Consider the following 113048-nt stretch of genomic DNA (forward strand, 5'->3'; position numbering starts at 1 on the left):
GGCCATGGTCGGCGGGTACAGGACCGTGGCCTTTCGGACGCCGTCATCCCTCTTGCTTTCCCTGAAGGGGGAAAACACACCCCCCCCCCCCCCCCTCCCCCCCCCCCCCCCCCCCCCCCCCCCCCCCCCCCCCCCCCCCCCCCCCCCCCCCTCTCCCCCCCCCCCCTCCCCCCCCCCCCCCCCCCCCCCCCCCCCCCCCCCCCCCCCCCCCCCCCCCCCCCCGGGACCCGCGCGCGCACGAAAGGCATTGGACAGGGGGCGCTGGCCAGAACTTTCGACGCAAGGGGTGCAATGAACGTGACCACTACTGACGTTACGCGAGTCGCCGCCTATCGGGAGGTGACCGACAAGAACGGACGCGTCTACCGCGTCGGCGAGACAGACGTCGACATCATGGGACGCAAGCGCAAGTGGATGGTGATCCTGCCCTGGGTCGGCATGATGGGCATCTCCTCCGCCGAATACGCGTTCGCGTCCGCCGAGGACACGCTCCACACCGCGCACCACTGGGCCAGTGCGCACATCTTCTGGATGATGACGGTCTGGGTGTTCTTCCAGGCCGCGGTGGCCTTCCCCGCGGGCAAGCTGCGCGAGTCCGGCAAGCTGCCGGCCCGTTTCGCGATGATGCTCGGTGCAGCGGGCACCTTCCTGGGCTACCTCTCGCTGGCCTACGCACCACATGTCGTGGTCGCCTACATCGGCTTCAGCATGTTCAGCGGCATGGGCGCCGGCATGGTCTACGCCACCTGCGTCAACATGGTCGGCAAGTGGTATCCGGAGCGCAAGGGCGGCAAGACCGGCTTCGTCAACGGCGGTTTCGCCTACGGTTCGGTGCCCTTCGTCTTCCTCTTCACCGGCTACATGGACCTGACCAACTTCCGCTGGGTGCTGGTCTCGGTCGGTGTCCTCCTCGCCCTGATGGTGGGGGCGGCCGGCTTCTTCTTCAAGGACCCGCCGAAGAACTGGTGGCCTGCGGACGTCGACCCGCTCAACCCTCCGAAGGACCCGCGCGCGGCCCGCTCGCTGCGGATGAACCCGCCCGCGGTGCGCCAGTACACCCCGATGGAGGCCTGGAAGACCGGCCGGGTCGCGCTGATGTGGTTCTGCCTGGCGTGCACGTCCGGCGTGAACATCTTCGGCATCGCGTTCCAGGTGGACATCGGCGAGGAGGCCGGCTTCGCGGGCGGCATCGTCGCCACGGCCATGTCGCTGAAGGCCGTCGTCAACGGCACCGGCCGCGGCGTGATCGGCTGGCTGTCCGACCTGTACGGCCGCAAGCGGTGCCTGCTCGCCGTCTGCGTCATCCTGGGCCTCGCCCAGTACGGCATCCTCTGGTCGGCCGAGAGCAAGCACCTGACGTTCTTCCTGATCTTCTCGGCGATCTCCGGCTTCGGCGGCGGCGCCATCTTCCCGATGTTCGCGGCTCTCACCGCCGACTACTTCGGTGAGAACAACAACGCGTCCAACTACGGCATGGTCTACAGCGCCAAGCTGGTCTCCGGTCTCGGCGCGGGCATGGGCGCCGTGGTCGTCAGCGCCTGGGGGCACTCCGGCGCCTTCATCCTGGCCGGCTCCATCTCGCTGTTCGCCGGCTGCATGGCCCTGTTCCTCACTCCCCCGGGACGCGACAAGAACACGCGCGGTATCGCACCCAATCCCCAACCTCTCGGCGAGGACATGGCCTGACATGACGGCAGATCCGTACGCAGCAAACGGCTCGTCCGCACCATCCGACGCCGCACACCGTCCCTACCGCGAGGTGACCGACTCACGAGGTCGCGTCTACCGCGTCGGCGAGACCGACCGCGACATCCTCGGCCACTCCCGCAAGATCATGGTGTATCTCCCGTGGATCGCCATGATGGCCATCAGCGTCTTCGAATACGCGTACGGCTCCGCGGAGGACACCCTGTCCCACGCGCACGGCTGGACGCAGAGCAACACCTTCTGGATCCTGAGCGTGTGGGTGTTCTTCCAGGCCGGCATCGCCTTCCCCGCGGGCTGGCTCCGCGAGAAGGGCATCCTGACGGCCCGCTCCGCCATGTACATCGGCTCCGGCATGTGTCTGCTGGGATTCCTCGCCCTGTCGCACATGGACAACGTCTGGCTGGCGATCCTCGGCTTCGGCGTCATCGGCGGCATCGGCGCGGGCCTGGTCTACGCGACCTGCATCAACATGGTCGGCAAGTGGTTCCCCGAGCGGCGCGGCGCCCGGACCGGGTTCGTCAACGGCGGGTTCGCGTACGGATCGCTGCCGTTCATCTTCATCTTCAACTACGGGTTCGACACCGCGAACTACCACCGGGTGCTGGACCTCGTCGGCTGCTACATCATGATCGTCGTGTTCGGATGCGCGTTCTTCTTCAAGGACCCGCCGAAGAACTGGTGGCCCGCGGACATCGATCCCCTGTCGTACGCGGGCAGCGAGAAGAGCGCGACGAGCCTGGCCAAGAACCCTCCGGCGGTGAGGCAGTACACGCCGCGGGAGGCCATCAAAACGGGCATGCTGCCACTGATGTGGCTGTCCGTGGTGCTGACCGCCGGGGTGTCGATCTTCGGTATCTCCTTCCAGGTCGACTACGCCAAGGAGGTGGGCTTCGGCCCGCTGGTCGCGGCGTCGTCGATGGGCGTGATGGCGGTCATCAACGGCATCGGCCGCGGTGTCGTGGGCTGGCTGTCGGACCGGTGGGGCCGTAAGCCGACCCTGGTGTTCGTGATCGTCGTGCTGGGTCTCGCCCAGTTCGGCGTGATCTGGGCCGGAGACCTCAGGAGCGAGTGGCTGTTCCTGTTCTTCGCGTTCCTCTCCGGATTCGGCGGCGGCGCCTTCTACCCCTTGTTCGCGGCGCTCACCCCGGACTACTTCGGGGAGAACTTCAACGCGACCAACTACGGTCTCGTCTACAGCGGCAAGCTGATCAGCGGCCTGTTCGGCGGCGGTCTGGGCGCCATGGTCGTCGCGGCCTGGGGCTACGACGGCGCCTACGCGCTGGCCGGCGGCGTGTCGATCGTGGCGGCGGCCATCGCACTGCTGCTGCGCCAGCCGGGGCGCACGGTGGTGCCGAGTCCCGCACGCTGACGAGTCGTTCACATGAGGAGGCCCTCCCCGACTCCGGGGAGGGCCTCCTCATCGTGGTACGGCCGTCAGCACTTCTCCCGCAGCGAGTGCAGGTGCTCGCTGGAGCGGCGGGCGAACGTGAAGGACTCGGTCGGGTTGTCGTGCTCCGCCTGCCAGTGGTGGTCGGTGTGCCGGCCGCGCAGCCGGGTCACGGCGGAGATGAACTTCTTGTAGTCGATGTCGCCGTCGCCGACGTCGACCATGCGGTAGCCGTACGTGTCGGACGGGTCGCTCACCCCGTCCTTCACGTGGAAGAGCGGGTAGCGGTGTGGATGCCTCAGGACGTAGTTCAGCGGCTCGAAGGGGGCGGGTGAGCCGTCGGGGCGCCTGGAGAAGCGGAACTGGCCCGAGTAGGCCCAGTAGATGTCCATCTCCAGGAAGACGAGGTCGGGGTCGGTCTCGGCGAGCAGCACATCGTAGAGACGGACCTTGGGGTTGTCGGTGGCGAAGGAGAACTCCTCGGAGTGGTTGTGCTGGTAGAACTTCATGCCGCGCGCCCTGGCCGCCGCACCGTAGGTGTTGAACTCCTCGGCGGCGCGCTTCCAGGCGTCGACGGTGGAGCCGTAGCGGAACGGCCCGGACGCGGTGCCTATGTGCTTCAGGCCGAGGGCCTGGGCGTCGTCCAGGACCTTGGTGAGGTTCTGGGCGAAGGTGTACGCGTTCGGGTCGGCGGAGTAGTAGCCGACGTGGCTGCCGATCGGGTTCAGGCCGTGGTTCCTGGCCAGCCGCTTGAGCTGGGCGAGGGTGATCGGGCCGGCCGAGCCCTGGGTGTATCCGGCGAACTCCACCTCGTCGTAGCCGTACTTCTCCAGTTCGGCGAAGACGGGCGCGAAGCCGAGGGTGGAGACCTTGTCCCGCAGACTGTAGAGCTGGATGCCGAGGCGCCCGGGCGGCAGGACGGGACGGCCGCGGCCGCCGCCGTGGGAGGCCGCGGCGGTGGCGGGGGTGGTGGCCGCACCCACCAGAGCGGCGGCCGTGGCGCCCGCCGCCACGCCGAGCATGCCTCGTCTGCTGAGTCGGTGGGTGAGTTCGGGGTCCGTCTGGGAAAAGCGGCTCATGCCTGGAACTCCTTGTGATCGAAGGCCGTTGTCAGTGGTGAGTGCTTCACTGGTGATCAGTCGGAAGTGACGGGCCGGTGAGACCGGCGAGTTGGAGCAGGAGTGACTTCACGTCGGTGGCCGCGACACGGTCGCCGACAGCGCGGGGGGTGGAGCAGATGAGGAGCGGACCGTCGTCGTCGCTCGTGGGAAGGCGGCCGTGGCTGCCGCGAATAGGTGACGGATCCAGGGGCACGACCGCCATGCGGTAGCGCATGCCGAGTTTCTTGCGGGCGAGCGCGGTCGCGGCCTTGACCTTGACGTAGGGGTCGAGGGGATCCATGAAGAGTTCGACCGGGTCGTAGCCGGGTTTGCGGTGGATCTCGACCAGTCGCGCGAAGTCGGGAGCGCGTGCGTCGTCGAGCCAGTAGTAGTACGTGAACCAGGCGTCCGGCTCCGCCACGGCGATCAGTTCGCCGGAGCGCGGATGGTCGAGATGGTGGGTCTTCTTGCCCTCGTCGTCGAGGAGTTGCTCGATACCGGGCAGTCCGTCGAGCGCTTCCCTGGTCGCGTCGAGGTCTTCCGGCCGGCGCACGTAGACGTGGGCGATCTGGTGGTCGGCGACGGCGAAGGCGCGTGACGCCATCGGGTCGAGGTACTCCATGCCGTCCTGCGTGTGCACTTCCAGCAGTCCGGCGCGCCGCAGGGCCCGGTTGATGTCGACCGGCCGGTCCGCGCGGGTGATGCCGTACTCGGACAGCGCCACCACGGTACGGCCCTCTGCCCGCGCGTCGTCCAGGAGCGGGGCCATGGCCGCGTCGAGGTCGGCGGCGGCCTTGAGCGAGCGCGGGTCGTCGGGGCCGAAGCGCTGCAAGTCGTAGTCGAGATGCGGGAGGTAACAGAGTGTCAGGTCGGGGTGCCGGGTGCGGATGATGTGGCGGGTGGCGTCGATGATCCAGCGGCTGGAGGCGAGGTCCGCGCCGGGGCCCCAGAAGTGGAAGAGCGGGAAGGTGCCCAGCTTCTCGGTGAGTTCGTCGTGCAGGGCGGGTGGCCGGGTGTAGCAGTCGGGTTCCTTGCGGCCGTCGGAGTAGTAGATCGGACGGGGGGTGACAGTGATGTCGGTGTCGGCGCCCATGGCGTACCACCAGCAGATGTTGGCGACGCTGTAGCCGGGGTGGGCACGCCGGGCGGCGTCCCAGAGCTTGTCGCCGGTGACCAGGCCGTTGTGCTGGCGCCACAGGAGTACGTCGCCGAGGTCGCGGAAGTACCAGCCGTTGCCGACGATGCCGTGCTCCGACGGATGGGTGCCGGTGAGGAACGTGGACTGGGCGGCGCAGGTGACGGCGGGCAGGACGGTGCCGAGGGACGCCTGTGAGCCGGACTCGGCGAGCGTCTTGAGGCGGGGCATGTGGTCGAGGAGACGGGGGGTGAGGCCGACGACGTCCAGGACAAGGAGGGGGGTGGGTCGGCCGGTGACGGTGGCGCCCGTGCCGGTTGCGCCGCGGGTCGCCGGGGCTGCCGGTTCCGGTGGCTCGATCATGGCAGCTCCTTGAGGCCGAGGTCGGTCAGCAGGTCGCGGGCGAGGGTGAGTTCGGCAGCGATGCCCTCGGCCAGCTGGCTTCGGGCGCGGGGGCGCAGCTCGGCCGGGAGGGCCTGCCAGGTGTAGGTCTCGACCTCCAGGTGCCGGGTGAGCGGGTGCGGGCCGCCGACCAGCCGGGCCAGGGCGCCCTTGAGGACGTCGAGCGTGGAGGTGAGGGGCGCGGCGGGGGCCGCGTGGAGCGGGACGTGGAAGTGGGCGCGCCATGGGGAGGCGTCGGGGAGTGTCTCGCCGTCGAGGGCCTGGCCGAGGTCGTCGGTGCCGCGCAGGCCGGCGGCGGTGGCGGTGCGGGTCTGGTGCAGGAAGCGGGGTTCGTCGAAGGCGGCGAGGGCCTCGCGGACCTCGGGGAGGTGCGGGTGCTCGGCGTGCAGTGCGGCCGACAGCTGGGACTTGACGACGGGGACGCCGGCTTCGGTGAGCGCGTCCAGGGCAGGCAGCGGATCTTCGAAGGAGGTGGCGAGGTGACAGGTGTCGACACAGATACCGATGCGGTCGTGTCCGATCGCGGCGATCGGGGCGAGGGCGTCGCCGGTGGTCTCGACGATGCAGCCGGGCTCGGGTTCGAGGCCGACGCGGATGTCGCGGCCGGTCAGCTCCGCGAGGGCGTCGAGGCGTTCGGCGAGGGTGCGCAGGGCGACGCGGGCCGTGCCGGCGCGGTGGTCGTCGTAGGCGGTGCGCCAGGCGAGGGGCAGGGTGGAGATGCTGCCCTCGGTGACGTCGTCCGGGAGGAGACCGGCGAGGACCCGGGCCAGGGCGGTGGTGTGTTCGAGGCGTTCGGGGTCGGCCCAGTCCGGCTTGTAGACGCGGTACTTGACCTCTTCGGCGCCGAATCCTTCGTACGGGAAGCCGTTGAGGGTGACGACCTCGAGACCGCGCCGGTCGAGTTCGGTGCGCAGGCCGCGCAGGGCGGACGGGTCGGTGACGAGGGCGTGAGCGGCGTCCTTGGCGAGCCACAGGCCGATGCCGAGGCGGTCACGGCCGAGCCGCCGGCGGACGGGCTCGCAGTGGTCACGGAGTTGGGCGAGGACGCCGTCGAGGGTCTCGGCCGGGTGCACGTTGGTGCAGTAGGCGAGGTGGACGGTGGAGCCGTCGGGGTGGCGGAAACGCACGGCTCACGCTCCCGGGGCCGGCGCCGCGGGATCGTCCCCCTGTCCCGGCGCTCTGCCCGGCCCTTTGTCGAGGTCCTTCGGGGCGCCACGGAGGATGGAGTTGCCCTCGTGGGTCGCGTCCGGGGCGGCGACGTCGAGGGCAAGGCGGCCGCTGAGTCCGTAGAAGGCGACGGGGTTGCGCCACAGAACCCGGTCGACGTCGTCCTCGTCGAAGCCTTCCGCGAGCATCAGGTCGGCGACCTTGCGGGTCTTCAGGGGGTCGCTCCTGCCCCAGTCGGCGGCGGAGTTCACCAGCACCTGCTCGGGCCCGTACTCGCGCAGGATCGCGACCATCCGTTCCTCGTCCATCTTGGTGTCGGGATAGACGGAGAAGCCGAGCCAGCACCCGCTGTCCTTGGCTTCCTTGACGGTGGTCTCGTTGAGGTGGTCGACCAGGACGTGGTCCGCGGGCAGGGCGGACTCCCGGACGACGTCGAGGGTGCGGCGCAGGCCCGCCAGCTTGTCGCGGTGCGGGGTGTGGACGAGCGCCGGCAGTTCGTGGGCGGCGGCGAGCTGGAGCTGGGTGGCGAGGGCGGTGTCCTCGGCGGGGGTCATCGAGTCGTAGCCGATCTCACCGACGGCGACGACCTGGTCCTTGACGAGATAGCGGGGCAGTTCGTCGAGGACGGGGACGCAGCGCGGGTCGTTCGCCTCCTTGGGGTTGAGGGCGAGCGTGCAGTGGTGGGCGATGCCGTGCTGTGCGGCGCGGAAGGGCTCCCAGCCGAGGAGGGAGTCGAAGTAGTCGAGGAAGGAGGCGGGAGAGGTGCGGGGCTGGCCGAGCCAGAAGGAGGGCTCGACGACGGCACGGACGCCGGCGGCGTGCATCGCCTCGTAGTCGTCGGTCGTGCGCGACGTCATGTGGATGTGGGGGTCGAAGAGGCGCATCAGGACTCCTTGCCGTCGGTGCCGCGGCTGCCGCGCTGGGCGGCGGGCGCGGGTGGGGTGGCCGTGGGGTCGGTCAAGGTCAGGACGCGGTACAGGTCTTCGGGCACGGAGCGGCCCGCGGCGGTGCGTTCGGCGGCGTAGTCGCCGAGCATGCGGGCGAGTTCGGCGTCGCGGTGCGCGCGGCGGTCCAGGTCGGCCACGGTCTCGACGTGGACGCCGGTGAACAGGCACTTCAGGACGGCGTGCCGCCATTGGTGGGAGTCCAGGTGCCGGGCGGCGTACGGGCCGACGGCGGCGGCGAGGAGCCGGGTGTCGTTGGTGCGCAGGGCGTCCTCGACGAGCGGGAGGGCCTGCGGGCCGGAGACGAGGTGGGGCAATGCTTGCAGGACGGCGCGGCGTTCGGCTCCGGTGCCCTGGAAGTAGACCCGGCTGAGGGCGTCGGTGTCGGCGCGGGCCGCGTGCAGGATGAGGACGCGGGCGGCGTCGGCGTGGTCCGGGCCGCAGCGCCGGCCGGCCTCGGCGATGCGCAGCTCCCACACGGAGATGGGGCCGTGGGTGCCGGGGTTGGCGGCGGCCTCTTCGATGGCTCGGTGGAGCCAGCTGCGGGCGGCGGCGTGGAGGCGGGCGGCGAGGTGGGCGCGTAGTTCGGTGGGCGGGGTGAGGGCGAGGGGTTTGTCGTCCTCGGGGGCTGCCTGCGGCTCGGCTTCCGTGTGGCGCCGCCCGGTGTCCGAGGGACCTTCGCCGTCCGCCTGTCTCTCGGCGGGCGGCCGGCCCTCGGTGTCCGCGTCCGGGGTGGCCGGGCTGGTGCGGGGGTGGGTCATGCGGTGCTCCCTTCGGGGGTGGCGGAGGGATCGCCATGAGATGGGACGAGTACGGGTGTGCTGGTGGCCGCGGCCTCGGCGCTGCGGAGGAACGGGAGGGAGTGCTCGGCGAAGTGGGGGCCCGCGTGGGAGTGGCGGGGCAGTTCGACGACGGTGAGGCCCTGGTAGCCGGTGGCGGCGAGGGCGGCGAGGACGGGTGGGAAGTCGATCTCGCCGTCCCCGAAAGGGAGGTGTTCATGGATGCCGCGGCGCATGTCCTCGATCTGGACGTGGCGCAGATAAGGGGCGGCGGCTCGTATGCAGTCGGCCGGGGAGAGGGGTTCGAGGCACTGGCAGTGGCCGATGTCGAGGGTGAGCCCGAGGTGTTCCGGGTCGCCGAGTGTGCGGCGGAGCCGGTCGAAGTCGGCGAGGCTCCCGAGGAGGTGACCGGGCTCGGGTTCGACGGCGAGGGGGACGCCGGCGGTGGTGGCGGCCTCCAGGACCGGGGTGAGTGCGTCGGTCAGGTGCTGCCAGGCGGTGTTCGGGTCCGTTCCCGGCGGGGTGATGCCACTGAAGCAGTGCACGGCGTGGGCGCCGAGGTCGGCGGCAACCCGGACGGCACGGATCAGCAGGTCGACGCGGCGGGCTCGGTCGTCCGGGTCGGGGTCCAGCAGGGAGGGGCCGTGCTTGCGGCGCGGGTCGAGCACATAGCGGGCGCCCGTCTCCACCGTGACCTCCAGACCGAGCGCGTCCAGCCGCTGTGCGAGGCGGTGGGTGCGGGCGGCCAGGTCCGGGGCGAGCGGGTCCAGATGCATGTGGTCGAGGGTCAGGCCGACGCCGTCGTAGCCGAGGTCGGCGAGCAGGGCGAGGGCGTCGTCGAGGCGGAGGTCGGCAAGGCCGTTGGTGCCGTAGCCGAAGCGGAGGGGGGTCACGGCCGGTGCCTGGGCGACGGGGGCGGGGGCGAGGGCGGGGGCGGTTTCGGCGCTGGTGACAGCGCCCTTGTCCGTGCCAGCACCCGTGCCCATGTCAGCACCCGTGCCCATGTCAGTGCCCGTGCCGGTGCCGGTGCCGGTGCCCTGATAGTCGCCGTCGGCTCGCGCATCCGCCTCGGCAGAGGCACCCGGCACGCTCGTCGTCCGGCTCATGTGACGCTCACCTTCCTTCCGAACCGTCGGCCGAGCGGGGCGAGTCCCGCGATGAGCAGGGCGGTGAGGCCGGCTCCGGAGCGGGCGGACAGTGCGGCCTGGAGCGGGATCGTGGCCCGGATGCCGCCCCCGACGGCTCGTTGGGTGAGCGGAGGTGAGGGGTTGAGGGTGGCGTGGAAGTAGGGGCGGGCGGCGGTCGCGGCGTAGGCGGCGGTGAGGGCCGTGGTCAGGGCTCGGGCGGACGACCGGGCGGAGTCGGCGGACCGGCTCGGGGTGGTCCGCCGGGCGTGGTCGGGCCCGGGTCGTCCGCGGCCGGCGGCGGACTCGGCGGTGGCAGGAAGGAGGCCCGAGGTGACCTGCCGGCTGGGGGCGGTCGTCTCCCCAGGGGCGCCGTCCAGCCCCGTGCCCGAGGGGTTGTCCGGCGGGAAGCCGGCCGGGCGGTGGGCCAGCAGGCGGCTCAGCAGGGCCGTCGCCGTCAGGGCCGCGAGCGGTGCCAGGGGTGAGCCGCCCTTCGTCTCCTGGCGGGACACCATGGTGACCGCGAGGGTGTGGGTGCCGAGCAGGGCCGCTGACGGGAGTGCCGCGCGGGTGCGGCCCGTGGTGGCCGCGGCGCCGAGGAGGAGGTCCAGGGCACGTGCCGTGGCCATGGCTGCGGGGCCGCACGGGGTGTGCTTGAGGGCGAGGTCGTAGGCCCAGACGGTGGCCGCGAGGGGCACGGCGATCGTGAGAGCGGGGCGGCCGGCGCGAGCGGCGAGGGTCACGCCGGCACCGGTCAGGGCACAGGCCGCGGTGAAGGCGGCTGCGGGGTGGACACGGCCGGAAGGGAGGGGGCGGTGGGGGCGCTCGGCGGCGTCCTCGGCGCGGTCCGCCCAGTCGTTGAGGGCCATGCCGGCCTCGTAGAGACAGAGGGAGGAACCGATGGCGAGCAGGGTCCGGGAGTTGGGCCGGGCCCCTGCGGCGGCGGCACCGCTGAGGGCGTCGCCGGGGACGGTGAACAGGGCGGGCAGCCGGAGCAGTTCGGCCCAGGCGCGGCTACGGCTCACGAGCGGTCCCCGGCAGCGGGCTCACGCGGATCGGCGTCACGGACGGCAGGCGCCTCCGTGGACTCGCGATGACCAGCGCCCCGGACGGCATCCTCACCCCCAGCCCTCGCCCCCGCCACGCCCGACGCACCCCCCGCCGTCCGAAGCCGAACCCCCAACCCCACCAACCCCACGTACTGCTCCCCCAGGCTCGACGGGCCCTCCCCCACCGGATCCTTGAAGTAGAAGCCCAGTTCGGAGAGAGGGCCGGTCAGACCCGCTTGGTGGGCTCGGGAGGTGAGGCGGGCCAGGTCCAGTACCAGGGGGGCCGCGAGGGCCGAGTCGCAGCCCTGCCAGATGGTCTGGAGGATCATCCGGGTGCCGAGGAAGCCGTCGAAGGCGATGTGGTCCCAGGCGGTCTTCCAGTCGCCGAGCGCGGGGACGTCGTCGATGTGGACCTCGCCCTCGGGGACGGTGCCGAGGGTGTCGGCGAGGACGCGTTCCTTGCCGGCGTTCTTCGCCGCCGCCGCGGCCGGGTCGGCGAGGGCCGCGCCGTCGCCGCCACCGAGAAGGTTCGTGCCGGACCAGGCCCGCACGTTCAGCGCCCGCTGCGCGAACATCGGGCCCAGGACGGCCCGCAGCAGTGTCTGTCCGGTCTTGCCGTCCCGGCCGGCGTACGGCAGCCCGCTCCGCTCGGCCTCTCGCGCGGCGACGGGGTGGTGCATGCCCTCGGAGGGCGTGAAGTTGACGTAGGGGCAGCCCGCGCGCAGGGCCGCCAGCGCGTACAGGGTGCTGGCGGGCAGCGGGGCGCCGGGCCCGGCGGACGCGGGTTCCGTCGAGGCGACGTTCACCACGACCGTCCGCTCCAGCTCATGGCGTTGCGCGAAGTCGCGTATGTCGTCGGCGAAGGACGTGATCAGCTCGGCCTCGCTGCGGGTGTCTCCGGGCGTGGGGCCGCCGGGCCTGATCTCGTGGTCGGCGGCGGCGAGTTCCGCGGCGACGGCGGTGGCGACGCCCGGCGGGAGGACGCCGCCTGCGGTCAGGGTCTCGGCGCGCTTGGGCAGGGGGCAGTCGAGGGTGTCGTGGCCGCCGAAGACGAGGTCGGACAGCGCGGGCAGGCCGCTGCCGGTGAACGCCGAGGTCTCGGTCACCATGCCGGTGGGCGGATGCAGCCCCGCGGTGATGGCGGCGCACCCCGTGACGACGGTGGTGGCGACGGAACCTCGGGCTCCGATCAGCCACACTCCCACACGCGGTCGGGAGAGGGACGCGGACATGGGCAGCCTCCTGGTCGTGCGCGAGCCTCAAGGGGAGGGGTGGAGACGGCGGGCGGGGGTCCGGCGTCCCCCGCCCGCCGCCGTTCAGTCGCCCTGGACGGGCAGTTCCTTCAACTGGATGTTGCGGAAGGAGACCTGGTCGTCGGCGCCGTGGTTCTGCAGGCCGATGTAGCCGTCGGTCAGGCTCCGCTCGGGGTCCGTGTTGGTGAAGTCGTTGATCTTGACTCCGTTGAGGAACACCTGGAGGCGTTCGCCGCGGACCTTGATCTCGTAGGAGTTCCACTGGCCGGGCGGCCGCAGAACCTGGTCACGGGCCTTGATGTTCGCCGACTTGAACGAGTAGACGGAGCCCGTGGTGCGGTCGGGCGCGTCCGTGGCGTCGATCTGGATCTCGTAGCCCTTGTTCACCGCGGACCACGGGTCGTCGGAGGCCGGGAAGCCCACGAAGATCCCGGAGTTGTCGTCGCCCTGCATCTTCCAGTCGAGCTTGAGGGAGTACGACTTCAGCTCCTTGGCCTGGTACCAGAGCAGGCCCATGCCGCCCTCGGTCTCCAGGGTGCCGTCCTTGACGTTGAACTTGCCGGGACCGGCCTGCTTCCAGCCCTCCAGGGTCTGGCCGTTGAAGATCTTCCGGTAGTCCTTGCTCGGCCTGCAGTCCGCCTTCACCTGGCCGGTGGCGTACTGGAGGCCGCCGAGCAGATGGGCCCGGAAGGCCTCGTCGGCGTAGGACTCCTTGGTGTGGCCGCCGCCGGTGTAGAAGGACCGGCCGCCGCCGTAGCTCTGGCACCAGGCGATCGGGTGGTCGCCCTTCATGTTCCCGCCCTGGTAGGTGGTCTCGTCCAGGGTGGCGAGGACCTTGGCCTGCTCACGCGGGTTGGTGCGGTAGTTGTACCACTCGTCGGTGCGCTCCCAGGCGTCGCCGAGGTGCGCGGTGGACGGGTGGTCGTGGTCCTCGACGCGGACCGTGGCCTTCTGGATCGCCGGGTGCGAGTCGAAGTAGGCGCCGACGAGGCCGCCGTAGAACGACCAGTCGTACTCGGTGTCGGCGGCCGCGTGGATGCCGATGTATCCGCCGCCGCCGGCCACGTAGTTCTCGAACGCCTTCTGCTGCTCGGCGTCGAGGACGTCACCGGTGGTGGACAGGAAGGCCACCGCGTCGTACTTGGCGAGGTTGGCGGTGGTGAACTGGCGGGCCTCCTCGGTCGCGTCGACCGTGATGCCGGCCGGGCCGCCGAGCTCCTTCAGGGCCGTGATGCCGGCCGGGATGGAGTCGTGCCGGAAGCCGGCGGTCCTGGAGAAGACCAGGACCTTCTTGCCGCCCTTGAACGGCGCCTTGGAGAACTCGAAGTCGTCCACGTCGTACAGCGCGCCCTCGCCGCCCTTGAAGACCAGGTAGACCTCCGTGGTCTTCTTCGGCAGCGCCCGCAATGGCACGTCGACGTCCTGGAAGGTCTCCCAGCCACCGGTCGGCGGGATGTACGCCGAGCCGTGCAGCCGTCCGTCGGGCGAGCCGGTGCGCACCTCGATGAAGCCGCCCGCACCGCCGGAGGAGGCCCGCACGGTCATCTTCTTCTGCCCGTCGAACCGGTAGGGCGTGAAGGCGATCCAGTCGCCGTCGTCGATGTTGCCGACGGTCTTGCCGCCGTTGGCACCGGTCTTGTCGATCACCGACACACCCGACTGGGTGGTGAAGTGCTCACCCTGGCGGTGCAGTGGCTGGAGCACGGCACGCGCGGTGCCAGTCAGCGCCTCCTGGCCGTTGGCCCCGCCGTCGGTGTAGCCGGCGCCGACGACGCCGTAGATGTTGGCGTTGGGGTCGTGACCGCCGTCACCGGCGGGCGGCGTCAGGGTGCCCTCGCAGCCCATCTCGCTGGTCAGCTCGTGGGCGTGGGAGTCGTGGCCGAGGCTGTAGGCGACCTTGACCTTGGAGCAGTCGATCGTCTCCTCGGGGTCGGTGACGGTCACCTTGAACGGGACGGGCTTGCCGAATTCGGCCAGCGCGCCGTTGCCCGGGATGTCGATCCGCACCTTCGGCTCGGTGTTGCCGACGACGATCCGGACGCTGGCGTTGCCGGTGTTGCCCTCGGGGTCCCGGGCGGTGAAGGTCGCGCTGTAGGTGCCGATTTTCTTGTACTTGTGGGTGGGGGTGAGGCCCTCGCCCTTGGTGCCGTCGCCGAAGTCCCAGCTGTAGGTGAGGTCGGTCGAGTCGGCGTCCTTGGCGGAGGCCGCGAACTTGACCTTCAGGCCGGCCGCGCCGGACGTCTTGTCGGCGCTCACCTCGGCGATCGGGGAGAAGCCGTCCTCGGCGTTCTCGATCCGGTACAGCGCGGAGTGCTCGTCGCCCTGGAACCAGGAGATGCCGTAGTCGAGGACGTAGAGCGCGCCGTCGGGGCCGAACTCCATGTCCATGATCTGGGTGCCGGTCCACGGGAAGTCGTTGATCTTCGCGACGGAGCCGTCGTCGTTCTGCTCGATCCGCTTGATCCAGCGCCGGCCGAACTCACCGGCGAAGAAGTCGCCGTCGTAGGACTCGGGGAACTTCACACTGGAGTCGAGGTCGGGGTCGTAGCGGTAGACCGGGCCGCCCATCGGGGACTCGGAGCCGGTGCCGAACTCGGGCACGGAGCCGCCGTCGTAGGGGATCCAGGCGGCCTGCGCGGGCGGCAGGTCGGTGAGGCCCGTGTTGTACGGCGAGGTGTTCTTCGGCGCGGCGCAGTCGAACTTCGCGCCGGAGGTGCCGGTGGCGAAGTCGTAGTCGACGTAGGCGTCGTTGTTGCCGGTGCAGAACGGCCAGCCGAAGTTCGCGGCCTCGGTGACCTTGGCGAACTCGACCTGTCCGGCCGGGCCGCGCGCCGGCGAAGCGGCGCCGGCGTCGGGGCCGTAGTCACCCACGTACACGATGCCGGTCTTGTCGTCGACGCTCATCCGGAACGGGTTGCGGAAGCCCATCGCGTAGATCTCGGGACGCGTCTTCTCGGTGCCCGGGGCGAAGAGGTTGCCCTCCGGGACGGTGTACGAGCCGTCCTCGGCGACCTTGATGCGCAGGATCTTGCCGCGCAGGTCGTTGGTGTTGCCGGAGCTGCGGCGCGCGTCGAAGGCGGGGTTGCGGCCCTCGCGGACGTCGATCGGCGTGTAGCCGTCGGAGGCGAAGGGGTTGGTGTCGTCGCCGGTCGACAGGTACAGGTTGCCGGCCGCGTCGAAGTCGATGTCGCCGCCGACGTGGCAGCAGGTGCCGCGGGAGGCCGCGACGTCGATGACCTTCTTCTCGCTGGCGAGGTTCAGCGTGCCGTTGGCGTTCAGGACGAAGCGGGAGAGGCGGTTGACGCCGTCGAACTTCTTGAAGTCGTCGGCGGTGCCGGTCTCCGGGGCGTCGCCCGCGGGGGTGTCCAGCGGCGGGGCGTAGTAGAGGTAGATCGCCCGGTTGTTCTTGAAGTCCGGGTCGATGCCGACGCCCTGGAGGCCCTCTTCGTCGTGGCTGTAGACGTCGAGCTTGCCGGCGACCTTGGTGACGCCGCCCTGGTCGGTGAGGCGCAGTGTGCCGTCGCGCGAGGTGTGCAGGACGCTGCGGTCCGGCAGCACGGCGAGCGACATCGGCTCGCCCATCTCGGGTTCGCCCTTGGCGAGCGGTACCTGCTGGAACTGGCCTTCGGCGGCCGCCGGTTCGTCGTGTTCGGGGTGGCCGGGGTGGGCGCCGGCGACGGTCGCCGGGGTGCCCACCGCGAGGAGCAGGCCGGTGAACAGGGCGACGGCGGTGCGAAGGCTCGGGCGCCTCGGGGTGCGGGTGCTTCGGGGTCTGGTTCTGTGCACGAAGTCCCTCCGGGAACGGGGTGTGCCGTACGGGGTGGGTGCGAAGACGTGCGGTGCGGGCGCCGGGGTGCGCCGTCACCCCGGAGGTGGTTGTGCCGTGAACACTTCCCTGTGTCCTGAACGCTTGTGCGTGCGTCCTGAACACTTCAGGGACGGTAACCGCGTACGTCCGGGGCGAACACCCCTTGCGTCAGGATCTGTTGAACTTTTTCCCATCGCAGGACAAAGCGGGATTCACGCAGGCCGGAGGGGGGACCGGCGGTGACTCCGGCCCCCGTCCCCGACCTGCGCCGGGTGCGTGGTTCAGCTGTTGAACGCGGCGTCGAAGGAGGCGCTCGGCGGCTCGAAGTCGAAGGCCCTCAGCCGCGTCAGCGCCTCGGGGGCGCCCTGGAGCCGGTCCATGCCGGCGTCCTCCCACTCCACGGAGACGGGCCCCTTGTAGTCGATGGAGCGCAGCATCCGGAAGACGTCCTCCCAGGGGACGTCGCCGTGCCCGGCCGAGACGAAGTCCCAGCCGCGGCGCGGGTCGCCCCACGGCAGGTGTGAGCCGAGGCGGCCGTTGCGGCCGTCGAGGCGCTTGCGGGCCTCCTTGCAGTCGACGTGGTAGATGCGGTCGCGGAAGTCCCACAGGAACCCGACCGGGTCGAGGTCCTGCCACACGAAGTGGGAGGGGTCGAAGTTGAGGCCGAAGGCGGGGCGGTGGCCGACGGCCTCCAGGGCGCGCCGGGTCGTCCAGTAGTCGTACGCGATCTCGCTCGGGTGGACCTCGTGCGCGAACCGCACGCCCTGAGCGTCGAAGACGTCCAGGATCGGGGTCCAGCGCTCGGCGAAGTCCTCGTAGCCGCGTTCGATCATCGACTCGGGCGCGGGCGGGAACATGGCGACGAGGTGCCAGATCGCGGAGCCGGTGAAGCCGATCACGGTGTCGACGCCGAAGGCGGCCGCGGCACGCGCGGTGTCCTTCATCCGGGCCGCGGCGCGCTGCCGGACCCCCTCCGGGTCCCCGTCGCCCCACACCTCGCCCGGCAGGATGGCCTGGTGGCGCTCGTCGATGATGGCGTCACAGACCGCCTGGCCGACCAGGTGGTTGGAGATCGCCCAGCACTTGAGCCCGTACTTGTCGAGCAGGGCCTTCCTGGAGTCGATGTACGACGGGTCCGCCAGGGCCTTGTCGACCTCGAAGTGGTCGCCCCAGCAGGCGAGTTCGAGCCCGTCGTAGCCGAAGTCGCGGGCGAGCCGGCAGACCTCCTCCAGCGGCAGGTCGGCCCACTGGCCGGTGAACAGTGTGAACGTACGCGGCATTGCGCGTCAGCCTCCTCAGGCCGCTGTCGGGGTGGTTCAGACGGCGATCGGCGTGTAGACGGAGTTCTTCTCGGCGCTCTCCTCCACCGCCGCGAGCACGCGCTGCACCTGGAGCCCGTCGGTGAAGGACGGCTGCGGCCGGCGGCCCTCGGCGACGGCGTGGACCAGGTCGCGGACCTGGTGGACGAAGGTGTGCTCGTAGCCGAGGCCGTGGCCCGGCGGCCACCAGGCGTCCAGGTAGGGGTGGTCGGGTTCGGTGACGAGGATGCGGCGGAAGCCGGCGTGCGCGCCCGGTTCCCTGCCGTCGTGGTAGGAGAGCTCGTTGAGCCGCTCCAGGTCGAACGCGATCGAGCCGAGCTCCCCGTTGAGCTCGATGCGCAGCGCGTTCTTGCGGCCGGTGGCGTAGCGGGTGGCCTCGAAGGAGGCGAGGGCGCCGGACGGGAAGCGGCCGGTGAACACGGCGGCGTCGTCGACGGTGACCTGGCCGGTCCCGTTCGCGGAGACGGCCGACAGGCCGCTGGTGGGTCCGCCGGGCAGCGGCCGTTCCTTGACGAAGGTCTCCGTCATCGCGGACACCCCGCCGAGCTGCTCCCCCACCAGGTACTGGGCCAGGTCGATGATGTGCGCGCCCAGGTCGCCGAGCGCGCCCGAACCGGCCAGCTCCTTGCGCAGCCGCCAGGTCAGCGGGAACTCCGGGTCCACCAGCCAGTCCTGGAGGTACGTCACCCGTACGTGGCGCAGGGTGCCGAGGCGGCCCTCGGCGACCATGCTGCGGGCCAGCGCGGTGGCGGGCACCCGGCGGTAGTTGAAGCCGACCATCGCCAACTGGCCGCGGCCGTGCGCCTCTTCGGCAGCCGCGGCCATCGCCTCGGCCTCCTCGACGGTGTTCGCGAGGGGCTTCTCGCACAGGACGTGCTTGCCCGCGGCCAGTGCGGCGAGGGCGATCTCGGCGTGGCTGTCACCCGGGGTGCAGATGTCGACGAGGTCGATGTCGTCGCGTGCGATCAGCGCACGCCAGTCGGTCTCCGCCGACGCCCAGCCGTGGCGTTCCGCGGCCGCGTGCACGGCCGTGGCGTCCCGTCCGCAGATCGCGGTCATGACCGGGGTGCGAGGGAGGTCGAAGACACGGCCCGCGGTGCGCCAGCCCTGCGAGTGGGCGGCGCCCATGAAGGCGTAGCCGACCATGCCGACGCGCAGCGGTGGCTTGCGTGTCCCCGTGACCGGCACTCCCGCCTCGCTGGCCGTGGCCCGTGCCTCCGCCTCGGCCTCTTCGGGCTGCTGCGGCTGTCCCATGCGATGGTCCTCCTCGTCGTCGTGCCGCGGTGGGGGGTTTCGGGGCGTCCTGCGGAATCGTGCCGCCGCCTCCGGACCTCGGCGGAACCGAGGCCGGGGCCGGAACCGAAGCCGGGGCCGGAACCGAAGCCGGGGCCAGGGCCGGAACCGGAACCGAAGCCAGGACCGGAACCGAAGCCAGGACCGGAGCCGGAACCGAAGTCAGGACCGGAGCCGGAATCGAAGCCGGAACCGAAGTCAGGACCGGAGCCGGAATCGAAGCCGGAGCCAGAGCCGGAATCGGAGCCAGAGCCGAAGCCGGAACCGGAATCAAAACCGGAGCCAGGACCGGAACCGAAGTCGGAACCGGAAACGGAGCCAGGACCAGAGCCGGAACCGGAATCGGAGCCAGAGCCAGGGCCAGAGCCGAAATCGGAACAGGAGCCAGGGCTAGAGCCGAAGCCGAAGCCGAAGCCGGAGCCAGAGCCGGAATCGGAATCAGGCGGACGCCCGCCGCTCCGCGCCGAACGGCCCGCCGGGCCCCGGCCGTCCCGGCTCCCCGGACCCGGTCGCCGCCCCCGTGCCCCGGCGCCCTCGGGCCCCGGGCGGTCGGCCCGCGTCCCGGCACCGCGGCCCGGGCCGGCCCGCTCCGCCGGACGCTCCCGGCCCTGCCCGACAGGCCCCTCGGCCACGTCGGGCAGGGTGCGCCTCACTTGAAGCCGGTGGACATGTACTGGTCGACGTTCCCCTTGTCGACGACCGCCGAGTACAGCGTGATCGAGGCGGGGATCTCGAACTCGGCCATGCCGCCGACGCCCTTGCCCTGGCCCAGCGCGCGGGCCAGGTCGATGGCGGACGCGGCCATGGTCGGCGGGTACAGGACCGTGGCCTTCAGGACGCCGTCGTCCTGCTTGATGGCCTGGAAGGCGGACAGCGCGCCCGCGCCTCCGACCATCAGGAAGTCGTCGCGCCCGGCCTGCTCGATGGCGCGCAGGGCGCCCACGCCCTGGTCGTCGTCGTGGTTCCACAGGGCGTCGAACTTCGACTGGGCCTGGAGCAGCTGCGCCATCTTGGCCTGGCCGGACTCGACCGTGAACTCGGCGGCCTGGCGGGCCACCTTCTTGATGTTCGGGTAGTTCTTCAGCGCGTCGTCGAAGCCCTGGGTGCGCTGCTTGGTCAGCTCCAGGTTGTCCAGTCCGGCGAGCTCGATGACCTTGGCGTCCGCCTTGTCCTTGAGCTTCTCGCCGATGTAGTGGCCGGCGTTGAGGCCCATGCCGTAGTTGTCGCCGCCGATCCAGCAGCGGTACGCCTGCGGGGTGTTGAAGATCCGGTCGAGATTGATGACCGGGATGTTGGCGCGCATCGCCTTCAGACCGACCTGCGTGAGCGCCTTGCCGTCGGCGGGCAGCACCACCAGGACGTCGACCTTCTTGTTGATCAGCGTCTCGATCTGGCCGATCTGCGCGGCGGTGTCGTTGGAGCCCTCGGTGATCTCCAGGGTGACGTCGGAGTACTTCTTCGCCCGGCTCTTGGCGTTGTCGTTGATCGCGTTGAGCCAGCCGTGGTCGGCCTGCGGACCGGCGAAGCCGATCGTGACCTCCTTGCCGGGCTTGTCGTCGGCGGCCGGCTGGTCGTTCGCGGCCGGCTCGTCGCCGGACTCGTTGCTCGTGCAACCCGTGAGGAGGGCGCCGGCACCTATGGCGGCGGTCCCGAACAGCAGCCCTCTGCGACTGGTGAGCTCTGGCATGGCGGTGAACCCTTTCCTCAGGTCGTGCTCGGGGTGGCGGTACGACCCTCAGGTCGTGCTTGCGGTACGGCGCTGGACCAGCACGGCGGCGACGATGATCGCGCCCTTGGCGATCTGCTGGACGTCGCTCTGCAGGTTGTTCAGGGCGAAGATGTTGGTGATCGTGGTGAAGATCAGGACGCCGAGCACGGAGCCGACGATGGTGCCGCGGCCCCCGGTGAGCAGGGTGCCGCCGATGATCGCGGCCGCGATGGCGTCGAGTTCGTAGAGGTTGCCGTTGGTGTTCTGGCCTGAGCCGGACAGAATGATCAGCAGGAAGGCCGCGATGCCGCAGCACAGTCCGGACAGCAGGTAGAGGTAGAGCCGCTGGCGGCGGACGTCGATGCCGGCCAGGCGGGCCGCCTCCGCGTTGCCGCCGACGGCGACCGAGCGCCGTCCGAAGGTCGTGCGGTTCAGCACGAGCCAGCCGATGATCGTCACGACCGCGAACACCATGACGAGCGGCGGGATGCCGAGGACGTACGCGTCGCGCTCACCGAGGTCGAGCACCGAGGGGATCGTGACGATCTGCGTCTTGCCGTCGGTGATCTGGAGGGCCAGGCCGCGGGCGGAGGCCAGCATGGCCAGCGTCGCGATGAACGGGACCATCGCGCCGTACGCGATCAGCACTCCGTTGACCAGCCCGCATCCCACGCCGACGATCACCGCGGTGAAGAGGATGCCGGCGAAGCCGTACTCCTGGGTCGCGACCGTCGTCGCCCACACCGAGGCCAGCGCGACGATCGCGCCGACGGAGAGGTCGATGCCGCCGGAGATGATGACGAAGGTCATGCCGACGGTGACGACACCGATCACGGAGGCCTGGGTGAGGACCAGTTGGAGGTTGCGGGTGTCCAGGAACTCGTCCGGCTTGGTGATGCCGCCGATGACGATCAGCGCGGCGAGGACGCCGAGCAGGGAGAGCGTGCGCACGTCGGCGTGGGCCATCAGGCCGCGCCAGGCGGGCGGTCCGTCGGCCGACCGCACCTTGCCGGTGCTGTCCCGCGGCGGGGAGGCGTGCTGCGTCATGACGCCGGGCTTCCTTCCATGACGAGGTCGAGTACGCGGTGTTCGTCGAGTTCACGCGCGGGTGCCGTGTGCACGACACGGCCCTCGCGCAGCACCAGGACGCGGTCGGCGAGGCCCAGTACCTCGGGCACCTCGCTGGAGACCAGCAGCACGCCGAGGCCTTCGTCGGCCAGCCGCCGCACGACCGCGTACAGTTCGGCCCGCGCGCCGACGTCGACGCCGCGGGTGGGTTCGTCGAGCAGCAGGACACGGCAGCCGCGCAGCAGCCAGCGGGCCAGGACGGCCTTCTGCTGGTTGCCGCCGGAGAGCGTGCGCACCGGCACCGACGGGTTGTCGGGCCGCAGCGACAGCTCCCGGGTCGCTGCGCGCGCCGCGCCGAGTTCGGCGGCGCGGTCGATCCAACCGCCGCGTGCGAAGCGGGACATGGAGGACACCGACACATTGCGGGTGACGGACTCCAGCATCAGCAGCGCCTGCGCCTTGCGTTCCTCGGGGGCGAGCCCGAGGCCCGCGCGCACGGCGGCGCGCACGCTGCCGGGCTTCAGCGCCTGCCCACCGACGAGGACCTGACCGGCGCTGGGTTTGCGGGCGCCGTAGATCGTCTCCAGGATCTCGGAGCGTCCCGAGCCCACGAGGCCGGCGAGGCCGACGATCTCCCCGGGCCGCACAGTCAGGTCCAGGGACTCGAACTCGCCGTCCCGGGCGAGTCCGCGGACCTCCAGCAGCGGCTCGCCGCCGGTGGCGTCCTTGGCGGGCCGCTCGGGGAAGACGTACTCGACGTTGCGTCCCGTCATCATCGCCACGACGTCACGCGTCGGTGTCGTCTTGGCCGGGAGCCCGCCGGCCACGGCCCGCCCGTCCTTCAGGACGGTCACCCGGTCGCCGATCCGGCGGATCTCCTCCAGGCGGTGCGAGATGTAGACGACGGCGACTCCGGCGCCGGTGAGGTCGCCGACGATGCGGAAGAGGTTGTCGACCTCGTCCGGGTCGAGGGCCGCGGACGGCTCGTCCATCACGATCAGCCGGACGTCGTGGGAGAGCGCCCGCGCCATGGAGACGATCTGCTGCTGGGCCGCCGACAGCTCCCCGACCAGCCGCCCCGGGTCGATCTCGGGGTGCCCAAGTCGCTTGAGAAGCTGGGCGGTTGACGACCGTGCGGCCTTGCCGCGGACGACGAATCCGGCGGCGGTGGGTTCGTGGCCGAGGTGGACGTTCTCGGCGACCGACAGGTGCTCGACGAGGTCGAGTTCCTGGTAGATGGTGGCGATGCCGAGGCGCATCGCGGCGATCGGCGAGCGGAGGGTGACCTCCTCGCCGCGCCAGCGGATGGTGCCGGTGTCGGGCTGGTGGGCGCCGGCCAGCACCTTGATGAGGGTGGACTTGCCGGCGCCGTTCTGGCCGAGCAGGCAGTGCACTTCACCGGCCTGGACGTCGAGGTCGACGCCGTCGAGGGCGCGGACTCCGGGGAACGACTTGGTGATGCCGTTCATGCTGAGCAGCGATGGTTCTGGTGCCATGAGGTCCCCTTGGCGGGCGTGCGGGCCGGTTTCAGGGCGGGGCGAGGCAGAGCAGGGCAAGGCAGGGCAGGGCTGAGCGCTGTGCGAGGTGTCGTGTCGGTGAGCCGTGCAGTGTGCGGTGAGCCGTGCGGTGTGCGGTGAGCCGTGCGGTGTGCGGTGAGCCGCGCGGAGCGAGTGGCTTACGCGGGTGAGAACAGGTGGTCGCTGATGAGCCGGGCCGCGCCGATGACTCCGGCGGTGGGGCCCAACTCCCCCAGCACGATGGGGAGGTTGCCGGTCGCAAGCGGCAGCGACTGGCGGTAGACCTGGGTGCGGATCGCGGCGAGCAGGTTGTGGCCGAGGCCGGTCACCCCGCCGCCGATCACCACCAGGCCGGGGTTGAAGAAGCTGACGAGTCCGGCGATGACCTGGCCGACGCGGTTGCCGCCCTCGCGGATCAGGTCGAGCGCGGTGGCGTCGCCGGCGGCGGCCGCGGCGGCCACGTCGACGGCGGTCAGGGTGCCGTTCGCCTCAAGCCGCGAGGCGAGTTCCTCCGACAGTCCCTGCTGGGCCGCCTCCAGGGCGTCCCGGGCGAGGGCCGCCCCGCTGAAGTGGGCCTCCAGGCAGCCCCGGTTGCCGCAGGCGCAGGGGCGGCCGTCGGGCACGGCCTGGATGTGCCCGATGTCGCCCGCGCTGCCGGTGACACCGCGGTGGACGTCACCGCCCGCGACGATGCCGCAGCCGATGCCGGTGCCGATCTTGACGCAGAGGAAGTCGCCCACGGAACGTGCGACGCCCGCGTGCTGCTCCCCCATGGCCATGAGGTTCACGTCGTTGTCGACCATCACCGGGCAGCCGAGTTCCTGGCTGAGCGCCTCCCGCACGGGGAAGCCGTCCCAGCCCGGCATGATCGGCGGAGCCACCGGGACGCCCTCGGGGAAGCGGACCGGTCCCGGGACGCCGATGCCGGCGCCGTCGAAGCCTTCCGCGAGCCCGGAGGCCCTCAGCTTGGCGGCCATGGACAGGACTTGCTCGAAGACCGCGACAGGGCCCTCGCGTACGTCCATGGGCTGGTTGAGGTGTCCGAGGATCTCCAGCTCGGGGTTGGTGACGGCGACGTCGACCGAAGTCGCGCCGATGTCGACGCCGAGGAAGCGCAGATCGGGGTTGAGCCGGATGTTGTGCGACCTGCGGCCACCGCGTGAGGCGGCGAGTCCGTCGGCCACGGCCAGTCCCGTCTCCAGCAGGCGGTCCACCTCGACGGCCAGCTTGGACCGTGAGAGATCGATCTGATCGCCCAGCTGGGCCCGGGAGTTGGGCCCGCCGTCGCGCAGCAGCCTGAGCAGCTTGGCCTGATGACCGTTAGCGGGTCGCGCCGTCATACGTCTCACGAGCCCCTCCCCGCCTCAATCGGCCTGAGCGCGCCGGGTTTCGGCCACCTGTCCGTGACCTGCTTTCGAGGGGAACGTAGCAGTGGCCGCCGGGACTGGGAAGAACTTGAGCAGAGATTGCCGTCAACTTTCTCCACTCACAGGACAAAGAAAGGCCACAGGGCACGACGGGACATGGTTGGCTACGCTTTCCCTGCCGGCAGCAGGTGCTTGGGGGGAGCGCGAATGGCTCAGGATTCATCGGCCGAAGAACCGACGAGGACGCCCAGGTCAGGCGGCTCATCCGAAGCCGGCCCCGGCTACGCGATGGGCCTGGCGAACGGTTCGTACGACTGGTACCAGGGCGCCGCCGTCAGGGCGCGCCGCAACTTCCGGCTCTCCGAGACCCTGCTGCTGCTCGTCTCGGCCGCGATCCCGGTCTCGGCGGTCCTGTGGTCCAGGAACGCCGAGATCCCCGCCGTCCTCGGCGGCATCGTCGTGGTGATCACCGGTCTGCGCTCGGTCTTCCACTGGCAGGACGACTACCTGCGCTTCACCGAGGCCCGCGAGGCGGTCGAGGCGGAACGCCGCCTCTACAACACGGGGGCGGAACCGTACGCCGATCCCGGAACCCGCGACCAGGCCCTCGCCGCCGCCGTCACCCGCATCGAACAGCGGGAGATGGGAACCTGGGTCCAACTGGCAGGTCCCCGCGCGGAGACCACGGGGCCCAACGCTCTGCCCTGACCGTGGAACGGCGCGATCCCGAACACCGCGCCCGAGCGCCACGACGACTGCGGCAGCACGGCCTCCGTCAGGACTTGCCCCGGTCGTGGTACGACCGTCGCGTGTGTTCCGTGTGTTCGCGCATCAGCTGGGTCGCCTGCTGTTCGTCCCGGGCGGTGATCGCGGCGATCATGCCGCGGTGCTCGATCCAGGACTGGTGACCGCGCTGGCGGGCGACCGGGGTGTAGTACCAGCGGACCCGGCGATCGACCTGGGCGGCGAGTTCGGCGAGGACCGCGTTGCCGGCGAGTTCCATGATCTTGGCGTGGAAGCGGGCGTTGAGGGCGACGGCCGCGTCCACGTCGTCCGCGGCGACGGCCTTCTCCCCCTCCGCACACAGCTCCTCCAGCGCCTTGATGCCGGCGCTGTCCGTGTGGGCTGCGGCGAGCCGGGCGGCCTCGGCCTCCAGCAGGGTGCGGACGGTGAGGAGCTGGTCGGCCTCCTCCTCCGTCGGCTCGTGCACGAACGCGCCCTGCGCGGGCCGCAGATCCACCCAGCCCTCGGTGTTCAGCCGCTGCAGCGCCTCCCGCACCGGCTGCCGCGACACACCGAGGTGACCTGCGAGTTCACTCTCGACCAGATGCTGGCCGGGCTGCAGGGCGCGGGTCGTGATGAGTTCGAGCAGCGCCTCGTAGACACGGTCGCGCAGCGGGCCGGGACGTTCGAGCTTGGGCACCGCACCCTGCGGCAGTCCTGTCGACAACATCGGTTCCCCTCCTGGGCGAACGCCGGGCGACTGCATCCCGTAGCCGATCGTCACTGAAAGCCAGTATTGATTGTCTTTCGTCTACAGTCTACGGCGCACAAAGGCCAGGGAAACGGGGAGTTGGTCACATCACACCCGCATCAGGGGCAGCGGATGACCTGTCCGGCGTACGACAGGTTCCCGCCGAAGCCGAACAGCAGCACCGGGTCGCCGCCGGAGATGCGCCCCTGCTCCACCAGCTTGGACAGGGCCAGCGGGATGCTCGCCGCCGAGGTGTTCCCGGACTCGGAGACATCGCGTGCGACCACGGCGTTGACGGCGCCGAGCTTCTCGGCGAGGGGCTCGATGATGCGCAGGTTGGCCTGGTGCAGGACGACGCCGGCGAGGTCCTCGGGCCCGAGGCCCGCCCGCTCGCAGGCCCGGCGGGCGATGGCCGGCAGCTGTGTCGTCGCCCAGCGGTAGACGCTCTGCCCCTCCTGCGCGAACCGCGCGGGCTGTCCCTCGATGCGCACCGCGTGCCCCATCTCGGGCACCGATCCCCACAGCACCGGCCCGATGCCGGCGTCCTCGGACGCCTCCACGACGGCCGCCCCGGCGCCGTCCCCGACCAGCACACAGGTCGTGCGGTCGCTCCAGTCGGTCACGTCGGACATCTTGTCGGCGCCGATCACGAGCGCCCGCGTCGCCGCCCCCGCCCGCACGGCGTGGTCGGCGGTGGCCAGGGCGTGGGTGAAACCGGCACAGACGACGTTGACGTCCATCGCGGCGGGCGACGGGATGCCGAGCCGGGCGGCGACCCGGGCGGCCATGTTCGGGGACCGGTCGATGGCGGTGGAGGTCGCGACCAGGACCAGGTCGATGTCACCGGGCGTGCTGCCCGCCGCCGCGAGCGCCTTGGCCGCGGCGTGAGCGGCGAGCTCGTCGACGGGCTCGTCGGGTCCGGCGATGTGGCGCGTACGGATGCCGACCCGAGATGTGATCCACTCGTCACTGGTGTCGACCATGCCTGCCAGGTCCTCGTTGGTGAGCACCCTGGCGGGCTGATAGTGGCCGACTGCGGCGATGCGCGAGCCGTTCATCGTTGGTGATCCCCTCGAACCTCGGGTAGCGGGATTCACCAGTCTGATCAGTGACTCACGGGTACGGCGGCACGTGATGCCACAGGAATCGGGCGCCCTCGTTGTCAGCTTCCATCAGACCGTCGGACGCCCGAACAACTTCCGAACGCCTACCCGGTGAACAGCTGCGTCGCCTTCTGGACGAGTTCGTAGAGCCCGTAGGCGAGCGGCACCCCCACCCACACCCAGGCGAAGGCGATGAGCCCCCGCCGGTCGGGCGCAGGGCTACTGCTGTCGCTGGACATCCGCGGCCTCCTTCTCCGCCTGCGCCGGCACGGGGACGTGATGGCGGGGGTGGACGGGCCGGACGAGTTCGTTGGCCACGAAGCCGACGACGAGCAGCCCGATCATGATGAACAAGGACATCGTGTACAGGGACGAGCCGTCCTTGCCCGCCTCCTCCTGCCGGTCGGCGATCCAGTTCACGATCAGCGGCCCGAGGACGCCGGCCGTGGACCAGGCGGTGAGCAGCCGCCCGTGGATGGCACCGACCTGGTAGGTCCCGAAGAGGTCCTTCAGATAGGCGGGGATCGTCGCGAAGCCGCCGCCGTAGAAGGACAGGATCACCAGCGCGCACAGGATGAACAGCGGCTTCGACGCTTCACCGGCGACTGCGATCAGGCCGTACATCAGCGCGCCCGCGCCCAGGTACAGCCGGTAGACGTTCTTGCGCCCGATCAGGTCGGAGGTGGACGACCAGCCGATCCGGCCCGCCATGTTGGCGGCGGACAGCAGGGCGACGAAGCCGGCCGCGGCCGACGCCGACACCGGGGTGGAGGTGTTGGCGAAGAAGTCCGTGATCATCGGTGCGGCCTTCTCCAGGATGCCGATGCCCGCGGTCACGTTCATGCAGAGCACGACCCACAGACACCAGAACTGCGGTGTGCGCACGGCGTTGCGGGCGGACACCTGCGGTCCCGCGAGGACGCCAGGCGCGTCGCCGACCGGCTTCTCGGTGCGCGGCACCCGGACCAGCAGCACACCGAGCAGCATGAAGACGGCGTACGACAGCCCGTGCACCAGGAACGCGAGCGCGATCCCGGAGCTGTCGCCGCCGAACGACTCCAGCATCTGCGCCGACCAGGGCGAGGCGATGAGCGCGCCGCCGCCGAAGCCCATGATCGCGATGCCGGTGGCCATGCCGGGGCGGTCGGGGAACCACTTGATCAGCGTGGAGACCGGCGAGATGTAGCCGATGCCGAGGCCTATGCCGCCGACGAAGCCGTAGCCGAGGACGATCAGCCAGTACTGCTCGGTGGCCGCGCCGAGCGCGGAGAGCAGGAAGCCGGAGGAGAAGCAGACCAGGGCGACGGTCATGGCCCAGCGCGGACCGTTGCGCTCGACCAGGGTGCCGCCGAAGGCGGCGGACAGGCCGAGCATGACGATGCCGAGCTGGAACGGCAGTGCGCTCTGGGTGCCGCTGAGGCCGAGCGCGGATTCGAGCGGCGGCTTGAACACGCTCCAGGCGTAGGCCTGGCCGATGGACAGATGAACCGAGAGAGCGGCGGGCGGAACAAGCCAGCGGCTCCATCCCGGCGGCGCGAGCGGTGGACTCATGATCCCGAACGGTAGGGACGGGCAAGTCCGTTGAGAAGTCGGCGCGTCGACCGTATGCGGTGAGCGGTATGCAGGGCGCGACGAACGGTCGAACGCTGTCCGGAAGGCCGCGGTGGAGGCCGGGCGCAAAGCCTTGGCGAAGGCCGTGCGCGAACTCTTGCTGACCTCTTATCCATACTGTAGACAATATTCCGTCGACAGGATTCGGCCCTCCGTGCCATCGGCCGGTCCGAGCCGGTCCGAGAACTTCCCAGCCACCTCCGCGGTACTCCCTCGACCGAACGGAGCGTTCCGAAGTGAAAGTTGCAGTCCTCGGCGCCGGTGCCATCGGCGCCTACGTCGGAGCCGCGCTGCACCGCGCCGGTGCCGACGTGCACCTGATCGCCCGTGGACCGCATCTCGCGGCCATGAGGCAGCACGGAGTGCGCGTGCTCAGTCCGCGCGGTGACTTCACCGCGCGCGCCCACGCCACCGACGACCCGGCCGAGATCGGCCCGGTCGACTTCGTCTTCCTGGGCCTGAAGGCCAACTCGTACGCGGCGTGCGGGCCGCTGATCGAACCACTGCTGCACGACACGACAGCCGTCGTGGCCGCCCAGAACGGCATCCCCTGGTGGTACTTCCACCGCCACGGCGGACCCCACGACGGCCACCGCGTCGAGAGCGTGGACCCCGGCGGCGCGGTCAGTGCGGTGCTCGCCCCCGAACGGGCCATCGGCTGCGTCGTCTACGCCGCGACCGAACTCGCAGGCCCGGGTGTCGTACGGCACCTGGAAGGTACCCGGTTCTCCATCGGCGAGCCCGACCGCAGTGTGTCCAAGCGCTGTCTCGACCTCAGCGAGGCCATGATCGCCGGCGGTCTGAAGTGCCCGGTCGAACCCGACCTGCGCAACGACATCTGGCTCAAGCTGCTCGGCAACATCTCCTTCAACCCGATCAGCGCGCTGGCCCGCGCCACCATGCGGCAGATGTGTCTGCACGGCGGCACCCGCAAGGTCATCGAGATCATGATGACCGAGACGCTCTCGGTCGCCGAGGCCCTCGGCTGCGAGGTCGGCATCTCCATCGAACGCCGGCTCGCGGGCGCCGAGAAGGTGGGCGACCACCGCACCTCCACGCTCCAGGACCTGGAGCGCGGCAAGCCGCTCGAACTCGACGTACTCCTCGCGGCGGTCGTCGAGTTGGCGGAGATCACCGGCGTGCCGGTGCCCACCCTGCACACCGTGCACGCCATCTCGGACCTGCTCGCGCTGAGGAGCGCCGCATGAGGAAACGGCAACCGAAGAACTACACCCGGCTGACCCACCCGCTCGTCCGCGACTCCCGCGACGAGCCGTTCCGGCCGGCGACCTGGGAGGAGGCCCTGGACCGGGCGGCCGCCGGACTGGCCCGCAACCGGGGCGCCTTCGGCATGTTCTCCTGCGCCCGGGCCACCAACGAGATGAACTACGTGGCGCAGAAGTTCGCCCGCGTCGTCATGGGCACGAACAACGTCGACTCCTGCAACCGCACCTGTCACGCCCCCAGCGTCGCCGGCCTGTCGGCGGCCTTCGGGTCGGGCGGGGGCACCTCGTCGTACGAGGAGATCGAGCACACCGACGTCATCGTGATGTGGGGCTCCAACGCCCGCTTCGCGCACCCGATCTTCTTCCAGCACGTGCTGAAGGGCATCAGGAACGGCGCCCGGATGTACGCCGTCGACCCGCGCCGCACCTCCACCGCCGAGTGGGCGGAGAGCTGGATGGGGCTGAACGTCGGCACCGACATCCCGATGGCGCACGCGATCGGCCGCGAGATCATCCGCGCGGGCCTGGCGAACGAGGCGTTCATCGAGCGGGCGACCAGCGGCTTCGAGGAGTACAAGGCCCTGGTCGAACCGTGGACGCTGTCGCTGGCCGAGAAGGTGACGGGCGTACCGGCCGCCGCCATCAAGGAACTCGCGCACGCCTACGCCCGCGCCGAGCGCGCCCAGCTGTGCTGGACCCTCGGCATCACCGAGCACCACAACGGCACCGACAACGTCCGCGCGCTGATCAACCTGTCCCTGCTGACCGGGCACGTCGGCCGCTTCGGCAGCGGGCTCCAGCCCCTGCGCGGCCAGAACAACGTGCAGGGCGGCGGCGACATGGGCGCGATCCCCAACCGGCTGCCCGGCTTCCAGGACATCCTCGACCCGGACACCCGCCTGAAGTTCGAGTCGGCCTGGGACACCGTCATCCAGCCCCACTACGGCCTCAACCTCACCGAGATGTTCGAGGCGATGGAGGACGGCGACCTCAAGGCGGTGTACTGCATCGGAGAGAACCCGGCGCAGTCGGAGGCGGACAGCGAGCAGGCCGTACGGCGCATGCGGCAGCTGGACTTCCTCGTCGTGCAGGACATCTTCCTGACGAAGACCGCCGAGCTCGCCGACGTCGTCCTGCCCGCGACCGCCGGCTGGGCCGAGACCGACGGCACCACCACCAACAGCGAGCGCCGGGTCCAGCGGGTGCGCCGGGCGCTCCCCCCGCCCGGCGAGGCGCGCGAGGACATCGACATCATCTGCGAGCTGGCCGGGCGGCTCGGCCACGAGTGGAAGTACGCCGACTCCGAGGCCGTCTGGAACGAGCTGCGCTCGGTCTCCCCGGACCACTACGGGATGACCTACCACCGCCTGGAGGAGCACCAGGGCATCCAGTGGCCGTGCCCGAGCACCGACCGGCTCGAACCGAGTTATCTGCACGGCCGGCTGTGGGAGAGCGACCCGGCCGGGCGCGGCGTGCCGGCGCCGTTCGGTCTCGTCCAGCACGATCCGCCGGTCGACCTGACCGACGAGGACTACCCGGTCCGGCTCACCACGGGGCGGCGGCTCGACTCCTACAACACCGGTGTGCAGAGCGGGAGTTTCGCCTCCCCGCTGCGGCGCGGCGAGTACGTCGAGATCAGCCCGGAGGACGCCGAGCGGTACGGGGTCGTCGTCGGCGAGGAGGTCCGGGTCACCTCACGGCGCGGCTCGGTCGTCGCGCCGGTGTGGGTCGACACGGCACTGCGGCCCGGGCTCGCCTTCATGACCATGCACTTTCCCGACGAGGTGGACACCAACCAGCTGACGATCGAGGCGAACTGCCCGATCGCGGGGACGGCGGAGTTCAAGGCGTCGGCGATCCGGATCGAGAAGCTCCCCGTCGCGACCATCGTGAGGTGACACAAGTGGACCTGCGCTTCGGTGACAGCAAACCGACGGACGACGAACGGGCGGCGGTCGACGCCCTGCTCGGGCCGCCCGAGTCGTCCTGGGAGGGCGCCGCCCGCGACGAGATGCGGGCCGCCGACCTCAGGTGGGCCAAGGGCGGGCGCGCGGCCCGGGACCGCCGCGACCTGCTGTTGCCGGGGCTGCACGCGATCAACGACCGGATCGGCTGGATCAGCGAGGGCGCCCTCGACTACCTGTGCCGGCGGCTGACGGTGCCGCCGTCGGAGGCGTACGGCGTCGCCACCTTCTACGCCATGTTCTCCGTCAAGCCGCGTCCGGCGACCGTGCTCCACGTGTGCACGGACCTCGCCTGCGCGGCGGCCGGCGCGAACGAGGTGTGCGCCGGGATCGAGGCACGGCTCGGGCCCGGCAGCGGGGTGACGGTCCAGCGCAGCCCGTGTCTGGGGCTGTGCGAACGGGCCCCGGCGGCGCTCGCGATCAAGGCCGGTGACCCGGTGCGTACGGCGGTCTCGGCGCCGGCGACCGTGCACGACGCCGTCCTCGCCGCGAGCGCCCCGGACTCCGCGCCCGAGGAGCCGGCGGCCGCGATGGCCGTACCGCAGGCGGGCAGCGACGAGCTGGTGCTGCTGAAGCGGGTAGGGGTCGTGGACCCGACGAGTCTCGACGACTACCGCGCGCACGGCGGCTACAGCGCACTGCGCCGGGCCTTCGAACTCGGCCCCGCCGGAGTCATCCGCGAGGTCACCGACTCCGGCCTGGTCGGGCGGGGCGGCGCCGCCTTCCCCACCGGCCGCAAATGGCAGGCCACGGCGTCGCAGCCCGACCATCCGCACTACCTCGTCTGCAACGCCGACGAATCGGAGCCGGGCACCTTCAAGGACCGGGTGCTCATGGAGGGCGACCCGTACGCACTGGTCGAGGCGATGACGATCGCGGCGTACGCGACCGGCGCCCACCAGGGCCACCTCTATCTGCGCGGCGAGTACCCGCGCGCCCTCGCCCGTCTGGAACACGCCGTCGCGCAGGCACGCGCGCGTGGCTTCCTCGGCGACGACGTCCTCGGTCAGGGCTACGCCTTCGACATCGAGATCCGGCGCGGCGCCGGGGCGTACATCTGCGGCGAGGAGACGGCCCTGTTCAACTCCATCGAGGGCTACCGGGGCGAGCCGCGCTCGAAGCCGCCGTTCCCGGTGGAGAAGGGCCTGTTCGGCAAGCCGACGGTGGAGAACAACGTCGAGACGCTGGTCAACGTCCTGCCCATCCTGACCATGGGAGCCCCGGCGTACGCCGCGATCGGGACCGAGCGGTCCACCGGGCCGAAGCTGTTCTGCGTGTCCGGGAGCGTCGCGCGGCCCGGGATCTACGAGCTGCCGTTCGGCGCGACGCTCGGTGAGCTGCTGGAGCTGGCCGGGGTCCGCGAGGGGCTGCGGGCGGTGCTGCTGGGCGGCGCCGCGGGCGGCTTCGTACGGCCGGACGAGACGGACATCCCGCTCACCTTCGAGGGCACGCGGGAGGCGGGCACCACGCTCGGCTCGGGTGTCGTCCTGGCCTTCGACGACACCGTGCCACTGCCCCGGCTGCTGCTGCGCATCGCCGAGTTCTTCCGTGACGAGTCGTGCGGGCAGTGCGTGCCCTGCCGGGTCGGGACGGTCCGGCAGGAGGAGGCGCTGCACCGGATCGCCGAACGGACGGGCGCGGCGGCCGCCGATGACATCGCCCTGCTCAGGGAGGTCGGCCGCGCCATGCGGGACGCCTCCATCTGCGGTCTGGGACAGACCGCGTGGAACGCCGTGGAATCCGCCATCGACCGACTGGGGGCGTACGAATGACCGTGACACCGCTGGGGATTCCGCGCCGGCTGCTGGAGTTCACCATCGACGGGGAGCCGGTGCGCGCCCCCGAGGGGTCGACCGTCCTCGACGCCTGCCGGGCGGCCGGGAAGGACGTCCCGACGCTGTGCGAAGGGGACACGCTGCGGCCCAAGAACGCCTGCCGGGTCTGTGTCGTCGAGGTCGAGGGCTCGCGCACCCTCGTCCCGGCCTGCTCCCGCAAGGCCGAGCCCGGCATGGAGGTCAGGACCGACACGGAGCGCGCACGGCACAGCCGCAAGATCGTCCTGGAGCTCCTCGCCTCCTCGGTGGACCTGTCGACGACCCCGCGGGTCGCCGAGTGGCTCAAGGAGTACGAGGCCAAGCCGGACCGCTTCGGCCCGGACGCGGCCCGGCTGAACGAGGAGCCGAAGGTCGACAACGATCTGTACGTGCGGGACTACGACAAGTGCATCCTCTGTTACAAGTGCGTGGACGCGTGCGGGGACCAGTGGCAGAACAGCTTCGCGATCTCGGTCGCCGGGCGCGGGTTCGACGCGCGCATCGCGGTGGAGCACGACGCCCCGCTGACCGATTCGGCGTGCGTGTACTGCGGAAACTGCATCGAGGTCTGCCCCACGGGCGCGCTGTCGTTCAAGTCGGAGTTCGACATGCGGGCGGCGGGTACGTGGGACGAGAGCAAGCAGTCCGAGACGACCACCGTGTGCGCCTACTGCGGTGTGGGCTGCAACCTCACGCTCCACGTGCAGGACAATGAGATCGTGAAGGTCACCTCGCCGCACGACAACCCGGTGACCCACGGCAACCTCTGCATCAAGGGCCGCTTCGGCTACCGGCACGTACAGAACCGGGACTGAGAGACACATGGGACGAGTCACGGAACGACGCAAGGTCATCCGGATCCGGGACGGGGCGGTCTCCAGCCGTCCGGACACGCTCGTGGCCGAGGAACCGCTGGAGATCCGCCTCAACGGCAAACCGCTCGCGATCACCATGCGCACCCCCGGCGACGACTTCGCGCTGGCGGCCGGTTTCCTGGTGAGCGAGGGCGTGCTGGCCGAGGGCTCGGACCTGCAGAACATCGTCTACTGCGCGGGCGCCACGGTGGACGGCTCCAACACGTACAACGTGGTGGACGTGCGGACACCGCCGGGCGTGACCATCCCGGACATCACCCTCGAACGGAACGTGTACACGACGTCGTCCTGCGGGCTGTGCGGCAAGGCGTCCCTGGACGCCGTCCGTACGACGGCCCGCTGGCCGATCTCCGACACTCCCCCGGTCCGGGTCGATCCCGAACTGCTCGCGAGCCTCCCCGACCGGCTGCGCGCTGCCCAGCGGGTCTTCGACCGGACCGGGGGCCTGCACGCGGCGGCCCTGTTCACCGAGGACGGTGAGCTGCTGGACATACGGGAGGACGTGGGCCGGCACAACGCGGTCGACAAGCTGGTCGGCCGTGCCCTGCAGAGCCACGACCTGCCGCTGTCCCGGACGATCCTGCTGGTCTCGGGGCGGGCCAGCTTCGAGCTGGCGCAGAAGGCGGTGATGGCGGGGATCCCGGTGCTCGCCGCGGTCTCGGCGCCGTCCTCACTGGCCGTGGATCTGGCCGCGGAGACCGGGCTGACACTGGTGGGCTTTCTGCGGGGCAGCTCCATGAACGTGTACGCGGGCGAACACCGGCTCGCCCTGCGGACCGCGGCCGCCCAGGCCTGACCGGCTCCCCGCGACACGGCGGCGGGGCCCCGAACCGGCGGGGAGCGCCCCCTGCGCCGTTACTGGGGCCCCGCTGTTCTCATGACCGGGCGGGCGGCTCAGCCGCTCGTGAACGACACGTCCGCGGCCCGCACCACCGAGCCCAGCCTCGGGAAGTCCAGCCGGACCGACGCCTCGTGCTCGGGTGCCGTGAACGCCGTCATCGCGTCCTCCACGAAGACGAGGTCGTAGCGCAGGTCGGCGGCGGCGCGGGCGGTGGACTCGACGCCGAGGTTGGTGGCGATACCGCCGAACACCAGCGTGCCGATGCCCCGTGCGCGGAGCCGGTCGTGCAGGCCCGTGTCCTGGAAGCCGCCGATCGTCCGCTTCACGATCTCGATGTCGCCCTCCTGCCGCAGGCCCGCCGCCAGGCCGCTGCCCGGCGGCTGCTCGGCGACGCCGGTGCGTTCCACGCGGACCAGGACGACGGTCGCTCCCGCGGCGCGGAAGGAGGCCGCCAACTCCTGTGAGGCGGCGAGGACTTCGGTTCCCTTCCGGGGCTCCAGGGGCAGCGCGACGATGCGGTCCATCAGGTCGACCAGCACGAGGGCGGTCTGTGCGGGCCGGAGCTCGATTTGTGCGGTCATGACGGAACGTTATCCGCCATCAGCTCTGCGTTCCGGAAATCCGGATCAACAGGTCCGTGAATCGGTCCCGTTCGGCGGGCGGGGCGAAGAGCGTGTCGTCGGCCTCGCGGGCCGCCTTCTCGCAGCGCTTGAGCAGGCGCGCACCCTGGTCCGCGAGGGAGACCGCGCTCTTGCGCCGGCCCTTGGGGTCGAGCCGCACACCGCGCCCGAGGTCCGCCTGGGCGACGGGGGCGAGGTCGTGGACGGCGGAGAGCACGACGTGGTGCCACGTCTTCAGACCCTCCGCCGTGAGCGGACTCCGTACCGGCGATCGGGTGACGGAGCTGGGCGTCGGGCGCCGGGGAAGCCCGTCGACTACGCCCTCGACGCCGTCGGCGGCGACATGCTGAGCCACTCGCTCGCGGCGCTCACGGTCGGCGGGCGACTTGTGGCATACAGTTCGGACAGTGGGATGATTCGGGCATATGACCTTCTTGTCGGCGCCAAGTCCGCCATCGGGTTCCAGACGGCGCGGATCGCTCGCGAGGAGCCGGAGTTGTACGAGCGATGGCGGCAGGGGCCGCGGAGGCCGTTTGAAGAGGGGGCTGTTTGAAGCGGGGGCCGCCAAGCCCGCCGTACATGGGCAGTTCGCGCCGGAGGAGACCGCCGAGGCGCACGCGGCGGCCGCGTCACGGGGCAACCGGGGGAAAGCGGTACTCCATCCGTGACGTGACACGTGCACGGTTCTTGTGATGAATGCGATAGCCCAACTAACGTCTGCGATGCGCACTTTGGACGTGGGATGTCCGAATGTTCAGATGCCTGGACGCATGACCAGACGATGAAGGGCGGGCCGCACCATGCCGTCAAGAGTTCGCGCACGTCTCAGAGCTGCCCTGGTCGCGGCCGTCGCCACCACGGCGACGGCCGCGACATCAGGTCCCGCGGAGTCCCAACCGGCCAGGACGGCCCCGTTGTTCGAGCAGCAGGTTCTGTTCAAGGCGTCCCAGGACCCCGGGTACGCCTGCTTCCGCATTCCCGCGATCGTGAAGACCAAGGACGGCACGCTGCTGGCGTTCGCCGAGGGGCGGGTCCTCAACTGCGGGGACGCCGCCGACATCGACATCGTGCTCAAGCGCTCCACCGACGGCGGGCGCACCTGGGGCCCGCTCCAGGTCGTCAACGAGGGCAACGGCGACACCCACGGCAACCCGGCACCGATCGTGGACCACGAGACCGGGCGCATCCTGCTGGCCGAGACGTACAACACGGGGCGTACGGACAGCGGCAGTTGCTCGGTCCCCTGTGATCGCACGCCCCATCTCCAGTACAGCGACGACGACGGGCGGACCTGGTCGCAGCCGCGCGACCTGAGTCCCCAGATACTGCCCGCCGACTGGAACTCCTGGTACGCCACCGGCCCCGTGCACGGCATCCAGCTCACCAAGGGCAAGCACGCCGGCCGGCTCGTCTTCGGCGTCAACACCGAGACCTGGGACGGCAGTCGGGTCAGCGCCAACCACGCCGCCCTCGTCGTCAGCGACGACGGCGGCGACAACTGGCGGGTCGGCGCCACCGACTCCTGGCCCATCTCCGCCGCCGACGGCACCTTCCGGCAGAAGCCGTCCGAGGTGACCCTCACCGAGCGCACCGACGGCAGGATCCTCATCAGCGGCCGGGAGCAGGACGGCACCGACCTCGGGCACCGCTCGCAGACGTACAGCAGCGACGGCGGCGACAGCTTCACCGGGCCGTTCCGCGACCAGCCGGACCTGTACACGCCCCAGGTCCAGGGCGCCACCCTGCGGTTGGGCGACCGGATACTGCTGTCCGCGCCGGGCGACCCGGACCGCCGGCGGACCATGATGATCCGCAGCTCCTACGACAGCGGCGACACCTGGGAGAGCGTGGACCGCGGCAAGGTCGTCACCACGGACTGGTCCGGGTACTCCGACATGGCCGAGATCGACGCGTCCACGGTGGGCCTGATGTACGAGGGCGGTGCCGTCGACGCACGGGACGAGATTCGTTTCGCCCGGTTCAACGAGGACTGGCTCGGGCCCCGGCGCGGCCCCGACCCGACCACCCCCGACCTCGCCATCGGCGCACCCCGCGCGACCGTCCTGGGCGGCCCCGCGAGGACGGACGGCGTTCTCGGCGGCGCCCTGGAGTTCGACGGCCGCGACGACGCCGTACGCCTGCCGTACCGCACCCAACTGCCTCTGGGCAGCGGCGAGTTCACGGTGTCGCTGTTCTTCCGCTACTCCGCGACCGGCGGCGAGCAGCCGTTCCTGTGGATGGGCGGGATCGGCAGCACCCAGCCCCAGGTCTGGATGCGCGGCGAGCCCGCCAACGACCGGGTGCGCGCCCTCATCACCACGCGGGAGGGGTTCGGCACCGTGCACACCTCGTCGGTGTGGGCGGGCGGCGCCGCCAACGACGGCGAGTGGCACCATCTCGCCCTGCGGCGCGGCGACGGCCGGCTGACCCTGTTCGTCGACGGCAGGGCCGTCAGCACCACGGACGTGCCCGGTTCGGTCAGCCGGAACTCGCCGTTCGGTGTGCACGTCGGCCAGCGCATGGACAGCCGGGCCTTCCTCACCGGCACCCTCGACGACGTGCGCGTGTGGAACCGGGCGCTCGGCGACGAGGAGCTCACCGCGGCGGCGACACGGTCCGACGCCCGCAAGAAGGTGAACACCCGGGACACCGTTCTGTGGCTGCCCATGGACCAAGTCGGCTGAGGCCACTAACGTCCCGGGCGTGCCCGACGACGCACGTGCACGGCAGCGCACGGGAACCGGCCTCGGACTCCTGCTGGCCCTGGTTCTCGCGGCCGTGCTGCTCACCGCCCTCCCGGACGACGGCGATCGGGAGGGCGGTGGCGCGTGCGCACCGCACTCGGTGGCGTCCTGGTCGGCGCACAAGGACCTGACCGCCGAGTTCGCCCGCTACGGCGACGACCCGTCCCGCACCGACGACTGGACCGGCGGCGACGGCACGCACTCGGTACGGCTGCCGGACGGCCGGGTGCTGTGGCTGTTCTCGGACACCTACCTGGGGCAGGTGCACGCGCCGCCCAACCCGTTCGGCGAGTCCTTCACCTGGCGGGAGGCGTCCGCTCCCCTGGTGCGCAACTCGGCGGTCGTCATGCGCGAGGGGCGTCTTCAGCGCACGCCTCCCGCGCCGCTGTTCCCCGATCCTGCCCCGGACCGGTGGCGCTGGCCGGTCGCGGCCCGCGTCGAGCCCCGCTCCGCCGGCTCCTCGGAGCAGGTGCTGCGGGTGCTGCTGTGGGTGCGCACGGCCGGGCAGCCACCGTGGATCTTCGGCGTGCCGACCGCGACCGAGGTGGCCACGCTCTCGCTGCCCGGCCTGCGGGTCGAGTCGGTCGTGCAGGTCCTCGACCAGCAGCTGGTGCCGGACCCCTCGCGGCGGGTGCTGTTCGGGACGACCCTGGTCGAGGAGGACGGCTGGACGTACGTCTTCGGCGGCGACGACGGTCAGGCCGCCTCGCGTCCGGTCTCGCGCGCCTATGTCGCGCGGGTGCCGAAGGGGCGGCTCGGCGAGCCGGGGGCCTGGCGGTACTGGGACGGCTCCGCGTGGGCGAAGGCCGAGCCGCGGTTCCGGCCGGTGCTGGGGGACGGCCGGCGCACGGGGGTCGGGAGCGCGTTCTCGGTGGCACGGGTGGACGGGACGTACGTCCTGTTCACGATGGCCGCCGGCACCGACGGGCTGACGAGTGTGACGTCGTACTGGTCCTGCTCCCCCGTCGGCCCGTGGCACGGGCCGACGAAGGACTTCAGTCCGGCGCTGCCGCCGGGCGGCCGGGTCGCCGCCTACAACCCGCAGGTGCACCCGGAACTGAGCGGCGGCGGGCGGCTGGTGCTGAGCTACGACGTCAACTGGCTGGACCCCGGCGGCGCGGCGGCGCAGCTCAGCCGGAACGTGTCCCTGTACCGACCGCGGTTCGTGACGCTGCGGGCGGCGCCGACACGGTGATCGTCTCCTGGGCGTCGCGGGCGCGGCGCTTGGCGATGACCGCGCACACCATCAGCTGCATCTGGTGGAAGAGCATCAGCGGCAGCACGGCCAGCGAGGCGTGCGCGCCGAACAGGACGCTCGCCATGGGCAGCCCGGCCGCCAGCGACTTCTTCGACCCGGCGAACTGGATCGCGATGCGGTCCGCCCGGTCGAAGCGCAGGGCCTTCGCCCCGTACCAGGTCAGGGCGAGCATCACGGCCAGCAGCACCGCCTCGACGGCGAGCAGGCCGCCGAGCCTGAGCGGGCTGACCTGGTGCCAGATGCCCTGGACCATGCCCTCGCTGAACGCGGTGTAGACGACCAGCAGGATCGCGCCGCGGTCGACGAGCCCGAGGGCCTTCTTGTGCCGGGTGACGAAGCCGCCGATCCAGCGGCGCAGCAGCTGCCCGGCGGCGAACGGCACCAGCAGTTGCAGCACGATCTCGGCCAGCGAGTCGGCCGAGAAGCCGGCGCCGCTGCCGAGCACGGCGGCCGCGAGCAGCGGGGTGACGACGATGCCGACCAGCGAGGAGAAGGAACCGGCGCAGATCGCGGCGGGCACGTTGCCGCGGGCCATCGAGGTGAAGGCGATCGACGACTGGATGGTCGACGGGACGAGGGTGAGGAAGAGCAGGCCCTGGTACAGGGGCTCGTTCAGCAGCACCGGGACGGAGCCGCGGGCGGCCAGGCCCAGCAGCGGGAAGACGAGGAAGGTGCAGGCCAGGACCGTGGCATGGAGCCGCCAGTGCTTCAGCCCGTCCAGCGCCTCACGGGTGGACAGCCGGGCGCCGTACAGGAAGAAGAGGAAGGCGATCGCGGCCGTGGAGGCACCGGATGCCACATCGGAGGCCGCCCCGCGCGCCGGGAACAGGGCGGCGAGGCCCACGGTCCCGAGCAGCAGCAGGATGTACGGGTCGATCGGCATCCGCCGCGGCCATTGCAGGCGTTTCACTGTGCTCCACTACTTCGCTGTCGCTTCGCTGAACTTCCGGTTGCGGGCACGGACGTGCCCTCCCCATCGTCCTCCGGCGATCAGCGATCGGGAATCCGGCATACCACTCTGACTGTCATCACGTTCCGCGATAGCCGCGGGTAGTCTGACAGGGTGTACGACCCCTCCCACCTTCGCACGTTCCTCGCGGTGGCCCAGACGCTGAGCTTCACGCAGGCCGCCCGGCGGCTGGGGCTGCGGCAGTCGACCGTGAGCCAGCACGTCCGGCGGCTGGAGGACGCCACCGGGCGGCCGCTGTTCACCCGGGACACCCACTCCGTGGAGCTGACCGAGGACGGCGAGGCGATGCTCGGGTTCGCCCGCCGGATCCTGGAGGTGCACGAGCAGGCGACGTCGTTCTTCACCGGCACCCGGTTGCGCGGCCGGCTGCGCTTCGGCGCGTCCGAGGACTTCGTCCTGACCCGGCTGCCGGAGATCCTGGAGGGATTCCGCTACGAACACCCCGAGGTCGACCTGGAGCTGACGGTCGAACTGTCGGGCACGCTGCACGAGCAGCTGGCCACCGGGAAACTGGACCTGGTGCTGGCCAAGCGGCGCCCCGAGGAACCGCGGGGCGAACTGGTCTGGCACGACCGACTGGTCTGGATCGGCACGGAGAGGCTCCGCCTCGAACCGGATCGTCCCGTGCCGCTGATCGTCTATCCGCCGCCCGGCATCACGCGGGCCCTCGCGCTGGAGGCGCTGGAGCGGCAGGGCCGCGACTGGCGGATCGTGTGCACCAGCGGCAGTCTCAACGGGCTGATCGCGGCGGCGCGGGCCGGGCTCGGGGTGATGGCGCACTCACGGGGGCTGGTTCCGCCGGGGCTGGTGCGGGTGCCGGAGCGGTCGGGGCTGCCGGAGCTGGGGCGGGTCGACTTCGTGCTGGTGCACGGGCCTCGGCGGACGGCCGCGCAGGGGGCGGCGGACGCGCTCGCGGCGGCGATTCTGGCGGGTGGGGACCGGTTGCACCGGCGATGAACGCTCAGCGGGGGAGGTCGTGTTTCGGTACCGGTCCGTTGCGGCTGATCGCGCCCACGCGGCGGCAGCCGCAGATCCAGTACAGTCCCGCGCCCCGAACCGGTGGACACCTTCCGGCAGCTCGGGTACGCCCTCGGCATCGCGCTGTTCGGCACGGTGCTGACCTCGCGGATGGGCGACTCGCCGCCGGAGGGGGGCGGCCCGTGCCCTGGCGGGCGGCGGCGCCGGTGCGCTGCGGGGCGCCTTCGGCGAGGAGACGCTGCGCGCGGCCTTCGCGGACGGGCTGAACGCGATGGCGGTGGCGGCGGGCGCCACGGCGTGGTGGCCGGGTTGCTGGTGCTCGCCCCTGGTCAGGCGGCCCGCCGTGACGAAGACCTCAGTGACGCCTGCGGCTCCTTCTACGCTGACAGAGGAGACGCCGGTGCGCAGGGGATGACATGATCGACAACGCCCGTACCCGGTAATCGGGTCGTACAGATTCGGTGGAGATTACGGGCCCGAAACTTACTCAACCGTCAGTTTTCTGTCCGACCCTTCCCCATGTGAGCGCATTTTCCTGCGCTGACCTGTGCGTACCTGAGCACCGCTCGGCTTTCCGCCCCCTCCCGCCCTCACGGCGGGTGGGGTAGCTTTCACGGCGCTGAGCGGAGCTTTTCAGCCGAGGCATTCGGAGCGGGGAGCGGGGTTTGCGCGAGTTCACCAACCCTCCGTTGGCGTTGGCACCGCCGGTGGGCGGCCTGGCCGACGTCGTCTTCCAGCATGCCCAGGAGGACCCGTTGTATGTCGTCCTGGGCCGCAAGGACGAGGACGACCAGTGGCGGGACGTCACCGCCGCCGAGTTCCGTGACGAGGTCCTGGCCCTGGCCAAGGGCCTGCTCACCCAGGGCATCCGGTTCGGCGACCGCGTCGCGATCATGTCCCGCACGCGCTACGAGTGGACGCTCTTCGACTTCGCGCTGTGGACGATCGGCGCGCAGGTGGTGCCGATCTATCCCACCTCCTCCGCCGAGCAGTGCTTCTGGATGCTGTACGACGCCGAGTGCTCGGCGGCGATCGTGGAGCACGAGGACCACGCGATGACCATCGCGACCGTCATCGACCGGCTCCCCCGGCTGCACCAGCTCTGGCAGCTGGACGCGGGCGCCGTGCAGGAGCTGTACGACGCCGGCGCGCACCTCGACGACGACGTCGTCCACCGCCACCGGCAGGCGGTCACGCCGGACTCGACCGCCACGGTCATCTACACCTCGGGCACCACGGGGCGCCCCAAGGGCTGTGTGATCTCGCACGGCAACTTCATGTACGAGGCGGACACCGTCATCGAGCGGTGGGAGCCGGTGTTCCACTCGAAGAAGGGCGACGAGGCGGCGACCCTGCTGTTCCTGCCGCTCGCGCACGTCTTCGGGCGGATGGTGCAGGTGGCCGCGATCCGCGGCCGGGTCCGTTTCGGGCACCAGCCGCAGATGAACGCCGCCGCGCTGCTGCCGGACCTCGCCGCGTTCAAGCCGACCTTCTTCCTCGCCGTGCCGTACATCTTCGAGAAGGTCTTCAACGCCGCCCGCCGCAAGGCCGAGAAGGAGGGCAGGTCCGGCCCGTTCGAGAAGGCCGTCGAGGTCGCCGTGCGGTACGCGGACGCCGTGGAGGCCAAGGCGTGGGGCATCGGGCCCGGCCCGTCGGCGGGGCTGCGGATGCAGCACCAGCTGTTCGACAAGCTCGTGTACTCCAAGATGCGGGCGGCGATGGGCGGCCGCATCCGGCAAGCGATGTCCGGCGGCTCGGCGATGGACCGGCGCCTCGGGCTGTTCTTCGCGGGCGCGGGCGTGCACATCTACGAGGGCTACGGCCTGACCGAGTCCACGGCGGCGGCGACGGCGAACCCGCCCGAACGCACCCGCTACGGCACCGTCGGCCGGCCCATCCCCGGCATGACCGTGCACATCGCGGACGACGGGGAGATCTGGCTGAACGGCGGCAACGTCTTCCAGGGGTACCTCAACAACCAGAAGGCCACCGACGAGGCACTGCACGACGGCTGGCTGGCCACCGGTGACCTGGGCTCCCTCGACGAGGACGGCTATCTCACCATCACCGGCCGCAAGAAGGAGATCCTGGTCACCTCCGGCGGCAAGAGCGTCTCGCCCGGGGTGCTGGAGGAGCGCGTCCGGGACCACCCGCTGGTCTCCCAGTGCATCGTCGTCGGCAACGACCGCCCCTACATCGCGGCCTTGGTCACGCTCGACCAGGAGGCCGTGGAGCACTGGCTGATGATGCGCGACAAACCCCAGATGTCGGCGGCCCAGCTGGTGCGCGACGCCGACCTGGAGACCGAGGTGCGGCGCGCGGTCGTCGCCGCCAACACCCTGGTGTCGCAGGCCGAGTCGATCCGTACCTTCCGTATCCTCGCGCAGCCGTTCACCGAGGAGCACGGGCTGCTGACGCCGTCGCTGAAGCTGAAGCGCAAGGCGATCGAGAACGCGTACGCAGGCGAGGTCGAGGCGCTGTACCAGGCCTGAGCGGCTCCGCTGGTCGACCGGCCGGCAAGAACGGGCCCCGTGCCGCGCCCCCGGACCCGGCGCAGGACGGCGAGGGCGAGGGCGGGACACCAGGTCATGGGCCGCCTCCCCCGGCCGCGGCGCCCGGGCCTCCGCCCCGGCCTCGGTCCACCGCGTCCAGCGGCGCCCACAGCCCGTCGCATGTGAAGGACAGCGCGGCCACCGCCCGCTCCTGCTGCTCGCGGGTGCCGGCCCGCTCCGGCTTGGCGAGGATCAGGGCGCCCTTGACAGGGATGGGGCGCCGGTGGCGGAAGCGGTCGGCGATCCAGTGGCACCGTTCGTCCGGCGCGGAAGCGGTCGGCGATCCAGCGGCGCCGTTCGTCCGGCGCTGACTCGCCGGTCAGTTGCGGCGACTTCCCGGGCGGATTGGGCGGTCAGGAATGCATCACGCCTCGTGATCGTTGACGATATGAGTTCCACCTGACGACAACCGTAAGGATCAAGAGCTCGTGAGCAGCAAGGTCCCCCCGATCATCCTCAACAACGGCGTCGAGATGCCCCAGCTGGGCTTCGGCGTCTGGCAGGTGCCGGACGACGAGGCCACGCGGGCGGTCGGCACCGCGCTGGAGGCCGGGTACCGCAGCATCGACACAGCGGCGATCTACGGCAATGAGGCGGGCACCGGCCGGGCCATCGCCGCCTCCGGCGTCCCCCGCGAGGACATCTTCGTCACCACCAAGCTCTGGAACGGCGACCAGGGCTACGACTCCACCCTGCGCGCCTTCGACACGTCGCTGGAGAAGCTGGGTCTGGAGTACGTCGACCTGTACCTCATCCACTGGCCGGCACCGTCGCGCGACAAGTACGTCGACACCTACAAGGCGTTCGAGAAGCTGCACGCCGACGGCCGTATCCGCGCGATCGGTGTCTCCAACTTCCTTCCGGAGCACCTGGAGCGGCTGTTCGGCGAGACGACGGTCGTACCGGCCGTCAACCAGATCGAGCTGCACCCGCGCCTTCAGCAGCACGCCTCCCGCGCGCTGCACGCCGAGCACGGCATCGCCACCGAGGCCTGGTCGCCGCTCGGTTCCGGCAAGGGTCTGCTGGAGGTCCCGGCGATCGTCGCCATCGCGCAGAAGCACGGCCGCACCCCGGCCCAGATCGTGCTGCGCTGGCACCTCCAGATCGGCAACGTCGTGATCCCCAAGTCCGTGACGCCGTCGCGGATCAAGGAGAACATCGAGGTCTTCGACTTCAGCCTGGACGACGAGGACCTGGCGGCGATCAGCGCGCTCAACGAGGACCGGCGCATCGGCAGCGACCCGGCGGACGTCAACTGACACCGCTCCACCGCGACCGCCCGTCCGCCCGCCGCTCAGCTGTCCGAGCGGCGGGCGGACGGGCATGGAGAGCCGGCGCGCGGCAGGGCGCCCGGGGACTCCGTGCGGGGCGCCTCAGTCCCCGCGCACATCCGTGAAGACGACCTCGAACTCCTCCAGCCCGATCACGCTCACATGCGCCTTGGCCGCGCCCTCGTGCCGGGCCGCCGCCTGACCCGAGCGCGACGCCGCCAGGGACGCCTGGTCGACGAAGATCACTCCGACCATCCCCCGGCCGCGCTCCCGGTCGACCAGCAGGGACGCCCGGGCCAGCCCCTGGAGCGTCTCCAGCCGGGGCACCACCGTCGCCCGGAACGTGTCGGCGAGCAGGTCGGTGTCCATGGGGTCGAACTCCAGCCTGGTCAGCCGCAGTCCGCCGCCCGCCCGCGGCTGACGCGCCTGGTGGAAGACCAGCGCCTCGTAGTTGTCGACGGCGAGCGTCCCCGCGAACGGGTCCAGCATCGCCGCCCGCCGCTCGCGCAGCACCTCGTCGCTGTTCTGCCGGGCCCGCTCGGACTCCCACCAACTGGCGGCGAGCAGTTTCCCGAGCGTCCGGTCCACGAAGACACTCGCCCCGCGGTATCCCGGACGGTCCTCCAGCAGATCCCGCCCCTCGGTGTTCATCGCCCGGACGGCCGTGTCGATCTTCGTGGGATCGCCGGTCGTGTAGATGGCGCGTACGAACATGGCACCTCCCGAAAATCCGGGGCACACATCCGAAGTCTTCGGCAATCTCCAGTCTTCTACCGGGGCGATCGCGTCGCAATCAGCGCCGGGGACCCGAGGTCGCACGCGCGGGATTGACGGGGTCACGTAAAGAGGGCCACCTTGTACGGCACTCGGTCAGGAACCTTTCCCAACAGAAGAACTTCCCAGTCCGGCCGACTCAGCCGGCCGGCAGGTCAGTTGGGCTGTCCGAGCGGCCGTACGACGACGGTGTTGACGTCCACTCCGTCGGGCTGCCGGATGGCCCACACCACCGAGTCCGCGATCTGGTCGGCGGTCAGCAGATGCCCCGGCGGCAGGCTGCCGTAGCTGTCCCAGAACGGTGTCTCCACCCGGCCCGGGGCGATGTGGGTGACCCCCACGCCCCAGTCGGTCACCTGCCGCCGGGTGTTCTCGGCGAGCCCGGTCACCGCCCACTTGGTCGCCCCGTAGATGTTGCCCGGCCCCGGCACGAACCCGGCGACACTGCCGACCAGCACGATCCGGCCGCGGGTCTCCTTGAGGGCGTCGATGGAGGCCCGGATGAGCAGGGCCGGGCCGAGGACGTTGGTCAGCACCATCTCGGTCCAGCCGGCCGGGTCGCCCTCGGCGACGCTGTCGTGGGTGGCGAACCCGGCGTTGGCCACGACCGTGTCCAGCCGTCCGAACGCCTTCAGCGTGGCCTCGACCGCCGCCTGTACGTCCGCGTACCCGGCGGCGTTCCCGACGACCGTCAACAGGCCGTCCGGTTCCCCGAGTTCCTCGGCGAAGGCCCGCAACCGCGCCTCGCCGCGGCCGGTGACGGTGACGCGGTGCCCGGCGTCGAGCAACTGCCGTGCGACGGCGGCGCCGATGCCGCTGCCACCGCCGGTGATGAGTGCGACCGGAGAGTCGGTCATGACGGTTCCCCCTGTGTCTGGGTTCGGACAAGGCGGAGTCCATCACTTCGAGAGCTCTCGAAGTCAAGCCCCGCCGCCGGCCGCCGTGCCCGGTGTCACCTGGTCCGCACCGCCGTGTACACCGTCTGCGCCGCCAGCACGAACAGATCGGGGCGGTGGTACACGCTCGCCTTGTCGTCCGGGTCGAGCAACCGGTCGAGGGTCGCACGGTCCTCGGCGTCGAGGCGGTCGCCCACACCGTCACGGGTACGGGTGAGGACGTCGGCGGCGTAGGCGCGGGCGCGGTCCGTGGTCGGGGCCGGCAGGTCGAGGAGGAAGGTGCGGGTGCCGGTGGGCCGCAGACCGGCGGCGGTGATCAGCGCCGGCCAGTCCTCGGTCTCGGCGACGGAGCCCGGGAGGTCGGCCCTCATCCGCGCGAACCACTCCGTCTCCAGCACATCGAGCCGCGCCTGGAGCCCGGGCCGTCCGAAGCCGATGTCCCGGGGCAGGAACCGCGTCGGCAGACCGCCCTCCTGCAGGGCCAGCGTGCCGCCGGGGCAGAGACGGTCACCGAACGCGGCGAGGGCGGCCCGCTGGTCGCCGAGGTGGTGCAGACTGCGGCCGGCCCACAGCAGATCGGCCGGGTAGTCCAACTCGCCGAGCACACCAGGGAGTTCACCGGCGAGCGTGGCGAAGCGGTCGGCGACACCGAGCCGCTGCGCGCGACCCTGCGCCCGCTCCAGGAGCGGCTCGGACCCGTCGACGGCGACGATCCGGGCGCCGGGGAAGGTGTCGGCGAGCAGGCAGGACACGACTCCGGGTCCGCTGCCCACGTCCACGATCAGCCCCGGCTCGGTCTGCCGCTTGCCCAGCCAGGCCATGGCGTGCTCGTACAGGGGAAGGAACAGCTCCGCCTGCGTCTCCAGCATCGGGCCCATCTCGGCCCAGTCGAGGTCGGTGTGGTCGTGGTGCTGCCCGTGTCCCGGGTGCGCGTGCCGGTGGTGCGGGTGATCCTGGTGCGCCATGGTGGTCAGCCTCTCGTCCGGTTGCCGCCAGCCTGCTCCGCCGCACCGCCCCGGTGCCACTGTCCTTGCCGTGGCGGCAAGAACGGGGCAAAGAAAATGGGGTGCGAGGACCGGTGCCGGTCGCCCACCATGGCCCGATGGACGACGAGATGGTGGAGCGCTTCCTCGAGGACGGTTTCGTGAGGATCGAGGGCGCCTTTCCGCCACGTGTCGCCGAGCACTGCGCCCGGCTGCTGTGGCGCGAGACGGGGTACGACCCGGAGGATCCGGGCACCTGGAAGGACCCCGTGCACTGGGTGTACGACATGGCGCAGGGCCCCTTCGCGGCCGCCGTGAACACGGCCGCCCTGCACGAGGCGTTCGATGTGCTGGTGGGCGAGGACCGCTGGCAGTCGCGCTACTCACTGGGCAGCTTCCCGTTGCGGTTTCCGCACGAGGAGGAGCCTGACGACGCCGGCTGGCACATCGAAGGCAGCTACCTGCCCGAGGGCGCCCAGCATGTGCACACGAACGTGCACTCCAAGGGCCGTGCCCTGCTGATGCTGTTCCTGTTCAGCGAGGTCACCGAGGACGACGCCCCGACCCGCATCCGGGTCGGCTCGCATCTCGACGTACCTGCGGTCCTGGAGCCGTACGGAGAGGCCGGCGCGACCTTCCTGGAGCTGGGCCCGAAGGTCGCCGAGGCCTCCGCGCACCGCCCGCTCGCCCACGCCACCGGCCGCCCCGGCGACGTCTACCTCTGCCACCCCTTCCTGGTCCACGCCGCCCAGCCCCACCACGGCACCCGCCCCCGCTTCATGGCCCAGCCGCCCCTGCACCCGTCGCAGCCACTGAACCCGGACCGAGCGGACGGCGACCACTCGGCGGTCGAATTCGCGATCCGCCGGGGCCTGGCCAGAGAGAACTGACCGGACCCCGGCGACCCCCGCGCCCCTTCAGGGGCGCGGGGAACCGCGCGACCAGCCGCAGCCGGCCCGCAGCCGACGCCACCTCACTACGACAGCGGCGGGTAGGCGTTCTGCATCAGCTGCTGGAACTGCGCGGAGAACCAGTGCCCCGACAGCGGGGCGTTGGGCAGCGCCCCGGACAGGTTGTTGCCGTTGCGCGGATTACCCGTGTACGTCGGGTCGCACATCCGGTCGAAGCCCTTGCCCTCGTCGTTCGGGATCTCCGAGCTGGCACCGTCGGACTCACCCGGGGGCTTGATCCAGACATAGGCATCGATGCCCGCCGCCGGGCCGGCCTGCGGACGCTCACCGAGGCCGGCCCCGGACTGGTTGCACCAGTTGCCGACGTGGATACGACGGTCGTAGCGGCCACCGTCGACGTAGGTGTCGACGTCGGTCGTCGCCCCAGGACCGGCGGGCCGTGCGCTGCCGCCCCAGCCGTTCCTAGACGTGTCGATCAGCATGCCGATGCCGGAGTTGAAACCGGTCGTGACCAGCTGGTTGCGGAAGCCCTGCGCGAAGGACAGCTCGTCGGTGTAGCGGTTCCAGTCGACCCACTTCGACTCACGGACGGACTTGCCGCCCACGGAGTCGCTGATGGTGAAGTTGTTCTCCTTCAGGGCGCTGTAGTTGGCCGTGTTGGCAATGAAGCCGTGTACGTCGTCGACGGTGGCGCCCTCGGAGGTGGCGGCCTCCTTCATCACCGCGGCACTTGCGGCGAAGTTGTCGTCCCAGCCGATCCAGCCGTGGTGACCGGCGTCGATGTAGTTGTAGACGTTGCCCGCGTCGCCGAGCTTGTTCAAGGCGTAGCCGACGCCCTTCTGGTAGTTGCCGTTGGCCTTCATCACGTCGCACTGCGGGGTGGCCGTCGGACGGCTGCCGGTGTTGGTGACCAGGTTCGGCAGCGAGTCGATCTCGATCGTGGTGACGATCCGCAGCGAGGCGTACTTCGGGTCGGCGAGGATCGCGGCGATCGGGTCGATGTACTCGGTCTTGTACCGGCCGAGCTCCGTCGGGCCGAGCTCTCCGTTGGAGGCGAGGGCGGCGCAGTCGCGGCCCGGCAGGTTGTAGATGACCAGCTGGACGACCAACTCGCCGGAACCCTTCTGGGTCAGGGCCTCGTCGAGGTGGTCACGCAGGCCCATGCCGCCGTTCACGCCGTTGATCGCGGCGATCCGGTCGAGCCAGACGCCGGTCGGCTGGCTCGCGATCCGGCTGCCGCCCGGCTCGGCGGCGGCCTTCGCGGACCACTCCGGGTTCACGTACACCTTGGCGCCGGAGTAGGGGTTGTCGACCCTGGGACCGGTGGGGCCGGGGTCGGTCGGATCGGTGGGGTCGCCACCGCCGTCGTCGACGTTGCAGGTCACGCCGTCGAGGGTGAACGTCGCCGGGAGCGCGTTGGTGCCGCTGTAGGAGGCCTGGAAGCCGAAGCTGACCGAACCGCCGGTCCCCAGCGTGCCGTTGTAGGTCTCGTTGGCCGCGGTGACGGCCGTGCCGCTCTGGCTGATCTTCGCGTTCCAGCCGTTCGTGACCTTCTGGTTCCCGGCGTACGACCAGTTCACCGACCAGTTCGACTTGGCGGCGCCCTGGTTGGTGACCGTGACGGCGGCGGTGAAGCCGGTGTCCCACTGGTTCTGCACCTTGTAGTCGACGGTGCAGGGCACGGCGGCCAGGCCGGTTCCACCCGGGTCCGCGGCGAGCGCGGTTCCCGAGGCCCCGGCGACCAGCGCCGCGGCGGCGAGCATCGCTGTTCTGGTACGACTCATGAGTGCGGGTTCCTTCTCGAGAGAGGGGCGTTGTCAGTCCAGGGCGCGCAGGTGGTCGCGCAGCCCGGTGCCGTACGGCGTGGGGGTTCCGTCGTAGTCGGCGATCAGGGCCGGGCCGGAGGAACAGTCCCAGGTGTTCCAGGTCCAGCCGAGGTAGGACAGGTCCCGGTCGTCGAACCACTTCATGACCCGGTCGACGAAGGAGTGCGCGCAGGTGTTCTCCCCGATCTCCCCCGCCACCAGCGGCACGGTGTCCGCGACGGGGGCGAGCGTGGAGTTCCAGCAGCTCTCGTTCGCGCAGGTGTTGAAGTTGTAGACGTGCCAGGCGGCGACGAGATTGCCCGCCGGGTCGGTGGGCCGGTACGTCAGCCACTGACTCAGGTCGTTCGAGTACGCGAGTCCGCCGAGCAGGATCGGGTTGCCGGCGCCCGTGTCCCGCACGGCGTCGACGAGGTCCTGCATGCCGGCGACCTCGTACCCGATGCCGGGACAGGTGCCGCCGTCCCGCCAGCACTGCCACGCCTGGGTGGTCGTGGACGTCGCGCGGTCCGGATAGGGCTCGTTGAACAGGTCGAACACGACGGTCGGGTCGTCTTTGAAAGTGCCGGCGACCGACGTCCAGAAGGCGGGCGTGTACTGCATGTTCGGCATCGGTTTCTGGCAGGTGGCGTGCACGTCGGAGCAGCCCGCCGAGTTGCCGGTGTACTGGCCCCAGGACCAGTGCAGTTCGAGCATCGGCGTCATGCCGTGCGCCTTGACCCGCCCCACCAGGTCCTTGACGGCGTCGACGTAGTTCGTGCCGCCGTACTCGGGCTTGATGTGGGACAGGCCCAGCCAGCACTCCTCGTTCAGCGGAATGCGGACCGTGTCGGCGTTCCAGTCGGCGATCGCCCCGATGGCGGCGTCGTCGACCGGGCCGTCCCAGATGCCGTGGCCCTGGACGCACATGAACTCGCCGCCGGAGCGATTGACACCGAGCAGGCGTCGGGTCATGCCGTCGGCGTCCACGAGCTTGTTCCCGGCGACGTGCAGCGCCGGCACCGGGCCGTCGCCGGGGTCCGGCGGATCGGTCGGGTCGGTCGGATCCGGTTCGGCGCCGGCATTGCAGGTGGTGCCGTTGAGCTCGAACGCGGTCGGTACGGCGTTGCTCCCCGACCACGAGGCGATGAACCCGGCGCTGACGCTCGCGCCGGTGGCGAGCGAGCCGTTCCAGCTCTCGTTCGTCGCCGTCACCCTCGTACCGGACTGGGACCACTTGGCGTTCCAGCCCTGGGTGACCTGCTGCCCGCCCGCGAAGTCGAAGCCGAGGCTCCAACCGCTCACGGGCGCGGCGTTGTTGGTGACGGTCACGGCCCCCTGGAAGCCGCCGTCCCACTGGCCGGTGACGGAGTACTCCACCGTGCACGCGGGTGTGGCTCCCTGCGCCGTGACCACCGGCACCGTCACGGCCGCGACAAGGGCGACCGCGCCGGTGACGGCTAAAAGTACTGAACGCGGGGGGTGTCGCATGAGCGACTCCTTGCAGATCGGGCGCGCCGTGACGGACGCGTCGACTGATGGAATCGCTCCCACTGGTGCCCATGAAGGTAGCGCCAAGTGACGACGAATGACAGAGGAGTTACTGACTTTCGCTCAACTGAGCTCGTCGAATCTTTTCGACTCTTCAAGCACCTTGACCCCTTGCACCCTCGTCCGCACTATGGGAGCGCTCCCACTGGTTCAAGCCTTGACTTCTCCGAGCCGCAAGGAGGAACCAGCACGTGCATCCCCCACGCAGACGCAGAGCCGCAAGACGGTTGTGGACGGCCCTCGCGGCGGCCCTGGCACTCCCCTTGACCATGCTGGGCACGGGTTCGACACCTGCTCGGGCAGCGGCAGTTCAGTGCAGTGTCGACTACCGGACCCATGACTGGGGCTCCGGCTTCACCGCGGATCTGACGATCACCAACCGGGGTACGGACGTCATCGACGGCTGGACCCTGACGTACGGCTACGCGGGCAACCAGAAGCTCAGCAACGGCTGGAACGGCTCCTGGTCCCAGTCCGGACAGACGGTCACCGTGCGGGACGCCGGCCACAACGGGCGGATCGCCGCCGGGGCCGCCGTCACCACGGGCGCGCAGTTCACGTACAGCGGCAGCAACGCCGCGCCCACGAACTTCGCGATCAACGGCACGAGTTGCACCGGCGCCCACCAGCCTCCGATCACCGTGCTGACCAGCCCGGCGGCGGGTGCCGTCTACTCGCAGGGCGACTCCGTCCCGCTCGCGGCCACGGCCGCCGCCGCGGACGGCGCGACGATCGGCAAGGTCGAGTTCTACGACGACACCACCTTGCTGGGCACGGACACGACGGCGCCGTACTCGCTCTCGGTCTCCAGCTTGACCGTGGGCAGTCATTCCCTGCTCGCGAAGGCGTACGACAGCCTGGGCGCGTCCGCGGACTCCACGCCGGTCGGCATCACGGTCGCCTCGGGTCCCGCCGTGGTGGCCGCACCCACCCAACTCCCGGTCCAGCAGGGTAAGTCGGCGACGTACGACGTGAAGCTGTCGACCCAGCCCTCGGCCGACGTGACCGTCACGACCGCCCGCGCGAGCGGCAACTCGGGTCTGTCGGTGACCGGCGGCGCCTCGCTCACCTTCACGTCCTCGAACTGGAACACCGCCCAGAAGGTGACCATCACCGCGGCCGCCACCGGCACGGGCTCGGCGACCTTCGAGTCGACGGCCACCGGGCACGCCAAGGCATCGGTGACGGCGACCCAGATCGCGGCGACGAAGGCGTACGACGCCCGCTTCCTGGAGCTGTACGGCAAGATCACCAACCCGGCGAACGGCTACTTCTCCCCCGAGGGCATCCCGTACCACTCGGTCGAGACGCTGATCGTCGAGGCGCCGGACCACGGTCACGAGACCACGTCGGAGGCCTACAGCTACCTTCTCTGGCTGCAGGCGATGTACGGCAAGGTCACCGGCGACTGGTCCAAGTTCAACGGGGCCTGGGAGATCATGGAGAAGTACATGATCCCGACCCACGCCGACCAGCCGACGAACTCCTTCTACAACGCCTCCAAGCCGGCGACCTACGCGCCCGAGCTGGACACCCCGAACGAGTACCCGGCCAAGCTCGACACCGCGGTCCCGGTCGGCTCCGACCCGATCGCCGCCGAACTGAAGTCGGCGTACGGCACGGACGACGTCTACGGCATGCACTGGCTCCAGGACGTCGACAACGTCTACGGGTACGGCAACTCGCCGGGCAAGTGCGAGGCGGGGCCGACCGACACGGGGCCGTCGTACATCAACACCTTCCAGCGCGGCGCGCAGGAGTCGGTGTGGGAGACGGTGCCGCAGCCGACCTGCGACGCCTTCAAGTACGGCGGCAAGAACGGCTACCTCGACCTGTTCACCGGTGACGCGTCGTACGCCAAGCAGTGGAAGTTCACCAACGCCCCGGACGCCGACGCGCGTGCGGTGCAGGCCGCCTACTGGGCCGACAAGTGGGCCGACGCGCAGGGCAGGGGCGGCGACATCTCCGCGACCGTCGCCAAGGCCGCGAAGATGGGCGACTATCTGCGCTACGCCATGTACGACAAGTACTTCAAGAAGGTCGGCAACTGCGTCGGACCGTCGGCCTGCCCGGCCGGCACCGGCAAGGACGCCTCGCACTACCTGCTCTCCTGGTACTACGCCTGGGGCGGCGCCACCGACACCTCGGCGGGCTGGGCCTGGCGCATCGGCTCCAGCCATGCGCACGGCGGCTACCAGAACCCGATGGCCGCGTACGCCCTGGCCTCCTACGCCGATCTGAGGCCCAAGTCGGCGACGGGGCAGGCGGACTGGGCCAAGTCGCTGGAGCGGCAGGTCGAGTTCTACCGCTGGCTCCAGTCCAGCGAGGGCGCGATCGCGGGCGGTGCGACGAACAGCTGGGCGGGCCGGTACGCCACACCGCCCACCGGCAGGTCGACCTTCTACGGCATGTACTACGACCAGCAGCCCGTCTACCACGACCCACCGTCCAACCAGTGGTTCGGCTTCCAGGCGTGGTCGATGGAGCGGGTCGCCGAGTACTACCAGCAGACCGGGAACGCCGCCGCGAAGGCCGTCCTCGACAAGTGGGTCGACTGGGCGCTGTCCGAGACGACCGTCAACCCGGACGGCACGTACCGGATCCCCTCGACGCTCCAGTGGTCGGGACAGCCCGACACCTGGAACGCCTCAAGTCCGGGCGCCAACAACGGACTTCATGTCACCGTCGCCGACTACACCGACGACGTCGGCGTGGCGGCCGCGTACGCCAGGACCCTGACGTACTACGCCGACCGCTCGGGTGACACGCAGGCCGCGAGCACCGCCAAGGCACTCCTCGACGGCATGTGGGACAACCACCAGGACGCCCTGGGCATCGCCGTCCCGGAGAACCGCGCCGACTACAACCGCTTCGACGACGCGACCTACGTCCCGAGCGGCTGGACCGGCACCATGCCGAACGGCGACGCGATCGACTCGTCGTCGACCTTCGACTCGATCCGTTCGTTCTACGAGGACGACCCGGCCTGGTCGAAGATCGAGGCGTATCTCGCGGGCGGTGCGGTGCCGTCGTTCACGTACCACCGGTTCTGGGCCCAGGCGGACATCGCCCTGGCCATGGGTTCGTACGCGGAGCTTCTCGAATAGTCCCCGCCGGGCGCTCCGCCGGTTGGGCCGTGATGTGTCTGCGGGTCCGTTGTGGCCGGTCGCGCAGTTCCCCGCGCCCCTGAACGGGCGCCTTGGGGCACGGCGTTTCCCCGGAGCCGCCCGAAGACTCCGCGTGCGTGGTCTCGTCACCTGACGGCGAGACCTACCCGCCGGGCGATCCCCTCCCGCACAGGGGGTCGCCCGGCAGCTCTCGCACCATGCAGAAAGCGCTTACCCCCCGCTTCCCCCACCCCCCACTCCCCCACTTCCCTTTCCGGAAAGGACCCCCCGTGCGAAGGACCCGCATCCTCACCGCGGTGCTCGCGCTGGCGGCCGGCCTGCTCGCGGGCGCTGAGCCCGCACTCGGTGCCGGCGCAGCGAAGGACGTGTCGATCACCGCCGACACCTACACCTGGAAGAACGCCCGCATCGACGGCGGCGGCTTCGTCCCCGGCATCGTCTTCAACCGCAAGGAGAGGAACCTCGCCTACGCCCGGCGCTGTGACGGCCCGTGTCGAGGTGGGCGGCCACCCGGCGCACCGCGGTGACCGCCTCCCCTACCGGGTCACGGTGTGTACACCGCGGGCCTGGGTGCCGTCGCCATTCCGTTCCCGAGGAAGAAGCTCGGGTGCGGAGGCTGGTTGTAGGCGGTGTTCTGCCAGGCCAGACCCGTGCGGTACATCGTGTCGTGGAGCAGGGTCGTGATCCTCGTGTTCGTCTCGTACGGCGTGGAGTAGATGCGCAGGGCCGTGTTGCCGCCGGTGCGCCAGACGACCTCCTCGCGCCAGTCGCCGAGGATGTCGCCGGACAGCACCGGCGTGGCCTTGGTGCCGTTGTTGGAGGAGACACCGGAGCCGGTCAGCAGGCGGGTGTCGGACGAGGTGCCGTACTTGTCGATGCGAGTGCCGTCGAGGAGTTCGCGGACGGTGTCGCCGTCCCACCAGGACAGGAAGTTCACGGAGGACGGCTCACGGCCCTTGGTGGCGCCGGCCTCGTCGCGGATGGAGGTGTCGGAGGCCGACCAGACCTCGGCGCCGTCGTTGCCCGCGTAGATGTCCCCCGCCACGCCCCGGCCGTTGTCGCAGCAGGCGGCGAGCTTCCAGTTCACGGTGCCGTCGGCCGGGTCGATGTACAGCGCTGCGGGCTGGCTCGTCGACTCCGAGACCTTGAAGTACTCAAGGCCCCCATGCGAGGGGTCGAGGTCGCCGAGGTGCTGGGCGTCGCCGTGGCCGGTCCTCGTGGTCCACAGGCCGCCTCCGTTGTCGTCGACGGCCATCGCGCCGTAGACGATCTCGTCCCTGCCGTCGCCGTCGACGTCTCCGACGGACAGGCTGTGCGAGCCCTGCCCGTCGAAGCCCTTGCCGCTGTTGGTGGAGGAGTTGGTGTCGAAGGTCCAGCGGCGGGTGAAGGCGCCGTTGCGCCAGTCCCAGGCCGCGATGACCGTACGGGTGTAGTAGCCGCGGGCCATGATCAGCGAGGGACGGGAGCCGTCCAGGTAGGCGGTGCCGGCGAGGAACCGGTCGACGCGGTTGCCGTAGGAGTCGCCCCACGAGGAGACCGTCCCCCGGGCCGGGACGTAGTCCACCGTCCCCATCGCCCTGCCGGTCTGCCCGTTGAACATGGTCAGGTACTCGGGCCCGGAGAGGACGTAGCCGGAGGAGTTGCGGTGGTCGGCCGACGAACTGCCGATCACCGCGCCCGTCCCGTCGACCGTGCCGTCGGCGGTCTTCATGGCGACCTCGGCCTTGCCGTCGCCGTCGTAGTCGTAGACCTGGAACTGCGTGTAGTGCGCGCCGGAGCGGATGTTGCGGCCCAGGTCGATGCGCCACAGCCGGGTGCCGTCGAGCTTGATGCCGTCGACGATCGTGTTGCCGGTGTGGCCGGACTGGGAGTTGTCCTTGGCGTTGGTGGGCTGCCACTTCAGGACGAAGTCGAGGGCGCCGTCACCGTCGAGGTCGCCGACGGAGGCGTCGTTGGCCTCGTAGGTGTACGCGACCCCGTCGGGGGTGGTGCCGCCGGCCGGCGGGCTGATGGGGACGTCCTTGTAGCCGGGGCGGAACTGCACGGCGTGCACGGAGTCGGCCTGCTCGACGCCGCCCACGACGGCCCGGACGGTGTAGTCGGCCTGTTCGGGGGCGCCGGAGTGGAAGTAGTTCGTGGAGCCGGTGACCGGGGCGGAGTTGACCTTGGTGCCGGCCCGGTAGACGTTGAAGGAGACGTCGTTCGGGTCGGTGCCGAGCCAGCGCCAGCCGACCAGGTTGCCGCCGGCTGTGTGGACGCTGACCACGCCCCGGTCGAGGGCCTCGACCTGGCGGGCGGTGGCGGCCCGCGCCGTGCCGGCGCCGCCAAGCGTGGTGAGTCCGGCGGCGATCAGACCGGCGGCGACGGCCGCGGACAGTGCGGCCCGGCGTCTGCGGTGCCTGCGCGGGTGCTGCACGGGACGTACCTCCTCGGGAGGACGGACGGGTTCCGTTCCCTCAGTCGCCGCCGTGCGTCGGTGAGTTGCCGCGTTTCCCGGCCGGTTCCGCCGAATGTCACCCGGGCTTGCGGAACGCCCGCACGGTGAACACCGGATCGGGTCTGGGGCGGTCCTGGTCCGGGAGTTCCGCCAGCCGGGCGGCGAACCCGGCCGCGAGATCGCCGCCCGGCGGAACCGTGACGAACCAGCCCCGGCGCAGGTCGGCCACCGTGCGGCGGGGGCTGCGGCCCTGGCCGTGCCCGGTGAAGCGGGCCTCGCCCGCCGGGAGCAGGGCGTGGTCGAGGGCGTAGGACTCGACGAGCGCCGCCGCGTCCCGTGCCGCGCGGCACGGGCGGGAGGCCATGACGGCGTCGATGTCGCTGCCCACGTTGTGCGCGGCGGCCTTGTCGACCGTGGTCACGTAGACGCCGCCGGGGCGCAGCATCCGGGCGCACTCTCCGACGATGGCCCGCACGTCCTCGGCGGTCGGTGCGAGATGCAGCAGCCACACGCTGCTGACGGCGTCGAAGCGGCCCTCGCGGAACGGCAGCCGCCGGCTGTCGGCGAGCACCACGGTGCCGGGCAGCCGGGCGGCGGCCTGCCGGGCCATGGCGGGCGCGAGGTCGACGCCGGTCACACGCAGGCCGTCCCGCCCCGCGGCCAGCCGCCGTGTCACGATGCCGGTGCCGCAGGCCACGTCGAGCAGGCGCCGGGTGCCGTCCGGCAGAAGGCCCAGCACGGCCTGCGCGGCGGCCGCAGCCCTGGGCTCGCCACCGCGCGAGGCGTCGTACCGCTCCGCTTCCTTGTCGTAGTCGAGCACGCCTCACTGCGCTCCGTGACCGGGGGCGAGGTCCTCGATCCTGCGGGCCAGGGAGAAGTCCCGCTTGGTGACGGCACCCACGGTGTGGGTGTTCACGGTGAGTGACACCGTGTTGTAGCCCAGGGTGAGGTCGGAGTGGTGGTCGAGCTCCTCCTGGACCTGGGCGATGTGCACGACCATCGCTGTGGCCGCGAAGTGCGAGGGGAGCCGGTAGGAGCGGGCGATGCGGTCGCCCTGAAGCGACCAGCCCGGCAGCTCCGCGAGCCGGTCCTCGATCTCCTTCTGCGACAGCGGTTCGAGGGGCATGTCCTCGCTCCTTCCTGCACGGGAGGGTTCGTCTTCAGCCTGCCACAGCATGGGTGCGACGGTCCTGGTCGGAGGGGTTCCCCGCGGGCCGGTGCCGCACGCCCCAGCGGCACCGGGAGCGGTCGCCGATCACCGCCGCGCCCGCCCCGACCGTTCCCCGCGCTCCTCGACTACCGTCGTACCCATGACCTCTGTCCCGTCCGGCAACGCCGCCGCCACCGCCCCCACCGGCCAGGGCGTGGGCCCCCTGCTGCGGGCCTGGCGGGAGCAGCGCAGGGTCAGCCAGCTGGAGTTGGCGCTGCGGGCGGACTCCTCGGCACGGCACATCAGCTTCATCGAGACGGGCCGCTCCCGGCCCAGCGAGGAGATGGTGCTGCGGCTGGCCGAGCACCTGGAGGTGCCGGTGCGCGAGCGCAACGCGCTCCTGCTGGCCGCCGGCTACGCCCCGCGCTACCCGGAGACCCCGCTGGACGACCCGGCGCTGGACGCGCTGCGGGCGGGCATGGAGCAGCTGATCCAGGGCTACGAGCCCTACCCGGCGCTGGTGGTCGACGCGATGTACAACGTGCACGCCGCCAACCGGGGGATCCTGATGCTCCTCGACGACATCCCCGGGCACCTGCTCCGGCCCCCGCTCAACGCGATGCGGCTGACCCTGCATCCCGACGGTCTCGCGCCGCGCATCCGCAATCTGCGCGAGTGGCGCGGCCATCTCCTCGCCCAGATGGAACGCCAGATCGCCCTGCACCGCTCCGAGCCGCTGCGGGAGTTGTACGAGGAGGTCGCGGCGTATCCGGTGCCGGCGGACGCGCCCGGCGCAGAACCGGACGAGCCCGTCCCGTACTTCGCCCTGCCGATGCAGATCGAGCACGAGGGGCGCGTCCTGTCCTTCGTCTCGTCCATCTCCACGTTCAACACGCCGATGGACGTGACCGTCGCCGAGCTGGCCATCGAGACGCTGCTCCCGGCCGACCCGGCGACGGTCAAGTACCTTCAGTCGCTGCTGCCCTGACGGTTCCTCAGGGCCGCGTACTGCAACCCGGCGAACCCGGCGACCGTGAGCGCCTGCAGCACGGTCCACACCGCGCCCGCCGTGGTCGGCGACAGCCACAGCGCGAGCGCGACGAGGCTGAGCACGGTCCAGGCGAGGTTGGCCTCGATCACGGCACGCACCGGGAGGTCGGCGGGCCTGGGCCGGGAGGCGAGCAGCGCGACGGCACCGGCGTACACCGCGAGGAAGGCGCCCAGGGCGAGCAGCAGCGACGGCTCGACGCCCAGCAGCCGCCCGAGCGGGCCGGACAGGGCGAGGTAGGCGAGCCCGTTCGCGCCGGTCACCACCGCGTCCAGGGCCAGGAAGCGGCGCAGCACGGTCTGCGGGTCGGAGGTCCGGGCGAGCGCGGTGAGCGAGGTGGCGGACATGACGATGCACCCTCCGTCGAGGTCGAGTGGCGTGCGACAGGACCCGGATCCCGGACCGGAGTGCGCCGGCCCGGAACCCGGTGGCTCAACGGTCTCGCGGACAGGCCGAGGGGTCGATTACCTGCCGGGTAATGACAACGCCCCTCAGGGGCGCGGGGCTGTATCGATGTGCGGCTCCGCCGCGTGGGCGCGAGCGGCCCCCACGGCGAACCGGAACATGGCACACTGCACCCCGTACTCTGGGCGCGTAGGGGAGGCGTGGCGTGAGCGAGCGGCGGCCCGCACCCACCGTGGGCCAGGTGGTGCTCGGCAAACGCCTGCAGGAACTGCGGGAGGCGTCCGGGCTGGGGCGCGAGGAGGCCGCGCGGGCCCTGCGGGTGACGGCGGCGACCGTACGCCGCATGGAGACCGCCGAGGTCGCGCTGAAGATCCCGTACGTGCAGGTGCTCCTGGAGACGTACGGCGTCCCGGAGGACGAGGCGCAGGCGTTCGTCTCGCTGGCCGAGGAGGCCAATCAGCCGGGCTGGTGGCAGCGGTTCCACGACGTGCTGCCGGACTGGTTCAGCCTGTATGTGAGCCTGGAGGGCGCCGCCCGGATCGTCCGGTCCTACGAGCCGCACTTCGTGCCCGGTCTGCTCCAGACCGAGGAGTACGCCCGGGCCGTACTGCGGGCCGGGACGATAGGGCAGACGGGGCCGGAGACGATAGAGCGGCATGTGTCGCTGCGCATGGAGCGCCAGCGTCTGCTGGAGCGCCAGGACCCGCCCCATCTGTGGGTGATCATGGACGAGACGGTGCTGCTGCGCCCGGTGAGCGGCGGCGAGGTGATGCGCGACCAGCTGGACAAGCTGCTGGAGTTCGCCGAGCGCGACCGCGTCACGCTCCAGATCGCCGAGTTCGCCTCCGGCCCGCACCCGGGCACGTACGCCCCCTTCACCCTGTTCCGGTTCGCCGAGCCGGAGCTGCCCGACATGGTCTACACCGAGTATCTGTCCGGCGCTCTGTATCTGGACTCCCGCAAGGAGGTCGCGGCGCATCTGGAGGTGCTGGACCACATGTCCACGGCCGCGGCGTCCGCCGAGCGCACCAGGAAGCTCCTGCGGGAGCGCCGCGAGGACTGCTGAGACAGAGCACCGCCGAGACTGAGGCCCGTCCAGGCAATCGACTCCGAATCGACTCCGAGGAGAAGACCGCGTATGTCCGGATCCGAGTCCGTACCCGCCCGCGTCGACACCAGCCGGCCGCACCCGGCCCGCGTCTACGACTGGTGGCTGGGCGGCAAGGACAACTACCCGGTGGACGAGGAGCTGGCCCGCAGGATCCTCGCCGTGGACGGCACGGTCCTGCGCGGCGCCCGCGCCAACCGGAGGTTCATGCACCGGGCCGTCCGAACGGTCGCCGAGGCCGGGACACGCCAGTTCCTGGACATCGGCACGGGCATCCCGACCGAGCCCAATCTGCACCAGGTGGCGCAGGGCGTCGCCCCGGAGTCCAGGGTCGTCTATGCCGACAACGACCCGATCGTGCTGCGGCACGCGGAGGCGCTGCTGCACGGGTCGGCCGAGGGCAGCACCGAATACGTGCACGCCGACGTCCGTGACGCCGAAGCGCTGCTGGCCCGGGCCCGCGAGTCCCTGGACTTCGACCGGCCGATCGCGCTGTCGCTGGTGGCGCTGACCCACTACCTGAGCGACGACCCCGACGGCGACGACGTGTACGGCCTGCTGGAGAAGTACGTCGCCGCGCTCGCCCCCGGCAGCCACCTGATCCTGTCGCAGGTGACGCCGGACCTCAGCCCGCAGGCCATCGAGCAGGCGGCGAACCACTTCCGGCGCAGCGGCACCCCGTTCTTCCCCCGCTCGCTCGCCGGGTTCTCCCGCTTCTTCGACGGCCTGGAGCTGCTCGGCCCTGGCGTCATCCCCGTCTACGGCTGGCGCCCCGAGCCGGCGGACGTGGCGGCCCAGGCGGAGGGCATCGTGCCCGTGTACGCGGGGGTCGCCCGCAAGCCCTGACCCGTACGGGCGCCGTGAACGGGTGCGCTCCCCGGCCCCGCCCTAGGTTCGTGATCAGGGCAAGCAAGGGAGCGCCTGTGACCGACACCCGGGTACCGCCCACCCCGCCCGCCGAGCCGGGCGCGGCGTTGCTGAGGGCCGGCAGGTTCTTCCGGCCCGGCACGCCCGCGTCCGATCTGCACAGCGTCGCGCTGACCGGCGGGCGTGAGGCGGACGCGTTCTACCGGGACCGGTGGAGCCACGACAAGGTCGTGACCTCCACGCACGGCGTGAACTGCACCGGCTCGTGCCGCTGGAAGGTGTACGTCAAGGACGGCATCATCACCTGGGAGACCCAGGAGACGGACTATCCGTCGGTCGGCCCGGACCGTCCCGAGTACGAGCCCCGCGGCTGCCCGCGCGGCGCCGCGTTCTCCTGGTACACCTACTCCCCCACCCGGGTCCGCTACCCGTACGTGCGCGGTGTGCTCCTGAAGCTGTACCGGGAGGCGAAGGAGCGTCTGGGCGACCCCGTGCTGGCCTGGGCGGAGATCCAGGGCGACCCCGAGCGCCGCCGCGCGTACCAGCGGGCGCGCGGCAAGGGCGGCCTGGTGCGGGCGACTTGGGACGAGGCGGTCGAGTTGGTCGCCGCGGCGCATGTGCACACCATCAAGACCCACGGCCCCGACCGCATCGCCGGTTTCTCCCCCATCCCGGCGATGTCGATGGTGTCGCACGCGGCGGGCGCCCGCTTCCACTCCCTGATCGGCGCCCCGATGCTGTCGTTCTACGACTGGTACGCCGACTTGCCGGTCGCCTCCCCGCAGGTCTTCGGCGACCAGACCGACGTACCGGAGTCGGGCGACTGGTGGGACGCGGCCTATCTGATGATGTGGGGCTCGAACGTCCCGGTGACCCGCACGCCCGACGCGCACTGGATGGCGGAGGCCCGCTACCGCGGCCAGAAGGTCGTGGTGGTCGCGCCCGACTACGCCGACAACGCCAAGTTCGCCGACGAGTGGCTGCACCCGCACCCCGGCACCGACGGCGCGCTGGCCTTCGCCATGGGGCACGTCGTGCTCAAGGAGTTCTTCGTCGACCGCAAGACGCCGTTCTTCGCGGACTACGTACGCAAGTTCACCGACCTGCCCTTCCTGGTCACCCTGGAGGAACGCGACGCTGCCTACGTCCCCGCGAAGTTCCTGCGGGCCTCGGACCTGGGGCAGGAGGACGAGGGCGCCGGGTGGAAGACGGTCGTGCTGGACGAGGTGTCGGGTCGCGCGGTCGCCCCGAACGGCTCCCTGGGCTTCCGCTGGACCGAGTCGGGCAAGGGCCGCTGGAACCTCGAACTGGGCGATGTGCAGCCGAGGTTGAGCCTGTACGGCAGCAAGGTGTCCGCGGGCGTCGAGGTGCTGCTGCCGCGCTTCGACACCGAGGGCGGGCCGCACGGGCAGGGCCGCGGGGACGTCATACGCCGGGGCGTCCCGGTGACGAAGCTCGGCGGTGCGGACGGCCCGCTGGTGACGACGGTCTTCGATCTGCTGCTCGCCCAGTACGGGGTGGCACGGCCGGGGCTGCCGGGCCGCTGGCCCGCGTCGTACGACGACGCCGACTCCCCCGGCACCCCTGCCTGGCAGGAGGCGCACACGTCCGTCCCGGCGCGCAAGTGCGTGCGGATCGCACGGGAGTTCGCGCGGACGGCCGAGCGGTCCGAGGGCCGCTGCATGATCCTCATGGGCGCGGGCACCAACCACTGGTTCCACTCCGAGACGATCTACCGCGCCTTCCTCGCCCTGCTCCAGCTCACCGGCTGCCAGGGCCGCAACGGCGGCGGCTGGGCGCACTACGTGGGCCAGGAGAAGTGCCGTCCGGCGACCGGCTGGGCGACGCTCGCGGCCGCGTCGGACTGGTCGCGGCCGCCGCGGCAGATGATCGGCACGGCGTACTGGTTCCTCAACACCGACCAGTGGCGCTACGACCGGTTCACGGCCGATGCGCTCGCCTCGCCGCTGGGCGCGGGGCGCTTGCGCGGGATGACGGGCGCGGACTGTCTGGCGCTGTCGGCGCGCGTGGGCTGGATGCCGTCGTATCCGACCTTCGACCGCAATCCGCTGGAGCTGGGCGAGGTGTTCGGCGACGCCGTGTCGCGGGTGGTGGCGGAACTGCGCGCGGGCACCCTGAAGTTCGCCTGCGAGGACCCGGACGCGCCGGAGAACTGGCCGCGGATCGTGACGCTGTGGCGGGCCAATCTGCTCGGCTCCTCGGCGAAGGGCGCGGAGTACTTCACCCGGCACCTGCTGGGCACGCAGTCGTCGCTCCGGGCCGAGGAGGCCCCCGAGGACGTCCGGCCGAAGGAGGTGACCTGGCACGACGAGGCACCCGAGGGCAAGCTCGACCTGCTGCTGTCGCTGGACTTCCGGCAGACGTCGTCGACGCTGCTGTCGGACGTCGTCCTGCCCGCCGCCACCTGGTACGAGAAGCACGACCTGTCCAGCACGGACATGCACCCCTACGTGCACTCCTTCACCCCGGCCGTGGATCCGCCGTGGCAGGCGCGCACCGACTTCGAGGCGTTCAAGGCGCTCGCGGAGCGGCTGAGCGAGCTGGCCGTCGACCATCTGGGCGTACGCAAGGACCTGGTGGCGACCCCGCTCCAGCACGACACCCCGGGTGAGATCGCGCAGCCGGGCGGGGTGGCCCTGGACTGGCGGCGCGGGGAGTGCGATCCGGTGCCCGGCAGGACCATGCCGAACCTGACGGTCGTGGAGCGGGACTACACCGCGATCGGCGCCAGGTTCGCCTCGCTGGGCCCGCTGGCGGAGCGACTCGGCCTGCCCGCCAAGGGCATCACGCTCCGCCCGGACGAGGAGGTCGAGGACCTGCGGCTGCTGAACGGCGCGACCGGTGACGGGCGCCCCCTGCTCGACACGGCCGTGAAGGCGGCGAACACCATCCTCGCCCTGTCCGGCACCACCAACGGCCGCCTCGCCACGCAGGGCTTCCGCACCCTTGAGGAACGGACCGGGCAGGACATGGCGCACCTGGCGGCCGGGCACGAGGGCAGGCGGACCACGTACGCGGACGCCCAGGCCGCGCCGGTGCCCGTGATCACCTCGCCGGAGTGGTCGGGCAGCGAGTCGGGCGGGCGGCGCTACACCGCGTTCACGCTGAACACCGAGCACCTCAAGCCGTGGCACACCCTCACCGGCCGCCAGCACTTCTTCCTCGACCACGACTGGATCCACGAGCTCGGCGAGGCACTGCCCGTGTACCGGCCGCCGCTGGACATGAACAAGCTGTTCGGCGAACCGCGACTCGGCCCGGACGGACAGCGGGAGGTGACGGTCCGCTTCCTCACCCCGCACAACAAGTGGTCCATCCACTCCGAGTACCAGGACAACCTGTTCATGCTGGCGCTCTCGCGGGGCGGGCAGAACATCTGGATGTCCCCGCGGGACGCGGACGCGATCGACGTCGCCGACAACGACTGGATCGAGGCGGTCAACCGCAACGGCGTGGTCGTCGCGCGGGCCGTCGTCTCGCACCGGATCCCGCAGGGCACCGTCTACATGCACCACGCGCAGGAACGCACGGTCGCCGTCCCGAAGACGGAGGCCACCGGCCGACGGGGCGGCATCCACAACTCACTCACCCGCCTGATCCTCAAGCCGTCCCATCTCGTCGGCGGCTACGCCCAGCTGTCCTGGGCGTTCAACTACCTGGGCCCGACGGGCAACCAGCGCGACGAGGTCACGGTGATCCGCCGTCGCAGCCAGGAGGTCGAGTACTGATGCGTCCGATGGCCCAGATCGCCATGGTGATGAACCTCGACAAGTGCATCGGCTGTCACACCTGCTCGGTCACCTGCAAGCAGGCGTGGACCAACCGCCGTGGCATGGAGTACGTCTGGTTCAACAACGTCGAGACCCGCCCCGGCCAGGGCTATCCGCGCCGCTACGAGGACCAGGAGGTCTGGCGCGGCGGCTGGGAGCTGAACCGGCGCGGCGCGCTGAAGCTGAAGGCGGGCGGCCGGCTGCGCAAGCTCGCCGGGATCTTCTCCCACCCCGAACTCCCGGAGATCAAGGACTACTACGAGCCCTGGACCTACGACTACAAGAACCTCACCGACGCTCCCCTCGGCGACGACTACCCGGTGGCCCGGCCCATCTCCCGACTCGACGGCAAGCCGATGAAGATCGAGTGGTCGTCGAACTGGGACGACAACCTCGCCGGCGCCCCCGCCTACGGCGACCTCGACCCGATGGTGGAGCGCACGCGCTCACAGGCTTCGGAGAAGGTGCGGTTCGAGTTCGAGCAGAGCTTCATGTTCTATCTGCCGCGCATCTGCGAGCACTGCCTGAACCCGTCCTGTGTGGCGTCATGCCCGTCGGGGGCGATGTACAAGCGGGCGGAGGACGGCATCGTCCTCGTCGACCAGGACCGGTGCCGGGGCTGGCGGATGTGCGTGACCGGATGCCCGTACAAGAAGGTGTACTTCAACCACGCCACCGGCAAGGCGGAGAAGTGCACGATGTGCTATCCGCGCGTCGAGGTCGGCCTGCCGACGGTCTGCTCGGAGACGTGCGTGGGCCGGCTGCGCTACCTCGGGGTGGTGCTGTACGACGCGGACAGGGTGACGGCCGCGGCCTCCGTTCCGCGTGAACGGGACCTGTACGAGGCACAGTTGGGCGTCTTCCTCGACCCCGAGGACCGCGAGGTGCGGCGGGCGTGCGAGGAGGCGGGGATCCCCTACGACTGGCTGGAGGCGGCCCGTCGCTCGCCCGCGTACGCGCTGATCGCCAAGTACCGGGTGGCGCTGCCACTGCATCCGGAGTACCGCACGATGCCGATGGTCTGGTACATCCCGCCGCTGTCGCCGGTGGTGGACGCGCTGTCGGAGACCGGGCACGACGGGGAGGACGCCGGGAACCTGTTCGGCGCGATCGACACGCTGCGCATCCCGCTGGAGTACCTGGCGGAGATGTTCACGGCCGGCGCCATCGGTCCGGTCCGCTCCTCGCTGGAGAGGCTCGCCGCGATGCGCTCCCACATGCGGGCGATCAACCTCGGCGACGAACCGGATCCCTCGGTGCCGGCCGCCGTGGGGATGGCGGCCGGGGAGATCGAGGACATGTACCGGCTGCTGGCGGTCGCCAAGTACGAGGACCGGTACGTCATTCCCACGGCGGCGGTCGCGGACGCCCGGCGCCTGGAGGAGTCGGCGCTGCCCAGGGGGTGCAGCCTCGACTACGAGGGCGGGCCCGGGATGGGCGGGGACGGCCCCTTCGGCCAGGACTCCGGCGGCCGCAGGCTGCTGCCGCTGGTGTCGGTCGAGAACTTCCACACCCTGCGCGGGCGGCAGACCTCCGACGACGCGGCCGACGCCGCCGGACCCACCCGCACGACCAACACCGAGGAGGCGTGATGCCGTCCTTCGAGGTGCTGTACCAGGCGGCCGCACTCTGTCTGACCTATCCGGACGACGACTTCCGCGCGCGCCTGCCGCTGCTGCGCGAAGCCGCCCCGCAGCTGCGGGAGTTCACCGACCACGCCGCCCTCACCCCGCCGGACGAACTGGCCGCGCACTACGTCCAGGTCTTCGACTTCGACAACCGGCACAGCCTCTATCTGACCTGGTGGCTCGACGGGGACACCCGGCGGCGCGGCATGTCGCTGCTGCGCTTCAAGGAGGTCTACCGCACTCACGGCCTGGAGCTCACTGGCGAGGAACTGCCCGACTTCCTGCCCGCGGTACTGGAGTTCGCGGCCCGCACCGGCGACACCGGTCTGCTGCTGGAGCACCGCGAGTGCCTGGAGCAGCTCCGCTCCCGGCTCACCGACTCCGGCACACCGTACGCGTCCGTCCTGGACGCGGTGTGCGCCACACTGCCGACCGAACGCACGGGGGTGCGACCATGACCACGCTGCTGTGGGGCGTCCTGCCCTACGTCACCTTCGCCCTGCTGGTCGCCGGCCTGGTCTGGCGGCACCGCTACGACCGCTTCGGCTGGACCACCCGCTCCTCCCAGGTCCATGAGTCGAGGCTGCTGAACATCGCCTCGCCCGCCTTCCACTACGGCATCCTGTTCGTGCTGGTCGGCCATCTGGTGGGCCTGTTCGTCCCGGCGTCCTGGACGGACTCGCCCGGCGTGAGCGAGCACACCCACCACCTGTTCTCCCTCTACGGCGGTACCGCGGCCGGCGCCCTGACCGTCGCCGGGATCGTGCTGCTGATCTACCGGCGCCGCACGAACGTGCCGGTGTTCCGGGCGACGACGGCCAACGACAAGCTGATGTACGTCGTCCTGCTCGGCGCGATCGTGCTCGGCATGGCCGCCAAGCTCACCCATGTCTCCGGCGACGGCTACGACTACCGGCAGTCCATCGCCCCCTGGGCCCGCAGCCTGTTCACCCTCCAGCCCGACCTGGACCGGATGGCGGGCGTGCCGGTGCTGTACCGGATCCACGCGGTGGTCGGCATGGCGCTGATCGCGCTGGTGCCGTACACGCGGCTGGTGCACATGTTCAGTGCGCCGGTGCAGTACCTGTTCCGGCCGTACCTGGTCTACCGCAGCCGCGACCCCGAGCAGCTGGGGCCGCGGCCGGAGCGGCGCGGCTGGGAGAAGGCGGGTTCCTAGGCCGCTCCGCCCTTCCGGTCCCGCTGTTCCTTGTCGTCGTCGACGATCTCCGCGTCGACCACGTCGTCGTCCTGCTCGGCGCTCTGCTCGGCGCCGGTGGCGGTGCCGGCGTCGGCGTCGGCCGAGCTGTCGGAGGGGGCCTGCTGGGACTGGGCGTACATCGCCTGGCCCATCTTCTGGCTGACGGCGGCGAGCTTCTCGATGCCGGTGCGCAGGACGTTCGTCTCGGCGTTCTGCTCCAGTTGCTCCTTCAGCTCCTTGATCGCCGAAGCGACCTCCGCCCGGGTGTCCGCCGGGACCTTGTCCTCGTTCTCGCGCAGGAACTTCTCCGTCTGGTAGACGAGCTGCTCGCCCTGGTTGCGGGTCTCGGCGGCCTCGCGGCGCTTGTGGTCCTCCTCGGCGTACTGCTCGGCCTCCCGCATCATCCGGTCGATGTCGTCCTTCGGCAGCGCCGAGCCGCCCGTCACGGTCATCTTCTGCTCGCGGCCCGTCGCGAGGTCCTTCGCCGAGACGTGCATGATCCCGTTGGCGTCGATGTCGAAGGCGACCTCGATCTGCGGCACCCCGCGCGGGGCGGGCGGCAGGCCGGTGAGGTCGAAGACGCCGAGCTTCTTGTTGTACGAGGCGATCTCGCGTTCGCCCTGGTAGACCTGGATGCCGACGGAGGGCTGGTTGTCGGCGGCGGTGGTGAAGATCTCCGAACGCCGGGTCGGGATCGTGGTGTTGCGTTCGATGAGCTTGGTCATGATGCCGCCCTTGGTCTCGATGCCGAGGGACAGCGGGGTGACGTCGAGCAGGAGGACGTCCTTGACGTCGCCGCGGATGACGCCGGCCTGGAGGGCCGCGCCGACGGCCACGACCTCGTCGGGGTTGACGCCCTTGTGCGGGTCCTTGCCGGTGAGTTCCTTCACGAGGTCGGTGACGGCGGGCATCCGCGTGGAGCCGCCGACGAGGATGACGTGGTCGACCGCGGAGAGCTTGATGCCGGCGTCCTTGACGGCCTGGTGGAAGGGGGTCTTGCAGCGGTCGAGGAGGTCGGCGGTGAGCTCCTGGAACTGGGCGCGGGTCAGCTTCTCGTCGAGGTGGAGGGGGCCCTCGGCGGAGGCGGTGATGTAGGGCAGGTTGATCGTGGTCTCGGAGGAGCTGGACAGCTCGATCTTGGCTTTCTCGGCGCCTTCGCGCAGCCGCTGGACCGCCATCCTGTCGTTGCCGAGGTCGATGCCGTTCTGCCCCTTGAACTTCTTGACCAGGTACTCGACGATCCGCTGGTCCCAGTCGTCGCCGCCGAGGTGCGTGTCGCCGTTGGTGGCCTTGACCTCGATGACGCCGTCGCCGATCTCCAGCAGCGAGACGTCGAAGGTGCCGCCGCCGAGGTCGAAGACCAGCACCGTCTGTTCCTCGCCGCGGTCCAGGCCGTAGGCGAGGGCGGCGGCCGTGGGCTCGTTGATGATCCTGAGGACCTTCAGGCCCGCGATCTCCCCGGCTTCCTTGGTGGCCTGCCGCTGGGCGTCGTCGAAGTAGGCGGGGACGGTGATCACCGCGTCGGTGACGTCCTCACCGAGATAGGACTCGGCGTCCCGCTTCAGCTTCTGGAGCACCCGGGCCGACAGCTCCTGGGCCCGGTAGCGGGTGCCGTCGATGTCGCCCCGGTCGGGAAAACGCCAGCTCCCGTCGCCCATGTACCGCTTCACGGAGCGCGCGGTGCGGTCCACGTTCGTCACCGCCTGCCGCTTGGCCACCTCCCCCACGAGCACCTCGCCGTTCTTGGCGAAGGCGACGACCGACGGTGTGGTCCTGGCCCCCTCCGCATTGGCGACGACAGTGGGCTCGCCGCCCTCCAGAACGGCGACCACCGAGTTCGTGGTCCCGAGATCGATCCCGACCGCGCGTGCCATCACTGTCCCCTTCCGCCAGGGCACCCCTTGAACTCCAGCACAAAACTTGAGTGGGCTCTTGTCAATGGGGCGAGTGACCCGGGGGGCGGGTACCAAACGGCGGCTGAGCGGGCGCTCAGGGGTCGGGGGGCAGGCCCGGAGGGCCGCCCCCCAGGGGGTGCGGGGGAACTGCGCGACAAGCCACGACGGCGCAGCGGACGAAGAACGACCTACCGCCGCTCCCCGTCGGCGCTACGCCAACTTCGCCGACAGCGTGATCGTCGTCCCCGTCAGCGCCTGGCTGACCGGGCAGTTCTTCTTGGCGTCCTCCGCGGCCGCGACGAACGTGTCGTTGTCGATACCGGGAACCGTCCCCTCCACGGTGAGGTGGATCCCGGTGATGCCCTCACCCGGCTGGAAGTTCACATCGGCCGACGTGACAAGCTTGGTGGGGGGCGTGCCGGCGCCGTGCAGGGCGTGCGACAGCGCCATGGAGAAGCAGCTGGAGTGCGCGGCGGCGATGAGCTCCTCGGGGCTGGTCTTGCCGTTCGCGTCCTGGGAGCGCGAGGCCCACGTGACCGGCTGCGCGGCGATGGCGCCGGACGAGTCGAAGTTGACGACACCGTTGCCCTCGAGCAGGTTGCCTTCCCAGACGGTGTGTGCGGAGCGCGTGGTAGCCACGATTCTTCCTTTCGCATGGGGGCCCGTTTCCGGGGTCCGTGGCCCCCATCCGATCACACTCCGGCTCAACTCACCCGGAAGACCGGCCCACGTGGGGTGAACGGCAGGCGACGGCCCGGGGGAATCAGGTACGCGTGCTCACGGCGCACCCGCAGCACGTCGCACCAGCCGTCCGTGATGACCAGGACCGGTGCGCCGGGCGGGAAGTCGTCGGCGCGCAGCAGCAGATCGACGCCGGACTGCAGAACCGTGCCGCCGCGGCCGCGCACCCGCACCCGTCCGGCGATGTCGGTGACCGGCACATATCCGGCGTCGTACGGCCCCGCGTCGCAGAACACCACGCGTGCCGCCGGTACGTCCCGCGCCTCGGCGTACGAGGCGATCGCGCCGAGCGCCTTGCCGAGCAGGCCGGCGCTCATGGACCCGGAGGTGTCCAGGACCACGCCGAAGGTGCAGCGGGCGATCTCCTCGGGCGGGAAGTAGCGGCCGGCGCGCGGGATTTCGGGTGTGGAGGCCTGGCGGCGCGAGGGCCGCGCGTACGTCCGCACGGGTTCCGGGCGGGGCACGAACTCGTCGAACCAGCGGGCGAGTCGGGCGTCCCAGGGCAGCGGCGGATGGCTGAGCGCCCGGATCTCCTGGACCAGGCCGCCGGGCAGGAAGCCGCGCTCGTGCTGCTGGTGCAGGTCCAGGCCCTGGCACAGGCCCCGGCGGTAGAACTCGTCGAGGTCGACGTAGTCGCCGGGTGCGCCGAGCGGGGCGCCGAGGACGTCGCCGACGCCTTTGCCGCGCAGGGTGGCCAGACGGCGCATCCGGCGCAGGTCGCCGGCGATCCGGTCGTAGACCTCCTCGGCCGACAGGCCCGTCATCTCCTGGTCGTACAGCAGCCCTTGGGGCATCTCCCCGACCTGCATCTCGCGCAGCCAGCCGTTGATGACGTAGTCGCAGGCGACGTTGAACAGGTAGGGGTCGCGGGTGCCGCAGCGGTCGCCGTGGCGCAGGGCGGCGTGCAGCATCTCGTGGGCGAGGATGAACCGCCATTCCTCGGGCTCGAACTGGCGCAGCGGGTTGATGTAGATCTCGCCGGCCTCCGCGTTGACGGCGGCGACGGCGATGCCGTGGGCGCGGGCGAGTTCGGCGTCGGCGATCAGCTTGATGCCGGCCGCGATGCCGCCGAGCAGCGGGTAGGAGGTGATGAACCACTCCAGCGCCCACTGCCAGGGCCGCTTCTTGACGGGCTCGCCGAGCATGGAGTCACGGCGCCCGCCCGCCATGTCCATCGCGGTGGAGACGGTGCGGGTGAGCGCGGTGGCGAAGGCCAGTTGATGGTCCGGAGGGGACCCGAACCAGCCCGTCCACTCCATGAGCAGCTGGTCGGGCTCCGGACCGGCCGTGCCGCAGCCCTCGTACACGGCGGGGACGCCGTCGCGCCGCCAGGGCGCGGCGAGCTGCTCCTCGTCGCCGGCCGGGTAGGTCAGCGGCAGGTGGTCCGGGGCCTTGCCGACGGGGAAGGTGAGCAGGAAGCGGTTGACGGCGACGCACCGTGCGGCGAGGTCGGCGCGGTCGGGCTGCACGGGCGTGCCCTTCCTGGAGGGGACGTGGCCGAAGCCGAGGTGCAGGACGGCGTGCGCGATCGCCCAGGCCCAGGTGGCCGGTTCGGCGAGCCGGGCGGGACGGATGTGCAGGACGCCGTCGGAGTCGACGCGAAGGAGGCCGTCGCGCGGGGCCTGTTCGCAGTTCTCGTGGCGGCAGACGGTGAACTCCACGGCGGCGAGCGCCGGGTTGGCGCGCACCAGCCGCAGCCCCTCGGCGAAGGCCTCCGCCGCGAGGTCCCGCTTCTTCTGCCCCTTGCCGCCCTTCTGGCCGCCGCCGCGGCTCATCGCCGCGCCTCGACCAGCCGGGGCATGTCGCGCGCGGCCTCCACCAGGAACCAGGCCGGCAGCACGGGATTGCCGTCGGCGTCGGAGGCGATGACGCTCTGGGCGACCTCCACGGAGATCTCCGCGAGCTGCACCAGCAGCGACTTGGCGCGGTACGCGGTCTGCCGGGCGGCCGCCGACATGTGGTCCTTGCTGACCGGCAGTTCCTTGATCAGGCGGCCGCGGAAGGACTCGGCGAGGTAGTAGAGCAGATCGCGGTCCTGCATGCCGTGCGGCCAGCCGGCGTCGCCCTTGATGATGGCCTCGATGCCGTACTGGCTGCGCACGATCTTGACGTAGCCGCAGAACGCGGTGGCGTGCGTCGGCGTCAGCGTGCCGTGGGCCAGGACCTTCAGGGTCTCCTCGTCGAGGTCGCGGCCGAAGGAGTGCAGCGCGTCGGAGAGCATGTGCCAGGAGCGGGGCGTGGAGAACGGCTCCTCGGTCTTCGGCGGCTTGGACCACAGGTGGTCGGGGCGGTCGGTGAGGTGGTCCAGGATCCACGGGTGGATGCCGTTGTTCGCGGCCCAGGTCAGCCAGTCCTTGGCGGACGCCTCCAGGTGGACGTGGGTGAGCCGGTTGACCAGCGCGGACGCGATGGGCCGGGCGAGCGCGTTGTCGGTGGCGCGGTTGCCGGCGCCGATGACGACGGAGCCCTTCGGCAGTTCGTAGTTGCCGATGCGGCGGTCCAGGATCAGGGAGTAGAACGCCTTCTGCACATCCGGCGTGGCCGCGTTCAGCTCGTCCAGGAACAGGCAGTACGGCTCGTCGCGGGCGATGGCCTCCGGCGGGCAGAACACCGAGCGGCCGTCGCGGATCTGCGGCACGCCGATCAGGTCCTCCGGCGCGAGCTGCGTACCGAGCAGACTCACGCACTCCAGCCCGAGCGAGGCGGCGAAATCCCTGACGAGGGAGGACTTTCCGATGCCGGGGGCGCCCCAGACGAACACGGGCCGCACGGTGGCGAGGCCGAGGAGCAGTTCGGGGATACGGGTGGGCGTGACGGTGACGGCAGCCTGCAAAGCAAAGGCTCCTTGGGGGCGTTCGAGGCGTTTTCGACTCGCCCAGTGTGTGCCCGCGCGCTCTGGCGTGCAGCTGATTTTCAGGCGGCCCGCTCCTGCGGCTCCGCCTCCACCGGCACCTGCGGCCCGTTCGCCTCACGCAGCCAGCACCGCAGCACCCGGTGCACGTGCTCGGCGCCGACGAGGTCCTCCCCGTCGTCCACCGGCGCGGACAGGGCGAGGGGCGACAGCAGGAACGGCCTGCCCTGCGCGCCCCCGAGCCCGCCGTGCGAGCCGATCTGCTCCTCGAAGGCGAGCACCTCGCCGTCGGCCGGGTCGTACGCCGAGTTGACCATGATGTCGGCGGTGCTCGGGAAGGAGTGCGTGCGGCGTACGGCGGCGGCGGCGCCCGCTCCGAAGGCCTCCAGCGGGCCCGGATCGTCGTCCAGCCGGTCCAGGGGGATCTCGGCGCCGTACGCGCCGAGCACGACCCCGCCGTGCCGCTCGCTGCGCACCAGCAGAAAGCCGATGCCGGGGTGGTTGGCGAGGGTGGTGAGCAGCGCCGGGTGCCGGGCGTCGATCTCCTCCTTGGTCATCCGGTGCGGCACGTCCGGGAAGGAGACCAGGCCGAGGTTGCCGGAGGCCAGCACGATCGGCTCGGAGCGGCGGCGCGAGGGGCGGTGCTGCTCGCCGCCCTCCTCGACGGGCCGGCGCAGCGCGGCGCGCACGGCCGCGCGGGCCTCGGCGCCGCTGTGGGTGCGCCGTGCCCTGCGCGGCACGGGCAGCCCGCAGCCGGCCCGCACCAGGTCGCCGAGGCCGAGGCCGTAGCGGGCGCGGAAGGTCTCGCCGGGGCTCTGGCCGTGGTCCGACAGCACGACGATCCGGTACGGCCGCGGCGCGTGCTCGGCGGCCTTCTCGATCAACGCCAGCGCGCGGTCGAGGCGTTCGAGGACCTTCTCGACATCGCGGCCGAACGGCCCGGAGTGGTGCGCGACCTCGTCGTACGCCACGAGGTCGGCGTAGACGGCGGTGCGGCCGGCGAACATGTCGCCCATGACCGCGGCGACCACGACGTCCCGTTCGACGACGGTCGCGAAGGCCCGCACGAACGGGTAGAGACCGCCGCGGGAGACCCTCGGCCGGGCCTTGCGGACGCGGGCCCGGGTGGACTGGCCGATCTCACGGCCGACCTCGGCGATGAAGGACAGGGCGGTGCGCACGGCGTTGGCCGGGTCGGAGAAGTAGGCGAAGTAGCCCGCGCGCGAGCGGTTGCGGCGGTCGCGCCGCCTGGCCGCGATGGACAGCACCAGGGCCTGCTCCTCGGCCCCGCCGCTGAAGAGGTTGCCGCGGCTGGCGCCGTCGGCGCTGAGCAGTCCGCCGTCGCCGGTGCGGTCGATGGCGCGGCGCTGGAGCTCGGCGGCGCTGGTGGGACGGTTGCAGACGATCACCTCGCGGGCCGCCTTCTCGTACCAGCGGAAGGCCGGGACGTCATGGTTGCTGCCGTGCAGGATGCCGAGCTGGCTGGCGCCGGTCTGGCTGGACCAGTCGGTACGCCAGGCGGTGAGCCGGTGGGTGGGGCGCCCGCCCGCACCGGCTCCCTGCCCCAGCCAGCGGCCGACAGTGGGCATCAGGCCCTTGCCGACGGCGGCGAGCAGGAGGTCGTGGCCGACGCCGTCGAGCTGCATGAAGACCGTGCCGTGGCTGGAGGGGCCGGGCGGCAGGGCCCGGCGCCGCCGGTCGGCGAGGCGGTAGAGCCGGCGGCGGTAGGCGTCGTCGTCGCGTACCGCCAGGGCACCACCGGTGGCGGAGGCGACGGCGGACATCACGGCGGCCACGATGACGGCGGTCTCGGGGGCGGCCTCGCTGTCGCCGGAGGGCACCAGGCGCAGGGCGACGATGAGCAGCGAGCCGTTCAGGAAGAACACCAGCAGGCCGAGCACCAGCGCGGGCACGAGCAGCAGCAGCCGTACGAGCAGGGGCCAGACGAGCGCGGAGAGCAGACCGAAGGCACCGGCGCCGAGGGCCGCGGTCATGGCGAGCCGGGTGGTGCTCTCGTCGTCGGCCGACTGCAGCTGGAAGTCCGGCAGGATCCCGGCGAGCACGAGCATGGTGACGGTCGAGACCGCCCACACGGCCACGCTCCGCCCCACCTGACTGGCAACCCGCCGCCAACGCCCACGCACGCCCACGCCCCCCAGCCTTGCACAACGCCCGGTTCGGTAGCGCCCCGATACGGGCGCGGGGCTGTATCCATATGCGGCTCCGCCGCGCGGGCGCGCCCAGCCCCCACGGCGCCGCAGCCGAGACCGAACCCCACCCGGCCCCCTCGGCGGAGCGCCTAGCGGCCGTCGTACCCCGCCGTCGGCATGGACAGCCGCCGATGCACCCGCGCCTTCATCTGGGCGTCGTACGACGGCTCGGCCCGCCCCACCGTCTCCACCCGCACCCCGCGCCGGGCGCACTCCGCGGTGAACTCCTCGACGGACGACAGCGCGCTCTCCAGCACCCTGCGGCTGGGCGCCACGAACAGGTCGAGGCCGGGCCGCACGCCCTCCCACAGCACACTGTGGTCCGCCCGCAGCCCCCGTACCAGGAGCTCACGCGCGACGAAGTACCCATGCTCGGCGGCCCAGCGCGCGCACATGGCGTGCTGGCTGCGGGAGTCCACCAGGAAGGGGTCGGCGTCCAGCTCTTCGAGCGGCGTCAGACTGGCGATCGCCGTGACGCGCACTATGGATGGCCCCATGGCGTCCCCCTCACCTCCGGGTTTCGCCGCCGACCCTACTCCAGCCCGTACGCTTCGGGGAGTCGCACGAAGGAGGCAAAGAGGTGCCGGTGGAGATCACCTGGTGGGGTCACGCCACCTGCACGGTCGAGGACTCGAACGTGCGCATCCTCACCGACCCTCTGTTCGCACGCCGGCTCGCACACCTGCGCCGACGCCGGGGTGCGCTACCGGCGCCCGACTCCCGGCGCGCCGACGTCGCCGTCGTCTCCCACCTCCACGCCGACCACCTGCACGTTCCCTCACTCGCCGGGCTGCCCGAGGACACCCGCCTGCTCGTGCCCCGGGGTGCGCCGGGCGCGGTCCCGGGTCTGCGCCGGCTCACCCATCTGCGGGTGACCGAGATGGCGCCCGGCGATGTGACGACGGTGGGCGGCGTGGCCGTACGGGCCGTTCCGGCGCGGCACGACGGGCGGCGGCTGCCCGTCGGACGGCACCGCTCCCCCGCCCTCGGCTATGTCATCGAGGGCCAGGCACGCACGTACTTCGCCGGGGACACCGGCCTGTTCGACGCCATGGCGCAGGAGGTCGGGCCGGTCGACGTGGCGCTGCTGCCGGTGGGCGGCTGGGGGCCGTATCTCGGGGAGGGCCACCTGGACGCGGGGCGTGCCGCCGAGGTGCTGGCCCGGCTCGGGCCGCGCAGTGCGGTGCCGGTGCACTACGGCACCTACTGGCCGATCGGCATGGACGCCGTGCGCCCCCATGAATTCCATGCGCCCGGCGATGAGTTCGCACGCCTCGCGGCGGAGCGCATGCCCGGCGTATCGGTGCACCGGCTCGCGCAGGGCGAGAGCGTGCGCCTGGAGGTGGCCCGGTGACGGTGGTGGCCGCCGCCACGACGACGGTGTCGCCGGAGTCGACGCAGCAGGCGATCGGCTATCCCTCCCTGTTCCTGCTGGTGCTGATCGGGGCGCTGGTGCCGATCGTGCCGACGGGGGCGCTGGTCAGTTCGGCGGCGGTGGTGGCGTTCCACCAGACGGCGCCGTTCTCGCTGGCGCTGGTGTTCGTGACGGCGTCGACGGCCGCGTTCCTGGGCGATGTGACGCTGTACTGGCTGGGCCGGCGCGGCCTGGGCTCGAAGAACGGTTCGCGCTGGCTGGAGGCGATCCGCTCCCGTGCGCCGGAGGAGCGGCTCACGCAGGCCCAGGAGAGGCTCGCCGAGCACGGGGTGGCGGTGCTGGTGCTGTCCCGGCTGGTGCCGGCGGGCCGGCTGCCGGTGATGCTGGCGTGTCTGCTGGCGGAGTGGACGATGCGGCGGTTCGCGCGGGGGAATCTGCCTGCGTGTCTGGCGTGGGCGGTGACGTACCAGCTCATCGGGATCCTCGGTGGCTCGCTGTTCAGCGAGCCGTGGGAGGGCGTGGTGGCGGCGGTCGCGCTGACCGTGCTGATCAGTGTGGCGCCGGGTTTGTGGCGGCGGATTCGCTCTGCCGGGTGAGGCGGCGTCGCGGGGTGACGGGCCGCGGCGGCTAGTCGCGCAGTTCCCCGCGCCCCAGGAGCGGCCTCCCGGCCGTCCGCCGATTCAGCACGCGTGATCCCCCTACCGGCAGGTCCCACAGGTCCGTCCGGTCCAGCCCCGCCTTCTCCCACGCCGCCCGCACGCGCGTGAGCGGTTCCAGAACCGGCTCCGCGGACAGGACGAAGGTCGCCCAGTGCATGGGGGCCATCCGCCGCGCACCCAGATCCTGAGCCGCCCGTACCGCCTCCTCCGGGTCGCAGTGGACGTCACTGAGCCACCAGCGGGGGTCGTAGGCGCCGATGGGGAGCAGCGCGAGGTCGATGCCCGGATAGCGCTCGCCGATGCGGGTGAACCAGTGGCCGTAGCCGGTGTCGCCGGCGAAGTACACGCGCTGTCCGTCGGGGGCCGTGAGCACCCAGCCGCCCCACAGGCTGCGGCAGGTGTCCACGAGGGTGCGCTTGGACCAGTGGTGGGCCGGTACGAAGTCGAAGCGGACGCCGGACAGTTCGGCCGCCTCCCACCAGTCCAGCTCGGTGACCTGGGTGAACCGCCGGCGCCGGAACCAGCCGGCGAGGCCGGCCGGCACGAACACCGGGGTGTCGCGCGGGAGTCGGCGCAGGGTGGGGGCGTCCAGGTGGTCGTAGTGGTTGTGGCTGACGACGACCGCGTCCACGCGCGGCAGGGCGCTCCACGCGAGGCCGACCGGGGTGATCCGGGCCGGTGTGCCGAGGATGCGGCGCGACCAGACCGGGTCGGTGAGCACGGTCAGCCCACCGATCTGCACGACCCAACTGGCGTGCCCCGCCCAGGAGACGGCGACCCGGTCGGCGTCCACACGGGGCACCGGGCCCGGCTCGAAGGGCAGGAGCGGGATGTCGGCGAGACCCTCGCGGCCCGGACGTACGGCGCCCTCGCGGGCGAAGCGGGCGAGGGCCTTGATGCCGGGCAACGGGGCGGTGAGACGGTCGTGGAAGGTGCGGGGCCACACCCGGCGTTCGCCCAGCGGGCGGGGGGCGGCGAGCGGAGGGAGCGAGGGCGCGAGGGGCGACGGGTGGCCCGCCGGATCGCCCGGTTCCTGGGTGGTCGTGCGCGTGGTGGCCGTATGCGTGGTGGCCGTTCGCCCGGTGGTCGACTCGGACTGCTGCGTCATCGAGGAGGCTCCCGTCGCCGAGCTTCGTCGCGGAGATCGTCGAAGACCGATCTCATGTGGATCAACGCGCGTCGCACATGTGGCAGTTCCAACGGCGAGGGGGAACCGACGCATTCCGCGCGCTCCTCGTCGGTGCCCGCCAGCAGCGCGCCGGTGGACAGCCGTACGCGCAGCGCCCCCAGGTCGTCGCCGAAGCGGTGCCCGCCCGGCGCGGGCATGCCGAGCCGCGCGGCGAGGTAGTCCTCCAGGTCCTGCGCGTCGCCCACGCCGTGCGGGGACAGCCCGGCGCGCAGGGGGCCGAGGTCGACGTACAGGTGCCGCCCGGCCTGCGGGGGCCGGGACAGGGCACCGGCTCCCACGGCGGCGGCGTGCGCCGCGGCGGCCACCCGCGCGTGCAGCCCTGCGGCGGCGCCGATCCGCGCGGTGACGGGCTCCGGCTCGGCGAGCGCGTACCCGGCGGCGAGGGCGACCGGGCCGGCGACGCGGGCGCCCAGTGCGGTGAGCACGTCCAGCACGCGCGCGTGCAGGCCGTTCCCGGCGTTGTGCGCGGGGAACCGGGCGACCGCGGCCGGCCAGCCCGGCGGGAGGTGGGCGCCGGCCAGGTCGGTGACGACGGTGACCTGCTCGGGCAGCATCTCGGCGGGGCTGACCAGCACGGTGTCGTGCGGGGTGTGCACGGTGTCGCGCCAGGTCTCGTCGCTGACCAGGTGCAGGCCCTCGCCGGTGGCGGCCTCCACGGTCTCGTGCAGCACCTCGGGCGGGGCCACCGTGGCGGTGGGGTCGTCGGCGACGGACAGCACGAGCAGCCGCGGGTCACCGCCCTCGTCACGGACCCGGCGGACGGTCTCCAGAAGGGCGTAAGGATCCGGCACACCGCCGCACTCGGCAGGTGTCGCCACGTGGAAGACGGGCCGGCCCAACAGACGTGCGTACGGCGTCCACCAGGCCGCACAGGGCCGTGGCACGAGGACGTCGCCGCCGAGCGCGAAGGTCAGACCGAGGAGCAGGGCGGGGGCGCCGGGGCCGGCCACCGCCTGCTCGGGCTCGGTCGGCAGTCCGCGCCGGCCCCAGTAACCGCACGCGGCCTCCAGCAGGGCGGTGCCACCGCCGACCGGCTCGCTCTCGGCGCGGCCCGCGGCGGCGGCGAGCACGGCCGCGATCTCGGGCAGCACGGGCAGTCCGTCGTCCGGGAGCGGCGGCCCGTAACGGACGGGGCCGTGGCCTTCGGGATCCGTCCGGCGCATCCGTGCCTCCGCTGTGCCTGGTGCCGTGGTGGGTCTGTTCGACGTCGACGTCGTCCGATGCTCCGTGCGGGCTGGTGGGAGTGGGCTGTGGGTTGTGGGTTGTGGGTCCTACGGTTCGGTTCGGGGCAGCCGGCGTGCGTCGTGTGCCTCCGCGTACCCATCGTGGCGCAACTGCACGGGTGGGCGCAGGGGTTGTGCCGGTCACCGGGCGGCCGTACGGCTCGGTCCTGCGAGATCCGTACTGCGAGATCAGTCCTGCGGGGTGGTGGTCCTACGGCGCAGCCGGTACGCCGCGCCTCCGAAGGCGCCCGCGATCAGCACGCCGCCGGCGACCAGCGCGGGAACGGAGTCGGTGAAGGTGCCGCCGGTGCCGGCCCGCACGCCGTGCTGGTCGGTCGCGCCGCCGCAGTCCTCCGCTCCGGGCTCCTTCTTGCCGGTTCCGGTGTCCCACTCGGGTGCGATTCCGCTCGCGTCGGTTCCTTCGGCGTCGCTCTCGCCGGCCCCGGTCCCGCCGGTGTCCGTGCCGCCGGTGCCGAGCCCGTCTCCTCCCAGTCCCCCGGCGTCGGTCCCGTCGAGGCCTCCCGTCCCTCCGGTGTCGGCGCCGTCCCACCCGGGTTCGGCCTTGCCGGCCTCCGACTCGGCCGCGTAGGGCTCGGCCCTTCCGGCGCCGGTCCAGTCGGACTCGGGGTCCTTGCAGGTATGACCGCCGCCGTCGGTGCCACCGACGCCGCTGCCGCCTTGCCGGCCGCCGCTCCCTTCACCCTTGGCGCCGTCCAGGCGGCCCTTGCCGCCCGCGTCGCTGCCCTTGCCCCCGCCGGAGTCGCTCACGCTCAAGCCGCTCACACCGGAGTCGGTCACACCGGATTCGCTCCCGCCGCCGCTCTCACGGGCCACCGTGAACGTCGCGCTCCACTCCTTGCCCTCGCCGCCGCCCGCCGCCGGGCAGGTTCCGTCGACCGTCCAGTCGGACTCGGCGCCGGCCGCGTCCGGGTCGCCCTCGAAGCTCTCGGCCGGGGGGACCCGGGCGCCGCCGCGGTAGGCGGGCCCTGCGGCTTTCCCGTCGGTGCCGGAGACCCGTTTCAGCTCGACCGTGCCCTCCTCGAACGCCTGCGAGGTGGCCTGGAGGGTGGTCGGCGCGGACCCGTCGAGGGCGTCGCAGGTGACCGAGACGGTGACGCTGCCGCCCGGCGCGACCGTCCCCGGGCTGACCTCCGCGGCCGGGTCCGCGGAGGCGGCCGCGGCGGGGGCGCCCAGGGCGACACCCGTCAGAGCGGCGACGGACAGGGCGCGGGCGGTGCGGCGCATGGGGTGAACTCCTTCGGCCGACGACTGTGGGGGAACGGCGGTCGTGCCCCCGCAGCCATGACAGCCCGCCCGCGGCCCGGGCGCGCGCGGCCGGACACCATTCGCGGGACGGGGGAGGGCCGAGCGGGTGACACGACACGCCCCCGACGAGCCCGCGTACCTCCACCGTCCTAGAGCCGGCCGAGCCCTCGCTCCGCCCCGCCCTCACTCACCCCACCCGATCAGTTCAGCAACGCCGCCAGATCCCGCTCCAGCCCCCGCCCCCGCCTGCTGACCACCCCGGCCGCGACGTCCGCCAGCTTGCGGTTCGTGCCCTGTGAGATGCGGCGCAGCACACCGAACGCGGCGTCGGCGTCGCAGCCGAGGACGTGCATGACGATGCCGCAGGCCTGGTCGACGACGGGGCGGGAGCGCAGAGCGGCGCCCAGGTGATCCAGCTCGGTGAGCGCGGCGCGGTAGGAGCGGTCGCGGACGAGGCAGCTCGCGGCGAATTCGCCGAGCGTGTGCACGGGCCCGTGCCGGGCGTCCTCCAGGGCGCCCGCACGGAAGCTGTAGAGGCTCAGCGTCACCGTCAGGCCGGACCGGCGGAACGGCAGCGTGACGCTGGAGCGCACGCCGGAGTCGAGCGCCAGGGCGCGGTACTCCGGCCAGCGCTCGTCGTGCAGCAGGTCGGCCGAGTCGACGGGCTCACCGCGTTCCAGGGCGGCCGGAATGGGCCCGTCCCCGGAGCGCAGCTGCACGGCGACGAGTCCGGCGAGGTCGGGATGGGTGACGGCGGCGGGCCGGTCGGCACCCGCCTCGGTGACCGTACTGCCGGCGCCGCAGCAGTCGGCGGTGCAGCGCGCAGCCTGTTCGGCCAGAACCGACAATCTGCGCCCGGGAAGGGCGGCTTCGGCGGACTCGTCTCCCCAGTGACCCACATGGTCGCGAGCGGGCATCGTCAACTCCTCCCTCTTTTCTGCGCGTTCCCGGTCCCGGCCGGGGAAAACGGCCGTAGAACAAGCAGGAACCGGTTGTGGCCCGGCCGCCCCGGAACGCGTCACCCCGAGCTAGGTTCATGCCCATGGAGAAGACGGACGGATTCGGTGACGAGCTCGCGGATTTCGTGCGCCGCGTCGCGGAACTGAAGGCGGCGCGATCCGTGACGGGAGAGGACCTGCCGACGGTCCTCGACGCCGCCATCTTCGAACTCGACCATGTCGCCGACCAGTTGTGGCCATGGTACGAGCGGCTGTCCTCGGCCGGATCGCCCCGTACGGTGTCCGCCGACCGCCAGGAGCAGCATCTGCTGCGGGCGGTGTTCCAGGGGTTCCCGCTCCCCGTCGCGCTGGTGGACCGGGGGACGGTGGTGCGCCGGCTGAACCTCGCGGCGACCGCCTTCACCGGTGTCCGCTCGGGCCATGCGACGGGCCGCCCGCTGTCCGGCCTCCTCGCCCACGCCGACCGGGCCGCGTTCCGTTCCCAGGCCGCCGCCGTGGCCCGCGGCGAGGGCGACCGCAGCCTGACCGTGCATCTCCAGCAGCACCCGTCGGCCCCGGTCCAGGCGACCCTGACCGCCGTACGTCCGAGCGGGGAGCCGCACCCCACGGTCCTGGTGGTGATGCAGCCCGGCGCGCTCGGGGCACTGGAACCGCCGGCCCGGCCGGCCCCGCAGGCGAACCGGGTCCCGGACCTGGCCGAGACGACCCGGCACGCGACCTTGATGGACCTGCTGGACGAGATGACGACGGCCCTGCTGACCGCACCGCGCGGCGACCGCGAGTCGGTGCTGCGGCGGGCGGCCCAGGTCCTGCACGGCGACTTCGCCGACTGGGTGATCGCCGACGCGACCGCCTCGCCGATGACGCGTACGGCGGTGCTGGCCCCCTCGCCCGAGGAGGCGACGGCGCTGGCGGCCCAGGATCCGGCCACGTGTCCGCTGGTCACGGAGACGACGCGCACCGGATCCCCGTCGCTGAGGGTACGGCCGGAGGACCCGGACGTCTTCGGGAGGGACCCGCAGGGCGCCCCCGTCCTCGTCCAGGCGAACGTCACGTCACTGCTGTGCGTCCCCCTGACCGCCGGCGGCAGCGTGCAGGGCACCCTGACCCTCTTCAGATGCGGAGCCCGGCCCCCGTTCTCCATGGCGGAGGCGAAGGCCCTGGACACGATGTCCCGCCACATGTCCCTGGCGGCCACCGAAGTCCCCTAGGAACGGCCCTCAGGCCACATCACTGAGCACTTGTTCCCGCACCCGGCTGCAGCACCGGCTGATCAGCCGGGACACGTGCATCTGCGATATCCCCAGCTGCTCCGCGATCCGGCTCTGCGTCATGTCGCCGAAGAACCGCATGTAGAGGATCGCCCGCTCCCGCTCGGGCAGCGCGGCGAGCCGCGGCTTGACGGCCTCGCGGTCGACGACGGTGTCCAGCGCGGGATCGGCCGACCCTAGCGCGTCGCTGAGCGAGTACCCGTCGTCGCTGCCGGGCAGTTCCGCGTCCAGCGACAGGGCGGTGAAGCTCTCCAGCGCCTCCAGTCCGACCCGTACGTCCGCCTCCGTCATGTCCGCGTGCGCGGCGATCTCGGCGTTGGACGGCATGCGGCCGGAGACGGTCTGCAGGTCGTGCACGGCGAACCGTACGCGGTTGCGCAGGTCCTGTACCCGGCGCGGCACGTGCAGCGTCCACATGTGGTCGCGGAAGTGCCGCTTGATCTCGCCGGTGATGGTGGGCACGGCGTAGCTCTCGAAGGCGTTGCCGCGCTCGGGGTCGTAGCGGTCGACGGCCTTGACCAGGCCGAGGGCGGCGACCTGCCGCAGGTCCTCGAAGCTCTCGCCGCGGCTGCGGAAGCGTCCGGCGAGCCGGTCGGCCATGGGCAGCCACGCCTCGACGATCCGCCCGCGGAGGGCGTCGCGCTGCGGTCCCTCGGGCAGCGCGGCCAGCCTGCGGAAGTCCTCGGCGGTGTCGGGGGCGTCGTCGTGCGGGTGGTGCTTCGCGCTCACTGGTGTGGGCATGTGCGTCGCAACTCCCTTGGTTGTGCTCTGGCTTGGACGGTCAACCGCGGGAGTGCGGGCGCGCACCGGTACCGGACACACCCGTGGCGCAACTCGCCGTTCCCACGGACGTGCCTCCTGTCCGAAGCACTGTTCGTCCGCCTGCCCTCACTCACCGTCCTCAAACACTCACGCGGGTTTTCCGCTGGTCCCCGGGGTCACTCGTAGCCGTGCCGCACAGCCCCCGCACGGAGGGCCGGCCCTCGATCGGACCGGGAGGTCCCCTATGAGCAGCAAGGTCGCCGACCATGTCCTTGAGCGCCTGCGCGCATGGGGTGTGGAGCAGGTCTTCGGCTACCCCGGCGACGGCATCAACGGGCTGCTGGCCGCCTGGGGCCGGGCCGAGAACCGGCCGCGTTTCGTCCAGTCGCGGCACGAGGAGATGTCCGCGTTCCAGGCGGTCGGATACGCCAAGTTCAGCGGCCGGCTCGGGGTGTGCGCGGCGACCTCGGGGCCGGGCGCGATCCACCTCCTGAACGGCCTGTACGACGCCAGGCTCGACCATGTGCCCGTCCTGGCCGTCGTCGGCCAGACGCACCGCAGCGCGATGGGCGGCTCGTACCAGCAGGAGGTGGACCTGCACACGCTGTTCAAGGACGTCGCCTCGGACTTCGTGGAGACGGTGACGGTCCCCGAGCAGCTGCCGAACGTCCTGGACCGGGCGATCCGTACGGCCTACGCGCGCCGTGCCCCCACGGCCGTCATCGTCCCCGGCGACGTCCAGGAGCTCGACTACAGCCCGCCCACGCACGAGTTCAGGATGGTGCCCTCCAGCCTGGACCGCACTTCCTGGACGGCGGTCCCCTCGGACGACTCGGTGCGGCGGGCCGCGGAGATCCTCAACACCGGTGACAAGGTGGCCATCCTGGTCGGCCAGGGCGCGGCCGGCGCACGCGCCGAGGTGGAGCGGATCGCCGAACTGCTCGGCGCCGGCGTGGCGAAGGCACTGCTCGGCAAGGACGTCCTGAGCGACGAACTGCCCTACGTCACGGGCGCGATCGGCCTGCTGGGCACCCGGCCCTCGTACGAGCTGATGCGGGACTGCGACACGCTCCTGACCATCGGATCCTCCTTCCCGTACGCGCAGTTCCTGCCGGACTTCGGCAAGGCGCGCGGTGTGCAGATCGACATCGATCCGCACCTGGTCGGGATGCGGTATCCGTACGAGGTCAATCTCGTGGGCGACGCGAAGGCGACGCTGGAGCGGCTGATCCCGCTGATCGCCGCCGAGGAGCGCGGTCGCGAGTGGTACGACACGGTGTGCGACAACGTGGTGCGCTGGCGGGACGTCATGGAGCGGCGCGCGGGGCTGTCGGCCGAACCGATCAACCCGGAGTACGTCACCCGAGCCCTGGACCCGCTGCTGCCGGACAACGCGATCGTCTCCTGCGACTCGGGCTCCGCGGCCAACTGGTACGCCCGCCACCTCACCATGCGGCCCGGCATGCGCGCGTCGCTGTCCGGGACGCTGGCGACGATGGGCTGCGGTGTGCCGTACGCGATCGGCGCCAAGTTCGCCCACCCGGACCGTCCGGCGATCGCGCTGGTCGGGGACGGGGCGATGCAGATGAACGGGCTGGCCGAGCTGATCACGGCCGCGAAGTACAAGGACCTGTGGGAGGACCCGCGCCTGGTCGTGGCCGTGTTCAACAACCACGACCTCAACCAGGTCACGTGGGAGATGCGCGCCATGGAGGGCGCCCCGTCCTTCCTGCCGTCCCAGCAACTCCCCGACGTCGACTACGCCGCCTTCGCCCGCTCCCTCGGCCTGACCGGCCTCCGCGTGGAGAAGCCCGAGGACGTCGAGTCGGCCTGGCGCGCGGGCCTGGAGGCGGACGGCCCCGCCGTGATCGAGTTCCTCACGGACCCTGCCGTACCCCCGATCCCCCCGCACGCCACCTGGGACCAGCTGGAGGCAACAGCGACGTCCGTCCTGAAGGGCGACGCCGACCGCGGTTCGATGATCCGCCAGGGTTTCAAGGCGAAGGTGCAGGAGTTCCTGTCGGGGCCGGTGAAGAAGGCCGACTGAGCGGTGCCGAGAGGCGTTGCAGACTGTCCACCCACCTGTGCCGACGAGCCCGGTCGCCCCTTCGCCCGTAGATTGGGACATGCAGGGAGTCGCGGTCGTAGGCCTTTGTGAGCGTGTGATGGCAGCGGACGTTGATTTCACGGCGTTCTTCGACGCCACACCGAGCCCGTACCTGGTCCTGGACACGGACCTGGTGATCCGTTACGTCAACCGGGCATATCTGCGGACCACGGGGAGAACCCGGGACGAGCTGATCGGGTCGTACTTCTTCGACGCCCTGCCGGAGAACCCCCATGCCCCCGACGACACACAGCGCAACCTGCATCGATCGCTCCGCCGGGTACTCGACACCGGAAGACCGGACACCCTGGTGCTGCAGCGATACGACGTCCCCGCCCTCCAAGATCCGGGAGAGTTCGAAGAGCGCTGGTGGTCGGTGGTCCACACGCCGATTCACAGGCCCGACGGCAGGGTGAGGCGGATCGTGCAGCGGGCCGAGGACGTGACCGGCTTCATCCATTCGCACTGGGCGGGCCGGCTCACAGAGGAATTCACCGAGCGGGAGAAGGGCCTGGCAGCCGAGCTGTACGCACGGGCCCGCGAGCTGCACGTCCTCAACGAGGAACTCCGCCGGGCCCATGCCCGCGAACGGCAGATCGCCGTCACTCTGCAGGAAGCGATGCTTTTTGCGCCGGATCTCGACCGCCACACCGACTCGATCGCCGTGCGCTACCAGCCGGCCACCACCTCGCTGAACGTGTGCGGCGACTGGTACGACGTCGTGGACCTGCCACCCGACCGCTACGCCGCAGCGGTCGGCGACGTCGTCGGCCACGGACTGCATGCCGCGGCCGTCATGGGGATGCTCCGCAGCGCCCTCAGCGCCGCGATCCGCACCACCCCCAGCCCCGCCCAGGCCCTGGAAGTCCTCGGTCTGTACGCCCGCTCCCTGGAGGGCGCCACGGCCGCAACCGCCGTCAAGGTGCTCATCGACACGCGCAGCCGACTGGTCATCTACAGCAACGCCGGGCACCCACCGCCCGTCCTGCTCCACCGCGACGGAACCTGCGAACTGCTTGACCAGGCAACCGATCCTCCGCTCGGCGCCCGTGTGCACCACGTCCCCCGCCCCCAGGCCGGCCTCGCCTACACCCCCGGGGACACCCTCGTCCTGTACACCGACGGCCTCATCGAACGCCGCGACGAAGACATCGACGTCAGCATGGCCCGCCTGACCACAGCCCTGGCCCAAGTCGGCTCCCACACCCCCGAGCGGCTCGCCGACGCCCTGCTGACCCGCCTGGACGTGGCCGACGGCGCCCCCGACGACATCGCCCTCATCGTCATCCGTCTCTAGGAGCCCGTTGCTCCATCGATCCCGGCGGGTTGTGCCTCAGGTCATGGGACGGCCCGTGTGGGAGAGGCGGCAGGCCGTGGCAGGGCTCCCGCAAGTCACGTCCTCGCGGGGGCCCTTCGTCATGCCGCCTGCCGGTGAAGGCTGAGAAGACGATCACGAGCAGGACATCTCAGTGCCGCGCCGTCACGGCGCGAGCAGCAGGCTGTCGCCGCGCTCCTTGGCGGCGGCGTAACGCCTGGCGACGTCCTGCCAGTTGACGACGGCCCACATGGCGTCGATGAAGTCGACCTTCTGGTTCTTGTACTGCAGGTAGAAGGCGTGCTCCCAGGCGTCGAAGACCAGGACCGGGGTCGAGCCCTGGCCGACGTTGCCCTGGTGGTCGTAGACCTGCTCGACGATCAGGCGCCCGCTGAGCGGCTCGTAGGCGAGGACACCCCAGCCGGAGCCCTGGGTGGTCGCCGCGGCCTTGGTGAGCTGCGCCTTGAAGCCCGCGAAGGAGCCGAAGGACTCGGCGATGGCGTCCGCGAGCTCGCCCACGCCGTCCTTCTCCAGGGGCTCGCCGCCGCCGTCACCGGTCATGTTGTGCCAGTAGATCGAGTGCAGGATGTGCCCGGAGAGGTGGAACGCCAGGTTCTTCTCCAGGCCGTTGATCGAACCCCACGCCTCTTTGTCCCGTGCCTCCGCCAGCTGCTCCAGGGTGTCGTTCGCACCCTTGACGTACGCCGCGTGGTGCTTGTCGTGGTGCAGCTCGATGATCTGCGGGTTGATGACCGGTTCGAGCGCCGCGTAGTCGTAGGGAAGCTCCGGGAGCGTGTAAACCGCCATGTCCAACGTCCTCCGCCGTAATTGCCACTGATGTGCAGTTGCACGCTAACAGCAATTATGGCCGCCTCGCCCGGAGCCCCGCCCACAGCTCACACGCTGAGCGCCCCCCGTACGGTCTGTTCGGCGCCTGTGCCGCCCTCTCCCGAGGAGGTCACCCGGCCCGCCTCCAGGACGTAGTAGTGCTCGGCGGCCCGCATGGCGAAACCGACGTGCTGTTCGACGAGGAGGACGGACAGGCCGCCGCGCCGGGTCAGGGCGAGGACCGTCTCCTCGATCTCCGCGACGACCGAGGGCTGGATGCCCTCGGTGGGTTCGTCGAGGAGGAGCAGCTTCGGACGGGTGATCAGGGCGCGGGCGATGGCGAGTTGCTGGCGCTGACCGCCGGAGAGCAGGCCGGCCCGGCGCCCGGACAGCTCCCGCAGGACCGGGAAGAGGTCGAGCGCGTCGGCGACGGCCTGCTTGCCGCCGGTCCGGCCGTCCGCGACGAGTTGGAGGTTCTCGGCCGTGGTCAGGTGCGGGAATGACTGCTGCCCTTGGGGGACGTACGCCATCCCGCGGGCCACTCGCTGGTGCGGGGCGAGGCGGGTGATGTCCTCGCCGTCGAGCAGGACGCTGCCGCTCCTGGGCCTGATCAGGCCCATGGCGGTGCGCAACAGGGTGCTCTTGCCTGCGCCGTTGTGGCCGAGGACGGTGCCGACGCCGTCCTTCGGGACCGAGACCGTCACGCCGTGCAGCACGATGGTGCGGTCGTACCCGGCGTGAACGGAACTGATCTCCAGCATGGTCATGCCTCCTCGGCGACGGCCACGGGCGTGGCGGCGGGCGCGGATTCGGGTCCCCCGGTCTCCGGCTCCGAGGCGCGGCCCAGGTAGACCTCCTGGACCTTGGCGTCGGCCTGGACCTCGGCGACCGTGCCCTCGCTGAGGACCCTTCCGGCGTGCAGGACGGTGACGCTGCGGGCGAAGGAGCGCATGAAGTCCATGTCGTGCTCGATGACCACGACCGTGTGGTCCGCGCTGACGCGTTGCAGGAGTTCGCCGGTGGCCTCGCGCTCGTCGTGGCTCATGCCTGCCACCGGCTCGTCGAGCAGCAGCAGTCTGACGTCCTGGACGAGCAGCATGCCGATCTCCAGCCACTGCTTCTGGCCGTGCGCCAGCACTCCGGCGGGGCGGTCGCGGAGATCCGTCAGCCCCGTCGTCTCCAGTGCCCTCGCCACCTCGTTCGGTATGCCCTTGCGGCGGCGCAGCATCGTCCACGCCCCGCGCCCGGCGCCGGCGGCGATGTCCAGGTTCTGAAGCACGGTCAGTTCCTCGAAGACGGTGGCCGTCTGGAACGTACGGCCGATGCCCATGCGGGCGATCTTCTGCACCGGCTTGCCCAGCAGGTCCTGGTCTTTGAACCGGACCGAGCCGGTGGCCTTCACCAGGCCGGTGACCGCGTCGACCAGGGTGGTCTTGCCCGCGCCGTTCGGGCCGATCAGGAAGCGCAGGTCGCCGGGGCGGATGTCGAGGTCCACGCCGTCGACCGCGGTGAACCCGTCGAAGGTGACCCTGAGGTCGCGGACGGTCAGTCCCTCGCCGCTCATGCTGTCTCTCCCGTCGTACGAGTGGTGGCGCGGCGCCTGCGCAACACGACGCCCAGGGAGGCGAGGCCGCCGGGCAGGAAGCCGACCGCGAGGACGAACAGCAGGCCCTGGAGGTACGTCCACGCCGCCGGGAAGGCGTCGGACAGCTCGCTCTGCGCCCAGGCCACGGCGATCGCGCCGAGGACCGCGCCGACCAGCGAGGCACGTCCGCCGACCGCCGCGCCGATGACGAACCCGATGGACGGCACGATCCCGATCAGTGCCGGGGAGATGATCCCGACGGCCGGCACGAAGAGCGCGCCGGCCAGTCCGGCCATGCCGGCCGCGACGACGTACGCCACGAGCTTGACGCCCGCCGGGTTGTAGCCGAGGAAGCGCACCCGCTCCTCGGAGTCCCGCACCGCGACGAGGAGTTCGCCGTACCGGCTGACGAACAGCTGGCGGGCCAGCCCCATCAGGAGCAGCAGGACGGCGGCGATGATGAAGTACACCATGCGCAGGTTGACCGGGTCGTCCAGCGAGTAGCCGAAGAAGCCCTGGATGTCGGTGAGGCCGTTCGTGCCGCCCGTGGTGGCCTGCTGGCCGATCAGCCAGATGGCCAGGGCCGCCGCCAGCGCCTGGCTGAGGATGGCGAAGTAGGCGCCCTTCACCCTGCGCCGGAAGACGAAGAACCCGAGGACGGCCGCGACCGCCATCGGCAGCAGCACGGTCATGGCGAGCGCGAACGCCGGGTCGGCGAACGGCTTCCACCACCACGGGAGGCCGTCTCCGCTGCCGTAGAGCTGCATGAAGTCGGGCAGCGTCTCGCCCGTCGCGGCGGCGTCGGCGAGCTTGAGGTGCATGGCCATGGCGTAGCCGCCGAGGCCGAAGAAGACGCCCTGGCCGAGCACCATGAGCCCGCCGCGGCCCCAGGCCAGGCTCACGCCGACGGCGACGATGGCGTAACACAGGTATTTGGCGAGGAGGTTGAGGCGGAAGTCGGTCAGAGCGAGCGGGGCGACTCCGAGGAGGAGTACGGCGCCGACGAGGAAGCCGGCGGGGACGCGGAACCGCTCCAGCGGGGACCGGGACGGCGGAGTCTGCACCGAGGGGGCGGCGGGGGTGGTCGTCGTCATGCCAGGCTCCGGGTGCGCAGTGTGTACAGGCCCTGGGGTCGCCACTGGAGGAAGGCGACGATCGCCACGAGCACGACGACCTTGGCGACGCTGACCGTCGTCGAGTATTCGAGGACGGACTGGAGGACGCCGAGCGCGAAGGCGGTGATGACGCTGCCCTTGAGCTGGCCGATGCCGCCCACGACGACGACCAGGAAGGCGTCGACGATGTAGTTGGTGCCCATGGTCGGGCCGATCGGGCCCACGAGGGTGAGCGCGACACCGGCGACGCCCGCGAGCCCCGAGCCGACGAAGAAGGTGAGGCGGTCGACCCGGCCGGTCGCGATGCCCGAGGCCTCCGCGAGGTCCCGGTTCTGTACGACGGCGCGGACACGGCGCCCCAGCGGGGTGAGCCGCAGGATCAGCGTGAGACCGAGGACGCACAGCAGCGCGAGACCGAGGATGAACAGCCGGCTGTTGGCGAAGGTGATGCCCCCGCCCAAGGAGATGTTGCCGGTGAGCAGGTCGGGGGCGCCGGTCTGCACGTTGGGGGCGCCGAAGATGTCACGGGCGAGTTGCTGGAGCATCAGGGAGACACCCCAGGTGACCAGCAGGGTGTCCAGTGGCCGGGTGTACAGGCGCCGGATCAGCAGCCATTCGAGCAGCGCGCCCATCGCTCCGGCCACCACGAAGGCGACCGGCAGAGCGACGAGCAGCGAGACGCCGGCGCCGCTGATGGACTTCTGGAGGACGTACGTCGTGTAGGCGCCGGCCATGATGAACTCGCCGTGCGCCATGTTGATCACGCCCATCTGACCGAAGGTCAGGGTCAGGCCGAGGGCGATGAGCAGCAGCACGGCACCGATGCTGATGCCGGTGAAGGACTGGTTGAGGATGACCGTCATGAAGCGGCTCCGGGTCGAGGACGGGCGTGCGGGCTTTCCACGGCCACGGCCCGGCCCCGTGACGAGGCCGGGCACCGGGGCGGGAGCCGGGCTCAGGACAGGCCGGAGGCCCAGGAGTAGCCCTTCAGGTACGGGTCCGGCTTGATCGGCTTGCCCGAGTTCCAGACCTCCTCGATGAGCCCGTCGGACCCGACCTTGCCGATGCGGGCCGTCTTGTGGACGTGCTGGCTGGCACCGTCGACGGTGACCTTGCCCTCGGGTGCGTCGAGTTCGATGCCGTCGGCGGCGGCCTTGACCTTCGCGATGTCGAACGAGCCCGCCTTCTCGACCATCTCCTTCCAGAGGTGGACGGAGATGTACGCGGCCTCCATCGGGTCGCTGGTCGGCTTGCCCTTCCCGTACGCGGCCTGGTACGCCTCGACGAACTTGGTGTTCGCCGCGCCCGGCGTGGTCTGGTAGTAGTTCCAGGCCGTCAACTGGCCTTCCAGATACTGGGTGCCGATGCTCTTGACCTCTTCCTCGGCGATCGAGACGGAGAGCACCGGAAGGCTCTTGGCGGTGAGGCCCGCGGACTTGTACTCCTTGAAGAAGGCCACGTTGCTGTCGCCGTTGAGGGTGTTGAAGACGGCGTCCGCGCCGGCGTCCTTGACCTTGTTGACGATGGTGCCGAACTCGGTGGAACCGAGGGGCGCGTAGTCCTCGCCCTTGATCTCCATGCCGTTGGCCTTGGCGTACGCCCTGATGATCTTGTTGGCGGTGCGGGGGAACACGTAGTCGCTGCCGACGAGGTAGAGCTTGGTCAGGCCCTGCTTCTTGAGGTAGTCGAGGGCGGGCACGATCTGCTGGTTGGTGGTGGCGCCGATGTAGAAGATGTACGGCGACTCCTCCAGGCCCTCGTACTGCACGGGGTAGAAGAGCGGCGACTTGTACCGCTCGAAGACCGGCTTGACGGCCTTGCGGCTGGCCGAGGTCCAGCAGCCGAAGGTCGCGGCGACCTTGTCGTCGGTGATCAGCGCCTCGGCCTTCTCGGCGAAGGTCGGCCAGTCGGAGGCACCGTCCTGGCTGATGGGCTTGAGCTTCTTGCCCAGCACACCGCCGGCCGCGTTGATCTCCTTGACCGCGAGCAGCAGCGCGTTGTGGACCGTGACCTCGCTGATGGCCATGGTGCCGGAGAGCGAGTTCAGCAGGCCGACCTTGACGGTGTCGCCCGAGGTGTCCGCCTTGGCGCCGGCGGCGGACGCCGTGTCGCTGCCGGTCTTGGCGCCACAGGCGCTGAGGGCTGCGGATGCGCCGACGGCCGATATGCCGGTCAGAAGACCGCGTCGGCTGATGCTGAGCCCGGACATGCACAACCTCCTTGCCCCGAGGGGGCGATGTGAATCGAGCGGAAGGGCTCCGAGCGGAGCCGGGGGAGGGAATGGATGTGACGCGCTTCAGACGCGGCGGCGTTGACGCTCGGCTTCCCCAGCCGTTCCGGGGTGGTGTCCGGGCTGGTCGCTGAAGTGCGACCACAGCCTGCGAGGAAACTGTTTCCAACGCGTTTCGACGCAATTGAAGGATAGTTTCCAACGGAAGTAAATCCGCGGGCAATACAAAGGAGGACGTCACTGTTGATGCCGGATTTACGGCATCGCAGCAACGTCAATTAATGCTTCCTGCCGGAAGGATCGATTTTTCCTGGCTCCCCTTGTCAGAGCTCGGGTGATCGAAGGTAGGCTCGAGCCGCGGTCAAGGGCACGAGCGGAGGAGCACGATGGCTGGACGGCCCCAGGAACTGCTCCACCTGCTGACGCGGGCCGAACGCCTCGCCGTTCGCCGAGTGCAGTCCGTGCTCGACGAGTTCGACTGCTCGATCGAGGCATGGCGCGTACTGGATCTGCTGTCCGACGGGCGGGGGCACAACATGACGGCCCTCGCCGAGCACGCCTTCCTGCCGGCGCCGAGCCTGACGAAGCTCGTCGACCAACTCGTCGATCAGAACCTGGTGTTCCGCCGTGTCGACCCCACGGACCGGCGTCGGGTGCTGGCCCATCTCACTCCGCGCGGAATGCAGCGCCGGCAGCTGCTGATCCGCGAAGTGCGCGCGGACTGGGCTCAATTGGAGAGTCTCCTGACGGACGAGGAGACCGAACGGCTCGGCAGCCTGCTGGAGCACTTCTCCGACGCCTTGGAGGAACACGGCCCGGCAGGGGCGCGGCGGATCACGACAGGTCGTGCGGAGCGCGCAGCTGGGCGAGCACGTTGAAGTCGAGCCCGTCCGCCTGTGCAAGGTAGATGCGCTGACGCACATGCCGGTCGTGGAGGTGGAGCAGTCCGCGCGGCCCCTCGTAGGAGACGCTCTCCGCGGCGGCCGAGATCGCGGACACGTCCAGCGTGCGGGCCTGTTCGATGAGCGACGCGAGCAGGAGTACACCTTCGTAGCAGGACTCACCGAGGCTCCCCGGGGCCGGAGCGTCGAATCCGAAGCGGTCGGCGTACTGGCCGTGGAAGTCCAGGGTGTCCTGGTTGGCCAGTGAGGCGAAGAAGCCGGCCGTGCTGAACAAGTCGGCGGTCGACTCGGGTCCGCTGGCCATCAGCATGTTCTCGTCCATCAGCGTGCTCAGCCGCAGACAGCGCTGGTCGAGGCCGGAGGCGGCGAAGGCCCGGTTGAAGCGGACCGCGTCGCTGCCCACCAGGAGCATCAGCACGCCGTCCGCGTCCGCGCGCTCGATACGCCGCAGAACCTCGCGGAAGTCATCGGTGCCGAGCGGCAGATACGCCTCACCGCAGACCCGCCCACCCAGGCTCGCGCGGGCGTAGCGTCGGGCCACGCGGGCCGTGCGACGGGGCCACACGTAGTTGTTGCCGACGACGAACCACCGCCGAACCTGCCTCGCCTCGGCCAGCAGCCGCATCGCGGGCAGGAGTTGCCAGTCGGGGGTCTCGCTGGTGAGGAAGACACCGTCGGTGTGCTCACCGCCCTCGTACAGGGCGGTGTAGACGTACGGCACCCGGTGCGCGACCCGCGGCGCCACCGCCTGCCGGACGGAGGAGATGTGCCAGCCGGTGACCCCGTGCACGGCACCGGTCGCCACCAGGGCCTCGACCTCGGCGGCCACCGTCTGCGGGTCGGCTCCGCCGTCGACCTCCAGCAGCCGGAGTTCCTTGCCGAGCACCCCACCGGTCCTGTTGATCTCCTCGGCGGCCAACCGCGCGCACGTCTCACAGGCGGGCCCGAACATCCCGGCGGGCCCCTGCATCGGGTACACGAGCGCGACGTTCAGGGTCGAGTCGTCGGCCGTGAACCAGTCGGGGGCGTGGAGACGGAGCGGCCGGTGCATGCCGACATGATGGCCGGGCGGCGAGGGAGCGCAACGGGCGGTCCGTATGACGGAAGGGGGCGCGGGGAAGCATCCGAGCCCCGAGACCGCTTTCCGGGCGCCCTGCACGCTCTGCGTCCGGTGATCCAGCAGTGCGCTGGACGACGCCGGGCTGCGGTCGCCCGGCATCGGGGCGGTCGCGGTGACGTCCGGGGCGGGACTGTCCGGCGCGCTCCGGGTGCGCGTGGCGGGGGCGAAGAGCATCGCGTACGCGCTGGGCGTACCGCTGCACGGCGTCCACCACCGCGCCGGTCACGTGGCCGCGGACATCCTGGAGCCCGGACCGCTGCCCGACCCCCGCATGGCGCTGATCGTCTCCGGCGGTCGCACCTCGCTGCTCCTCGTGCGTGATCCGGGGGTCAAGGGCGGCGACGACTTCCCTGCCCGCACCACCGCCCTGCGCTCCGTGGGTCAGCCCGAAGCGTGGTGGGTCATGGTGGCGGCCGGCGGTGCGGCCGGTTCGAGGGGGTCCTGCTCTTGCGGCAGCAGGAGGTCCTCGTACCGCCCCAACGCCAGCATCACGCCGAGCAGCAGTAGCGGGAGTAGCACGGTGAGCAGTGCCATGGCCTGGTCCTTCCCCGGATCGTCCGTGGGGGGGTACGGGTCCGGGTCACCCTCCTTCCGGGATGCAAACCCCCGTGTCGGTCCCCTCTCATCGGGTACGCGGACCGCAGCCCCGAAGATCTGGAGGGAGTCATGCAGCGAGGCAGTGACCGGCTGAGCGTCCACCGCGACGACGAGATGAAGCACGAGCTCCAAGGGCTGCTGCGGTCCGGGCATCCGACCCGGACCGAGGAGTGGCACGATCCGGAGCCGTCCGCCGAGGACGATCCGCAGGTCGCGGGTGGTCCGGTGGCTCCGGGGACGTCGGCGGCGTCGCTGGCGACGGTACGGCTGGAGCTCGCGCGGTTCCTCGGCCGAAGCGCCTTCCCGGCGACCCCGCGGGACCTGATCCGCGAGCTGCGCCGGGGGTACGCGCCCGACGCCCTGGTCGAGTCGTTGGAGCGGCTGTCGCGAACGTCGCACTATGCAAACGTCCAGGAGCTCGCCGAGGCCGTGACCGGTCGGCGGTGAGCGACAGACCGCCGCCGGGCGCAGCAGCCGGTAGCACGAGAAGGGCGTTCGGCGTCCTCCGGGCGGCCGACCGGGTCGACCGGCCGGCCGCCCGTGCTCGTACCGGGGCGATGACGGCGAGGACCGCGCACGACGTAGTCACGAGGCCCTCACGGGCCACGGAAGGACGTTGGGACATACATCATGCGTATCGCATTTCTGACCGCCCCCGAGGGCGTCGAGCAGATCGAGCTCACCGATCCTTGGCAGGCGGCGGTGGACGCGGGGCACGAGCCGGTGCTCGTGTCGACGAAGCCGGGCACGATCCAGGCGTTCCACCATCTCGACAAGGCGGAGAAGTTCCCCGTGCAGGAGGTTCTGGGCGAGACATCGGCCGGCACCTTCGGCGCGCTGGTGCTGCCGGGCGGGGTCGCCAACCCGGACTACCTGCGGATGAACCGCAAGGCCGTCGCCTTCGTGCGGGACTTCTTCGACCGGGGTCTGCCGGTCGCGGCGATCTGCCATGCGGCCTGGACGCTGGTGGAGGCGGACGTCGTACGGGGTCGGGTGCTCACCTCGTGGCCCAGCCTTCGGACCGATATCCGCAACGCCGGCGGTTCCTGGGTCGACGAGCAGGTACGGATCTGCGACCACGGCCCGAACGCGCTGGTCACCAGCCGTCGGCCGGACGACCTGAAGGCTTTCTGCGAGACGTTCCTCGAAGTGTTCGCCAGGGAGTCGAGGGCGACCGTGCAGTAAGTCGCGTGAGCGCAGACGACGAGCGGGACGGCGGATGCGCGGTCCGCCTCGCCGTCCCGCCGGCTCACTCACATCGGCGGTGCCGCGCCGCCCGGTGCCCGGTCGCGGGCGCCCTCGCGGGTCCGTCCCGAGGCCACCGTGCGGCGTGGGTTGCGGCGCAGATACTCGCCCTCCAGCTGCGCCATCCGTTCGTTGTGGGCCCGAAGCGCGTCGTTCGAGCCGTACAGCAGCGTGTCGTGGCGCGTCCGGTGGATGTTCTCCAGCTCCTTCATGAGCTGTTGGTCGTCCAGCCGGCTGGGGTCGACTCCGGTCATGGTGGTGCCCCGCTCGTCGTGTTCAACCATGCGGTCCGAGTACCCGCCCGTGGAGCGCCGTGGAGCATGGAGCCCACGGGCGGTGTACGGGAGACAGCCTTGGGTCTCGCCTTCTGCATCCACTGTACGAACACCGGGGCCCCCGGGCCTCCGTGCGCGTCGGCACTTACGGCGCCCTGCAGGACACACCCCTTGCGCGGCACCCCATGGCCCGGGCCGCGATCTTCGCCCGTGCGGGTGAGGTCTGCCGTTCACCGGCGAAGACCACCCCGCGCGACGGGCCGCACACGGACGGTCACCGCACCCGCTCCACCCGCCGCTCGTCCCACACCGGCTCCGCGGTCTCCCGAACCCGTCCGTCACTGCCGAAGACCAGGTAGCGGTCGAAGGAGCGGGCGAACCAGCGGTCGTGGGTGACCGAAAGGACCGTGCCCTCGAAGGCCTCCAGCCCCTCCTGAAGGGCCTCGGCGGACTCCAGGTCGAGGTTGTCGGTGGGCTCGTCGAGCAGGAGGGCCGTGACGCCCTCCAGCTCCAGCAGGAGGATCTGGAAGCGGGCCTGCTGGCCGCCGGACAGGCGGTCGAACGTCTGCTCGGCCTGCTGGGTCAGCTCGTAGCGGCGCAGACGGGACATCGCGGCGCCCCGGTCCTGGGCGTGCTCCTTCCACAGGATGTCCAGGAGGGTCCGGCCGAGCAGCTCGGGGTGCGCGTGGGTCTGGGCGAAGTGCCCGGGCACGACCCGCGCGCCGAGCTTCCACTGGCCGGTGTGGGCCACGTCGTCACCGGCCAGCAGTCGCAGGAAGTGCGACTTTCCGGAGCCGTTGGAGCCGAGGACGGCGACCCGCTCGCCGTAGAAGACCTCCAGCGAGAACGGCTTCATCAGGTTCGTGAGTTCGAGGTTCTCGCAGGTGACGGCCCGTACGCCGGTACGGCCGCCCTTCAGCCGCATCCGGATGTCCTGCTCGCGCGGCGGCTCCGGCGGCGGTCCCGCCTCCTCGAACTTGCGCAGCCGGGTCTGGGCGGCGCGGTAGCGGGAGGCCATGTCGGGGCTGTTCTCGGCCGCCTGACGGAGCGTCAGCACGAGCTTCTTCAGCTGCGCGTGCTTCTCGTCCCAGCGTTTGCGCAGCTCCTCGAAGCGGGCGAACCGGGCGCGGCGGGCCTCGTGATAGGTACCGAAGCCGCCGCCGTGCACCCAGGCGTCCGCCCCGGCCGGCGAGGGCTCCACCGACACGATCTTCTCGGCCGCGCGGGCCAGGAGCTCCCGGTCGTGGGAGACGAAGAGGACCGTCTTGCGGGTCTCCTTCAGTCGCTCCTCCAGCCACCGCTTGCCGGGCACGTCGAGGTAGTTGTCGGGCTCGTCGAGCAGCAGCACCTCGTCGGTGCCGCGCAGCAGCGCCTCCAGCACCAGCCGCTTCTGCTCACCGCCGGACAGCGTGCGCACCTGCCGCCACTGCGCCTTGTCGTACGGCACGCCGAGCGCGGCGGTGGTGCACATGTCCCACAGCGTCTCGGCCTCGTACCCGCGCGCCTCGGCCCAGTCGGCGAGGGCCTGCGCGTACTTCAGCTGGGCGGCCTCGTCGTCGACGGTCATGATGGCGTGCTCGGCGGCGTCGACGGCCTGCGCGGCCGCTCGGATCCGGGGCGGCGCGACCGACACGAGCAGATCGCGCACGGTCGTCTCGTCCCGTACGGATCCCACGAACTGGCGCATCACCCCGAGACCGCCACCGACGGTGACGGTCCCGCCGTGCGGTTTCAACTCCCCGGAGATCAGCCGCAGCAGGGTCGTCTTGCCGGCTCCGTTGGGTCCGACCAGCGCCACGACGGCGCCTTCCCCCACCCGGAAGGACACGTCGCCGAGCAACGCCCTCCCGTCGGGGAGGTAGTACTCGAGGTGCGCGGCTTCCAGGTGTCCCATGGATCGGATTGTGCGGGCCGCCCCGGAGCGCGGGCAAACCGTTATCCGCGGACGGGGCGAGGGACGCGCCCCGGGACCCCTCGGCCGTTACGGGAGGTCCTCCTCCACGGCCTGCCCGGCCGGTCCGCTCTCCCCCGTCGGCGCCACGACCGCGCCCGCCCAGGACAGCGCCTTCCAGCCGTCCACGGGCGAACCCTCCAGCACCACCACACCGGTGTTGTCCAGCGGATGCGCCCCCGCGAAGGCGACGTCGACGTTGGCCGCCCGGGCCGCCGTCCACATGCGGATCGCGGCGCCATGGCTGACCACGGCGACCGTACCGGCCCCGCTGCCCGCGGCCTCGGCGACCACGGCGTCGTAGCGCGCCAGTGCCTGCGCACCGCTCTCGCCGCCCGGCATGCGCAGCTCGGTGTCGCCCGCCGCCCAGGCGAAGACCGTCCGCATGTAGAGGTGCCCGGCCTCCGTGTCGCCCGGCAGCATCTCCAGGTCGCCCGCGAACACCTCGCGGATGCCGGCACGGACGATCACGTCCAGGCCGCGGGCGGCGGCCAGCGGGGCGGCGGTGAGCTGGGTGCGGACGAGCGTGGAGGCGTAGATCGCCTCGATGTCCTCGCCGGTCAGAGCGGCCGGCAGCGCGGCGGCCTGCCGTTGGCCGAGCTCGGTGAGACCGGGGCCGGGGGCGGCGGTGTCGAGGAGGTAGTCCACATTGGTCGGGGTCTGGCCGTGACGGACGAGCAGCAGGCGCATCTACGGGTTCCTCCGTGTGTCGGTCACCGTCGGCCGGACAGGAATCGGCCACTTCAGGGTACCCAGCCCTGTATGAGCCCAGACGTCGACCTCACCGTCCTCAAGCCCGGCCGGCACGCCCTGCGCGACCGGTTCCTCTCCCTCGACTCGCGGCTGTTCGAGTTCGCCGCCGAGCAGCACTGGCCGTACGCCGAGCGGATCCTGCCGCGGCTGAGCCGGAGCGCGAACCACGGCCTGCTGTGGTTCGCGGCGGGTGCCGTCATCGCCGCCGGCCGCACCCCTCGGGCCCGCCGGGCCGCGGTGCGGGGCCTGGCCTCGCTGAGCCTCGCCTCGCTGACCATCAACACCGTCGGCAAGCGGTCGGTGCGCCGGACCCGGCCCACGCTGGATCCCGTCCCGCTGGTCCGGCAGCTGAAGCGGCAGCCGATCACCACCTCGTTCCCGTCCGGGCATGCCGCCTCGGCGGCCGCGTTCGCCACCGGTGTCGCCTTGGAGTCGCCCGCCTGGGGCCTGGTGGTGGCCCCGATCGCCTGGTCGGTGGCGCTGTCCCGGGTGTACACCGGCGTGCACTTCCCGAGCGATGTACTGGCCGGCGCGGCGCTGGGCGCGGGCGCCGCCTTCGCCGTACGGGGCATGGTGCCCACCCGTGCCCGGCAGGTACCGCCGGCCCGGCCCCGTACGGACGTCCCGGCGCTGACCGAGGGTGACGGCCTGATCGTGGTGGCCAACAAGGCGGCCGGCACCTCCGAGAAGGTGCACGCCCTGCTGGATCTGCTGCCGCGCGCCGAGCTCGTCGAGTGCGAACCGGCGGACATCGGGGCCGAGTTGCACAAGGCGGCGGCCCGCGCCCAGGTGCTCGGGGTGTGCGGCGGGGACGGCACGGTGAACGCGGCGGCCGAGCTGGCACTGCGGCACGATCTGCCGCTGGCGGTGCTGCCCGGTGGCACGCTGAACCACTTCGCCCTCGACCTGGGCGTGGAGAGCGAACGCGACCTCGGCCGGGCGATCCAGCGCGGCGAGGCGGTGCGCGTGGACGTCGGCCGTTTCAGGTCCGGTGCGCAGGAGGGGCTGTTCCTCAACACGTGCAGTCTCGGCGTGTACCCGGAGCTGGTGCGCGAGCGCGACCGCTTCTCGCCCCGGATCGGCGACTGGCCGGCCGGGGTGGTGGCGGCGCTGCGCGTGCTGCGCCGGGACCGCCATCCGCTCCAGGCCGAAGTGGCGGGTCGCTCGCACCCGTTGTGGCTGCTGTTCGCCGGGAACGGCACCTACCACCGGCTGGGCCTGGCGCCCGCGCGCCGGCTGAATCTCGGGGACGGGGTGCTCGACGTACGGGTCGTGCACGGCGGCCGGCGGCCCGCGCTGCGCCTGCTCGCCGCGGCCGTCGCGGGCCCGCTGACCCGCTCCCCCGCGCACGCCGCGGTCCAGGTCCGCCGGCTGCGGCTGACGGGCGTCACACCGGGGGCGCTGCTCGCCTACGACGGTGAAGTCACCGAGGTGGGGGGCGAGGTGACGCTGGAGAAGCTGCCGGAGGCGCTCACGGTCTACCGTCCGCTGACCGGCTCCTGATTCCGGATTCCCGACGCCCCGTCAGTCCACATGGCAGAACACAGGTCTCAGCATTCGACATACGGGCGTACGGTGTCGAGTACCGCCCGGCGGGGCCGCGTGCCCCGTGAGCCGGTACGACGAGACGAGGGGAACGGGCATGTCGAAGGCACAGCCGGACGCACATTCCAAGGCGCGCGAGACCGCCGTCTACACGCACGGGCACCACGAGTCCGTGCTGCGTTCGCACACCTGGCGCACCGCGGCCAACTCGGCGGCCTACCTGCTCGGCTCGCTGAAGCCGCACATGCGGATCCTGGATGTCGGCTGCGGCCCGGGCACCATCACCGCGGACCTGGCCGCCCTCGTCCCGGACGGGCGGGTCACAGGTGTCGACCGGGCGCCCGGGATCCTGGAGCAGGCCCGCGCCACGGCCGCCGGGCGCGGTGTGCCGAACGTCGACTTCGCGGTGGCGGACGTGCACGCCCTGGACTTCCCGGACGAGACGTTCTGCGTGGTCCATGCCCACCAGGTGATGCAGCACGTCGGCGATCCGGTCGGGGCGCTGCGCGAGATGGCGCGGGTCACCAGGCCGGGCGGCCTCATCGCGGTCCGCGACTCGGACTACGCGGCCATGGCCTGGTATCCGCCGTCCCGCGGCATGGACGACTGGCTGGACCTCTACCGCCGGGTCGCCCGCGCCAACGGCGGCGAGCCGGACGCCGGACGCCGGCTGAAGTCCTGGGCACTGCGGGCGGGACTCACCGACGTCACGGCGACGTCGAGCACCTGGACCTTCTCGACCGAGGAGGAGCGGGCCTGGTGGAGCGGGCTGTGGGCGGATCGCACCCTGGCCTCGGCGTATGCCGGGCGGGCCACGGAGGGCGGGCACGCGACCGCCGAGGAGTTGCGGGCCGTGTCGGAGGCCTGGCGGGAGTGGGGGCGGCGCGGCGACGGCTGGTTCAGTGTGCTGCACGGGGAGATTCTGTGCCGGAAAGAAGCCTGAACGGCGAATTATTGGTAACCCGTTCGAGCAGGAGGTTGGACTATGATTCCTATTCTGCTCGTGCTGCTGCTGGCTCTGATTCTCTTCGGTGCCGGATTCGCGTTGAAGGCCCTTTGGTGGATCGCGGTCGTGGTTCTCGTCGTATGGCTTCTGGGATTCGTGATGCGGGGCACGACCGCGGCGGGGGGCAGGGGCCGCTGGTATCGATGGTGAGTTGATTCGACTTCCCGAGTCGAATTCACTCCCTGGGAAGCAGCGGTCCGAGCGGCCCGAGGTCCAGATTCAGGTCCTCGGGCCGCAGCCCGTACCGCTCCCGGAGTTCGGTCATCCGGTCGTCCAGCAGCATCAGCGTCAGCCCGATCCGCTCCTCCTGCTCCTCGTCCAGTTCGCCCGTGTCGAAGCGGCGCAGCGCCTGGCGTTCCATGAGCTGGCGGAGCAACTCGACGACCGTCAGGACGAGTTTCACCAGGTCGCGCTCGACCGTGTCGGGATCGAGGTCCAACCGGTTGCGCGGTGACGTCATGTCAATTCTCCCCAGGGCGACGGGACCTGCTCGTTGACGGAGCTGATCAGCGCGTTCAGGTCGATGCGCACGAGGTCGACGTCGGCGATGCGCAGGGTGATGTCGCCGGTGACGACGACGCCCCCGGCGAGCAGCCGGTCGAGCAGGTCCACGAGTGCGACCTCACGGCGTTCGACGACGGTCACCGCTCCACCTCCGTCTCCTCGGCGAACTCACCGGTGAAGGAATACGCCGCCCAGGGTCCGGTCAGTTCGACCCGGATTCCGGGGGCGTCGTCCTTCTCCCGGTCCACGAGTTCCACGAATTCCTCGGAATCCGCGCGCGGCACCAGATAGGCGGCGTTGAGCACGTTCTGTCCGGACGCCCCGGACAGCGCGGCGCTCTGCGGGGCATGCAGCCGGGCTTCCTCACCGAAAGCGGAAAGCGTCTCGTGCAGCCGGCCGGCGAATTCCGTGGCCCGCTGCCACACGTCCTCGCGGGCGCGCGTCTGCGTACGGCGCCGGCGCAGATAGTCACGGCCCGACCCCGCACCGTGCTCGGGCGGGCCGGGCGCGGTGGGCTCGGCGACTTCCGTGGGCTGTGGCTCCACGAACACCTTGACGCCCCACTCCACCCGGCCATCCAGCCGGTCCAGGACGCGCAGGAAGTCCGCCTCGCGCGCCTCCATCATGGTCCGTACGCCGCTGTCGTCCCGGAAGACGGTGCCCAGACGCAGCGGCAACGGCGTGGTGACGGCGGTGAGCGCGTCGATGACCTGCTGATGGGCGCGGGCCGTGACGGTGAGCCAGTCGAGGTCCTCCAGGTGGGCGCGCAGCGGCGCCTCGGCGAAGTCGGCCTCGGGCACCGTACTGACTACGGCGACCAGGCCGTGGTGGGTGAGCTGTTTGGGCGGCGCCCCGGCGACCCCGGTCAGCTGCGCCTGGAGGGCGGAGCGAAAGGGACGGCACACGGCGTAGACGTAGCGCAGAGCGGTCATGGGGCCTCCTTCTGTCCGCGAGCGACTTCCCCGGCGGGCTCCAGCTGCTGCAGCCGCTCCAGGCGCTCACGCAACTCGGCGTTCTCCCTGGCCAGTTCGTTGCGGCGGGCGCGGGAGGACAACGCGGGGTCGTCCTCCCACCAGTCGATGCCCATCTCCTTCGCCTTGTCGACGGAGGCCACGATGAGGCGGAGCTTGATGGTCAGGAGCTCGATGTCGAGCAGGTTGATCCGGATGTCGCCCGCGATCACGATGCCCTTGTCGAGCACCCGTTCCAGGATGTCCGCGAGGTTGGCTCCGCTGCCCTGGCTGTAGGGCTCGGGCAGCCTGCTGGACATGGTCATCGCCGGCTCCCACTGCCTGCGTACTCGTCCTCGTCCTCGTACGCGGCGTCTGCTTCGTCCTCGTACTCGGGCTCGTCCTCGTACGCGTCCTCGGGCTCCTCCTCGCCCTCGCCGTCCTCGGTCTCCTCTACCTCCTCGTCCTCGTACTCGCCCTCCGGCTCCTCGTCGGAGTACTCGGCGTCCTCGTCGCCCTCGCCGTCCTCGTCCTCGTCCTCGTTCTCTTGGTACTCCTCCTCGTCCTCCTCCGCGACCGCGTCCTCATGGGTGCGGACGACCTCGCCGTCGCGGATCTCACCGCGCCAGCCGTCCTCGGCCTCTCCCTTGAGGGTGATGAAGCGGACGAAGTTCTTGAGGTCGAGCCGGGCCCGGCGGCCCTGGGCGCGCCAGATGTTGCCGGTCTTCTCGAACAGGCCCTTGGGGTAGTACTCGATCACCAGCAGGACCCGGGTCAGGCCGTCGGTGAGCTTGTGGAAGGAGACGACACCCTTCGTGGTGCCCTTGCCACCCTCCGAAGTCCAGGCGATCCGGTCGTCCGGCAGCTGCTCGGTGGTGTGCGCCTTCCAGCCGCGGTTGGACCAGAACACCTTCAGCTGCCAGTCGGAGGTCGTGTCGTCGGCGCGGTTCGCGCTCTTCACGCCCTTGGCGAAGGTGCTGAAGTCCTGGTACTGGGTCCACTGGTCGTAGGCGGTGCGCAGCGGCACGCCGACGTCGATGTGCTCGATGATGACCGTGGGCTTCTTGCCCGCCCCGCCCTTGTTCTTGCCCTTGCCGCCCCCGCCGAGGTTCTTGAACGCGTTCACGACGTTGTCCTTCGCGCGGGTTGCGCCGAGTTCCAGCGCGCTGCGCAGCGGCCCCTTGCCCTCGGCGAGCTTGCGCCCGCCGTCGAGGGCGAGTTGTGCGAAGCCGGGGCTGCGGCCGTCGGCGATGTCGTTCAGTTTGAGGGTGGTCTCGCCGAGCTTGCGGCCCGCGCCGGTCAGCAGCCGCGTGGCCTGCGCGGCGAGGTAGTCCTGAAGTTCTGCCTTGAGCCGGTCGGCCGCCTCACTGTTGGCGAGGCCGGACAGCGGCTGTTTCGCCGCTCCGCCGGCCGCGGAGCCCGCGGAGCCGAGTGTCTCGGTCATGACTCGTCACCACCCTTCGACCGGCGTGCCCCGGCCGTCTGCCGGGACGCCGACCTGGCGGCGCCTCCGGTCCGCTTCGCCGCCGCCTTCTTCCTCGGCGCCGTCCGCTTCGCGGGGGCCTTCCCGGCCGCGCTCTTCGCGGTCTTCTTCGCCGCGGGCTTCTTGGCCGCGGCCTTGCGGGCCGGCTGCTCACGCTCTTCTTCGTCGTTCGCGGAGTCCCTTGCGGAGCTCTTTGCGGAGCTCGTTGTTGACTCCTCCGGCTCGTCGCCGTCCGCGTCCGGCTCGTCCTTCGCATCGAGATCCGGCGTCGGCACCGCGCCCGTCAGCTGCTCGCGCACCTCGGCGGTGCGTCCGTGCAGCCGGTCGGCGAACGCGTCGAGCTGCCGCTCGACCATGGCGCCCGAGGCGGCCTGGCCGACACCGCGCAGGTCCTCGCGGAGCTGGTCCCCGATCTCCTTGAACTGCGGGTTGTTCTTCAGCTGCCCGGAGACCAGGTCCATGATCCCCTGCGGGGTCAGGTTCAGCCGCTTGCCGGCCACCAACGTGCCCAGCGCGAACGCCAGTTTCATCTTCTTGGTACGTCCGAGGACGTATCCGGCCCCCACTGCGAGGCCCAGTCCCACTCGGTTCATCATGCCGTCCCGTCGCTGTTCCCGTAGCCTGCGCGCAAGCCGATCTCGAGCCGGTCGAGGAGTTCGTCCTCCTGACGGTCGAACTCGTCCTCGTCGATCTCGCCCGCGGTCAACCGCTCCTCCAGCCGTGCCAGTTCGGCGCGCACGGCACTCGGGTCGTAGTAGATGCGTTCCGCTTCGCTCAGCACCTGTCTGATCACCCATCCGCTGCCGCGCACCGGGGCGAACGGCAGCAGCAGTACCTCTCCGATCAGTCCCATGACCTCACTCCTCCGCATGCTCCGCGGCGCTCGCGGTGGCGGGCTCGGCCGGGCCGGGCTCGACGAAGCTGTACGGCGGCAGCGGGCCGTTGACGCGCAGTTCGAGGTGCGGATGGCCCGAGCGGAGCTGTTCGACCGCGGTGAGGAAGTTCTCGGCCCCCTCGCGGTCCACCAGGAACGACACGTTCGCGAGCCAGCCGCTGGAGTCGGGGCCGACGCTGACGGCGTCCGCGGCCGGTTCCAGGGTGTGCTGCACATCGGTGGCGTCCTCGGCCTCCTGGGCCTTGACAGCGGCGACCACCATCTCGCCGAGGTGGAGCCGCTGGTCGTAGGTGCCGCCGCCGGACTGCCTGTTGGCCTCGGTCATGGCCCGGATCTCCGGGTTCTCGGCCAGCACGCGGTGCAGCACGGCCTCCTCGGCGTGCGACGCCTTGACGTTGTACTCGACCTTGCCGTCGAGAGCCGTCAGACGTTCCTTGTAGTGCTCACAACGTTCGGCCAGGACCGAGCTGACGGTGTCGTCGTCGGGCGCGACGCTGCCGAACCGCATGGGCAGCACACAGCCGGCCGCGCCCGCCTCGGCGATCACGTTGGAGTGGGCGAGCAGCTCCCTGCGCTTGGGGCGCAGCCCGTCCGGCGCGTCGCTGACGAGGGCGGCGAGCTCACCTTGCCTGAGCACCCGCACCGGGCGGGCGGGTTCACCTATGCCGCCCATGTCCTTCGGAAGCGCGGGGTGCGAACTCGCGGTGATGCCGTACACGTACGTGTTCACTCCTGCTCCTCCTTCCTGCGCGACGCCGTGGACTTGCGAGTGCGCTGCCTGGGCCGCTCCTCGCCTTCCTCACGTGCCTGCTTGAAGGCGTCGGAGACGGTCTCGGCGGCGCCGGACAGCGCCCCCTTGGACTTGCCTTTCGCACCGGACTCGGTGATCTCCCCGACCAGGTCGGGCAGGCCCGGGTCCTTGCGCGGACCGGCCTCCAGGTCGAGCCTGTTGCAGGCCTCGGCGAAGCGCAGATAGGTGTCCACGCTGGCCACGACGACCCGGATGTCGATCTTCAGGATCTCGATGCCGACCAGGGAGACCCGCACGAACGCGTCGATCACGAGCCCCCTGTCGAGTACGAGTTCCAGTACGTCGTAGAGGCCGCTGCTGCCGCCTCCGCCGCCGGTCTGCTGTGCCGGGACAACGGTCATACCGTGCCTTCCTCCTTGTCTCGGGGCGGGGTGCTGGGCGGAGGCGGGCGACCTACCGGCCGCCCCGCCTGTGTGCGTCGGAGCGCCCACGCTCGTAGCGGCGCACGCGCCGGTACCCGGTGAGATGTCCCTGTGGGTCGAGATCGACCTGGTAGCTCGCCATCAGGCTCATCGTGTCGGGCACGCGGGACAGTTCCAGGACCTCGATCTCGAGGGACCAGCCGTCCTCCGACTGCTCGAAGGACGTCACCTTCTCCGCGTCCGCACCGGTGAGTTCGGCGAGCTGCGTCCGTGCCTGACGCAGGACCTCCATGGGGGCCGGACGTTTGCCTGCCCCGCCTGTCTGCCGTCTGGATGTCTTGGGTGTGTTCTGTGAATCATTCATGGCGCCTCCGACGCCGAGTGGCCTGAGAGACGCGGGTCAAACACCTGGTTCGGCTTCTTCAGCCCTTGAGTGAGTCGAGCCTGCGGCGGGCCGGTCCCAGCGCGCGGGCCCGGCCCATCAGCCCGGCCCACGGATCGCTGCGCGCCTTCTCCACGGCGTCGGCGATCGTCCAGCGCCGTGCGTGGAGGTCCGGGTCGTCCAGGTCGGCCCAGGCGATCGGCGTGGCCACGGGGGCTCCTGGGCGGGCGCGGACGGTATAGGGCGCGACCACCGTCTGTGCATAGGCGTTGCGCTGCACATCGAGGTACAGGCGGTCCCCGCGCTCCTTCTTGCGGGCGGCGGTGGTGAACCGGTCCGGGTGGGCGGCGACGAGCGTGTCGGCCACGTCCCGCGCGAACTCACGGACCTCGTCGAAGCCATGACGTCCCGTCAGCGGTACGACGACGTGCAGCCCGCGTGACCCGGTGGTCATCGGCGCCGAGGGCAGCTCCAGTTCGTCGAGCAGTTCGCCGAGGAACTCGGCGGCCTTTCGGACCTGTCCGAAGCCGTCGTCGGCCGGGTCGAGGTCGAAGACCAGCCGGTCCGGGCAGTCGGTGCTACTGGTACGGGAGAGCCAGCGGTGCAGGGTGAGGCAGGCCTGGTCGGTGAGGTACAGGAGGGTCGCGGTGTCGTCGCAGACCGTGTGACGGACGGTGCCGTCCTCCTTGGGCAGTTCGACACGGGTGATCCAGTCCGGGTAGTGCTCCGGAGTGTTCTTCTGCATGAACTCGGGCCCGTCCAGCCCGTCGGGACGCCGCTCCAGCATCAGCGGGCGGCCCCGCAGGTGCGGCAGCATGAACCGGGCGACGGAGCGGTGGTAGTCGACAAGGTCGCCCTTGGTGTACTCCTGCGCGTCCCCGGCACCGGGGAAGAGCACCTTGTCGACCCGTTTGACCTCGACGGTACGACGGCCTGCCCGCACTCTCCTCGTACCGCCGTCGGTCACCGTACGACCGCCTCCTCCACCAGCAGCTTGCCGGCGGCGGCGATGGACGCGGCGTCGATCCCGGCGGCGTGCAACTGCTCGTCCGGGGACGCCGAGCCCGGCATCGTGCGCACGGCGAGCCGCACCAGGCGCGGTACCGGGCGCCCGTCGAGGAAGGCGTCCAGGACGGCGTCGCCGAGGCCGCCCTCCTCGTGGTGGTCCTCCACCGTGAGCAACAGGCCCGTCTCCTCGGCGGCCTGCCGGAGCGTCGACTGATCGACCGGCTTGACGGAGTAGAGGTCGATCACCCTGATGGCGATGCCCTCGCGGGCCAGGACGTCGGCGGCGGCCAGCGCCTCGTGCACGGTGACCCCGGCCGCGACGACGGTCAGCCGGTCGTGGTCCCCGGCGCGCAGCACCTTGCTGCCGCCGACCGGGAACTCCTCGTCGGGGCCGTAGATCACCGGGCCGGCGCCGCGCGAGGTGCGCAGATAGCGGATGCCGTCGAGGCCGGCCATGGCAGCGACGAGCTTCGCGGTCTGGTTGGCGTCGCACGGGTACAGCACGGTCGAGTCGTACACCGCCCGCATCATCGCCAGGTCCTCCAGGCCCATCTGGCTGGGCCCGTCCTGCCCGATGGCGACCCCGGCGTGCGAGCCGACGAGGTTGACGCCGACGCCGCTGATGGACGCCATGCGCACGAAGTCGTGGGCGCGGGTCAGGAAGGCGGCGAAGGTGGAGGCGTACGGCACCCGGCCGCGCGTGGCGAGGCCCACCGCCGCGGCGACCATCTGCTGCTCGGCGATGTAGCACTCGAAGAACCGGTCGGGGAATTCCTTGGCGAAGAACTCGGCGCGGGTGGAGTCGCTGACCTCGCCGTCGAGGGCGACGACGTCGGAGCGTGCGGAGCCGAGCGCGGCGAGCGCCTCGCCGTAGGCGTTGCGGGTGGCGACCTCGTCCCCCTTGTCCCAGCGGGGCAGTTCGAGGTGTCCGTCGGGCACGGCGTGCAGGGCGCGGGTCGCGGGCGGCTCGTGGACCCGGACCCGCAGGTCGCGTGGTCCGCCGAGTTCGGCGACGGCCGCGTCGGCGTCCGGCAGCGGCTTGCCGTGCAGCCCCTCGCGGTCCTGGACGTCGGCGACGCCCTTGCCCTTGAGGGTGCGGGCGAGGACGACGGTGGGCTGCCCGGTGGTGGAGCGGGCCTCCCCGTAGGCACGGTCCACGGCGTCCACGTCATGGCCGTCGACCTCTATGGTGTGCCAGCCGAAAGCCTGGAAGCGGCGGGCGTAGGCGTCGAGATCGTGGCCGTGCCGGGTCGGGCCGCGCTGGCCCAGCCGGTTCACGTCCACGACGGCGGTCAGGTTGTCCAGGTTCTCGTACGCCGCGTGTTCGGCGGCCTCCCACACGGAACCCTCGGCGAGTTCGCTGTCCCCGCACAGCACCCACACCCGGTAGCCGGCGCGGTCCAGCCGCTTCCCGGCCAGCGCGATGCCGACGCCGATCGGCAGTCCCTGCCCGAGCGAGCCGCTCGCGGTCTCCACCCACGGCACCCGGCGCGGGGTGGGGTGTCCTTCGAGACGGCTGCCGATCCGGCGGAAGGTGAGCAGCTCGCCGTCCTCGATGGCGCCGACGGCCTTGTAGGCGGCGTACAGCAGCGGCGTGGCATGCCCCTTGGACAGCACGAACCGGTCGTTGCCCGGGTGGGCGGGCCGCTCGAAGTCGTACCGCAGATGCCGCGCGAGGAGAACCGCCATCAGATCGGCGGCCGACATCGACGACGTCGGATGCCCCGACCCCGCGGCTGCGGACGCCCGCACACTGTCCACCCTCAACTGCTGGGCCAGCTCGGTGAGTTCGGCGGTGTTCATGAGTCTCCTTCCGAGGAGGCGGGCGAGCGGGGTTCCGGCGGGGCGAGGGTCGAGGGATCCCTGGGGCGATGCTTGTGGACGGCCGGCGCGTCGGAGGAGGAGGCGCCCGGAGTGTGCTCGGCAGCCTGGATCAGGTCCGGCTGCTTCACAGGGCCCGGGGGCTCGGCGTGCCGCGCGGCACCGGGGTCCTGGACCGGATCCGGCTCCTTCACCGAACCCGAAGGCTCACCGTGCCGCGCAGCTTCGGAGTCCAGGACCGAATCCGACTCCCTCACCGGACCCGGGGACCCGGCATGCCGCGCAGCTTCGGAGTCCAGGACCGAATCCGGCTCCCTCACCGAACCCGAAGGCTCACCGTGCCGCGCAGCTTCGGAGTCCAGGACCGAATCCGACTCCTTCACCGGACCCGGGGACCCGGCATGCCGCGCGACACCGGAGTCCTGGACCGGATCCGGCTCCTTCACCGGACCCGGAGGCTCGGCGTGCTTGGCGGCGTCGGGATCGCGGATGCGGTCCGTCGGTTCGGCTCCCTCAACGGCACGCGACCCCTCGGCCGGCCCCGTGCTGCCCGCCCGCGCCTTCCCGGGGCCGCCCGGCACCCGGGCCACCTCCGGCGAGGCCGTGTCCAGCGGTACCGACCACGATCGTACGAGGCCCAACTGGACGGCCTGGCGCGGCAGTACGGCGTCCAGGAGCCAGTCGGCGGCCACGCGGACGCGGTTTCCGGGCATCGCGGCGAGGTGGTAGCCGCGGGTGACCGCCCCCGCGGC

General features: G+C 71.2%; 99 protein-coding genes and 2 pseudogenes (1 of these 101 running past the window's edge). 35 read left to right on the forward strand and 66 right to left on the reverse strand.

Going from position 1 to position 113048, the window contains the following annotated elements; genetic code table 11:
• Nucleotides 1-297: 297 nt before the first annotated feature.
• Entirely contained in the window at nt 298-1686 is a 1389-nt protein-coding gene (locus tag AC3ETA_RS07955) for an OFA family MFS transporter (RefSeq protein WP_432192092.1), read from the forward strand.
• A gap of 1 nt (nt 1687) precedes the next feature.
• A complete protein-coding gene (locus tag AC3ETA_RS07960; RefSeq protein ID WP_432192093.1) occupies nt 1688-3076 on the forward strand; it encodes an OFA family MFS transporter in 1389 nt (462 codons plus the stop codon).
• A 65-nt stretch (nt 3077-3141) separates the two neighbouring features.
• Here the strand turns inward: AC3ETA_RS07960 and AC3ETA_RS07965 are convergent, their stop codons facing one another.
• The 15 genes from AC3ETA_RS07965 to AC3ETA_RS08035 form a co-directional block, all read right to left on the reverse strand.
• The gene (locus tag AC3ETA_RS07965) at nt 3142-4173 is read right to left on the reverse strand and encodes a sugar phosphate isomerase/epimerase family protein (RefSeq protein WP_432192094.1); all 1032 of its coding nucleotides are present in this window, start codon (nt 4171-4173) and stop codon (nt 3142-3144) included.
• Nucleotides 4174-4219: 46 nt separating this feature from the next.
• Nucleotides 4220-5692, reverse strand: a complete 1473-nt coding sequence (locus tag AC3ETA_RS07970; RefSeq protein ID WP_432192095.1) for an alkaline phosphatase family protein — start codon at nt 5690-5692, stop codon at nt 4220-4222.
• Nucleotides 5689-6858: a metabolite traffic protein EboE gene (gene eboE / locus AC3ETA_RS07975; protein WP_432192096.1), complete on the reverse strand. Its 1170-nt coding sequence runs from the start codon at nt 6856-6858 to the stop codon at nt 5689-5691. The genes AC3ETA_RS07970 and eboE overlap by 4 nt, the downstream gene beginning before the upstream one ends.
• A gap of 3 nt (nt 6859-6861) precedes the next feature.
• On the reverse strand, nt 6862-7782 hold the full coding sequence (locus AC3ETA_RS07980; protein ID WP_432192097.1) for a TatD family hydrolase: 921 nt from the start codon (nt 7780-7782) through the stop codon (nt 6862-6864).
• A complete protein-coding gene (locus tag AC3ETA_RS07985; RefSeq protein WP_432192098.1) occupies nt 7782-8603 on the reverse strand; it encodes an EboA domain-containing protein in 822 nt (273 codons plus the stop codon). The genes AC3ETA_RS07980 and AC3ETA_RS07985 overlap by 1 nt, the downstream gene beginning before the upstream one ends.
• A complete protein-coding gene (locus AC3ETA_RS07990) occupies nt 8600-9607 on the reverse strand; it encodes a sugar phosphate isomerase/epimerase family protein (RefSeq protein ID WP_432192326.1) in 1008 nt (335 codons plus the stop codon). Before AC3ETA_RS07990 ends, AC3ETA_RS07985 begins: the two co-directional genes overlap by 4 nt.
• Nucleotides 9608-9723: 116 nt before the next feature.
• Nucleotides 9724-10770, reverse strand: a complete 1047-nt coding sequence (locus AC3ETA_RS07995; protein WP_432192099.1) for an SCO3242 family prenyltransferase — start codon at nt 10768-10770, stop codon at nt 9724-9726.
• Nucleotides 10767-12026: an inositol-3-phosphate synthase gene (locus AC3ETA_RS08000; protein WP_432192100.1), complete on the reverse strand. Its 1260-nt coding sequence runs from the start codon at nt 12024-12026 to the stop codon at nt 10767-10769. The genes AC3ETA_RS07995 and AC3ETA_RS08000 overlap by 4 nt, the downstream gene beginning before the upstream one ends.
• Before the next feature lie 84 nt (nt 12027-12110).
• A complete protein-coding gene (locus AC3ETA_RS08005) occupies nt 12111-15833 on the reverse strand; it encodes a ThuA domain-containing protein (protein WP_432192101.1) in 3723 nt (1240 codons plus the stop codon).
• Nucleotides 15834-16136: 303 nt separating this feature from the next.
• Nucleotides 16137-17135, reverse strand: coding sequence for a sugar phosphate isomerase/epimerase family protein (locus tag AC3ETA_RS08010; RefSeq protein ID WP_432192102.1), 999 nt, complete (start codon nt 17133-17135; stop codon nt 16137-16139).
• A 36-nt stretch (nt 17136-17171) separates the two neighbouring features.
• On the reverse strand, nt 17172-18428 hold the full coding sequence (locus AC3ETA_RS08015; RefSeq protein ID WP_432192103.1) for a Gfo/Idh/MocA family protein: 1257 nt from the start codon (nt 18426-18428) through the stop codon (nt 17172-17174).
• Between the two features lie 688 nt (nt 18429-19116).
• Nucleotides 19117-20154, reverse strand: coding sequence for a substrate-binding domain-containing protein (locus AC3ETA_RS08020; protein ID WP_432192104.1), 1038 nt, complete (start codon nt 20152-20154; stop codon nt 19117-19119).
• Nucleotides 20155-20202: 48 nt separating this feature from the next.
• Complete coding sequence (locus AC3ETA_RS08025) at nt 20203-21222, reverse strand: ABC transporter permease (RefSeq protein WP_432192105.1); 1020 nt, start codon at nt 21220-21222, stop codon at nt 20203-20205.
• Nucleotides 21219-22739 carry a sugar ABC transporter ATP-binding protein gene (locus AC3ETA_RS08030; protein WP_432192106.1) on the reverse strand — a complete coding sequence of 507 codons (1521 nt, stop codon included), beginning with the start codon at nt 22737-22739 and terminating at the stop codon, nt 21219-21221. The genes AC3ETA_RS08025 and AC3ETA_RS08030 overlap by 4 nt, the downstream gene beginning before the upstream one ends.
• A gap of 179 nt (nt 22740-22918) precedes the next feature.
• Nucleotides 22919-24100, reverse strand: coding sequence for an ROK family protein (locus AC3ETA_RS08035; RefSeq protein ID WP_432192327.1), 1182 nt, complete (start codon nt 24098-24100; stop codon nt 22919-22921).
• 234 nt (nt 24101-24334) lie between these two features.
• On the opposite strand from AC3ETA_RS08035, the gene AC3ETA_RS08040 reads away from it, so the two are divergent.
• The gene (locus AC3ETA_RS08040) at nt 24335-24835 is read left to right on the forward strand and encodes a DUF4231 domain-containing protein (protein ID WP_432192107.1); all 501 of its coding nucleotides are present in this window, start codon (nt 24335-24337) and stop codon (nt 24833-24835) included.
• A 67-nt stretch (nt 24836-24902) separates the two neighbouring features.
• On the opposite strand, the gene AC3ETA_RS08045 is transcribed toward AC3ETA_RS08040, so the two are convergent.
• The 4 genes from AC3ETA_RS08045 to AC3ETA_RS08060 all read right to left on the reverse strand — a co-directional run bounded on the left by AC3ETA_RS08045 (nt 24903) and on the right by AC3ETA_RS08060 (nt 28255).
• The gene (locus tag AC3ETA_RS08045) at nt 24903-25580 is read right to left on the reverse strand and encodes a GntR family transcriptional regulator (RefSeq protein ID WP_432192108.1); all 678 of its coding nucleotides are present in this window, start codon (nt 25578-25580) and stop codon (nt 24903-24905) included.
• Between the two features lie 140 nt (nt 25581-25720).
• The gene (locus AC3ETA_RS08050) at nt 25721-26659 is read right to left on the reverse strand and encodes a beta-ketoacyl-ACP synthase III (RefSeq protein ID WP_432192109.1); all 939 of its coding nucleotides are present in this window, start codon (nt 26657-26659) and stop codon (nt 25721-25723) included.
• A 149-nt stretch (nt 26660-26808) separates the two neighbouring features.
• Nucleotides 26809-26943, reverse strand: a complete 135-nt coding sequence (locus tag AC3ETA_RS08055; RefSeq protein ID WP_432192110.1) for an MFS transporter small subunit — start codon at nt 26941-26943, stop codon at nt 26809-26811.
• Complete coding sequence (locus tag AC3ETA_RS08060) at nt 26924-28255, reverse strand: OFA family MFS transporter (RefSeq protein ID WP_488187632.1); 1332 nt, start codon at nt 28253-28255, stop codon at nt 26924-26926. Before AC3ETA_RS08060 ends, AC3ETA_RS08055 begins: the two co-directional genes overlap by 20 nt.
• A 296-nt stretch (nt 28256-28551) precedes the next feature.
• Here AC3ETA_RS08060 and AC3ETA_RS08065 point away from each other — a divergent pair, with 296 nt between their 5' ends.
• The 5 genes from AC3ETA_RS08065 to fdhD are packed head-to-tail and all read left to right on the forward strand — an operon-like array spanning nt 28552 to nt 34990.
• Nucleotides 28552-29523 carry a 2-dehydropantoate 2-reductase gene (locus AC3ETA_RS08065; protein ID WP_432192111.1) on the forward strand — a complete coding sequence of 324 codons (972 nt, stop codon included), beginning with the start codon at nt 28552-28554 and terminating at the stop codon, nt 29521-29523.
• Entirely contained in the window at nt 29520-31439 is a 1920-nt protein-coding gene (locus AC3ETA_RS08070; protein WP_432192112.1) for a molybdopterin oxidoreductase family protein, read from the forward strand. The genes AC3ETA_RS08065 and AC3ETA_RS08070 overlap by 4 nt, the downstream gene beginning before the upstream one ends.
• Before the next feature lie 5 nt (nt 31440-31444).
• Complete coding sequence (locus tag AC3ETA_RS08075; protein ID WP_432192328.1) at nt 31445-33277, forward strand: NAD(P)H-dependent oxidoreductase subunit E; 1833 nt, start codon at nt 31445-31447, stop codon at nt 33275-33277.
• Nucleotides 33274-34134, forward strand: coding sequence for a 2Fe-2S iron-sulfur cluster-binding protein (locus AC3ETA_RS08080; protein ID WP_432192113.1), 861 nt, complete (start codon nt 33274-33276; stop codon nt 34132-34134). Before AC3ETA_RS08075 ends, AC3ETA_RS08080 begins: the two co-directional genes overlap by 4 nt.
• Before the next feature lie 7 nt (nt 34135-34141).
• The gene (fdhD, locus tag AC3ETA_RS08085) at nt 34142-34990 is read left to right on the forward strand and encodes a formate dehydrogenase accessory sulfurtransferase FdhD (protein ID WP_432192114.1); all 849 of its coding nucleotides are present in this window, start codon (nt 34142-34144) and stop codon (nt 34988-34990) included.
• A 98-nt stretch (nt 34991-35088) separates the two neighbouring features.
• Here fdhD and AC3ETA_RS08090 read toward each other — a convergent pair whose 3' ends face one another.
• Both AC3ETA_RS08090 and AC3ETA_RS08095 read right to left on the reverse strand, forming a co-directional pair.
• On the reverse strand, nt 35089-35616 hold the full coding sequence (locus AC3ETA_RS08090; RefSeq protein WP_432192115.1) for an isochorismatase family protein: 528 nt from the start codon (nt 35614-35616) through the stop codon (nt 35089-35091).
• A gap of 19 nt (nt 35617-35635) precedes the next feature.
• On the reverse strand, nt 35636-36010 hold the full coding sequence (locus tag AC3ETA_RS08095) for a hypothetical protein (protein ID WP_432192116.1): 375 nt from the start codon (nt 36008-36010) through the stop codon (nt 35636-35638).
• Between the two features lie 445 nt (nt 36011-36455).
• On the opposite strand from AC3ETA_RS08095, the gene AC3ETA_RS08100 reads away from it, so the two are divergent.
• The gene (locus AC3ETA_RS08100; protein WP_432192117.1) at nt 36456-38339 is read left to right on the forward strand and encodes an exo-alpha-sialidase; all 1884 of its coding nucleotides are present in this window, start codon (nt 36456-36458) and stop codon (nt 38337-38339) included.
• Nucleotides 38340-38358: 19 nt separating this feature from the next.
• Nucleotides 38359-39594: a DUF5005 domain-containing protein gene (locus tag AC3ETA_RS08105; RefSeq protein WP_432192118.1), complete on the forward strand. Its 1236-nt coding sequence runs from the start codon at nt 38359-38361 to the stop codon at nt 39592-39594.
• On the opposite strand, the gene AC3ETA_RS08110 is transcribed toward AC3ETA_RS08105, so the two are convergent.
• Nucleotides 39530-40540 carry a bile acid:sodium symporter family protein gene (locus tag AC3ETA_RS08110; RefSeq protein ID WP_432192329.1) on the reverse strand — a complete coding sequence of 337 codons (1011 nt, stop codon included), beginning with the start codon at nt 40538-40540 and terminating at the stop codon, nt 39530-39532. The genes AC3ETA_RS08105 and AC3ETA_RS08110 overlap by 65 nt on opposite strands.
• A 180-nt stretch (nt 40541-40720) precedes the next feature.
• Between AC3ETA_RS08110 and AC3ETA_RS08115 the strand changes: the two genes are divergently transcribed.
• From AC3ETA_RS08115 to AC3ETA_RS08125, 3 genes are all read left to right on the forward strand, one after another.
• Entirely contained in the window at nt 40721-41584 is an 864-nt protein-coding gene (locus AC3ETA_RS08115) for a LysR substrate-binding domain-containing protein (protein ID WP_432192119.1), read from the forward strand.
• Between the two features lie 686 nt (nt 41585-42270).
• A complete protein-coding gene (locus AC3ETA_RS08120; RefSeq protein ID WP_432192120.1) occupies nt 42271-44097 on the forward strand; it encodes an AMP-dependent synthetase/ligase in 1827 nt (608 codons plus the stop codon).
• Between the two features lie 488 nt (nt 44098-44585).
• Nucleotides 44586-45416: an aldo/keto reductase gene (locus AC3ETA_RS08125; protein WP_432192121.1), complete on the forward strand. Its 831-nt coding sequence runs from the start codon at nt 44586-44588 to the stop codon at nt 45414-45416.
• Between the two features lie 114 nt (nt 45417-45530).
• Here the strand turns inward: AC3ETA_RS08125 and AC3ETA_RS08130 are convergent, their stop codons facing one another.
• The 3 genes from AC3ETA_RS08130 to AC3ETA_RS08140 form a co-directional block, all read right to left on the reverse strand.
• The gene (locus AC3ETA_RS08130; RefSeq protein ID WP_432192122.1) at nt 45531-46142 is read right to left on the reverse strand and encodes a hypothetical protein; all 612 of its coding nucleotides are present in this window, start codon (nt 46140-46142) and stop codon (nt 45531-45533) included.
• Nucleotides 46143-46357: 215 nt separating this feature from the next.
• Entirely contained in the window at nt 46358-47059 is a 702-nt protein-coding gene (locus AC3ETA_RS08135; protein WP_432192123.1) for an SDR family oxidoreductase, read from the reverse strand.
• Nucleotides 47060-47154: 95 nt separating this feature from the next.
• Nucleotides 47155-48063, reverse strand: a complete 909-nt coding sequence (locus tag AC3ETA_RS08140; protein ID WP_432192124.1) for a class I SAM-dependent methyltransferase — start codon at nt 48061-48063, stop codon at nt 47155-47157.
• 137 nt (nt 48064-48200) lie between these two features.
• On the opposite strand from AC3ETA_RS08140, the gene AC3ETA_RS08145 reads away from it, so the two are divergent.
• A complete protein-coding gene (locus AC3ETA_RS08145) occupies nt 48201-48971 on the forward strand; it encodes a phytanoyl-CoA dioxygenase family protein (protein ID WP_432192125.1) in 771 nt (256 codons plus the stop codon).
• Between the two features lie 86 nt (nt 48972-49057).
• Here AC3ETA_RS08145 and AC3ETA_RS08150 read toward each other — a convergent pair whose 3' ends face one another.
• On the reverse strand, nt 49058-50776 hold the full coding sequence (locus AC3ETA_RS08150; protein WP_432192126.1) for a glycoside hydrolase family 6 protein: 1719 nt from the start codon (nt 50774-50776) through the stop codon (nt 49058-49060).
• 33 nt (nt 50777-50809) lie between these two features.
• Nucleotides 50810-52285, reverse strand: a complete 1476-nt coding sequence (locus AC3ETA_RS08155) for a cellulose binding domain-containing protein (protein ID WP_432192127.1) — start codon at nt 52283-52285, stop codon at nt 50810-50812.
• 251 nt (nt 52286-52536) lie between these two features.
• On the opposite strand from AC3ETA_RS08155, the gene AC3ETA_RS08160 reads away from it, so the two are divergent.
• Nucleotides 52537-55452 (forward strand): glycoside hydrolase family 48 protein, encoded by a 2916-nt coding sequence (locus AC3ETA_RS08160; RefSeq protein ID WP_432192128.1) that lies wholly within the window; start codon nt 52537-52539, stop codon nt 55450-55452.
• 290 nt (nt 55453-55742) lie between these two features.
• Nucleotides 55743-55949, forward strand: a pseudogene (locus AC3ETA_RS08165) (hypothetical protein); the annotation flags it as partial.
• A 68-nt stretch (nt 55950-56017) separates the two neighbouring features.
• On the opposite strand, the gene AC3ETA_RS08170 reads toward AC3ETA_RS08165, so the two are convergent.
• The 3 genes from AC3ETA_RS08170 to AC3ETA_RS08180 all read right to left on the reverse strand — a co-directional run bounded on the left by AC3ETA_RS08170 (nt 56018) and on the right by AC3ETA_RS08180 (nt 59036).
• Entirely contained in the window at nt 56018-57889 is a 1872-nt protein-coding gene (locus AC3ETA_RS08170) for a rhamnogalacturonan lyase (RefSeq protein ID WP_432192129.1), read from the reverse strand.
• Nucleotides 57890-57986: 97 nt separating this feature from the next.
• Complete coding sequence (locus AC3ETA_RS08175) at nt 57987-58730, reverse strand: class I SAM-dependent methyltransferase (protein ID WP_432192130.1); 744 nt, start codon at nt 58728-58730, stop codon at nt 57987-57989.
• Between the two features lie 3 nt (nt 58731-58733).
• Nucleotides 58734-59036 (reverse strand): 4a-hydroxytetrahydrobiopterin dehydratase, encoded by a 303-nt coding sequence (locus AC3ETA_RS08180; protein WP_432192131.1) that lies wholly within the window; start codon nt 59034-59036, stop codon nt 58734-58736.
• 184 nt (nt 59037-59220) lie between these two features.
• Between AC3ETA_RS08180 and AC3ETA_RS08185 the strand changes: the two genes are divergently transcribed.
• Nucleotides 59221-60048, forward strand: a complete 828-nt coding sequence (locus tag AC3ETA_RS08185; RefSeq protein ID WP_432192132.1) for a helix-turn-helix domain-containing protein — start codon at nt 59221-59223, stop codon at nt 60046-60048.
• Here the strand turns inward: AC3ETA_RS08185 and AC3ETA_RS08190 are convergent.
• On the reverse strand, nt 60030-60455 hold the full coding sequence (locus AC3ETA_RS08190) for a hypothetical protein (RefSeq protein WP_432192133.1): 426 nt from the start codon (nt 60453-60455) through the stop codon (nt 60030-60032). The genes AC3ETA_RS08185 and AC3ETA_RS08190 overlap by 19 nt on opposite strands.
• Nucleotides 60456-60718: 263 nt before the next feature.
• Here AC3ETA_RS08190 and AC3ETA_RS08195 point away from each other — a divergent pair, with 263 nt between their 5' ends.
• From AC3ETA_RS08195 to narI, 6 genes are all read left to right on the forward strand, one after another.
• Nucleotides 60719-61579, forward strand: coding sequence for a helix-turn-helix domain-containing protein (locus AC3ETA_RS08195; protein WP_432192134.1), 861 nt, complete (start codon nt 60719-60721; stop codon nt 61577-61579).
• Between the two features lie 72 nt (nt 61580-61651).
• The gene (locus AC3ETA_RS08200) at nt 61652-62467 is read left to right on the forward strand and encodes an SAM-dependent methyltransferase (RefSeq protein WP_432192135.1); all 816 of its coding nucleotides are present in this window, start codon (nt 61652-61654) and stop codon (nt 62465-62467) included.
• Between the two features lie 77 nt (nt 62468-62544).
• Complete coding sequence (locus AC3ETA_RS08205) at nt 62545-66237, forward strand: nitrate reductase subunit alpha (protein ID WP_432192136.1); 3693 nt, start codon at nt 62545-62547, stop codon at nt 66235-66237.
• Entirely contained in the window at nt 66237-67871 is a 1635-nt protein-coding gene (gene narH, locus AC3ETA_RS08210; RefSeq protein WP_432192137.1) for a nitrate reductase subunit beta, read from the forward strand. Before AC3ETA_RS08205 ends, narH begins: the two co-directional genes overlap by 1 nt.
• Entirely contained in the window at nt 67871-68365 is a 495-nt protein-coding gene (gene narJ / locus AC3ETA_RS08215) for a nitrate reductase molybdenum cofactor assembly chaperone (RefSeq protein ID WP_432192138.1), read from the forward strand. Before narH ends, narJ begins: the two co-directional genes overlap by 1 nt.
• Nucleotides 68362-69084 (forward strand): respiratory nitrate reductase subunit gamma, encoded by a 723-nt coding sequence (gene narI / locus AC3ETA_RS08220; RefSeq protein WP_432192139.1) that lies wholly within the window; start codon nt 68362-68364, stop codon nt 69082-69084. The genes narJ and narI overlap by 4 nt, the downstream gene beginning before the upstream one ends.
• Here the strand turns inward: narI and dnaK are convergent.
• The 6 genes from dnaK to AC3ETA_RS08250 all read right to left on the reverse strand — a co-directional run bounded on the left by dnaK (nt 69081) and on the right by AC3ETA_RS08250 (nt 77299).
• Complete coding sequence (gene dnaK, locus AC3ETA_RS08225) at nt 69081-70979, reverse strand: molecular chaperone DnaK (protein WP_432192140.1); 1899 nt, start codon at nt 70977-70979, stop codon at nt 69081-69083. The genes narI and dnaK overlap by 4 nt on opposite strands.
• 231 nt (nt 70980-71210) lie before the next feature.
• Nucleotides 71211-71639, reverse strand: a complete 429-nt coding sequence (locus AC3ETA_RS08230; RefSeq protein ID WP_432192141.1) for an OsmC family protein — start codon at nt 71637-71639, stop codon at nt 71211-71213.
• Between the two features lie 65 nt (nt 71640-71704).
• Nucleotides 71705-73516: a vWA domain-containing protein gene (locus AC3ETA_RS08235; protein WP_432192142.1), complete on the reverse strand. Its 1812-nt coding sequence runs from the start codon at nt 73514-73516 to the stop codon at nt 71705-71707.
• Nucleotides 73513-74574, reverse strand: coding sequence for an ATP-binding protein (locus AC3ETA_RS08240; protein WP_432192143.1), 1062 nt, complete (start codon nt 74572-74574; stop codon nt 73513-73515). The genes AC3ETA_RS08235 and AC3ETA_RS08240 overlap by 4 nt, the downstream gene beginning before the upstream one ends.
• Nucleotides 74575-74654: 80 nt before the next feature.
• On the reverse strand, nt 74655-76751 hold the full coding sequence (locus AC3ETA_RS08245) for a phage holin family protein (protein ID WP_432192330.1): 2097 nt from the start codon (nt 76749-76751) through the stop codon (nt 74655-74657).
• A gap of 140 nt (nt 76752-76891) precedes the next feature.
• On the reverse strand, nt 76892-77299 hold the full coding sequence (locus tag AC3ETA_RS08250; RefSeq protein ID WP_432192144.1) for a hypothetical protein: 408 nt from the start codon (nt 77297-77299) through the stop codon (nt 76892-76894).
• Between the two features lie 83 nt (nt 77300-77382).
• Here AC3ETA_RS08250 and AC3ETA_RS08255 point away from each other — a divergent pair, with 83 nt between their 5' ends.
• Both AC3ETA_RS08255 and AC3ETA_RS08260 read left to right on the forward strand, forming a co-directional pair.
• Nucleotides 77383-78156 (forward strand): MBL fold metallo-hydrolase, encoded by a 774-nt coding sequence (locus AC3ETA_RS08255; protein WP_432192145.1) that lies wholly within the window; start codon nt 77383-77385, stop codon nt 78154-78156.
• Entirely contained in the window at nt 78153-78773 is a 621-nt protein-coding gene (locus AC3ETA_RS08260; RefSeq protein WP_432192146.1) for a DedA family protein, read from the forward strand. Before AC3ETA_RS08255 ends, AC3ETA_RS08260 begins: the two co-directional genes overlap by 4 nt.
• 31 nt (nt 78774-78804) lie before the next feature.
• Here the strand turns inward: AC3ETA_RS08260 and AC3ETA_RS08265 are convergent, their stop codons facing one another.
• From AC3ETA_RS08265 to AC3ETA_RS08280, 4 genes are all read right to left on the reverse strand, one after another.
• A complete protein-coding gene (locus tag AC3ETA_RS08265) occupies nt 78805-79944 on the reverse strand; it encodes an MBL fold metallo-hydrolase (protein WP_432192147.1) in 1140 nt (379 codons plus the stop codon).
• Nucleotides 79941-81188 (reverse strand): aminotransferase class I/II-fold pyridoxal phosphate-dependent enzyme, encoded by a 1248-nt coding sequence (locus AC3ETA_RS08270; protein ID WP_432192148.1) that lies wholly within the window; start codon nt 81186-81188, stop codon nt 79941-79943. The genes AC3ETA_RS08265 and AC3ETA_RS08270 overlap by 4 nt, the downstream gene beginning before the upstream one ends.
• A gap of 249 nt (nt 81189-81437) precedes the next feature.
• On the reverse strand, nt 81438-82493 hold the full coding sequence (locus AC3ETA_RS08275; RefSeq protein ID WP_432192149.1) for a hypothetical protein: 1056 nt from the start codon (nt 82491-82493) through the stop codon (nt 81438-81440).
• Nucleotides 82494-82714: 221 nt separating this feature from the next.
• Nucleotides 82715-83431: an ANTAR domain-containing response regulator gene (locus tag AC3ETA_RS08280; RefSeq protein ID WP_432192150.1), complete on the reverse strand. Its 717-nt coding sequence runs from the start codon at nt 83429-83431 to the stop codon at nt 82715-82717.
• A gap of 125 nt (nt 83432-83556) precedes the next feature.
• Here AC3ETA_RS08280 and AC3ETA_RS08285 point away from each other — a divergent pair, with 125 nt between their 5' ends.
• Complete coding sequence (locus AC3ETA_RS08285) at nt 83557-84684, forward strand: PAS domain-containing protein (protein ID WP_432192151.1); 1128 nt, start codon at nt 83557-83559, stop codon at nt 84682-84684.
• A gap of 9 nt (nt 84685-84693) precedes the next feature.
• On the opposite strand, the gene AC3ETA_RS08290 is transcribed toward AC3ETA_RS08285, so the two are convergent.
• The gene (locus AC3ETA_RS08290; protein ID WP_432192152.1) at nt 84694-85485 is read right to left on the reverse strand and encodes an RNA polymerase sigma factor SigF; all 792 of its coding nucleotides are present in this window, start codon (nt 85483-85485) and stop codon (nt 84694-84696) included.
• Nucleotides 85486-85750: 265 nt separating this feature from the next.
• On the opposite strand from AC3ETA_RS08290, the gene AC3ETA_RS08295 reads away from it, so the two are divergent.
• Both AC3ETA_RS08295 and AC3ETA_RS08300 read left to right on the forward strand, forming a co-directional pair.
• Nucleotides 85751-87553 (forward strand): thiamine pyrophosphate-requiring protein, encoded by a 1803-nt coding sequence (locus tag AC3ETA_RS08295; protein WP_432192153.1) that lies wholly within the window; start codon nt 85751-85753, stop codon nt 87551-87553.
• Nucleotides 87554-87671: 118 nt separating this feature from the next.
• A complete protein-coding gene (locus tag AC3ETA_RS08300) occupies nt 87672-88910 on the forward strand; it encodes a PP2C family protein-serine/threonine phosphatase (RefSeq protein WP_432192154.1) in 1239 nt (412 codons plus the stop codon).
• 183 nt (nt 88911-89093) lie between these two features.
• On the opposite strand, the gene AC3ETA_RS08305 is transcribed toward AC3ETA_RS08300, so the two are convergent.
• The 6 genes from AC3ETA_RS08305 to urtA all read right to left on the reverse strand — a co-directional run bounded on the left by AC3ETA_RS08305 (nt 89094) and on the right by urtA (nt 94665).
• The gene (locus AC3ETA_RS08305; RefSeq protein WP_432192155.1) at nt 89094-89735 is read right to left on the reverse strand and encodes a superoxide dismutase; all 642 of its coding nucleotides are present in this window, start codon (nt 89733-89735) and stop codon (nt 89094-89096) included.
• Between the two features lie 89 nt (nt 89736-89824).
• The gene (urtE, locus tag AC3ETA_RS08310; protein WP_432192156.1) at nt 89825-90517 is read right to left on the reverse strand and encodes an urea ABC transporter ATP-binding subunit UrtE; all 693 of its coding nucleotides are present in this window, start codon (nt 90515-90517) and stop codon (nt 89825-89827) included.
• Nucleotides 90518-90519: 2 nt separating this feature from the next.
• A complete protein-coding gene (urtD, locus tag AC3ETA_RS08315; protein WP_432192157.1) occupies nt 90520-91320 on the reverse strand; it encodes an urea ABC transporter ATP-binding protein UrtD in 801 nt (266 codons plus the stop codon).
• A complete protein-coding gene (gene urtC / locus AC3ETA_RS08320) occupies nt 91317-92435 on the reverse strand; it encodes an urea ABC transporter permease subunit UrtC (protein ID WP_432192158.1) in 1119 nt (372 codons plus the stop codon). Before urtC ends, urtD begins: the two co-directional genes overlap by 4 nt.
• Nucleotides 92432-93319: an urea ABC transporter permease subunit UrtB gene (gene urtB / locus AC3ETA_RS08325; RefSeq protein ID WP_432192159.1), complete on the reverse strand. Its 888-nt coding sequence runs from the start codon at nt 93317-93319 to the stop codon at nt 92432-92434. The genes urtC and urtB overlap by 4 nt, the downstream gene beginning before the upstream one ends.
• Nucleotides 93320-93411: 92 nt before the next feature.
• Entirely contained in the window at nt 93412-94665 is a 1254-nt protein-coding gene (urtA, locus tag AC3ETA_RS08330; RefSeq protein WP_432192160.1) for an urea ABC transporter substrate-binding protein, read from the reverse strand.
• Between the two features lie 407 nt (nt 94666-95072).
• Here urtA and AC3ETA_RS08335 point away from each other — a divergent pair, with 407 nt between their 5' ends.
• Nucleotides 95073-95564: a MarR family winged helix-turn-helix transcriptional regulator gene (locus AC3ETA_RS08335; RefSeq protein WP_432192161.1), complete on the forward strand. Its 492-nt coding sequence runs from the start codon at nt 95073-95075 to the stop codon at nt 95562-95564.
• On the opposite strand, the gene AC3ETA_RS08340 is transcribed toward AC3ETA_RS08335, so the two are convergent.
• Nucleotides 95521-96639: a substrate-binding domain-containing protein gene (locus tag AC3ETA_RS08340; protein ID WP_432192162.1), complete on the reverse strand. Its 1119-nt coding sequence runs from the start codon at nt 96637-96639 to the stop codon at nt 95521-95523. The genes AC3ETA_RS08335 and AC3ETA_RS08340 overlap by 44 nt on opposite strands.
• A gap of 102 nt (nt 96640-96741) precedes the next feature.
• Between AC3ETA_RS08340 and AC3ETA_RS08345 the strand changes: the two are divergent.
• Nucleotides 96742-97030 (forward strand): annotated as a pseudogene (locus AC3ETA_RS08345) (tRNA (adenosine(37)-N6)-threonylcarbamoyltransferase complex transferase subunit TsaD); the annotation flags it as partial.
• A gap of 59 nt (nt 97031-97089) precedes the next feature.
• On the opposite strand, the gene AC3ETA_RS08350 reads toward AC3ETA_RS08345, so the two are convergent.
• Nucleotides 97090-97242 carry a hypothetical protein gene (locus AC3ETA_RS08350; protein WP_432192163.1) on the reverse strand — a complete coding sequence of 51 codons (153 nt, stop codon included), beginning with the start codon at nt 97240-97242 and terminating at the stop codon, nt 97090-97092.
• Between the two features lie 132 nt (nt 97243-97374).
• On the opposite strand from AC3ETA_RS08350, the gene AC3ETA_RS08355 reads away from it, so the two are divergent.
• Nucleotides 97375-97752 carry a DUF2795 domain-containing protein gene (locus AC3ETA_RS08355; RefSeq protein WP_432192164.1) on the forward strand — a complete coding sequence of 126 codons (378 nt, stop codon included), beginning with the start codon at nt 97375-97377 and terminating at the stop codon, nt 97750-97752.
• A 183-nt stretch (nt 97753-97935) separates the two neighbouring features.
• Nucleotides 97936-98490, forward strand: a complete 555-nt coding sequence (locus AC3ETA_RS08360) for a type 1 glutamine amidotransferase domain-containing protein (RefSeq protein WP_432192165.1) — start codon at nt 97936-97938, stop codon at nt 98488-98490.
• A 68-nt stretch (nt 98491-98558) separates the two neighbouring features.
• Here the strand turns inward: AC3ETA_RS08360 and AC3ETA_RS08365 are convergent, their stop codons facing one another.
• The 3 genes from AC3ETA_RS08365 to AC3ETA_RS08375 all read right to left on the reverse strand — a co-directional run bounded on the left by AC3ETA_RS08365 (nt 98559) and on the right by AC3ETA_RS08375 (nt 101466).
• On the reverse strand, nt 98559-98834 hold the full coding sequence (locus AC3ETA_RS08365; protein WP_126900743.1) for a DUF6158 family protein: 276 nt from the start codon (nt 98832-98834) through the stop codon (nt 98559-98561).
• A 265-nt stretch (nt 98835-99099) separates the two neighbouring features.
• Nucleotides 99100-100719, reverse strand: a complete 1620-nt coding sequence (locus AC3ETA_RS08370; RefSeq protein ID WP_432192166.1) for an ATP-binding cassette domain-containing protein — start codon at nt 100717-100719, stop codon at nt 99100-99102.
• A gap of 87 nt (nt 100720-100806) precedes the next feature.
• The gene (locus AC3ETA_RS08375) at nt 100807-101466 is read right to left on the reverse strand and encodes a histidine phosphatase family protein (protein ID WP_432192167.1); all 660 of its coding nucleotides are present in this window, start codon (nt 101464-101466) and stop codon (nt 100807-100809) included.
• A 72-nt stretch (nt 101467-101538) separates the two neighbouring features.
• Here AC3ETA_RS08375 and AC3ETA_RS08380 point away from each other — a divergent pair, with 72 nt between their 5' ends.
• The 3 genes from AC3ETA_RS08380 (at nt 101539) to AC3ETA_RS08390 (ending at nt 104230) form a co-directional block, all read left to right on the forward strand.
• Entirely contained in the window at nt 101539-103032 is a 1494-nt protein-coding gene (locus AC3ETA_RS08380) for a bifunctional phosphatase PAP2/diacylglycerol kinase family protein (RefSeq protein WP_432192168.1), read from the forward strand.
• A gap of 139 nt (nt 103033-103171) precedes the next feature.
• Nucleotides 103172-104017, forward strand: coding sequence for a methyltransferase domain-containing protein (locus tag AC3ETA_RS08385; RefSeq protein ID WP_432192169.1), 846 nt, complete (start codon nt 103172-103174; stop codon nt 104015-104017).
• 42 nt (nt 104018-104059) lie between these two features.
• A complete protein-coding gene (locus AC3ETA_RS08390; protein WP_432192170.1) occupies nt 104060-104230 on the forward strand; it encodes a hydrophobic protein in 171 nt (56 codons plus the stop codon).
• Nucleotides 104231-104255: 25 nt separating this feature from the next.
• Here the strand turns inward: AC3ETA_RS08390 and AC3ETA_RS08395 are convergent, their stop codons facing one another.
• The 13 genes in view from AC3ETA_RS08395 to AC3ETA_RS08455 are tightly spaced (at most 58 nt apart) and all read right to left on the reverse strand, a layout consistent with a single transcriptional unit that may run on beyond the window.
• Nucleotides 104256-104540 carry a gas vesicle protein K gene (locus tag AC3ETA_RS08395; protein WP_432192171.1) on the reverse strand — a complete coding sequence of 95 codons (285 nt, stop codon included), beginning with the start codon at nt 104538-104540 and terminating at the stop codon, nt 104256-104258.
• Entirely contained in the window at nt 104537-104725 is a 189-nt protein-coding gene (locus tag AC3ETA_RS08400) for a gas vesicle protein (RefSeq protein WP_030953078.1), read from the reverse strand. Before AC3ETA_RS08400 ends, AC3ETA_RS08395 begins: the two co-directional genes overlap by 4 nt.
• Complete coding sequence (locus AC3ETA_RS08405) at nt 104722-105516, reverse strand: GvpL/GvpF family gas vesicle protein (protein ID WP_432192172.1); 795 nt, start codon at nt 105514-105516, stop codon at nt 104722-104724. The genes AC3ETA_RS08400 and AC3ETA_RS08405 overlap by 4 nt, the downstream gene beginning before the upstream one ends.
• The gene (locus AC3ETA_RS08410) at nt 105513-105860 is read right to left on the reverse strand and encodes a gas vesicle protein (RefSeq protein WP_432192173.1); all 348 of its coding nucleotides are present in this window, start codon (nt 105858-105860) and stop codon (nt 105513-105515) included. The genes AC3ETA_RS08405 and AC3ETA_RS08410 overlap by 4 nt, the downstream gene beginning before the upstream one ends.
• Nucleotides 105857-106978 (reverse strand): SRPBCC family protein, encoded by a 1122-nt coding sequence (locus tag AC3ETA_RS08415; RefSeq protein ID WP_432192174.1) that lies wholly within the window; start codon nt 106976-106978, stop codon nt 105857-105859. The genes AC3ETA_RS08410 and AC3ETA_RS08415 overlap by 4 nt, the downstream gene beginning before the upstream one ends.
• On the reverse strand, nt 106975-107610 hold the full coding sequence (locus AC3ETA_RS08420) for a DNA primase (protein ID WP_432192331.1): 636 nt from the start codon (nt 107608-107610) through the stop codon (nt 106975-106977). The genes AC3ETA_RS08415 and AC3ETA_RS08420 overlap by 4 nt, the downstream gene beginning before the upstream one ends.
• Nucleotides 107610-107870, reverse strand: coding sequence for a gas vesicle protein GvpG (locus tag AC3ETA_RS08425; RefSeq protein ID WP_330357056.1), 261 nt, complete (start codon nt 107868-107870; stop codon nt 107610-107612). Before AC3ETA_RS08425 ends, AC3ETA_RS08420 begins: the two co-directional genes overlap by 1 nt.
• A 4-nt stretch (nt 107871-107874) precedes the next feature.
• The gene (locus AC3ETA_RS08430; RefSeq protein ID WP_432192175.1) at nt 107875-108642 is read right to left on the reverse strand and encodes a GvpL/GvpF family gas vesicle protein; all 768 of its coding nucleotides are present in this window, start codon (nt 108640-108642) and stop codon (nt 107875-107877) included.
• On the reverse strand, nt 108639-109064 hold the full coding sequence (locus AC3ETA_RS08435) for a gas vesicle structural protein GvpA (RefSeq protein ID WP_432192176.1): 426 nt from the start codon (nt 109062-109064) through the stop codon (nt 108639-108641). Before AC3ETA_RS08435 ends, AC3ETA_RS08430 begins: the two co-directional genes overlap by 4 nt.
• 52 nt (nt 109065-109116) lie before the next feature.
• Nucleotides 109117-109449, reverse strand: coding sequence for a gas vesicle protein GvpO (locus AC3ETA_RS08440; protein WP_432192177.1), 333 nt, complete (start codon nt 109447-109449; stop codon nt 109117-109119).
• 58 nt (nt 109450-109507) lie between these two features.
• Nucleotides 109508-110434: a non-homologous end-joining DNA ligase gene (ligD, locus tag AC3ETA_RS08445; RefSeq protein WP_432192178.1), complete on the reverse strand. Its 927-nt coding sequence runs from the start codon at nt 110432-110434 to the stop codon at nt 109508-109510.
• Nucleotides 110431-112278 (reverse strand): transketolase, encoded by a 1848-nt coding sequence (locus tag AC3ETA_RS08450; protein ID WP_432192179.1) that lies wholly within the window; start codon nt 112276-112278, stop codon nt 110431-110433. Before AC3ETA_RS08450 ends, ligD begins: the two co-directional genes overlap by 4 nt.
• On the reverse strand, nt 112275-113048 hold the final stretch of the coding sequence (locus AC3ETA_RS08455) for an NAD(P)/FAD-dependent oxidoreductase (RefSeq protein ID WP_432192180.1). Its footprint extends 1122 nt past the window's final position; 774 of the gene's 1896 nt are visible here — the last part of the coding sequence; its start codon lies beyond the right edge, outside the window — the gene reads right to left on this strand; the stop codon is at nt 112275-112277. Before AC3ETA_RS08455 ends, AC3ETA_RS08450 begins: the two co-directional genes overlap by 4 nt.

The sequence above is a fragment of the Streptomyces sp. bgisy027 genome (genome assembly GCF_057710365.1).

Bases quoted from the DNA above. Each gene is read 5' to 3' on its own strand.
- AC3ETA_RS07960 (WP_432192093.1), top strand. From the start codon at position 1,688: ATGACGGCAGATCCGTACGCAGCAAACGGCTCGTCCGCACCATCCGAC.
- AC3ETA_RS07965 (WP_432192094.1), bottom strand. From the start codon at position 4,173: ATGAGCCGCTTTTCCCAGACGGACCCCGAACTCACCCACCGACTCAGC.
- AC3ETA_RS07970 (WP_432192095.1), bottom strand. From the start codon at position 5,692: ATGATCGAGCCACCGGAACCGGCAGCCCCGGCGACCCGCGGCGCAACC.
- AC3ETA_RS07980 (WP_432192097.1), bottom strand. From the start codon at position 7,782: ATGCGCCTCTTCGACCCCCACATCCACATGACGTCGCGCACGACCGAC.
- AC3ETA_RS07985 (WP_432192098.1), bottom strand. From the start codon at position 8,603: ATGACCCACCCCCGCACCAGCCCGGCCACCCCGGACGCGGACACCGAG.
- AC3ETA_RS07990 (WP_432192326.1), bottom strand. From the start codon at position 9,607: ATGGGCACGGGTGCTGGCACGGACAAGGGCGCTGTCACCAGCGCCGAA.
- AC3ETA_RS08000 (WP_432192100.1), bottom strand. From the start codon at position 12,026: ATGTCCGCGTCCCTCTCCCGACCGCGTGTGGGAGTGTGGCTGATCGGA.
- AC3ETA_RS08010 (WP_432192102.1), bottom strand. From the start codon at position 17,135: ATGCCGCGTACGTTCACACTGTTCACCGGCCAGTGGGCCGACCTGCCG.
- AC3ETA_RS08015 (WP_432192103.1), bottom strand. From the start codon at position 18,428: ATGGGACAGCCGCAGCAGCCCGAAGAGGCCGAGGCGGAGGCACGGGCC.
- AC3ETA_RS08020 (WP_432192104.1), bottom strand. From the start codon at position 20,154: ATGCCAGAGCTCACCAGTCGCAGAGGGCTGCTGTTCGGGACCGCCGCC.
- AC3ETA_RS08025 (WP_432192105.1), bottom strand. From the start codon at position 21,222: ATGACGCAGCACGCCTCCCCGCCGCGGGACAGCACCGGCAAGGTGCGG.
- AC3ETA_RS08030 (WP_432192106.1), bottom strand. From the start codon at position 22,739: ATGGCACCAGAACCATCGCTGCTCAGCATGAACGGCATCACCAAGTCG.
- AC3ETA_RS08035 (WP_432192327.1), bottom strand. From the start codon at position 24,100: ATGACGGCGCGACCCGCTAACGGTCATCAGGCCAAGCTGCTCAGGCTG.
- AC3ETA_RS08040 (WP_432192107.1), top strand. From the start codon at position 24,335: ATGGCTCAGGATTCATCGGCCGAAGAACCGACGAGGACGCCCAGGTCA.
- AC3ETA_RS08045 (WP_432192108.1), bottom strand. From the start codon at position 25,580: ATGTTGTCGACAGGACTGCCGCAGGGTGCGGTGCCCAAGCTCGAACGT.
- AC3ETA_RS08050 (WP_432192109.1), bottom strand. From the start codon at position 26,659: ATGAACGGCTCGCGCATCGCCGCAGTCGGCCACTATCAGCCCGCCAGG.
- AC3ETA_RS08055 (WP_432192110.1), bottom strand. From the start codon at position 26,943: ATGTCCAGCGACAGCAGTAGCCCTGCGCCCGACCGGCGGGGGCTCATC.
- AC3ETA_RS08060 (WP_488187632.1), bottom strand. From the start codon at position 28,255: ATGAGTCCACCGCTCGCGCCGCCGGGATGGAGCCGCTGGCTTGTTCCG.
- AC3ETA_RS08070 (WP_432192112.1), top strand. From the start codon at position 29,520: ATGAGGAAACGGCAACCGAAGAACTACACCCGGCTGACCCACCCGCTC.
- AC3ETA_RS08080 (WP_432192113.1), top strand. From the start codon at position 33,274: ATGACCGTGACACCGCTGGGGATTCCGCGCCGGCTGCTGGAGTTCACC.
- fdhD (WP_432192114.1), top strand. From the start codon at position 34,142: ATGGGACGAGTCACGGAACGACGCAAGGTCATCCGGATCCGGGACGGG.
- AC3ETA_RS08090 (WP_432192115.1), bottom strand. From the start codon at position 35,616: ATGACCGCACAAATCGAGCTCCGGCCCGCACAGACCGCCCTCGTGCTG.
- AC3ETA_RS08100 (WP_432192117.1), top strand. From the start codon at position 36,456: ATGCCGTCAAGAGTTCGCGCACGTCTCAGAGCTGCCCTGGTCGCGGCC.
- AC3ETA_RS08110 (WP_432192329.1), bottom strand. From the start codon at position 40,540: ATGCCGATCGACCCGTACATCCTGCTGCTGCTCGGGACCGTGGGCCTC.
- AC3ETA_RS08130 (WP_432192122.1), bottom strand. From the start codon at position 46,142: ATGTTCGTACGCGCCATCTACACGACCGGCGATCCCACGAAGATCGAC.
- AC3ETA_RS08135 (WP_432192123.1), bottom strand. From the start codon at position 47,059: ATGACCGACTCTCCGGTCGCACTCATCACCGGCGGTGGCAGCGGCATC.
- AC3ETA_RS08140 (WP_432192124.1), bottom strand. From the start codon at position 48,063: ATGGCGCACCAGGATCACCCGCACCACCGGCACGCGCACCCGGGACAC.
- AC3ETA_RS08145 (WP_432192125.1), top strand. From the start codon at position 48,201: ATGGACGACGAGATGGTGGAGCGCTTCCTCGAGGACGGTTTCGTGAGG.
- AC3ETA_RS08150 (WP_432192126.1), bottom strand. From the start codon at position 50,776: ATGAGTCGTACCAGAACAGCGATGCTCGCCGCCGCGGCGCTGGTCGCC.
- AC3ETA_RS08155 (WP_432192127.1), bottom strand. From the start codon at position 52,285: ATGCGACACCCCCCGCGTTCAGTACTTTTAGCCGTCACCGGCGCGGTC.
- AC3ETA_RS08180 (WP_432192131.1), bottom strand. From the start codon at position 59,036: ATGCCCCTCGAACCGCTGTCGCAGAAGGAGATCGAGGACCGGCTCGCG.
- AC3ETA_RS08185 (WP_432192132.1), top strand. From the start codon at position 59,221: ATGACCTCTGTCCCGTCCGGCAACGCCGCCGCCACCGCCCCCACCGGC.
- AC3ETA_RS08190 (WP_432192133.1), bottom strand. From the start codon at position 60,455: ATGTCCGCCACCTCGCTCACCGCGCTCGCCCGGACCTCCGACCCGCAG.
- AC3ETA_RS08200 (WP_432192135.1), top strand. From the start codon at position 61,652: ATGTCCGGATCCGAGTCCGTACCCGCCCGCGTCGACACCAGCCGGCCG.
- narH (WP_432192137.1), top strand. From the start codon at position 66,237: ATGCGTCCGATGGCCCAGATCGCCATGGTGATGAACCTCGACAAGTGC.
- narJ (WP_432192138.1), top strand. From the start codon at position 67,871: ATGCCGTCCTTCGAGGTGCTGTACCAGGCGGCCGCACTCTGTCTGACC.
- narI (WP_432192139.1), top strand. From the start codon at position 68,362: ATGACCACGCTGCTGTGGGGCGTCCTGCCCTACGTCACCTTCGCCCTG.
- dnaK (WP_432192140.1), bottom strand. From the start codon at position 70,979: ATGGCACGCGCGGTCGGGATCGATCTCGGGACCACGAACTCGGTGGTC.
- AC3ETA_RS08235 (WP_432192142.1), bottom strand. From the start codon at position 73,516: ATGAGCCGCGGCGGCGGCCAGAAGGGCGGCAAGGGGCAGAAGAAGCGG.
- AC3ETA_RS08250 (WP_432192144.1), bottom strand. From the start codon at position 77,299: ATGGGGCCATCCATAGTGCGCGTCACGGCGATCGCCAGTCTGACGCCG.
- AC3ETA_RS08265 (WP_432192147.1), bottom strand. From the start codon at position 79,944: ATGACGCAGCAGTCCGAGTCGACCACCGGGCGAACGGCCACCACGCAT.
- AC3ETA_RS08270 (WP_432192148.1), bottom strand. From the start codon at position 81,188: ATGCGCCGGACGGATCCCGAAGGCCACGGCCCCGTCCGTTACGGGCCG.
- AC3ETA_RS08275 (WP_432192149.1), bottom strand. From the start codon at position 82,493: ATGCGCCGCACCGCCCGCGCCCTGTCCGTCGCCGCTCTGACGGGTGTC.
- AC3ETA_RS08280 (WP_432192150.1), bottom strand. From the start codon at position 83,431: ATGCCCGCTCGCGACCATGTGGGTCACTGGGGAGACGAGTCCGCCGAA.
- AC3ETA_RS08285 (WP_432192151.1), top strand. From the start codon at position 83,557: ATGGAGAAGACGGACGGATTCGGTGACGAGCTCGCGGATTTCGTGCGC.
- AC3ETA_RS08290 (WP_432192152.1), bottom strand. From the start codon at position 85,485: ATGCCCACACCAGTGAGCGCGAAGCACCACCCGCACGACGACGCCCCC.
- AC3ETA_RS08295 (WP_432192153.1), top strand. From the start codon at position 85,751: ATGAGCAGCAAGGTCGCCGACCATGTCCTTGAGCGCCTGCGCGCATGG.
- AC3ETA_RS08300 (WP_432192154.1), top strand. From the start codon at position 87,672: ATGGCAGCGGACGTTGATTTCACGGCGTTCTTCGACGCCACACCGAGC.
- AC3ETA_RS08305 (WP_432192155.1), bottom strand. From the start codon at position 89,735: ATGGCGGTTTACACGCTCCCGGAGCTTCCCTACGACTACGCGGCGCTC.
- urtE (WP_432192156.1), bottom strand. From the start codon at position 90,517: ATGCTGGAGATCAGTTCCGTTCACGCCGGGTACGACCGCACCATCGTG.
- urtD (WP_432192157.1), bottom strand. From the start codon at position 91,320: ATGAGCGGCGAGGGACTGACCGTCCGCGACCTCAGGGTCACCTTCGAC.
- urtC (WP_432192158.1), bottom strand. From the start codon at position 92,435: ATGACGACGACCACCCCCGCCGCCCCCTCGGTGCAGACTCCGCCGTCC.
- urtB (WP_432192159.1), bottom strand. From the start codon at position 93,319: ATGACGGTCATCCTCAACCAGTCCTTCACCGGCATCAGCATCGGTGCC.
- urtA (WP_432192160.1), bottom strand. From the start codon at position 94,665: ATGTCCGGGCTCAGCATCAGCCGACGCGGTCTTCTGACCGGCATATCG.
- AC3ETA_RS08335 (WP_432192161.1), top strand. From the start codon at position 95,073: ATGGCTGGACGGCCCCAGGAACTGCTCCACCTGCTGACGCGGGCCGAA.
- AC3ETA_RS08340 (WP_432192162.1), bottom strand. From the start codon at position 96,639: ATGCACCGGCCGCTCCGTCTCCACGCCCCCGACTGGTTCACGGCCGAC.
- AC3ETA_RS08350 (WP_432192163.1), bottom strand. From the start codon at position 97,242: ATGGCACTGCTCACCGTGCTACTCCCGCTACTGCTGCTCGGCGTGATG.
- AC3ETA_RS08355 (WP_432192164.1), top strand. From the start codon at position 97,375: ATGCAGCGAGGCAGTGACCGGCTGAGCGTCCACCGCGACGACGAGATG.
- AC3ETA_RS08360 (WP_432192165.1), top strand. From the start codon at position 97,936: ATGCGTATCGCATTTCTGACCGCCCCCGAGGGCGTCGAGCAGATCGAG.
- AC3ETA_RS08365 (WP_126900743.1), bottom strand. From the start codon at position 98,834: ATGGTTGAACACGACGAGCGGGGCACCACCATGACCGGAGTCGACCCC.
- AC3ETA_RS08370 (WP_432192166.1), bottom strand. From the start codon at position 100,719: ATGGGACACCTGGAAGCCGCGCACCTCGAGTACTACCTCCCCGACGGG.
- AC3ETA_RS08375 (WP_432192167.1), bottom strand. From the start codon at position 101,466: ATGCGCCTGCTGCTCGTCCGTCACGGCCAGACCCCGACCAATGTGGAC.
- AC3ETA_RS08380 (WP_432192168.1), top strand. From the start codon at position 101,539: ATGAGCCCAGACGTCGACCTCACCGTCCTCAAGCCCGGCCGGCACGCC.
- AC3ETA_RS08385 (WP_432192169.1), top strand. From the start codon at position 103,172: ATGTCGAAGGCACAGCCGGACGCACATTCCAAGGCGCGCGAGACCGCC.
- AC3ETA_RS08390 (WP_432192170.1), top strand. From the start codon at position 104,060: ATGATTCCTATTCTGCTCGTGCTGCTGCTGGCTCTGATTCTCTTCGGT.
- AC3ETA_RS08395 (WP_432192171.1), bottom strand. From the start codon at position 104,540: ATGACGTCACCGCGCAACCGGTTGGACCTCGATCCCGACACGGTCGAG.
- AC3ETA_RS08405 (WP_432192172.1), bottom strand. From the start codon at position 105,516: ATGACCGCTCTGCGCTACGTCTACGCCGTGTGCCGTCCCTTTCGCTCC.
- AC3ETA_RS08410 (WP_432192173.1), bottom strand. From the start codon at position 105,860: ATGACCATGTCCAGCAGGCTGCCCGAGCCCTACAGCCAGGGCAGCGGA.
- AC3ETA_RS08415 (WP_432192174.1), bottom strand. From the start codon at position 106,978: ATGACCGAGACACTCGGCTCCGCGGGCTCCGCGGCCGGCGGAGCGGCG.
- AC3ETA_RS08420 (WP_432192331.1), bottom strand. From the start codon at position 107,610: ATGAACCGAGTGGGACTGGGCCTCGCAGTGGGGGCCGGATACGTCCTC.
- AC3ETA_RS08425 (WP_330357056.1), bottom strand. From the start codon at position 107,870: ATGGGACTGATCGGAGAGGTACTGCTGCTGCCGTTCGCCCCGGTGCGC.
- AC3ETA_RS08435 (WP_432192176.1), bottom strand. From the start codon at position 109,064: ATGACCGTTGTCCCGGCACAGCAGACCGGCGGCGGAGGCGGCAGCAGC.
- AC3ETA_RS08440 (WP_432192177.1), bottom strand. From the start codon at position 109,449: ATGAATGATTCACAGAACACACCCAAGACATCCAGACGGCAGACAGGC.
- AC3ETA_RS08450 (WP_432192179.1), bottom strand. From the start codon at position 112,278: ATGAACACCGCCGAACTCACCGAGCTGGCCCAGCAGTTGAGGGTGGAC.